The organism is Pseudonocardia kunmingensis (assembly GCF_006716445.1).
Lineage (GTDB): Bacteria > Actinomycetota > Actinomycetes > Mycobacteriales > Pseudonocardiaceae > Pseudonocardia > Pseudonocardia kunmingensis.
Genome location: NZ_VFPA01000003.1, coordinates 1249847 through 1362958, shown reverse-complemented (window position 1 = coordinate 1362958; position 113112 = coordinate 1249847). Strand labels below are relative to the sequence as shown.

At 74.0% G+C, this 113112-nt stretch carries 111 protein-coding genes and 2 pseudogenes (2 of these 113 only partly in view); 51 read left to right on the top strand and 62 right to left on the bottom strand.

The annotated features are described in order from the left end of the window. Positions 1–520, top strand: the end of a protein-coding gene (locus FB558_RS29455; RefSeq protein ID WP_425468099.1) for an ATP-dependent 6-phosphofructokinase. It extends 815 nt beyond the left edge of the window; the window shows 520 of its 1335 coding nt (coding positions 816–1335); its start codon lies off the left edge, out of view; it ends in the stop codon at positions 518–520. Between the two features lie 13 nt (positions 521–533). Here FB558_RS29455 and FB558_RS29450 read toward each other — a convergent pair whose 3' ends face one another. From FB558_RS29450 to FB558_RS29435, 4 genes are all read right to left on the bottom strand, one after another. Beyond that, positions 534–1223 carry a class I SAM-dependent methyltransferase gene (locus FB558_RS29450; RefSeq protein WP_142058835.1) on the bottom strand — a complete coding sequence of 230 codons (690 nt, stop codon included), beginning with the start codon at positions 1221–1223 and terminating at the stop codon, positions 534–536. Next, the gene (locus tag FB558_RS29445) at positions 1196–2938 is read right to left on the bottom strand and encodes an asparagine synthetase B family protein (RefSeq protein WP_142058833.1); all 1743 of its coding nucleotides are present in this window, start codon (positions 2936–2938) and stop codon (positions 1196–1198) included. Before FB558_RS29445 ends, FB558_RS29450 begins: the two co-directional genes overlap by 28 nt. Before the next feature lie 558 nt (positions 2939–3496). Continuing rightward, positions 3497–3811, bottom strand: coding sequence for a hypothetical protein (locus tag FB558_RS29440; RefSeq protein ID WP_142058831.1), 315 nt, complete (start codon positions 3809–3811; stop codon positions 3497–3499). Beyond that, complete coding sequence (locus FB558_RS29435) at positions 3796–4752, bottom strand: helix-turn-helix domain-containing protein (RefSeq protein WP_142058829.1); 957 nt, start codon at positions 4750–4752, stop codon at positions 3796–3798. The genes FB558_RS29440 and FB558_RS29435 overlap by 16 nt, the downstream gene beginning before the upstream one ends. A gap of 103 nt (positions 4753–4855) precedes the next feature. Here FB558_RS29435 and FB558_RS29430 point away from each other — a divergent pair, with 103 nt between their 5' ends. The 8 genes from FB558_RS29430 (at position 4856) to FB558_RS29395 (ending at position 13055) form a co-directional block, all read left to right on the top strand. Further along, positions 4856–5335, top strand: coding sequence for a hypothetical protein (locus tag FB558_RS29430; RefSeq protein ID WP_142058827.1), 480 nt, complete (start codon positions 4856–4858; stop codon positions 5333–5335). Positions 5336–5381: 46 nt separating this feature from the next. Continuing rightward, entirely contained in the window at positions 5382–6176 is a 795-nt protein-coding gene (locus FB558_RS29425; protein WP_142058825.1) for an SDR family oxidoreductase, read from the top strand. Between the two features lie 53 nt (positions 6177–6229). After that, on the top strand, positions 6230–7039 hold the full coding sequence (locus FB558_RS29420; protein ID WP_170231579.1) for an MBL fold metallo-hydrolase: 810 nt from the start codon (positions 6230–6232) through the stop codon (positions 7037–7039). Continuing rightward, complete coding sequence (locus FB558_RS29415; RefSeq protein ID WP_425468092.1) at positions 7036–7668, top strand: DedA family protein; 633 nt, start codon at positions 7036–7038, stop codon at positions 7666–7668. Before FB558_RS29420 ends, FB558_RS29415 begins: the two co-directional genes overlap by 4 nt. A gap of 50 nt (positions 7669–7718) precedes the next feature. Next, on the top strand, positions 7719–9791 hold the full coding sequence (locus FB558_RS29410) for a phage holin family protein (protein ID WP_142059271.1): 2073 nt from the start codon (positions 7719–7721) through the stop codon (positions 9789–9791). 50 nt (positions 9792–9841) lie between these two features. Next, entirely contained in the window at positions 9842–10330 is a 489-nt protein-coding gene (locus FB558_RS29405; protein WP_142058823.1) for a MarR family winged helix-turn-helix transcriptional regulator, read from the top strand. Between the two features lie 65 nt (positions 10331–10395). After that, a complete protein-coding gene (locus FB558_RS29400) occupies positions 10396–11820 on the top strand; it encodes an MFS transporter (RefSeq protein ID WP_246106817.1) in 1425 nt (474 codons plus the stop codon). Positions 11821–11891: 71 nt separating this feature from the next. After that, positions 11892–13055 carry a CaiB/BaiF CoA transferase family protein gene (locus FB558_RS29395; protein ID WP_425468098.1) on the top strand — a complete coding sequence of 388 codons (1164 nt, stop codon included), beginning with the start codon at positions 11892–11894 and terminating at the stop codon, positions 13053–13055. Positions 13056–13134: 79 nt separating this feature from the next. Here the strand turns inward: FB558_RS29395 and FB558_RS29390 are convergent, their stop codons facing one another. The 8 genes from FB558_RS29390 to FB558_RS29355 all read right to left on the bottom strand — a co-directional run bounded on the left by FB558_RS29390 (position 13135) and on the right by FB558_RS29355 (position 21471). Then, entirely contained in the window at positions 13135–14589 is a 1455-nt protein-coding gene (locus tag FB558_RS29390; protein ID WP_142058819.1) for a S1C family serine protease, read from the bottom strand. A 273-nt stretch (positions 14590–14862) separates the two neighbouring features. Next, positions 14863–15489 (bottom strand): class F sortase, encoded by a 627-nt coding sequence (locus FB558_RS29385; RefSeq protein WP_142058817.1) that lies wholly within the window; start codon positions 15487–15489, stop codon positions 14863–14865. Between the two features lie 2 nt (positions 15490–15491). Then, entirely contained in the window at positions 15492–15956 is a 465-nt protein-coding gene (locus tag FB558_RS29380) for an excalibur calcium-binding protein (RefSeq protein ID WP_142058815.1), read from the bottom strand. Between the two features lie 193 nt (positions 15957–16149). Next, on the bottom strand, positions 16150–17544 hold the full coding sequence (locus tag FB558_RS29375; protein ID WP_142058813.1) for a glycoside hydrolase family 3 N-terminal domain-containing protein: 1395 nt from the start codon (positions 17542–17544) through the stop codon (positions 16150–16152). Then, positions 17541–18350, bottom strand: coding sequence for a carbohydrate ABC transporter permease (locus tag FB558_RS29370; protein ID WP_246106815.1), 810 nt, complete (start codon positions 18348–18350; stop codon positions 17541–17543). Before FB558_RS29370 ends, FB558_RS29375 begins: the two co-directional genes overlap by 4 nt. Beyond that, on the bottom strand, positions 18347–19309 hold the full coding sequence (locus FB558_RS29365) for a carbohydrate ABC transporter permease (protein ID WP_142058811.1): 963 nt from the start codon (positions 19307–19309) through the stop codon (positions 18347–18349). Before FB558_RS29365 ends, FB558_RS29370 begins: the two co-directional genes overlap by 4 nt. Further along, entirely contained in the window at positions 19306–20604 is a 1299-nt protein-coding gene (locus FB558_RS29360; RefSeq protein WP_142058809.1) for a sugar ABC transporter substrate-binding protein, read from the bottom strand. The genes FB558_RS29365 and FB558_RS29360 overlap by 4 nt, the downstream gene beginning before the upstream one ends. Before the next feature lie 147 nt (positions 20605–20751). Further along, positions 20752–21471, bottom strand: coding sequence for a GntR family transcriptional regulator (locus FB558_RS29355; RefSeq protein ID WP_142058807.1), 720 nt, complete (start codon positions 21469–21471; stop codon positions 20752–20754). A gap of 77 nt (positions 21472–21548) precedes the next feature. On the opposite strand from FB558_RS29355, the gene FB558_RS29350 reads away from it, so the two are divergent. Together FB558_RS29350 and FB558_RS29345 are read left to right on the top strand one after the other, a co-directional pair. Continuing rightward, a complete protein-coding gene (locus FB558_RS29350; RefSeq protein ID WP_142058806.1) occupies positions 21549–21914 on the top strand; it encodes a hypothetical protein in 366 nt (121 codons plus the stop codon). 136 nt (positions 21915–22050) lie between these two features. Beyond that, positions 22051–23292, top strand: coding sequence for a TMEM165/GDT1 family protein (locus FB558_RS29345; RefSeq protein ID WP_142058805.1), 1242 nt, complete (start codon positions 22051–22053; stop codon positions 23290–23292). A 37-nt stretch (positions 23293–23329) separates the two neighbouring features. Here FB558_RS29345 and FB558_RS29340 read toward each other — a convergent pair whose 3' ends face one another. The 7 genes from FB558_RS29340 to FB558_RS29315 form a co-directional block, all read right to left on the bottom strand. Continuing rightward, positions 23330–23791, bottom strand: a complete 462-nt coding sequence (locus FB558_RS29340; protein WP_142058804.1) for a hypothetical protein — start codon at positions 23789–23791, stop codon at positions 23330–23332. After that, the gene (locus FB558_RS29335) at positions 23788–24675 is read right to left on the bottom strand and encodes a ParA family protein (RefSeq protein WP_170231578.1); all 888 of its coding nucleotides are present in this window, start codon (positions 24673–24675) and stop codon (positions 23788–23790) included. Before FB558_RS29335 ends, FB558_RS29340 begins: the two co-directional genes overlap by 4 nt. Positions 24676–24961: 286 nt before the next feature. Beyond that, positions 24962–25135 carry a hypothetical protein gene (locus FB558_RS43490; protein WP_170231577.1) on the bottom strand — a complete coding sequence of 58 codons (174 nt, stop codon included), beginning with the start codon at positions 25133–25135 and terminating at the stop codon, positions 24962–24964. A 95-nt stretch (positions 25136–25230) separates the two neighbouring features. Beyond that, positions 25231–26109, bottom strand: a complete 879-nt coding sequence (locus FB558_RS29330) for an alpha/beta fold hydrolase (RefSeq protein ID WP_142058802.1) — start codon at positions 26107–26109, stop codon at positions 25231–25233. Between the two features lie 122 nt (positions 26110–26231). Continuing rightward, positions 26232–26543: an integration host factor, actinobacterial type gene (gene mihF, locus FB558_RS29325; RefSeq protein ID WP_094920041.1), complete on the bottom strand. Its 312-nt coding sequence runs from the start codon at positions 26541–26543 to the stop codon at positions 26232–26234. A gap of 163 nt (positions 26544–26706) precedes the next feature. After that, positions 26707–27594, bottom strand: a complete 888-nt coding sequence (locus tag FB558_RS29320) for an SMP-30/gluconolactonase/LRE family protein (protein WP_211366904.1) — start codon at positions 27592–27594, stop codon at positions 26707–26709. A 1108-nt stretch (positions 27595–28702) separates the two neighbouring features. Beyond that, positions 28703–30049: a cation:dicarboxylate symporter family transporter gene (locus FB558_RS29315; protein WP_142058801.1), complete on the bottom strand. Its 1347-nt coding sequence runs from the start codon at positions 30047–30049 to the stop codon at positions 28703–28705. Positions 30050–30188: 139 nt separating this feature from the next. Here FB558_RS29315 and FB558_RS29310 point away from each other — a divergent pair, with 139 nt between their 5' ends. Together FB558_RS29310 and FB558_RS29305 are read left to right on the top strand one after the other, a co-directional pair. Beyond that, the gene (locus FB558_RS29310; RefSeq protein ID WP_142058800.1) at positions 30189–31775 is read left to right on the top strand and encodes a sensor histidine kinase; all 1587 of its coding nucleotides are present in this window, start codon (positions 30189–30191) and stop codon (positions 31773–31775) included. Continuing rightward, on the top strand, positions 31772–32464 hold the full coding sequence (locus FB558_RS29305; protein WP_142058799.1) for a response regulator: 693 nt from the start codon (positions 31772–31774) through the stop codon (positions 32462–32464). The genes FB558_RS29310 and FB558_RS29305 overlap by 4 nt, the downstream gene beginning before the upstream one ends. A 22-nt stretch (positions 32465–32486) precedes the next feature. On the opposite strand, the gene FB558_RS29300 is transcribed toward FB558_RS29305, so the two are convergent. After that, positions 32487–34559, bottom strand: coding sequence for an LCP family glycopolymer transferase (locus FB558_RS29300; protein ID WP_142058797.1), 2073 nt, complete (start codon positions 34557–34559; stop codon positions 32487–32489). A gap of 215 nt (positions 34560–34774) precedes the next feature. Between FB558_RS29300 and FB558_RS29295 the strand changes: the two genes are divergently transcribed. Together FB558_RS29295 and FB558_RS29290 are read left to right on the top strand one after the other, a co-directional pair. Next, positions 34775–35506, top strand: a complete 732-nt coding sequence (locus FB558_RS29295) for an IspD/TarI family cytidylyltransferase (RefSeq protein ID WP_142058795.1) — start codon at positions 34775–34777, stop codon at positions 35504–35506. 97 nt (positions 35507–35603) lie between these two features. After that, entirely contained in the window at positions 35604–36086 is a 483-nt protein-coding gene (locus tag FB558_RS29290; protein WP_142058793.1) for an STAS domain-containing protein, read from the top strand. Between the two features lie 11 nt (positions 36087–36097). On the opposite strand, the gene FB558_RS29285 is transcribed toward FB558_RS29290, so the two are convergent. Beyond that, entirely contained in the window at positions 36098–36853 is a 756-nt protein-coding gene (locus FB558_RS29285; RefSeq protein WP_142058791.1) for an IclR family transcriptional regulator, read from the bottom strand. Between the two features lie 187 nt (positions 36854–37040). On the opposite strand from FB558_RS29285, the gene FB558_RS29280 reads away from it, so the two are divergent. Continuing rightward, the gene (locus tag FB558_RS29280) at positions 37041–37904 is read left to right on the top strand and encodes an NmrA family NAD(P)-binding protein (RefSeq protein ID WP_142058789.1); all 864 of its coding nucleotides are present in this window, start codon (positions 37041–37043) and stop codon (positions 37902–37904) included. On the opposite strand, the gene FB558_RS29275 is transcribed toward FB558_RS29280, so the two are convergent. Next, on the bottom strand, positions 37891–38667 hold the full coding sequence (locus FB558_RS29275; RefSeq protein WP_142058787.1) for a PP2C family protein-serine/threonine phosphatase: 777 nt from the start codon (positions 38665–38667) through the stop codon (positions 37891–37893). The two genes, FB558_RS29280 and FB558_RS29275, sit on opposite strands and share 14 nt — an antisense overlap. Before the next feature lie 135 nt (positions 38668–38802). Between FB558_RS29275 and FB558_RS29270 the strand changes: the two genes are divergently transcribed. Continuing rightward, on the top strand, positions 38803–40398 hold the full coding sequence (locus FB558_RS29270) for a non-homologous end-joining DNA ligase LigD (RefSeq protein WP_142058785.1): 1596 nt from the start codon (positions 38803–38805) through the stop codon (positions 40396–40398). Positions 40399–40463: 65 nt separating this feature from the next. Further along, positions 40464–41078: a TetR/AcrR family transcriptional regulator gene (locus FB558_RS29265; RefSeq protein WP_246106814.1), complete on the top strand. Its 615-nt coding sequence runs from the start codon at positions 40464–40466 to the stop codon at positions 41076–41078. Positions 41079–41086: 8 nt separating this feature from the next. Here FB558_RS29265 and FB558_RS29260 read toward each other — a convergent pair whose 3' ends face one another. The 5 genes from FB558_RS29260 to FB558_RS29240 all read right to left on the bottom strand — a co-directional run bounded on the left by FB558_RS29260 (position 41087) and on the right by FB558_RS29240 (position 45884). After that, positions 41087–42079, bottom strand: coding sequence for an ABC transporter substrate-binding protein (locus FB558_RS29260; RefSeq protein WP_142058783.1), 993 nt, complete (start codon positions 42077–42079; stop codon positions 41087–41089). A gap of 45 nt (positions 42080–42124) precedes the next feature. Beyond that, on the bottom strand, positions 42125–42955 hold the full coding sequence (locus FB558_RS29255; RefSeq protein ID WP_142058781.1) for a MetQ/NlpA family ABC transporter substrate-binding protein: 831 nt from the start codon (positions 42953–42955) through the stop codon (positions 42125–42127). Positions 42956–42980: 25 nt separating this feature from the next. Then, positions 42981–43667, bottom strand: a complete 687-nt coding sequence (locus FB558_RS29250) for a methionine ABC transporter permease (protein ID WP_246106813.1) — start codon at positions 43665–43667, stop codon at positions 42981–42983. Then, the gene (locus FB558_RS29245; RefSeq protein WP_142058780.1) at positions 43664–44662 is read right to left on the bottom strand and encodes a methionine ABC transporter ATP-binding protein; all 999 of its coding nucleotides are present in this window, start codon (positions 44660–44662) and stop codon (positions 43664–43666) included. Before FB558_RS29245 ends, FB558_RS29250 begins: the two co-directional genes overlap by 4 nt. Before the next feature lie 226 nt (positions 44663–44888). After that, complete coding sequence (locus FB558_RS29240) at positions 44889–45884, bottom strand: ABC transporter substrate-binding protein (protein WP_142058778.1); 996 nt, start codon at positions 45882–45884, stop codon at positions 44889–44891. A gap of 134 nt (positions 45885–46018) precedes the next feature. Here FB558_RS29240 and FB558_RS29235 point away from each other — a divergent pair, with 134 nt between their 5' ends. Next, positions 46019–46249 (top strand): hypothetical protein, encoded by a 231-nt coding sequence (locus FB558_RS29235; RefSeq protein ID WP_142058776.1) that lies wholly within the window; start codon positions 46019–46021, stop codon positions 46247–46249. 57 nt (positions 46250–46306) lie between these two features. Here FB558_RS29235 and FB558_RS29230 read toward each other — a convergent pair whose 3' ends face one another. Further along, on the bottom strand, positions 46307–47044 hold the full coding sequence (locus FB558_RS29230) for an HNH endonuclease family protein (protein WP_246106812.1): 738 nt from the start codon (positions 47042–47044) through the stop codon (positions 46307–46309). A gap of 111 nt (positions 47045–47155) precedes the next feature. Here FB558_RS29230 and FB558_RS29225 point away from each other — a divergent pair, with 111 nt between their 5' ends. After that, a complete protein-coding gene (locus FB558_RS29225; protein WP_142058773.1) occupies positions 47156–47692 on the top strand; it encodes a pyridoxamine 5'-phosphate oxidase family protein in 537 nt (178 codons plus the stop codon). A gap of 58 nt (positions 47693–47750) precedes the next feature. Here the strand turns inward: FB558_RS29225 and FB558_RS29220 are convergent, their stop codons facing one another. From FB558_RS29220 to FB558_RS29205, 4 genes are all read right to left on the bottom strand, one after another. Next, positions 47751–48395 (bottom strand): class I SAM-dependent DNA methyltransferase, encoded by a 645-nt coding sequence (locus tag FB558_RS29220; protein ID WP_246106811.1) that lies wholly within the window; start codon positions 48393–48395, stop codon positions 47751–47753. Positions 48396–48463: 68 nt separating this feature from the next. Continuing rightward, entirely contained in the window at positions 48464–49129 is a 666-nt protein-coding gene (locus FB558_RS29215) for a SanA/YdcF family protein (RefSeq protein WP_246106810.1), read from the bottom strand. After that, entirely contained in the window at positions 49126–51177 is a 2052-nt protein-coding gene (locus FB558_RS29210; protein WP_142058771.1) for an NAD(+) synthase, read from the bottom strand. The genes FB558_RS29215 and FB558_RS29210 overlap by 4 nt, the downstream gene beginning before the upstream one ends. A 24-nt stretch (positions 51178–51201) precedes the next feature. Further along, positions 51202–51561: a hypothetical protein gene (locus FB558_RS29205; RefSeq protein WP_142058769.1), complete on the bottom strand. Its 360-nt coding sequence runs from the start codon at positions 51559–51561 to the stop codon at positions 51202–51204. Positions 51562–51779: 218 nt separating this feature from the next. Between FB558_RS29205 and FB558_RS29200 the strand changes: the two genes are divergently transcribed. Continuing rightward, positions 51780–52655 carry a phosphotransferase family protein gene (locus FB558_RS29200; RefSeq protein ID WP_211366903.1) on the top strand — a complete coding sequence of 292 codons (876 nt, stop codon included), beginning with the start codon at positions 51780–51782 and terminating at the stop codon, positions 52653–52655. A 13-nt stretch (positions 52656–52668) separates the two neighbouring features. On the opposite strand, the gene FB558_RS29195 is transcribed toward FB558_RS29200, so the two are convergent. The 5 genes from FB558_RS29195 to FB558_RS29175 all read right to left on the bottom strand — a co-directional run bounded on the left by FB558_RS29195 (position 52669) and on the right by FB558_RS29175 (position 57282). Beyond that, on the bottom strand, positions 52669–54429 hold the full coding sequence (locus FB558_RS29195; RefSeq protein WP_246106809.1) for a DUF4153 domain-containing protein: 1761 nt from the start codon (positions 54427–54429) through the stop codon (positions 52669–52671). Further along, a complete protein-coding gene (locus tag FB558_RS29185; protein ID WP_142058767.1) occupies positions 54426–55460 on the bottom strand; it encodes a HAMP domain-containing sensor histidine kinase in 1035 nt (344 codons plus the stop codon). The genes FB558_RS29195 and FB558_RS29185 overlap by 4 nt, the downstream gene beginning before the upstream one ends. Further along, positions 55457–56146: a response regulator transcription factor gene (locus FB558_RS29180; RefSeq protein ID WP_142058765.1), complete on the bottom strand. Its 690-nt coding sequence runs from the start codon at positions 56144–56146 to the stop codon at positions 55457–55459. The genes FB558_RS29185 and FB558_RS29180 overlap by 4 nt, the downstream gene beginning before the upstream one ends. A 184-nt stretch (positions 56147–56330) precedes the next feature. Beyond that, on the bottom strand, positions 56331–56504 hold the full coding sequence (locus FB558_RS43485) for a hypothetical protein (protein WP_170231576.1): 174 nt from the start codon (positions 56502–56504) through the stop codon (positions 56331–56333). Positions 56505–56523: 19 nt separating this feature from the next. Next, positions 56524–57282, bottom strand: a complete 759-nt coding sequence (locus FB558_RS29175) for a GAF domain-containing protein (protein WP_142058763.1) — start codon at positions 57280–57282, stop codon at positions 56524–56526. Between the two features lie 412 nt (positions 57283–57694). Here FB558_RS29175 and FB558_RS29170 point away from each other — a divergent pair, with 412 nt between their 5' ends. Both FB558_RS29170 and FB558_RS29165 read left to right on the top strand, forming a co-directional pair. After that, positions 57695–57979, top strand: a complete 285-nt coding sequence (locus FB558_RS29170) for a DUF485 domain-containing protein (RefSeq protein WP_342787547.1) — start codon at positions 57695–57697, stop codon at positions 57977–57979. After that, positions 57979–59676: a solute symporter family protein gene (locus FB558_RS29165; protein WP_142058759.1), complete on the top strand. Its 1698-nt coding sequence runs from the start codon at positions 57979–57981 to the stop codon at positions 59674–59676. Before FB558_RS29170 ends, FB558_RS29165 begins: the two co-directional genes overlap by 1 nt. 44 nt (positions 59677–59720) lie before the next feature. On the opposite strand, the gene hppD is transcribed toward FB558_RS29165, so the two are convergent. Further along, complete coding sequence (gene hppD / locus FB558_RS29160) at positions 59721–60926, bottom strand: 4-hydroxyphenylpyruvate dioxygenase (protein ID WP_142058757.1); 1206 nt, start codon at positions 60924–60926, stop codon at positions 59721–59723. A gap of 138 nt (positions 60927–61064) precedes the next feature. Here hppD and FB558_RS29155 point away from each other — a divergent pair, with 138 nt between their 5' ends. Both FB558_RS29155 and FB558_RS29150 read left to right on the top strand, forming a co-directional pair. Continuing rightward, positions 61065–61562, top strand: coding sequence for an Lrp/AsnC family transcriptional regulator (locus FB558_RS29155; protein WP_170231575.1), 498 nt, complete (start codon positions 61065–61067; stop codon positions 61560–61562). Between the two features lie 97 nt (positions 61563–61659). Beyond that, positions 61660–62779, top strand: a pseudogene (locus tag FB558_RS29150) (epoxide hydrolase family protein). 15 nt (positions 62780–62794) lie between these two features. Here FB558_RS29150 and FB558_RS29145 read toward each other — a convergent pair. The 5 genes and pseudogenes from FB558_RS29145 to FB558_RS29130 all read right to left on the bottom strand — a co-directional run bounded on the left by FB558_RS29145 (position 62795) and on the right by FB558_RS29130 (position 66318). Beyond that, entirely contained in the window at positions 62795–63517 is a 723-nt protein-coding gene (locus FB558_RS29145; protein ID WP_246106853.1) for an ABC transporter ATP-binding protein, read from the bottom strand. A 47-nt stretch (positions 63518–63564) separates the two neighbouring features. After that, positions 63565–63813 carry an iron chelate uptake ABC transporter family permease subunit gene (locus tag FB558_RS45565; protein ID WP_342787546.1) on the bottom strand — a complete coding sequence of 83 codons (249 nt, stop codon included), beginning with the start codon at positions 63811–63813 and terminating at the stop codon, positions 63565–63567. 79 nt (positions 63814–63892) lie between these two features. Continuing rightward, positions 63893–64606 (bottom strand): annotated as a pseudogene (locus FB558_RS29140) (FecCD family ABC transporter permease); the annotation flags it as partial. After that, positions 64578–65345: a class I SAM-dependent methyltransferase gene (locus FB558_RS29135; protein ID WP_142058753.1), complete on the bottom strand. Its 768-nt coding sequence runs from the start codon at positions 65343–65345 to the stop codon at positions 64578–64580. The pseudogene FB558_RS29140 and the gene FB558_RS29135, both read right to left, overlap by 29 nt. Positions 65346–65370: 25 nt before the next feature. After that, complete coding sequence (locus tag FB558_RS29130; RefSeq protein WP_142058751.1) at positions 65371–66318, bottom strand: ABC transporter substrate-binding protein; 948 nt, start codon at positions 66316–66318, stop codon at positions 65371–65373. A gap of 259 nt (positions 66319–66577) precedes the next feature. Here FB558_RS29130 and FB558_RS29125 point away from each other — a divergent pair, with 259 nt between their 5' ends. Together FB558_RS29125 and FB558_RS29120 are read left to right on the top strand one after the other, a co-directional pair. After that, the gene (locus FB558_RS29125; protein ID WP_211366902.1) at positions 66578–67855 is read left to right on the top strand and encodes an MFS transporter; all 1278 of its coding nucleotides are present in this window, start codon (positions 66578–66580) and stop codon (positions 67853–67855) included. A 154-nt stretch (positions 67856–68009) separates the two neighbouring features. Beyond that, complete coding sequence (locus FB558_RS29120) at positions 68010–68552, top strand: dihydrofolate reductase family protein (protein WP_142058749.1); 543 nt, start codon at positions 68010–68012, stop codon at positions 68550–68552. 89 nt (positions 68553–68641) lie between these two features. Here FB558_RS29120 and FB558_RS29115 read toward each other — a convergent pair whose 3' ends face one another. The 4 genes from FB558_RS29115 to FB558_RS29100 are packed head-to-tail and all read right to left on the bottom strand — an operon-like array spanning position 68642 to position 73794. After that, a complete protein-coding gene (locus FB558_RS29115; protein ID WP_142058747.1) occupies positions 68642–69460 on the bottom strand; it encodes a class I SAM-dependent methyltransferase in 819 nt (272 codons plus the stop codon). A 32-nt stretch (positions 69461–69492) separates the two neighbouring features. Then, a complete protein-coding gene (locus FB558_RS29110; RefSeq protein ID WP_142058745.1) occupies positions 69493–70851 on the bottom strand; it encodes an NAD(P)/FAD-dependent oxidoreductase in 1359 nt (452 codons plus the stop codon). 46 nt (positions 70852–70897) lie between these two features. Beyond that, on the bottom strand, positions 70898–72691 hold the full coding sequence (locus tag FB558_RS29105; RefSeq protein WP_142059248.1) for a glycoside hydrolase family 15 protein: 1794 nt from the start codon (positions 72689–72691) through the stop codon (positions 70898–70900). Between the two features lie 2 nt (positions 72692–72693). Next, on the bottom strand, positions 72694–73794 hold the full coding sequence (locus FB558_RS29100; RefSeq protein WP_142058743.1) for a glucose 1-dehydrogenase: 1101 nt from the start codon (positions 73792–73794) through the stop codon (positions 72694–72696). Between the two features lie 146 nt (positions 73795–73940). Here FB558_RS29100 and FB558_RS29095 point away from each other — a divergent pair, with 146 nt between their 5' ends. Together FB558_RS29095 and FB558_RS29090 are read left to right on the top strand one after the other, a co-directional pair. Then, positions 73941–74768 (top strand): sugar phosphate isomerase/epimerase family protein, encoded by an 828-nt coding sequence (locus tag FB558_RS29095; protein ID WP_142058741.1) that lies wholly within the window; start codon positions 73941–73943, stop codon positions 74766–74768. Beyond that, positions 74765–75886 (top strand): Gfo/Idh/MocA family protein, encoded by a 1122-nt coding sequence (locus FB558_RS29090; RefSeq protein ID WP_142058739.1) that lies wholly within the window; start codon positions 74765–74767, stop codon positions 75884–75886. The genes FB558_RS29095 and FB558_RS29090 overlap by 4 nt, the downstream gene beginning before the upstream one ends. A gap of 41 nt (positions 75887–75927) precedes the next feature. Here the strand turns inward: FB558_RS29090 and FB558_RS29085 are convergent, their stop codons facing one another. Next, positions 75928–77295, bottom strand: a complete 1368-nt coding sequence (locus FB558_RS29085; RefSeq protein WP_142058737.1) for a cytochrome P450 — start codon at positions 77293–77295, stop codon at positions 75928–75930. A gap of 117 nt (positions 77296–77412) precedes the next feature. Between FB558_RS29085 and FB558_RS29080 the strand changes: the two genes are divergently transcribed. The 4 genes from FB558_RS29080 (at position 77413) to FB558_RS44095 (ending at position 82322) form a co-directional block, all read left to right on the top strand. Then, a complete protein-coding gene (locus FB558_RS29080; RefSeq protein WP_142058735.1) occupies positions 77413–77991 on the top strand; it encodes a Uma2 family endonuclease in 579 nt (192 codons plus the stop codon). A 98-nt stretch (positions 77992–78089) separates the two neighbouring features. After that, positions 78090–78623, top strand: coding sequence for a GNAT family N-acetyltransferase (locus tag FB558_RS29075; protein WP_142058733.1), 534 nt, complete (start codon positions 78090–78092; stop codon positions 78621–78623). A 79-nt stretch (positions 78624–78702) separates the two neighbouring features. Then, the gene (locus FB558_RS29070) at positions 78703–80037 is read left to right on the top strand and encodes an MFS transporter (protein WP_142058731.1); all 1335 of its coding nucleotides are present in this window, start codon (positions 78703–78705) and stop codon (positions 80035–80037) included. A 383-nt stretch (positions 80038–80420) separates the two neighbouring features. Further along, the gene (locus FB558_RS44095) at positions 80421–82322 is read left to right on the top strand and encodes a polysaccharide lyase family 7 protein (RefSeq protein WP_211366901.1); all 1902 of its coding nucleotides are present in this window, start codon (positions 80421–80423) and stop codon (positions 82320–82322) included. 44 nt (positions 82323–82366) lie between these two features. Here the strand turns inward: FB558_RS44095 and FB558_RS29060 are convergent, their stop codons facing one another. The 4 genes from FB558_RS29060 to FB558_RS29045 all read right to left on the bottom strand — a co-directional run bounded on the left by FB558_RS29060 (position 82367) and on the right by FB558_RS29045 (position 86841). Continuing rightward, complete coding sequence (locus tag FB558_RS29060; protein WP_142058729.1) at positions 82367–83701, bottom strand: Nramp family divalent metal transporter; 1335 nt, start codon at positions 83699–83701, stop codon at positions 82367–82369. Positions 83702–83843: 142 nt separating this feature from the next. Continuing rightward, positions 83844–84794 (bottom strand): TAXI family TRAP transporter solute-binding subunit, encoded by a 951-nt coding sequence (locus FB558_RS29055; RefSeq protein ID WP_142058727.1) that lies wholly within the window; start codon positions 84792–84794, stop codon positions 83844–83846. Then, a complete protein-coding gene (locus FB558_RS29050) occupies positions 84791–86176 on the bottom strand; it encodes a sensor histidine kinase (RefSeq protein WP_142058725.1) in 1386 nt (461 codons plus the stop codon). Before FB558_RS29050 ends, FB558_RS29055 begins: the two co-directional genes overlap by 4 nt. Positions 86177–86181: 5 nt before the next feature. Then, positions 86182–86841, bottom strand: coding sequence for a response regulator transcription factor (locus FB558_RS29045; RefSeq protein WP_142059245.1), 660 nt, complete (start codon positions 86839–86841; stop codon positions 86182–86184). A gap of 73 nt (positions 86842–86914) precedes the next feature. Between FB558_RS29045 and FB558_RS29040 the strand changes: the two genes are divergently transcribed. The 4 genes from FB558_RS29040 to FB558_RS29025 all read left to right on the top strand — a co-directional run bounded on the left by FB558_RS29040 (position 86915) and on the right by FB558_RS29025 (position 90227). After that, on the top strand, positions 86915–87544 hold the full coding sequence (locus tag FB558_RS29040; RefSeq protein ID WP_142058723.1) for a dihydrofolate reductase family protein: 630 nt from the start codon (positions 86915–86917) through the stop codon (positions 87542–87544). Between the two features lie 132 nt (positions 87545–87676). Continuing rightward, positions 87677–88108 (top strand): NfeD family protein, encoded by a 432-nt coding sequence (locus FB558_RS29035; RefSeq protein WP_142058721.1) that lies wholly within the window; start codon positions 87677–87679, stop codon positions 88106–88108. 2 nt (positions 88109–88110) lie between these two features. Continuing rightward, positions 88111–89181, top strand: a complete 1071-nt coding sequence (locus FB558_RS29030) for an SPFH domain-containing protein (RefSeq protein ID WP_170231573.1) — start codon at positions 88111–88113, stop codon at positions 89179–89181. 62 nt (positions 89182–89243) lie between these two features. After that, positions 89244–90227 (top strand): YihY/virulence factor BrkB family protein, encoded by a 984-nt coding sequence (locus FB558_RS29025; RefSeq protein WP_246106808.1) that lies wholly within the window; start codon positions 89244–89246, stop codon positions 90225–90227. On the opposite strand, the gene FB558_RS29020 is transcribed toward FB558_RS29025, so the two are convergent. Genes FB558_RS29020 through FB558_RS28990 form a run of 7 tightly spaced genes read right to left on the bottom strand, consistent with a single transcriptional unit; the run spans position 90220 to position 96127 of the window. After that, the gene (locus FB558_RS29020) at positions 90220–90576 is read right to left on the bottom strand and encodes a Zn-ribbon domain-containing OB-fold protein (protein WP_142058714.1); all 357 of its coding nucleotides are present in this window, start codon (positions 90574–90576) and stop codon (positions 90220–90222) included. The genes FB558_RS29025 and FB558_RS29020 overlap by 8 nt on opposite strands. Further along, positions 90573–91712 carry a thiolase family protein gene (locus FB558_RS29015; protein WP_142058712.1) on the bottom strand — a complete coding sequence of 380 codons (1140 nt, stop codon included), beginning with the start codon at positions 91710–91712 and terminating at the stop codon, positions 90573–90575. The genes FB558_RS29020 and FB558_RS29015 overlap by 4 nt, the downstream gene beginning before the upstream one ends. After that, positions 91709–92167: a MaoC/PaaZ C-terminal domain-containing protein gene (locus tag FB558_RS29010; RefSeq protein WP_246106807.1), complete on the bottom strand. Its 459-nt coding sequence runs from the start codon at positions 92165–92167 to the stop codon at positions 91709–91711. Before FB558_RS29010 ends, FB558_RS29015 begins: the two co-directional genes overlap by 4 nt. Before the next feature lie 13 nt (positions 92168–92180). Next, positions 92181–92942, bottom strand: a complete 762-nt coding sequence (locus FB558_RS29005; protein WP_142058710.1) for an IclR family transcriptional regulator — start codon at positions 92940–92942, stop codon at positions 92181–92183. A gap of 5 nt (positions 92943–92947) precedes the next feature. After that, a complete protein-coding gene (locus FB558_RS29000; protein ID WP_142058708.1) occupies positions 92948–94213 on the bottom strand; it encodes an SLC13 family permease in 1266 nt (421 codons plus the stop codon). Beyond that, positions 94210–95322 carry a mandelate racemase/muconate lactonizing enzyme family protein gene (locus FB558_RS28995; RefSeq protein ID WP_142058706.1) on the bottom strand — a complete coding sequence of 371 codons (1113 nt, stop codon included), beginning with the start codon at positions 95320–95322 and terminating at the stop codon, positions 94210–94212. Before FB558_RS28995 ends, FB558_RS29000 begins: the two co-directional genes overlap by 4 nt. Before the next feature lie 7 nt (positions 95323–95329). Then, positions 95330–96127 carry an IclR family transcriptional regulator gene (locus FB558_RS28990; protein WP_142058704.1) on the bottom strand — a complete coding sequence of 266 codons (798 nt, stop codon included), beginning with the start codon at positions 96125–96127 and terminating at the stop codon, positions 95330–95332. Between the two features lie 224 nt (positions 96128–96351). Between FB558_RS28990 and FB558_RS28985 the strand changes: the two genes are divergently transcribed. From FB558_RS28985 to FB558_RS28960, 6 genes are read left to right on the top strand one after another with little or no spacing between them, the layout of a single operon-like run. Beyond that, complete coding sequence (locus FB558_RS28985; RefSeq protein ID WP_170231572.1) at positions 96352–97527, top strand: ABC transporter substrate-binding protein; 1176 nt, start codon at positions 96352–96354, stop codon at positions 97525–97527. A 10-nt stretch (positions 97528–97537) separates the two neighbouring features. Continuing rightward, positions 97538–98422, top strand: coding sequence for a branched-chain amino acid ABC transporter permease (locus FB558_RS28980; protein WP_142058699.1), 885 nt, complete (start codon positions 97538–97540; stop codon positions 98420–98422). Between the two features lie 13 nt (positions 98423–98435). Continuing rightward, the gene (locus tag FB558_RS28975; RefSeq protein ID WP_142058697.1) at positions 98436–100196 is read left to right on the top strand and encodes a branched-chain amino acid ABC transporter ATP-binding protein/permease; all 1761 of its coding nucleotides are present in this window, start codon (positions 98436–98438) and stop codon (positions 100194–100196) included. Further along, positions 100183–100878 (top strand): ABC transporter ATP-binding protein, encoded by a 696-nt coding sequence (locus tag FB558_RS28970; protein WP_142058695.1) that lies wholly within the window; start codon positions 100183–100185, stop codon positions 100876–100878. The genes FB558_RS28975 and FB558_RS28970 overlap by 14 nt, the downstream gene beginning before the upstream one ends. A gap of 49 nt (positions 100879–100927) precedes the next feature. Then, positions 100928–102505 (top strand): AMP-binding protein, encoded by a 1578-nt coding sequence (locus FB558_RS28965; RefSeq protein ID WP_142058693.1) that lies wholly within the window; start codon positions 100928–100930, stop codon positions 102503–102505. 11 nt (positions 102506–102516) lie between these two features. Beyond that, positions 102517–103485: an LLM class flavin-dependent oxidoreductase gene (locus FB558_RS28960; protein ID WP_142058691.1), complete on the top strand. Its 969-nt coding sequence runs from the start codon at positions 102517–102519 to the stop codon at positions 103483–103485. Here FB558_RS28960 and FB558_RS28955 read toward each other — a convergent pair. Continuing rightward, a complete protein-coding gene (locus FB558_RS28955; RefSeq protein WP_142058689.1) occupies positions 103463–103765 on the bottom strand; it encodes an antibiotic biosynthesis monooxygenase family protein in 303 nt (100 codons plus the stop codon). The genes FB558_RS28960 and FB558_RS28955 overlap by 23 nt on opposite strands. Positions 103766–104141: 376 nt before the next feature. Here FB558_RS28955 and FB558_RS44835 point away from each other — a divergent pair, with 376 nt between their 5' ends. The 5 genes from FB558_RS44835 (at position 104142) to FB558_RS28935 (ending at position 107691) form a co-directional block, all read left to right on the top strand. Continuing rightward, on the top strand, positions 104142–104804 hold the full coding sequence (locus FB558_RS44835) for a DUF222 domain-containing protein (RefSeq protein ID WP_246106806.1): 663 nt from the start codon (positions 104142–104144) through the stop codon (positions 104802–104804). Beyond that, positions 104710–105591 (top strand): HNH endonuclease signature motif containing protein, encoded by an 882-nt coding sequence (locus FB558_RS28945; protein ID WP_246106852.1) that lies wholly within the window; start codon positions 104710–104712, stop codon positions 105589–105591. Before FB558_RS44835 ends, FB558_RS28945 begins: the two co-directional genes overlap by 95 nt. A 435-nt stretch (positions 105592–106026) precedes the next feature. Next, complete coding sequence (locus FB558_RS45810; protein ID WP_425468088.1) at positions 106027–106296, top strand: carph-isopro domain-containing protein; 270 nt, start codon at positions 106027–106029, stop codon at positions 106294–106296. A 35-nt stretch (positions 106297–106331) separates the two neighbouring features. Beyond that, positions 106332–107012: an NsdA family TPR-like regulatory protein gene (locus tag FB558_RS44090; RefSeq protein ID WP_211366899.1), complete on the top strand. Its 681-nt coding sequence runs from the start codon at positions 106332–106334 to the stop codon at positions 107010–107012. Next, a complete protein-coding gene (locus FB558_RS28935) occupies positions 106969–107691 on the top strand; it encodes an FAD-dependent oxidoreductase (protein ID WP_211366898.1) in 723 nt (240 codons plus the stop codon). The genes FB558_RS44090 and FB558_RS28935 overlap by 44 nt, the downstream gene beginning before the upstream one ends. 24 nt (positions 107692–107715) lie before the next feature. On the opposite strand, the gene FB558_RS28930 is transcribed toward FB558_RS28935, so the two are convergent. Both FB558_RS28930 and FB558_RS28925 read right to left on the bottom strand, forming a co-directional pair. Then, positions 107716–109326: a sulfatase-like hydrolase/transferase gene (locus FB558_RS28930; RefSeq protein WP_211366897.1), complete on the bottom strand. Its 1611-nt coding sequence runs from the start codon at positions 109324–109326 to the stop codon at positions 107716–107718. 321 nt (positions 109327–109647) lie between these two features. Continuing rightward, complete coding sequence (locus FB558_RS28925; RefSeq protein WP_142058679.1) at positions 109648–110997, bottom strand: lipopolysaccharide biosynthesis protein; 1350 nt, start codon at positions 110995–110997, stop codon at positions 109648–109650. Positions 110998–111259: 262 nt separating this feature from the next. Here FB558_RS28925 and FB558_RS28920 point away from each other — a divergent pair, with 262 nt between their 5' ends. The 3 genes in view from FB558_RS28920 to FB558_RS28910 are tightly spaced (each overlapping or abutting the next) and all read left to right on the top strand, a layout consistent with a single transcriptional unit that may run on beyond the window. After that, the gene (locus FB558_RS28920; protein ID WP_142058677.1) at positions 111260–112057 is read left to right on the top strand and encodes an ABC transporter ATP-binding protein; all 798 of its coding nucleotides are present in this window, start codon (positions 111260–111262) and stop codon (positions 112055–112057) included. After that, positions 112054–112902 carry an ABC transporter permease gene (locus FB558_RS28915; RefSeq protein WP_142058675.1) on the top strand — a complete coding sequence of 283 codons (849 nt, stop codon included), beginning with the start codon at positions 112054–112056 and terminating at the stop codon, positions 112900–112902. Before FB558_RS28920 ends, FB558_RS28915 begins: the two co-directional genes overlap by 4 nt. After that, positions 112899–113112 carry the 5' end (the start) of an ABC transporter substrate-binding protein gene (locus FB558_RS28910; protein ID WP_142058673.1) on the top strand. The gene runs 797 nt beyond the window's last position, so only the first 214 of its 1011 coding nucleotides appear in the window; the start codon lies at positions 112899–112901; its stop codon lies beyond the right edge, outside the window. The genes FB558_RS28915 and FB558_RS28910 overlap by 4 nt, the downstream gene beginning before the upstream one ends.

Here is a 113112-nt window from a genome sequence, read left to right as displayed (position 1 = left end):
CGGCGCCGACGCGGTGCTGATCCCCGAGGTCCCGTTCGCGCTCGACGGCGAGCAGGGGCTGCTCGCGCACCTGCGGCGGCGGGTGTCCGAGCGCGGGCACGCGGTGGTGGTCGTGGCCGAGGGGGCGGGCCAGGAGCTCATCGGCGAGCCCGACGACGCCGCCCGCGACGCCTCAGGCAACGCGAAGCTGCGCGACATCGGCCCGTGGCTGCGCCGCCGCATCGGCGACCACTTCTCCGACGCGGGCATCGAGACCTCGATCCGCTACATCGACCCCAGCTACGCGATCCGCAGCGTGCCGGCCAACCCCTACGACTCGGTGTACTGCGTGCGGCTGTCGCAGGCGGCGGTGCACGCGGCGATGTCGGGGCGCACCGAGATGGTGGTGGGCCGCTACCGGCGCCGGTTCGTCCACATCCCGATGAGCGTGGCGGTGAGCAGGCGCAACCAGGTCGACCCGCACGGTGACCTGTGGCTGGCGGTACTGGAGTCGACGGGGCAGCCGGTGCGCTTCGCCTGAGCGGCGGGTTGCGTCAGGCTGCGAGGAAAATCGGCGGTCGGAGCGCAGCGCGAGCGGCCTGCTGTCGGAGAGCGTCGCTCGACCAGACTCGTCGGACGATGCGATCTTCGGCAGTCCGCCCGTCATCGAAGCGCCACGACCGTGTCGTGGTGAGGAACCCACTGATGGGATCCCAGCGGGCGGAGGTCGTGACATCGGCAGTGCCGGCAGTCCTCGTCGTGGCGCGAGTGGTGCTCTGCACGTCGCGGCCAGGGTCGGTAAGGGTGCAGATCACGGCCAGGCTCCCCGGTCGGCTGTGGGCCGCGATGGTGTCGAACGCGGCGGCGAGTTCGGTCTCGGTGTGCAGGTAGGCCAGGGTGTTGCCGAGGCAGAGCACCAGATCGAATCTCGCTCCGAGCCTTACGGTCCGCAGGTCCCCCACGCGAAAGCGGATCTGCGGGTGGTGCGCCCGGGCGTGATCGAGGGGCTCGGGCTGGATGTCGACGCCGGCGGCCGACCAGCCTCGTCGCTTATGCAGGTCGGCGAGGACGTGGCCGGTTCCGCAGCCCAGGTCGAGCACGGACTCGATACGGGCGCCCGAGCAGGAGACGGCGTCGAGAACGTCGTCGGCCACGGTGGAATCGGCGTGGAGCTCGTCGTGGAGGGCGGGCTCGCGGTACAGGAGGTTGCCGGCGCTCAGGCTCGCTGCGGTGACGGTACGCATGGCTCCTCGATGCTCGGCGTGGCGGTAGTCGTGGCGGTCATGCTCCGGATCGCGATGTCGAGTGCAAGCATGTCGAAGACGAGCGGTGGTAGTGGTCGTTGCTGGCGTACGTGGCACCAGAGCTGTTCGACCTTGTCGCGGCGGACGAGATCGTGCTCGATCAACGGCGACTGGTCGAGCATCCCGCTGAGCAGCGTGACGGCATGACGGCGAAGTGCGAGGTGCATCGTGTCGGCGAACGACTCGCGTTGGTCGGGGTGGGTGACGGCGCGAGGAAACCCGATCCGGGTGAGCCGCTGGCGCAGGAGCTCCTTACCGGTGCGCCGGTCGACGGGCAGGGACCGGGCGAAGCGGCTGACGCGGGGGTCGGTGTAGGGGGCGATCGGCCAGAGCCCGGCACGGAGGTAGGCAGGGTGGCGGGCCGCGAAGACGAGCAGGGTGGGCAATGCGACAGCAGTGACCGGAGAACAGCCAGCGTCGACATCGGCGAGCGCAGCGCGGGCTCGGTCCGTCAGCCATGGCGGCAAGGGTGGCGGCGTAGTCGACACGCCGCGTTCGGCGGAGGTGCGGCTCATGATCTCGTCGCCGCCGTAGCCGGTGAGCACCGTCCGTGCTCCCGCGCGAGAGAGTCGAGCCCGAAGCGCGTCGAAGGCTTCCTGGTACACGTCACCGTCGGGCTGGTGCGGCCGGGACGGGACGCGTGAGCCGTCGGGGTCCAGTGGCAAGTGCTCGACTGCCGAGACGGTCTCGATCGGGAGCCGCAGGTGTGCACTGATGAGGCTTCGCCGCTGACGCTGAGCCCTGCCGGTCCTTCCGTACACATCGATGCCACCGGCGACGAGCGCACCGTGATGAATGGCGGAGACAGCGATGTTCGCGGAGTCCAGCCCGCCGGACATCTCGACTGCCACGATCTCCTCCGGACCGGACACAACGCCGGCGAGCGCGTGGTCGAGTAGGGCGGTGAAACCGGCGATCGGGTCGGCGCCGGCGCGCAGTGTTCTGGGGCGCAGCACGTGGTGGGCGGGATCCGGGTAACGCAGGCTCAGCCCGGATCCCGGACGCCACACGGCGTGGGTTCCGGCGGTGAGCCGGGTGATCGCCGGAAAGACGGTGTCATGGCTGTAGCGGTGACGGCGGGTCAGTAACCGGGCCACCACGACAGGGGACAGCTCGCCGCCGATGCGACCGACAAGGTCAGTGAGATCCCAGGACCCGATGAGCCGGTCGTCGTCAGCGGCGACGTAGAGGGGGGCGACGCCGCCGTTCCCGGCACGGAGTTGGACGCTCCCGTCACGGATCAGTCGCAGCTCCAAGTGGTCTCCGTGCGGGCGCCGCTCCCGCACCGAGATGCCCTCTCCGTAGGCGTCGGAGCCCCAGGACGAATCCAGAGCCGGGTGCAGGAATGGAGTGATCGAGGAACGATCCGCTCGCCATGACGCTCCATGCCTCGTCCATGTCTGTCCGGGCGTATTGGAGGTGATCGCGAACTTCAACATCGCGGTGCGTCTCCCATCGAATGGGCGATCGAGGAACGGCCGGGGTAGGTGGCACCTCCGCCGGTGCCACCTACCCCGGTTGTGCTTGCTACGCCGCGCAGTGGTGCCGTTGGAGTCCTGGTGACCCGGAGCCTTGCGGGCATACTCGTCAGCCAGAGTCGGGACGCCGATGGCAGCTTCGCCTTCGAAGATCTCGTCATCGTTCACGATGTTCACCTCCTTTCCTCGCTCGTCGTTCAGTGAGCGGCGGCGCCGCTACGAGGTGGACAAGCGGGCTGAGACAGCCTCCGGCCGGCGGAAGCCGGCTGCTCCGCTCACGCAACCTGCTGCGCATGTGATGGAGAGCTGCGAAGGCGGAACCACCCCGCGTGGCGAGCTGGCGAAGCAGAGAGCGCCGAGGTAGGCGTGAGCGCCTGGCCTCGTCGTCGAGGTGATGCTCGCAGGCAGCGCAGCGAGGTCGCGGTGGCGCGACCAGCGGTGCCAGTACGGCGAGACGACCGCAGATCGTGCGAGGACGGACACCTCCGACGAGACATGTGTCGGAAATGAGGTGATCGAGCCGGTCGTCGGCACAGGTCATCCAGAGCGCGTGGTCTTGCGTGCCACTATCCCACCCGTACGCACGTATAGGGGTCGGTCGAATTGCGCGCCGCTCTGGATCGTGGCCTGCGATGCTCGCCACATTCGTCTCCCGCCCGATCAGCTGGTGACGAAATGGTGGGGCGACAGGCGTGACCGGTGGGGGACGGATTGTCCCCCTGCTGGCTATCCCGGTCAGCGAACCGTTCGCAGGGTGGCGACGACCTGATCGGCGGCGCGGCGGGCTGGATGCGGGGCGTGTGCGGCGAGCTCGTCGGCCAGGCTTCGAGCCCGTGGGATCAAAGCGATGGCTTCGGGGGACACGCGCGTGGCCGCGTCGAGCCGGCTGACCGCATCGCTGAACTCGCGCCGCTGTGCGTGGGCGTCGGCGCACTCGAGCAGCAGACGTGAACGGCGCACAACTGACCGGATTGCCGTCAGGTCGATCCGCTCGGCCCGGGCGATCGCCTCGCCGGGCCGGCGCAGGCTGGTGCTCACGATGACCGCCATGATCTCGACGTCGAGCGGTCGAAGGCGGAGGGCAGGTGCCAGGCCTGGCACGGCATCCGACCGGCGGTCACAGCAGCGGCGTCCAGGTAGCGGTAGGTGTCGCCGTCGCGGCCGGCCAAGCCGTGGGCCGCGGCCGCCTCGAGTTGGAGCGCGCCGAGCGTCCCCCACGCCGACGCCGTGGGCCCGCCCCGGTAAGCCCGGACCAACGCGTCGGCCCCGCGATCGGCCAACGCGACAGCATCGTCGTAGTGTCCCGCCGCACAAAGCCCGACCGCAGATGCCCACGCGGCCTCGGCCAGGGCGAGCGGTGTGTCGGCGTCCTCGGAGAACGCACGCCCGCGTTCGACGGCCAGTGCGTGCAACTCGGGTTCACGAATGTGGGCAAGTAGTCGCTGCACCAGGCGGTAGAGATCACCTGTTGCAGCTCGGCAGCGGCGACGCTGCTCGCCCTCGGCGGCTCGCACGGACGTATGCGCCTGCCGGATCAGCTCCGGCAGCGCTGCGCCGATCTCGGACCGCTGCCGCGTGGAGCGGTGCCACACCTGCCACGATCGGCGTACCCGCAACGCCAGCTCTTCCGCGCTCAAGGCTGGCGCAACAGCGTCTCCCAGCATTTCGAACGCGGAGTCGGCGAGTGCTCGGCGGATCGCAGGAACGACATGATGGACCTCGCCCTGCCAGGCTTCGACCGGAGCGCTGTAATCGTCCCCGGTCAGCTCGGACACATCATCGAGGTTCAGAACGCGCGCCAGCTGCACCAGCAATGGCAGTGAGTTCAGCGGGCGCACGCCGGTCTCGATCTTCTTGAGCCAGTCGGGACTGCGGCCGACCAGTCCGGCCAATACCGGACGCGACATCCCCCGGGCTCGGCGGGCGGACCGGATCCGCTCGCCCGTGCTCAGCGTGGCCACCTGCCGCACATCCTGCGGACCGACGCGCATGACCGACCACGAAAGCCGTCAATCCTCGCCGTGGACCGTCGGAACGGGGACGCGATTGCTACCCTGCGCGCGCCTATCAGTCATCGGAAGGGGCTTGGCGCGCATGACGATCGTCGGGATCACCGGCCACAGCAACCTGTCCGGCGACTCCTACCCCACCGTCCGTCACGCGCTTCTGGACCACCTGGGTCCGCTACGCGATGACCTGATCGGGATGAGCTGCATCGCCCGCGGGCCCGATCAGATCTTCGCCGACCTCGTCCTCGAACTCGGCGGCACGCTCGACGTCGTCCTCCCCGCGGCGGACTACCTCTCCGGCATCCCCGATCCCGTCGATCGCGAACGCTGCGACGGCTACCTCGCCGCCGCCCGGACAACGGTGACCATGCCCTTCGAGACCTCCGGCGCTCCCGCCTACCTCGCCGCCAGTCGCTACCTCATCGATCGCTGCGACGTGCTCATGGCGGTGTGGGACGGTGCTCCACCCACAGGATCAGGAGGCACCGCCGAGGCCGTCGGCTACGCGCGGGAGCGGGGCGTCGCCGTCACGGTCGTGTGGCCCCCGGGTGCTCGACGGCGGTAGTCGATCTCCGATGTCTCGCCCGATCGATTCCGGGCACCCGGGAGGCATGGACTCTCCCCGCACCGCGATCGTCACCGGCTCCGACTCCGGCATCGGCCGGGCCACCGCCGTCGCCCTCGCCGAGGCGGGCTGCGACGTCGGTGTCACCTACCACTCCGACGAGGTGGGTGCCCGCGGCACGGCCGACGAGGTGCGCGCCCACGGACGCAGGGCCGAGGTGCGCCGGCTCGACCTCACCGAGCTGCCGGGCGCGGCGGACGTCGTCGACGACCTGGCGGAGGCGCTCGGCGGTGTCGACGTCCTGGTCAACAACGCCGGCACCGGCACGGCCACCCCGCTGCTCGACATCGACTTCGACACCTGGCGGACCGTGCTGGCCACCGACCTGGACGGCGCGTTCCTGTGCCTGCAGCGCGCCGCGCGCCGGATGACCGCGGCGGGGCGCGGCGGGCGGATCGTCAACATCACGAGCGTGCACGAGCACCAGCCCCGCGTCGGCGCCGGGCCGTACTGCGCCGCGAAGGGCGGCCTCGGACTGCTGACGAAGGTGGCCGCGCTGGAGCTCGCCGAGCACGGCATCACGGTCAACGCCGTCGCCCCCGGGGAGATCGCCACCCCCATGACGGGGCAGGAGGACACGGACCCGCACCCCACCGAGCGGCCGGGCGTGCCGCTGCGCCGCCCCGGTGACGCGCGCGAGGTGGCGGCCGTCGTCGCGTTCCTGTGCTCGCCCGCCGCGGGGTACGTGACGGGCGCGTCCTGGGCCGTCGACGGCGGGATGCTCCAGATGGGCCCGATGGCCGGCTCGCACCTGACGTCCGACGACTGGCGGCGTCCCTGACGCCGGGAGGTGACGCCCGATCGTGCCGCGACGGCGCGGGTGATACTGGTGTCGTGCGCGGCCTCGCGATGCGCTTCCTCGGTCACTCCACGGTCCGCCTGGAGCTGGCCGGGTCCGTGGTGCTCACCGACCCGGTGCTGACCCGCCGCGTGGGGCCGCTGCGCCGCGTCACGCCGACCCCGGCGCCGGTGCACCACGGTGACGTCGACCTGGTGCTGCTGTCGCACCTGCACGCCGACCACCTGCACCTGCCGTCGCTGCGACTGCTGCCGCGCACCGCCCGCGTGGTGGTGCCGCGCGGCGCCGGGCGCTGGCTGCGCCGCCGCGGCATCCGGCGCGTCGACGAGCTGGCGCCCGGTGAGGAGCTCGAGCACGGTGGCCTGCGCGTGCACGGGGTGCCGGCCGCGCACAGCGGCCACCGGTTCGGCCCGCGGTCCACGCACGGCCCGCAGGCGCGCGCGATGGGCCACGTGCTCGAGGGCGACGGCACCCGCGTCTACGCGGCGGGCGACACCGACCTGTTCCCGGGCCTCGCCGCGCTCGGCCGCCTCGATGCGGCGCTGCTGCCGGTCTGGGGGTGGGGGCCCGACCTCGGTCCCGGCCACCTCGACCCGGCACGCGCCGCCGAGGCGGTCGCGTTGCTGCGCCCGCGGGTCGCCGTGCCCGTGCACTGGGGCACGCTCACCGTCGCGGGGCTGCCCCGCCTGCCCGGCGGGCTCGGGGCCCGGATGCGCCGGCTGCTGGTCGAGCCGCCGCGCCGGTTCGCCGAGGCGGTCGGGGCCGCGGGCGGCCCGACCCGGGTGCTGGTCACCGAGCCGGGGGCGGCGGTCGCGCTGCCCGGCGCGGCGTCGGTGGCCCGATGACCGTGCTCGCGATCGGCTGGACCGATCCGTCCGCGGTCGGCTACCAGGCCCTGTTCGGCGGGGTGCTGCTCGGGTCGCTGGTGCCCGTGGTGCCCACCGGCGCCGTCGTCGGGGCGGCCGCCGCCCTCGCCGTCTCCACGGGCCACATGTCGCTCGTGGCGGTGGTGCTGCTCGCCACGGTCGCCGCGCTGCTCGGTGACCTCGTGACGTACGGGGTGGCACGGGCCGGCCGGGGCGCGCTGCTGCGCTGGGTGGCTCGCGGCCAGACCCCGGAGCGGCTGGAAGCGGCCCGGGAGCAGTTCACCCGGCGCGGGGGGCTGCTGGTCGTGGTCGGACGGCTGGTGCCGGCCGGCCGGATCCCGGTGCTGCTCGCCGCGGGCGGCCTGGGTTACCCGTGGCGGCGCCTGGTGCCGGCGGCCACGCTCGCCTGCCTCCTCTGGGCGGTCGCCTACGCCGCGCTGGGCGTGCTCTCGGGTGGGCTGTTCGACGACCCGGTGCCGGCCACGCTGCTGGCCGCGCTGCTCGTGCTGGTGGCCGGCGGCGTCGCGTCGTTCGCGACCACGCGGCTGCGGCGCCGCCGCGCCGCGCGCGCCGAGGCCGCCGGACGCGGCACCGGGGCGGCGTCGTGAGGGTGCCCGGCGCGGGCCGGCTGCTGCGCGGCGGGCGGGTGCTCGCGCGGATGGTGCTCGTGTGGGTGCTCGCGGTCGGCGCGCTGCAGCTGCTCGACGCGTGGCTCACCGGTTTCGCGATGCCCGAGTGGTGGCAGCCGACCGTCTGCGCGCTGCTGTTCGGCGTGCTCAGCGCCGTGGTGTGGCCGCTGGTCCTGCGGATCGCGCTCCCGGTGGCGGTGTTCACGCTCGGCATCGGCTCGTTCCTGCTGCTCGGCGCCGGGGTGCTGGCGATCTCCTTCGCCGTGCCCGGGGTCGTGGTCACCGACCTCGGCACGGCCGTCGTCGTGGCGGTCGCCGTGGCGGCGCTCGGCGCCGTCGTCAGCAGCCTGGTGGGCCTCGACGAGGACGAGCTCTTCTTCCGCCGGGCCGCGCGCCGCCGGGCCCGCCGCGGTGCGGCTGGTGCCGGCGAGATGCCGCCGGGGGTGCTGTTCCTGCAGGTCGACGGCCTGGGGATCGACACGTTGCGGCGCGCCGTCCGCGACGGTGACATGCCCACCTTCGCGCGCCTGCTCGACACCGGCAGCCACCGGCTCGCCGAGTGGCACACCGACTGGAGCTCGCAGACCGGTGCGAGCGTCTGCGGCATCCTGCACGGCGACAACTCCGACGTGATCGGGTTCCGCTGGTACGAGAAGGACCGGGACCACGTCATGGCCTGCTCCAGCCCGGAGGACGCCGCCGAGATCGAGCGCAGGCACTCCGACGGGCGCGGCCTGCTCGCCGTGGACGGGGCGGCGCGCGGCAACCTGTTCACCGGGGACGCCGCGCACACGAGCCTCACGATGAGCGCGCTACCGCTGGTCAGCGGGTCCGGGCGGCGTCGGCGCACCCGCGACGCGATGGGTGCGGGCTACTACGCCTACTTCGCCAACCCGGCCAACGCGCTGCGCACGTTCGTCGGAGCACTCGTCGACATCGGGCGGGAGGTCTCGGCGGCCGTCCGGCAGCGCCGCGCGGGTGTCGTGCCGCGGGTGAGCCGGGGCGGGTTCTACCCGTTCGCCCGCGCCGGTACCACCGTGATCGTCCGGGACGTGGTGGTCTCGGCGATCATCGAGGACATGCTGGCCGGTCGCGCGGCGGTGTACGCCGACTTCCTCGGCTACGACGAGGTCGGCCACCACTCCGGCGTCGAGCGCTTCGACTCGTTGGCCGTGCTGCGCGCGATCGACCGGCAGATCGGCCGGCTGCACCGCGCCACCCAGCTCGCCCCGCGCCGCTACCACATCGTCGCCCTGTCCGACCACGGCCAGACGCAGGGCTGGGCGTTCGCCGACCGGTTCGGGGAGTCGATCGAGGCGCTGGTGGGGCGGTTGTGCGGGCAGCCCCAGCCCGACCCGCGCCGGGGCGCCCACCCCGACCCGGGCCGCACGTCGGAGGGCTGGCAGGTCGGGGCGGTGCTGGCCGAGGCGTCGTCGGGAGGCGGCCCGATCGCGCGCCGGCTGCGCGACCGGGTGGAACGCGGCGCCTCCGCGCCCGACCGGCCGCGCACGGCAGGCGGCGCGCCCGGCGACGCGGCGCGCGTGGCTCCCGGTGTGGTGGTCGTCGCGTCCGGCCACCTCGCGATGGCCTCGTTCACCGACCACCCCGGCCGCGTCGAGCTGGAGACGATCGAGCGGGAGTTCCCCGAGCTGCTGCCCTCCCTCGTCGACCACCCCGGGGTGGGGTTCGTGCTGGTGCGCAGCGCCGAGTTCGGACCCGTCGTGCTCGGCCGCGACGGGCTGCACCGGCTGGCCACCGGCGTCGTCATCGGTGAGGACCCGCTGGTGCCCTACGGGCCGCACGCGGCCGACCTGGTGCGCCGGGTCGACGGGTTCCCGCACTGCGCCGACCTGATGATCAACAGCCGGTACGACCCGGCCCGGGACGAGGCGTCCCCGTTCGAGCCGCACGTGGGCTCGCACGGCGGGTTGGGCGGGGCGCAGTCCCACGGGTTCCTCCTGCACCCGGCCGGGTTCCCGGCGCCCGATGAGATCGTCGGCGCGGAGGCACTGCACCGCGTGCTGCGGGGCTGGCTCACGCACCTCGGGCACCCCGAGCCGGAGCGCCCGGCGCCGTCGACGGTGCCGGCCGCCGCGGAGTAACCGGCCCGTTCGGGAACTTCTCGTTCCGGATCGTCTTCTACGCTGGGTGGATGGACACGCGCACCGACGAGGAGATCCGCGGCGATCTGTCGTACCTGTTCGACAAGGCCAGCCAGGCGCTGGCGGCGCGGATGGGTGCGGCGCTCGGCGAGCTCGGCATGAACGTCCGCGACTACTGCGTGCTGGCCAAGGCGGCGTCCGGGGAACGGACGCAGGGCGAGCTCGCGGAGCTGGCCCTGCTGGACAAGACCACCATGGTGGTCACCCTCGACCACCTGGAGAAGGCCGGGCTGGCGCAGCGCTCGCCCTCACCCGTGGACCGCAGGGTGCGCATCGTCCGCACCACGGAGGCGGGGGGCGCGGCCGTCGCCGAGGCGCGCGGCGTGATCGACGGCGTCTACGAGGACGTACTCGGGGTGCTCCCGGACGAGCAGCGCACGGTGCTGCTGGACGCCCTGCTCCGGCTGGTCACGCACGACGGCCCACTGTCGGCGGTGGAGCCGAACCCGCACGCTCCGCGCCGGAAGCGGGGCGTCTGATGGTCCGCTGACGGCAAGTCCGATCGGGATCGTCTGTTACGAAACAATCTGCTACGGTTCCTCCTGTGTCCACTCCAGGAGGTCCGGTCGCGACCGGCACCCGTACCGCTCCCGCATCCCGCCTGCTCGCCCTCGCCGTCCTCTGCGGTGGGATGCTGATGATCATTCTCGACGGCACGATCGTCAGCGTCGCGCTTCCGGCGATCCAGTCCGACCTGGGCTTCACCCCGGCCGGACTCGCCTGGACGGTCAACGCCTACCTCGTCCCGCTCGGCGGGTTGCTGCTGCTCGCGGGCCGGCTCGGCGACCTCGTCGGGCGGCGCCGGCTGTTGCTGGCGGGCCTCGCGCTGTTCGTGCTGGCGTCGCTGCTCTGCGGCCTCGCGGTGACCGCGGAGATGCTCGTCGCGGCGCGGTTCCTGCAGGGCGTCGGGGCCGCGATGGCGTCGGCGGTGGTGCTCGGCATGATCGTCGCGCTGTTCCCGGAACCGGGGGAGCGGGCGCGCGCCATGGGCGCCTACGCGTTCGTCGGTGCGGCCGGGGCGTCGCTGGGCACGCTGCTCGGCGGTGTGCTCACCGAGTCCGTCGGCTGGCGGTGGATCTTCCTGGTCAACGTGCCCATCGGCGTCGTCGTTCTGCTGCTCGCGGTGCGGACGGTCGCGCCCGACGGCGCGGTGGACCGGTCCGGGCGCGCGGACGTCCTCGGTGGACTGCTGGTCACGGCGGGCCTCGTGCTCGCGGTGCTCACGATCGTCGGCTCGTCGACCGCGACCGATCGGCTCGGCCTGGCGACCGCCGCGGTGGCCCTGCTCGCCGCGTTCGTGGTCCGGCAGCGGCGGGCCGCCGAGCCGCTCGTCCGCCTCGGGATCTTCGGCTCCCGCGCCGTGTCGGGCGGCAACGCGGTGCAGCTGCTCACGGTGGCCGGGATGATGGGCTTCCAGTTCACCGCGGCGCTCTACCTGCAGGAGGCGCTGGGCTACGCCCCGGCCCAGACCGGCTTCGCGATGCTGCCGATCCCGGTGACGATCGCGCTCGTCTCGCTCCTGCTGTCCGGGCAGCTCATCGCGCGGGCGGGCGCCCGGCCCGTGCTGCTGGTCGGCGAGGTGCTGCTCGTCGCGGGGCTGCTCCTGCTCGTCCGGCCGGTCACCGGCAGCTACCTGGTGGACGTCCTGCCGTCGATGCTCGTGCTCGGGCTCGGCGCCGGACTCGTCCTGCCCGCGGTGACCACGGTGATGATGTCCGACGCCACGCCCGAGGACGCGGGCCTCGCGTCCGGGCTGGCCAACACGAGCCAGCAGATCGGCGCCGCGCTGGGGATCGCGGCACTGGCGGCGCTCGCGGCGGCGCGCACGGACGCCGTTGCGGCGGCCGGTGCCACGCACGTCGATGCGTTGTCCAGTGGCTACCGGCTCGCCTTCGCGGCGAGTGCGGTGCTCGTGGCCGCCGCCACCGCGCTGGCGGTGACGGTGCTGCGTCGCAACTCCGGGTCGTGAGCGGATACGAGTGCTCCGACACTCGTCTCCACTCACGGCCGGGTGGGGTTCGTACGATGCGTGAGGTGAGCATCGCGAACGATCCGATCGACGGCACCCCGACCAGCGGACCGCTGTCGGGGGTGATCGTCGCCGACTTCTCCCGGATCCTCGCCGGCCCGTACGCCACGATGCTGCTCGCCGACCTCGGAGCGACCGTCATCAAGGTCGAGGGACCGGGCAGCGGGGACGACACCCGGACGTGGGTGCCGCCCACGAGCGAGGACGGCACCGCCACCTATTACCTGTCGATCAACCGCAACAAGCGCTCCATCGTGCTCGACCTCGCCGACCCGGCCGACCTGGACGTGGCGCAGCGGCTCGCCGGGCGCGCGGACGTCCTGATCGAGAACTTCAAGCCGGGCGGGCTGGTGCGCTTCGGCCTCGACCACGAGACGGTCGCCGCCGCCAACCCGCAGGTCGTCTACTGCTCGATCAGCGGCTTCGGCACGGCGGCGGGGGCGGCCCTGCCCGGCTACGACCTGCTCGTGCAGGCCACCTCGGGGCTGATGAGCCTCACCGGCGACGCCGACGGGCCGCCGTTCCGCGCGGGCGTCGCCGTCTTCGACGTGATCACGGGCCTGCACGCGGCCGTCGCTATCATCGCCGCGCTGCACCACCGCGAGCGCACCGGCGAGGGGCAGAAGGTGGAGACGAACCTGCTCTCGGCGGCGCTGTCCGGCCTGGTCAACCAGACCTCCGCGGTGCTGGCCGGTGGCGTGGTGCCCGGGCGGCTCGGCAACGCCCACCTGAGCCTGTTCCCCTACGAGCCGCTGCCCACCGGCGACGGCGAGCTGATCGTCATCGCCGCCAACGACCACCAGTTCCGCAGGCTCGCCACCGCGATCGGCGCGCCCGAGCTGCTCGAGGACCCGCGCTTCGGGTCCATGCCCGACCGCAACGCCCACCGCGACGAGCTGCGGCCCCTGCTGCTCGCGCGGCTGGCCACGAAGTCGGCGCAGGAGTGGTTCGACATCCTCGCGCCAGCGGGCGTCCCCTGCGGGCCGATCAACACGATCGACGAGGGACTCGCCCTGGCCGAGCGCCTCGGCCTCGAGCCGGTGGTCGAGCCCGACGGCGTCCCGAGCGTCCGCAACCCGGTGACGTACTCGGCCACGCCGCCGTCCTACCGCCGCAGGCCCCCCGGCCTGGGCGAGGACGGTGCGGCGATCCGAAACTGGCTGCTGTCGAACTGACCCCCCGAGTTGCCGCAAAGCCACTTTCCCGCAACCACTTTGCAGGGAAGTGGCTTTGCTGCAGTTCCGGCAGGGAGCGTCAGTTGCCGCCGCCGAACGGGTTGCCCTGGCCGCCGAAGGGGTTCTGCTGGCCGCCACCGAAGGGGCTGCTGCCGCGGCCCTGGCTGGGGCTGCTGGTGGCGGCCTCGTCGGGCTGGCTGCCCAGCGTGACGTCGACGGTGCGTTCGGCGCCGCCGTTCGTCACGGTCAGGGTCACCTGCTCGCCGGGGGCGTGCGAGCCGATGCGGGCCATCAGGTCCGCGAAGTCGGCCACCTGCGCGCCGTCGACGCGGGTGACGACGTCGCCCGCCGCCAGGCCGGCCGACTCGGCGGGCGAGCCCGGCTGCACCGCGGCGAGCGGGGCCCCGTCACCGGTTCCGGCGCCCACGCTGCCCTGCACGCCGAGCACGGGCTTCGTGGCGGTGCCGGTGTCCATGATCTCCTGAGCGACGCGGCGGGCCTGGTCGACCGGGATCGCGAAGCCGAGCCCGATGCTGCCGCTGTCCTGCCCACCCGCGGTGGCGATGGCGGAGTTGATGCCCACGACCTGCCCGTCGAGGTTCACCAGCGGCCCGCCCGAGTTGCCCTGGTTGATCGGCGCGTCGGTCTGCAGGCCGTTGTAGACCACCGCGCCGCCGTCCTCGCCCGGCACGGCGACCGTGCGGTCGAGCGCGCTGACGATGCCCGTGGTGACGGTGCCGGTGAGCCCACGCGGCGAGCCGATCGCGACGACCTGTTGCCCGACCTGGAGCGAGGAGCTCTCGCCGAGCGTGGCCGGGGTCAGCCCGGTGGCGCCCTGCACCCTGATGACCGCGAGGTCGTAGCTGGGGGAGGTGCCCACGACGGTGGCGGGGTGCTCGGTGCCGTCCGCCAGCGTCACGGTGATCTCCCCGCTGCCCGCGACGACGTGGTTGTTCGTGAGGATGTCGCCCTCGGGCGTGAGGATCATGCCGCTGCCCTCGGCGGCGCCCTGCGCCATCGTGGCGCGGATGTCCACGGTGCTGGGCAGCACGGTCTGCGCCGCCGCGGTGACCGAGCCCGGGGCGGCGTCGACCGCTCCGGGTGCCTGCGGCGACGACGTCAGCGTGCTCCCCGACCCGTCGCCGAGCAGCGCGTACGCCCCGCCGAAGCCGGCGCCGCCGCCGACGAGGCCGGCGATCAGCGCGGCCGCCACGATGCCCGTCATGGTCCGCTGCCGGCGCGGCTGCGGCGGCAGCGTGGCGGTCGGCGGGCCCGTGAAGTGGCCGGGGGGCGGGGGGAAGTACGCGTCGGACGCGCCCTGCGGCGGGAGACCCTGCGGCGGCGGGCCGAACGACCCGGCGGGTGGGCCCGAGTGCCCACCGGCTCGCTCGGACCGGCCGTTCGCGGCGTCCGGTGCCGGGGCGCCCGCGTAGGACGGGACGGGGTACTGGTCGGTGACGGGGTACTGGTCGGTGCGGGAGTCACCGGTCGAGGCGCTCGCGTCCCGGCCCTGCTCCCTGTGCTCCTCGCTCATGCCACGACCATGCGCCCCGACCCTGAGTGGTGCCTGAGGAGTGGCTGGGAAATGGCGCGGAGTCCGTCGGCACCCGCGGCAGGGCCCACGCACTCCTGCTGATCATGGCCGGTCGCGCGTTCCGCTGAACGAGCCCGTGCATGACGCGGTCGACGTCATGGGTCCCGGGCGCGCGCAGACCTATGGTGTCGATGTGGTCCGGGAATCTCCTGTGGGCGGGCCGATCCCGTCGACCCGGGAACGCGCCGACTTGCTGATCATGAGGCCACTGCGTCAGCCGGTGCGGTCGGCGAAGACGATCACGTTGTCCCGGTAGTGGCGTTCCGTACGGTCGAACACCCCGCCGCACGTGATGATCCGCAGTTCCGAGCGCGGGGTCGGGCCGTACACGGAATGCGTGGGAAATGCGTCCTTCCCGTGGCTCTCGAACCGCCGGACGGCGAACTGCGCCGTGCGCCCGTCGGATCTGTCCACGAACACCTCGGCGTCGGGGTGCAGGGCGCGGAGGTGGAAGAACACCGCGGGCCCCGAATGCGAGTCGACGTGCCCGGCCACCACCGCCGCTCCCCGTTCACCGGGTTCGGGTCCCGCGCGCCACCACCCGGCCGCGCCGTCATGGCTGGGCGCCGGCAGCGCGCCGTGCGCGTCCACGTCGAGCGGAACGACCGGCGCGTCGACGCCGATCGCCGGGATGCGGATGCGGACCGGCGGCGCCACCTGCCCGCCGACCTCACGGGCGGCGTGGACGGGAAGGGGGAGCAGCGGGCGGGCGGGCCGTCCCGCGGCGGCGACCCCGGCGACGACCAGCAGCACCACGAGCAGCGCTGTGACCGGGCCGTGGACCGCGCCCGGAGCCGCGGAGGGGGAGCGGGCGGCACCGTTCCCGGTGCGGGACCCCACCGTCAGCCGCGCCGGCGGGTCGAGCGGCGCCCCGCCGCCGCCAGAACGCCGATGGCCAGTGCCGATGCACCCGCCGCGGCGAACGGTGCGGCCGAACCCCCTCCCTCCGCGGTGCCTCCCCCGCCGGTCGCGACGCCGCCGACGGGAGCGTCCCCGTCGTCCGGGCCTCCGTCGCCCCCGTTGTCGCCCCCGCTGTCACCTCCGTTGTCACCGCTGTCGCCGGTGTCGTGGCCGGGCTCCCCGGAGCCGCCGATCAGGTCGTCGACGAACTGGTCCTCGCAGGCCTTGCCGTCGCCGTCGGGGTCCAGCCCCTCCGGGTCGCCCGGCACGGCGTCGAACGCCGCCTGCGCGTCGGCGTGCGAGGTGAAGTCCCGGCAGTCGCGGTCGACCGCGAAGGCGGATCCGGCCAGCGTCAGCGTCGCCGCCCCGGCGAGCGCGGTCGCGGCGAGGATCGTCCGGATACGCATGGCACGTCCTTTCCAGGAAAGGGGTGAACAGATGCCGCGGAATCGGTAGGAAATGGTGTTCCGTTCGCGTTCCGTGCCGGAAGAATAGGGCGACGCACGTCATGATCGCCCTGTGTGAGCGGCGCGACCACCGGATCGTGTGCTGGTGACCGCCGACCACCCGATCAGGGGTTGCGCGCGGTGCGCAGGGTGATCAGACGTCGCTCAACAGGTCGGCGGCGACGTCCGCGTGCGCGCGCCCGTCGCCGTGGAGCGTGATCGACGGCGCCGGCGGCTCCCACGTGCCGGACGGGCCCACGTGCACCGTCACGGCGTCGGGGCGGCCGGCGCGCGCGGCGTCGAGCGCGGGGGAGGGGCCGCGCACCACGAGCACGAGCGGCCGGCCGGCGGCCGCGACGGGGCCCGCCGTGATCGACGGGTCGCGGCGGCGCAGCGCGGCGGCGAGCCGTGGCTCACCCCGGCGGCCGTCGGCGACGTTCGCCGGTCCGGTCAGGTCGAGGACGTGCGCCCCCCGCCCGACGCGCACGTCCCCGACCGCCGACGCGACGCGGCGCGCGACACGTTCGCCGAGCCCGCCGGCGTCCGCCGTGGCGGCCGGCGCCGCGCGGACCCAGCCCGCGAGCTCCGTGACGCGGCGCCCCGCCTCGGCCAGCCGCTCCCGCGGGAGCGTGCCGTCGCCCACCGCGGCGAGCAGGGCGTCGCGCACCTCCCGGTAGCCGGCCTCGTCGTCGTAGCCGTTGTCGGGGTTGCCGATGCAGACGAGGTCGACCCCGGCGGCCACGGCCGCCACCGCGCCGGGGCCGGTGCCGACGCCCGCGGCGATCGCGCCCATGTCGACGGCGTCGGAGACGATCACCCCGTCGAAGCCGAGATCGCGGCGCAGGAGGTCCAGCAGCGGTGGGCTCATCGTGGCGGGCCGCTCGTCGAGGGCGGGGAACAGCACGTGCGCGGTGAGCACGCACCGCACCCCTGTCTCGACCGCCGCGGCGAACGGCGGCAGGTCGCGGGCGCGCAGCGTGGCCACGTCGGCGGTGACGACCGGCAGGTCCCGGTGCGAGTCGACGTGGGTGGAGCCGTGGCCGGGGAAGTGCTTGGCCGCCGCGGCGGTGCCCGCGCCCTGCAGGCCACGCACGAAGGCGGCCGTGTGCCGGGCCACCAGGTCCGGGGTGGCGCCGAAGGACCGGATCCCGATGACCGGGTTGCGCGGCTCGGCGTTGACGTCGGCCACGGGCGCGAGCGCGAGGTCGATGCCGAGGCCGCGGCACTGCGCACCGATCCCGGCGCCGACGGCCTCCGTGACGGCGACGTCGTCGAGGCGCCCGAGTGCGGCGGCGGCGGGCCAGGCGGGACCGCCGGTGGCGTCGAGGCGGGTGACCGGGCCGCCCTCCTCGTCGGACGCCACGAGGAACCCGTCGCGACGCGCGTGCAGGGCCGCGGTGAGCGTCGGGAGGCCGGGCCCGACGTTGCCGGCGAACAGGCAGACCCCCGCGAGCCCGGCGTCGGCGGCGCGGCCGAGCCAGTCCGGCACGCCGACGCCGGTGAAGCCGGGGAGCAGGACGCCGTTGACGAGCTCCTCGTCGCCGGTCATCCCTTGACCGCTCCCGCGACGAGCCCGTCGGTGAGCCGCTTCTGCGCGATCACGAAGAACACCATCACCGGGATCGTGATCAGCGTGGACGCGGCCATGACGGCGCCCCAGTCCGTGGCGTGCTGGCCGAAGAAGCGGCGCAGGCCGACGGCGACGGTGTAGTTCTGGTCGTCGGACATGAACGTCAGCGCGAAGATGAACTCGTTCCACGCCACGATGAAGGAGAACACGCTCGTGGCCACCAGCCCGGGTGCCACCAGCGGCAGCAGCACCGAGCGGAACATCCGCCCCCAGGACGCCCCGTCGAGGTAGGCGGCCTCCTCCAGCTCCACGGGGACGGCGGCGACGAACCCGCGCAGCGTCCAGATCGCGAACGGCAGCGAGAAGGCCAGGTAGACGACGACGAGCCCGATCAAGGTGTCGAGCATCTGCAAGCTGCGTGCCTGGATGAACAGCGGGATGACCAGCGCCTCCACCGGCACCATCTGGATGATCAGGATCATCACCAGCACCGAGGTGCGGAACCGGAAGCGGAACCGGGCCACGGCCACGCTCGCCAGCAGCGCGAGCACCGCCCCGGCGAGCACGGTACCCAGCGCCACGACCAGGGAGTTCGCCAGGAAGCGGCCGAAGCCGCCCTCGCCGATCACATAGGCGAAGTTGTCGAGCGTCCACTCGCGCGGCCACAGGCTCCGGGAGCCGGCGTTGGCCTCGCCGTTCAGGCCCGTGACGACCATGAGGTAGACCGGGAACAGCGTGAAGACGAGGACACCCGCGACGCCGAGGCCCTTCAGGGTGGCTCTCACAGCTCCTCCTCCCGGAACAGCAGGCGCAGGTAGGCCACGGTGACGACGAGCAGCAGCGCGGTGAGCAGCACCGCGATCGCGGCGCCCAGCCCGTAGCGGTTCTGCGCGAACGACTCGACGTAGGACCAGGTGCCGAGGGTGAGCACGTTGCGGTTGACCCCGTCGCCGCCGGGCATGAGGTAGATCTGGGTGAACACCTTGAAGTCCCAGATCGTCGACAGGACGGTGACCACCGCGAACACCGGCCGCAGCATCGGGAACGTCACCGACCAGAACCGGCGCCAGGCGTTCGCGCCGTCCACGATCGCGGCCTCGTTGAGCTCCTGCGGCACCGTCATCAGCCCGGCCAGCACGGTGAGCGCCACGAACGGGAAGCCGTGGTGCACGACGTTGAGCGTGGCCACCGCGTAGAACGACAGCCGGGAGGCGAACGGGTTGGCGGTGGCCGCGTCGACGAGGCCGAGCGCGTCGAGCGCCTGCACGGCGAGGCCGTCGCCCGGGGTGAACACGAACACCCACACGTAGGTGCCGGTGACGGCGGGCATCGCCCAGGCCACCATGATCGCCGTGGTGACGATGGCGCGGACGAGCGGGGAGAGACGGGCCAGCAGCAGCGCCACCAGCGTGCCGAACACGACCGTGAGCGCCACCGCCACCACCGCGAACACCACGGTGTTGGGCAGGACGGTGGTCCACAGGTCGGGGTTGCCGAGCAGTTCGACGTAGTTGTCCAGGCCCACCCAGTCGGTGCGCCCGGACACGAGCTCGCGCAGGCCGAAGTCCTGCAGCGACAGCACCAGCACCCGCACCAGCGGGTAGAGCAGCAGCCCGCCCATGACGAGCAGGGCGGGGGCCAGCAGCAGCCACGGCCGGGTGGGGCGGGTGCCGGGTCGCCGCGGCGGCCGGGGCGCAGCGGTCGCCGCGCCCCGGGCCGCGCGGACGCGTTCCTGGACCGTCATGCCCCGTCGGCGAAGATCTGGTTCATCTCCGCGGCCGCGGTCGAGGTGGCCTGTTCCACCGTCGCCTCACCGGTGAGGATCGAGCGCATCATGGCCGCGATCGTCTTCTTGCCCTGGATCTGGCCGAACAGCGGCGTGACCGGGACGCTGCGCCCGGACTCGACCATCTGCCGCGCGAACGGCGCCACGAGCGGGTCCGGGGACTGCGCGGCCTCGTCGAGCAGCGCCTTCGTGCCGGGGAAGTAGCTCGACTCGCCTGCCCACTTCGACGCGAACTCGCCCGTGCCCATCATCTCGACGAGCTGCCACGCCAGGTCCTCGTCGTCGGTGCCCTCGAACACCGACAGCAGCGAGCCGCCCAGCACCGAGGGCGCGAGCCCGCCGTCGGGGCCCGGGATCGGGAACGCGCCGATCTTGCCCTCCAGGTCGGGGGCGGCCTCGAGGATCGCCTTGGGCGTCCAGCTGCCGGAGAAGATCATCGCGGACTGGCCCTTGGTGAACGAGTCGCGCAGGTCGGTCTCCCGCCAGGTCGCCGCAGCCGGGGTGGAGAACCCGTGGGTGAGTGCGAGGTCGGCGTAGAACTGGATCCCCGCGCGGGACTCCGGCGAGTCGACACCGCTGGTCCAGGTGCCGCCGTTCTGCGTGGCGATCTGGCCGCCCGCGCCCCAGAGGAACGGGTACACGATGAACTCGTTGTCGCCCGCGATCGGCAGCGGCAGGAGGTCGGGACGGGCCTCCTTGATGCGTTGGCCGACGGCGACGAGCTCGTCCCACGTGGTCGGTGGCGTCAGTCCGAGCTCGGCGAACACGTCGGTGCGGTAGACGAGCGAGCGCACGCCGGCGTACCAGGGCATCCCGTAGAGCGCGCCGTCCAGCGTGCCCGCCTCGACGAGGCCGTCGACGAGCCCGTCGGACAGTCCGGCCTCCTGCACGCGAGAGGTGAGGTCGACCAGCGCGCCGGCGTCGCCGAACTCGCCGACCCAGGTGGTGCCGACCTCCGCGACGTCCGGCGTGGTGCCCCCTGCGATGGAGGTGACGAACCGGTCGTGCGCCGAGGCCCACTGGACGAACTGGACGTCCAGGGTGGCACCGGTGCGCTCCTGGAACGCCGTGGAGAGCTCGGAGAAGAAGGGCTCGGCGTCCGGGTTGGTGCCCTCCATGATCCAGACGGTGAGCGCCCGGTCACCGCCCGCGGCGCCGCCCTCGTCGCCCCCGCTGCCGCAGCCCGCCAGGGCCAGCGCCGCTGCGGCGGTGGCGGCGACGGCGGTGCGCCGCGCCGCTCGGGATCCGGGCATCGACCACATGGGGCTCCCTTTCGACTCCTCGAGCAGAGGCGGACCGCTGTGTGAGACCAGAGGTCTAGTGCCGGGAACTGTAGTCTGCGTCACCCGACCGGCGTCAAGCGTCGCGAGGTCACGGTTGGATTCAGCGCCGGCGCGGGATCACGACGGGAAGATGTCCACCATGATCCGGTACCGGTCGCCCCGGTAGATCGAGCGCACGAACTCCGCCACGCGTCCGGAGCCCACGCGGCACGTGCGTTCGAAGCAGAAGGCGGGTGTTCCCGGCGCGACGCCGAGCGCCACGGCGTCCTCGGTGCTGGTCAGGGCGGCCTCCGCGGTCTGGGTGCCGGAGGCGATCCGGTGGCCGAAGCGCTCGGCGAGCAGCTCGTAGTACGAGCGGTCCTCCAGGTCGGCGCCGGTGAGACCGGGCACGAGGTCCGCCGGGACGTGCAGGTCCTCCACGGCCATCGGCTCGCCGTCGGCCAGGCGCAGACGCCGCACGTGCAGTACCGGCGTGCCGGCCGGCACCTCGAGCAGGGCGGCGAGCATGACCCCCGCGGGCGCGTGCCCGGCCGCGAGCGTGCGGCTCCCGGGGCGCAGACCGCGGGCGCGCATGTCGGCGGAGAACGAGTTGGCCGCCAGTCGATGGGCCACCTTCGCCGGCGCGACGAAGGTCCCCGCTCCCTGGCGGCGCACCAGTCGGGCCTCGGCCACCAGCGTGTCGACGGCGCGCCGCAGCGTCATGCGGGCGACGCCGAGCTCGCGTGCCAGGTCGCGCTCCGCGGGGAGTGGCTCGCCGGGGGACATCGCGGCGATCAGCTCGACGAGGCGCAGGCGCAGGCGCCGCTGCTTGTCGGTCTCGGCGGGCGGCGCGGTCATAGCCCATTGGTACACCAGTGGTCGAGCGCACGCGAACGATCGTTGCGCTCGTCGGTTGTCAGGTGTTTCCTGACAGCGTGGACGTGTGGATCGAGACCGCCCTCTCCGCCGACGTGACGGCAGCCGCGGCCGCCGTCCAGGTCGCGGCCGTCACGGAGGCGGGCAGGCAGGCCGACGCGCTGCTCGGTGAGCCACCCGTGCCCGGGAGCCTGGAGTGGCACGCCGAGGAGGGCACCGACGCCCCGGCGCGCCGGCAGCGCGCGTGGGAGCTGCTGCAGCTGCGCATCGGGCTCGGGGCCGGGCTCGACCCGCTGCCGGTGCTCGTCGGGCTGCGCCGCGGGGGCGCCACCTGGGAGCAGATCGGGGATGCCGCGGGCATGACCCGGCAGTCGGCGCACGAGCGCTGGGCCGCGCAGGTGGCGGCGGTGCTCGAGCCGCGTTAGCGCGCCCGACCAGCCCTCTTAGGTCCGCCTAACCGGATTTTGCAGTCCAGCCGCGCCGGTCCCGGCACCTAGCGTCGTCGGCGGACGGGGATCGGCTCCGTCACTGCTGTGGACGTCGGAAGGCGCTGGGTAGGGCATGGACGGGTTCCTGGTCGCGCTCGCGGTCAGCTTCGGGGTCGTGTTCGTCGCCGAGCTGGGCGACAAGTCCCAGCTGATGGCGCTGGCCTTCGCCACCCGCTACCGGGCGCTCCCCGTGCTGGTCGGCATCACCCTGGCCACCACGGCCGTGCACCTGCTCTCGGTGGCGGTCGGCCACGGGCTGGGCAGCGCCCTGCCGACCGGCTGGATCGCACTGGTCGCCTCGGTGGCCTTCCTCGGTTTCGGCGGGTGGACGCTGCGCGGCGACCGGCTCACCGCGGCCGAGCGCGCCAAGGCCGAGCGCGCCACCGGATCCGCGGTGCTCACCGCGTCCGTGGCGTTCTTCCTCGCCGAGCTCGGCGACAAGACGATGCTCGCGACGATCACCCTCGCCACCCAGCACGGCTGGTTCGGGGTGTGGGTCGGCTCGACGCTCGGCATGGTGGCGGCGGACGCGCTCGCGATCCTCGTCGGCCGCAAGCTCGGGCGGCTGCTGCCCGAGCGCACCGTCAAGGTGGGCGCGGCGGTCCTGTTCTTCGTGTTCGGCACGTGGCTGGCGCTCGACGCGGTGCAGCAGCTGACCGGGCGGAGCGCCTGGGCGGCCGTGGCCGAGGTGCTGGACCACCACGCCGCCGGCTGGCTCGCTCTCCTGCTGGGCGCGGTCGTCGCGGTGCTGGGTGTCGTGGGCGGGCGCCGCCTGCTGCACGCCTCGCCCGCCCGGCGCGCCATGGGACGCGCGGCGCGGGTGCGCGGCTCGGCGGCCTGGTGGGCGCGGGTGCTGTACGGCGCCGCCACCGTGCTCGGGCTGGTCGCGCCGCTGCTGGTCGCCGCGGACGTCGTCGACCCGATCGCGCTGTTCGACGCCCCCGGCGTGGTCGTGATCGGGGCGGCGCTCGCGCTGCTCGGCGTGGCGCTGGTGCTCGCGTCCCAGCTCGAGCTGCGCCCCACCGGCGGCGGCGCCGACCCGGTGCTGGCCCGCCGTGGCCTGCGCTCCCGGGTCCGCAACCCCGGCCTCCTCGGCGCCGTGGTCGCCACCGCCGGCACGCTGGTGATGGTGCCGACGCTGGTCGCGGTGCTTGCGGCCGTGCTGCTGGTCGTGTCGGCGCAGGTCCAGGTCAGGGCCGTGCGGGAGCCGATGCTGGTGGAGCTGCACGGAGAGCGGTACCTGGCCTACGCGGCGAGAACAGGCCGCTTCCTGCCAAGACTGACCCCGGAACGTCCCCGTACCCGCGTGGGCTGAGCACGCCTCTCCCCAAGGTGGTTTCAGGGGCGTGCGTTCAGGGCTTCGCCCACGCACCGCCGGACATCGCCGCGGAGCGGACGCGGAAGCCCGCCGTGCCCTCCACGATGTCGCGGCGCAGCTGCGCCTTGGTGCGGCCGGTGCCGTTGACCGTCGGACCGAGCGCGCGGGCGATCTCCTTCAGGACCGGAACCGTGAACTCGGCGCTGCGGCTCTGCAGGTAGTCGGCGACCTCGGCGGGCGTGACGAGCCGGTTGATGTCCGCGGCGGCCGCCGCGACGTCGACGCCGGACGGGCGGTGCACGACCTCGCGACGGATCGGGCGAACCGGCCCCGGCCGGTACTCGAGCTTCCCCGCGCCGGAGGCGATGTCCTCGAGCTGCTCGCGGCTGAGCGACTCGAGCAGTGCGACGGCCTTCTGCAGGGCGATCGCGAGCGGTGGCGAGGGGAGCGGGGAGGACGGGAGCGAGTCGATGTCGATGGGTTCGAAATCGGTCATGCCGCGATCCTCTCCAGCCGGCCCGACAGCTCGGACACGATGTCGCGCAGCTCGCGGGTGGCCGCCCGCCCCGTGCCGCCCAGTATCACCGGCACACCGTGCTCGGGGGCCGGCCCGTAGACGGCCTTGCTGTCGCGGATCGTGGTGGCGAACGTCGGCACCTCGCGGGCCTCGATCCGGCTGATCACGCTGCGCTGCGCCTCGATCGGCGCACCGTTCTGGTTCTGCACCATCGTGAACACGACGGCGGCGGCCGGGCGCTCGACGGGCACCGACGAGTGCTCGTTGTACTCCTCGACGAAGGAGCGGATCTTCAGGCCCAGCGAGTCGATCCCGTTGGTCGACAGGTAGTCCGGCTTCGTGGGGATCAGCAGCAGGTCACTGGCCGCCACCGCGTTCTTCGCGATCAGGCCGAAGTTCGGGGCGCAGTCGATGAGGACCGTGTCGTACTCGGCGAAGTCCTCGTGGCTGAGCGCCTCGCGCAACCGCCCGTGCAGCAGCCCGAAACGGCCGGGCTCGGAGAGCAGCTCGGCGGCGAGGTTCGTCTCCACGTCCGTGAGGTCGCGGTGCGCGGCGATCAGGTCGAGCCGGCCGCTGCCGCGGGCGAGCTTGTCCTGGACCCGGGGCGGCGCGGAGACCAGCTTCGCCGGACTCTCCTGGTCGCCGCTGCCGATGCGGTCGAACCAGTGCTTGATGGTCTTCTCGGGAAGCAGGTCGGCCGTCCACTCGCTCTGGGTGAAGAACGAGATCGTGAGGCTGGCCTGCGCGTCAAGATCGATGAGTAGTACCTTCTGCCCCCGCGCCGCGAAGCCGGCGCCGAGGTTGGCCGTGAGGGTGGTTTTGCCCACCCCTCCCTTGTGGTTGATGATCGCGACGACCTTCACCCGTTCTCCTCCCGCAGCACGCCGCGCGAACGATGCCATACGCCCGGAAGTGGGCTGCATCGAGGCCGACGCCGTGCCGCCCGCGTCCGCAGGCGGGCCGAAGGCGCTGCCTGCGGGCGTCCGACCCGCGGATACAGGCTGTGGAGGCGGGATCGGACGCGCCCGCAGGAGGCCGTCATCGCGGCCGCCGGAGGCCGCGCCGCGGGCGGCCCTGATACAACGGGCCGCCGGGACGCACCGATCGAGTGAACGGGGTTGACACGAGACGCCGGGCTCCGGCCGCGGCTCAGCGCTCGTAGTCGTCGTCCTCCGGCACGACCACGCGCTGCTCCGCGACGTCGGCCGGGTTCGCCTCCGACGGCATGCCGCCCGGGTCCACCACCGGCTCCTCGGCGTCCTCGGGGGGTGCGGCCTCGCGCTGCTGCTCGGCCACGTCGGCGTCCGGATCCTCGTTGCCCATGTCGCTCACCTCTCGTCGGGGGTCGCGCGTGCGCGCAGAGACTGCCCGCAGCCCGCGCGGATCACACCTCCGCCGACGGGATGCGGGACCGGTGGTCAGCAGGCGGCGGTCTCCGCGCTGGTCGTCAGGGTGAGGATCGCGGCGGCGAGCGGCGGGACCACCGTGCGGTTGATGGCGTGGCCCATGCCGGGGATGCGGACCAACCGGCCGCCCCCGAGCGTCCGCGCCAGCTGGCCGGCGTTCGGCGGCGGGAAGGCCGGGTCCTCCGGCGCCTCGATGACGAGCGTCGGCACCGTGACCGTGGCCAGCTCCGCACCGCGCTCGAGGCCAGCGGTGTCCATGCGCGCGTGGGCGACCACGGCGTCGTGGCGCCCGGAGTGCGCGGTGATCCGCTCCTCGAGCGCGCGGAACTCCGCGGCGTCGAACGGGGTGCCCGTGCCGTTGAGCAGCCGCCAGTGCTCCACGCGCCAGTCGATCTCGCCCTCCGGGTCGCGCGGGTCGTCGAGCTCGGCCCACAGGCGCAGCAGGGCCGGGTCCGGCCCGGGCGGGGGCGGCGCGGACGCGGTCGGCTCGGCGAACGGCAGCGGACCCGTGCAGAACAGGGTGGCCGTGGCGAGCCGATCGGGGTGGTCGAGCAGCAGGAGCTGCACCAGCAGGCCGCCCATCGACATGCCGACCACGTGGGCCCGCGGCACGTCGAACGCGTCGAGGACCGCGATGGCGTCGTCCGCGAGGTCGGTGATGCCGTAGGGGGCGTCCTCGAACGCGGCGGTGGAGCGCCCGGTGTCGCGATGGTCGTAGCGGATGATGCGGTGGTGCTCGGCGAGCTGGGCGACGAGCGCGTCCGGCCAGGCGAGGCCGGAGGCGTTGGCCCCCATCACGAGCAGCAGCGGCTCGCCCGGGTGCGATCCGGTGGCGGGGATGTCTTCCGCCCACAGGCGGACACCGGGTGCGACGTCGACGTAGCGTTCCACGGCGTGCAGCCTGCCGGTCGGCGGTGCTCCGTGTCGATCCCGAGTGGCGCCCGCGTGGCGGGCGCCACCCCGCCCGGGCCCGGCTGTCGGTCGTGCCTAGGCCGGGCCCGGGGCGGTGGGTGTCACTTGAGGGCGTCGATCAGCGCCTGGCGCTGGCGGTCGCCCAGGCCCGCGGCGCGGCGCGACGCGTCGATGCCGGTCTGCTCCAGCAGCTGCGAGACCTTGGCGGGGCCGTAGCCCGGCAGGCTCTTGAGCAGGTCGGCGACCTTCGTCTTGCCGACGACCTGGTCGGACTTCGCGCGGTCGAGGACCGCGGGGATCGTCTGCTCGCCGCGAGCGATCGCGTCGCGCAGCTCCTTGCGGGCGGTGCGGGCGGCCGCGGCCTTCTTCAGGGCCTCGGCGCGCTGCTCGGGAGTGAGCGTGGGCAGTGCCATGTCGACTTCTCTCCTCTCCAGGCGTCCACCCCGGACGGGATGTGCGCAGGTCATCTTCGCTGTCAAGCCTGACAGAACGGCGCAGCGCCACGCGCGCGCCCCCCGATCCGCGCCGAACGGTCGCCGCCGGTCATGGGTGGTACGGGCCCGTCGCGGGCCCTCCTCAGCCCCGGAACGGCAGCGGTTCGAGCCCGCGAACTCCGGGCAGGCACCGGTACAGGGCGCCCGCGCGTTCGTCGGCGCCACCGGCGCCCCGTTCCGAGGTCGTGATCCACAGCTCGTCCAGCTCGGGACCGGCGAAAGCGCAGGCAGTGGGGTGTGTGGTGGGTACCCGGACCACGGTGTCGAGCGCCCCGTCCGGGGTGTAGCGGTGCACCGCGGAGCCGCCCCACAGCGCCACCCAGACCGCACCCTCGGCGTCGACCGTGAGCCCGTCCGGCGTGCCGCCCTCGACGGCCACGAAGCGCTCCCGGGAGGTCACCGAGGGTGTCGCGAAGTCGACGGTGAGGATGTCGACGGCGCCGGTTCCGGAGTCGACGTAGTAGGCGCGGGACCCGTCGGGCGACCAGCACAACCCGTTCGAGGTCGACACGCCGGTGAGCATCGTGGCGACCGAGCCGTCGGGCGCGAGCCGGTAGAGGGCGCCGCGCCCGCTCCCGCCGTCCGTGCCCATCGAACCGCACCAGAACGCGCCCGCCGGGTCGCAGCCGCCGTCGTTCATCCGGACCGTCGGGTCCGACCACAGCTCGCCCAGCGGCCGCGCCTCGCCCTCGCCCTCCGAACCCGGCTCGTCGAGCAGGCCGAAGCCGCGGCTCAGCCCCACCACCCACCCGCCGCGGGCCCGGGGCCGCAGCGCGGCGAGCAGGTCGCCCACGTGCCGGCGGCGGACCTGCGCGAGCTCGGCCCCGTCGCGCAGGAGGTCGACCGTGAGCAGGTCCCCCCGGTGCATGTCCACCGACGCGAGCACGCCCCGGCTCGCGTCCCACACGGGCCCCTCCCCGTGCTCGGCGACGGCGGGGGTGGCCTGCTCGGCGACGATCTCTCGAGTCATGCGCCCAGTAGACCAACGTGGGGCGGGCCCCGCCGGGCCGACGGGGACGGCGTGCTCGCCTGCGGCTGCTCGCACACACCTCCGGGGCGCGGCACACATGTCTGGTCGTGTGTGCCGAGCCCTGCCGGTGTGTGCGAGCGGCATCCTCGGTGGGGAGACCCGGCTGAGGGCGCGTGATCGGTGCGAGTCGTACGTGAGCGTCCTCCCGGCCGCGCTCCTGTACGTCTCGCGGGTCGGCAGGCGGCATGATCGCCAGGAGTGGTGTCACGGCGACAGAAATGTCGCTCTCACACCACTTCTGCCGATCATGCGTGGTCAGGTCGACCTGTGTGCTGTTCTCGCGCGGCTGGACGGCCGTCACGTCCACCTGACCATGCAGAACCTCCTGTGGGCGCGCCGTGCCCGGCTCGCGACCACCGCCTCCCGCGCCGGCCGGGGTCTTCGTCCGGACCGCCCCCTCCTCCTGGCCCCTCCCGTCGGGGAGATGGTCGAGTGGGCAGAACTACCGAATGACGTGGTCGCCGTGACGGCCGTCCCCGACTGCGCGGCACGCCCGCCCGGGACGAGACCGTTCCCGCTGGGTGCCACGCGACCGGCTGTGGTCCCGGTGCGCCCCTTCATCCACGCGATCCGGACAATTCTGGCAGTCATGGGCCAATGATCGGCGGGGGCGGGACATGCGCTGCAGTGGCAGCTCGAGTCCCATCCTCGCTGATCAAGGCCTTGGTAGGGGGTGGAACGGCACCACCGCCAGTCGCGTGGCACCCGGCAGGGCGTTCTCGTCCGGAACTGGCGTGCCGCGCAGCCGGGGACGGCCGTCACGGCGACCACGTCACTCGGTAGTGGTGCCAACCCGGCCACTCCCGTACGGCAGGGTGGCGCTCGGCGCCGGGGTGATCGCGCGGAAGGCCGGGGCGAGGGGTGGGGCAGCTCGCCTCGAGCCGGGAACGGCGCGCCCACGGGAGGCGCACGCGAGAACCGGCGGACCGATTCGGGTGAACGGAACACCAGAGCTGTCCAGACAAGATCGAACAACCCTGGTGTTCCGTTCACCCGCAGACGGACAGCGGCGCCCCGCTGGTGGGCGGGGCGCCGCTGTGCCGTGGGATCAGGCGCTCGTAGCGGCCTTCTCCGGCTCGGGGGCGGGAGTGGTCTCGCCGCCGTGGTGGTCGTCGTCGAGCATCGTGGCCTCGTCGAACGGGTCCTCGCCGCGCAGCACGCGGTCCGCCTTCTCGCGGTCGAGCTCGCCGACCCAGTGCCCGATCAGCACGGTCGCGACGGCGTTGCCTGCGAAGTTGGTGAGGGCGCGGGCCTCGGACATGAACCGGTCGATCCCGACGATCATGCCGACGCCGTCGACGAGGTCGGGTCGGTGCGAGGCCAGCCCGCCGGCCAGCGTCGCGAGGCCCGCGCCCGTGACGCCCGCCGCGCCCTTCGACGCGATGATCATGAACAGCAGGAGGGAGATCTGCTCGCCGATCGAGAGCGGGCTGCCCATGGCGTCGGCGATGAACAGCGAGGCCATCGTCAGGTAGATGGCGGTGCCGTCCAGGTTGAACGAGTAGCCGGTGGGGACCGTGATGCCGACGACCGGCTTCGAGATCCCGGCGTGCTCCATCTTCGCGATCAGCCGCGGCAGCGCCGACTCCGACGACGAGGTCGAGACGATCAGCAGGAACTCGCGGCCGAGGTAGCGCAGCAGCGAGAAGATGTTCATCCCGGTCACGAGCCGCAGGAGGAGCCCGAGCACGACGAACACGAAGAGCGCGCAGGTGATGTAGAAGCCCGCCATCACCTGGAACAGGGCGCCGATCCCGGACCAACCGGTCTCGCCGATCACGGCCGCGATCGCGCCGAACGCGCCGACCGGGGCCACCCACATGATCATCGCCAGCACCCGGAACACCAGCCGCTGCAGGTGCTTCACGCCCCGCAGCAGGGGCTCGCCGGAGCGGCCGAGCGCCTGCACGCCGAACCCGACGAGCAGCGCCACGAAGAGGGTGGACAGCACGCTGTCGCCGACCAGCGGGGAGAACAACGTCGTCGGGATGATCCCCATCAGGAACTCGGAGGTCGACTCGCCCTCCGGGGCCTCGTAGTGCTCGAGGCCGCCCAGGTCCAGGCCGGTGCCGGGCTGCAGGATGTTGCCCACGACCAGGCCGATGACGAGCGCGATCGTGGACATCGTGAGGAAGTAGCCCAGCGCCAGCCCGCCGACGCGACCGACCTTCGCGGCCTGCCGGATCGAGCCGATGCCCAGGACGATCGTGCAGAAGATGACCGGGGAGATCATCATCTTGATCAGGTTGACGAAGGCGGTGCCCACCGGCTTGAGCGCCTCCCCGACCGCGGGGGCGACCAGGCCGACGACGACGCCCGCGAGCACGGCGATGATGACGGCGATGTAGAGGTAGTGCGTGCGATCCCGCCGGGGTGGCGCGCTCTTGTCTGTCACGGGGTTCCTCCGGGGCCGACGACGGTGGTGGCGTTTGCACGGGTACCGGGTGACCGGTGACCATCGCCGCGAGCATGCGGGCCGGTGTGGCTACGGTTCCGCTTTCGTTCATTTCGGTAGACGACGGGTGGAGCACCGGATGGGGCGCGCACACGGGTGGAGCCTCGCCCGGCAGCTGTTCGCGCTGCAGGCCGCGATCGTGGGGATCGTGCTGACCGGGCTCGCGGTGGCCACGTACTGGCAGTTGCAGGAGACCGAGCGCGCGGCGACCGCCGAGGAGATGCTCGGGATCGCGCACACGCTGGCCGCGTCGCCGGAGGTGCTCGCCGCCCTCGACGACCCGGACCCGGCGCTGGCCCTGCAGCCCCTCGCCGAGCGCGTGCGCCTCGACACGGGCACCGACTTCGTGGTCGTGATGACGCCGCAGGGCATCCGCTACTCCCACCCGACGCCCGCCGAGATCGGGCGCACCTTCGTGGGCACCATCGGTCCCGCGGCGGCGGGCGAGACCGAGTTCACCGAGACCTACACGGGCACGCTGGGCCCGTCGGTGCGGGCGGTCGTGCCGGTGCTGGACGGCGGCCGGGTCGTCGCGCTGGTGTCGGTGGGCCGCTCGATCACCGCGGTGGCGCAGGACCTCCAGCGGCAGGTGCCGCTGGTGCTGGGCGCGGCCGCGGTGGCGCTGTTGCTGGCGGCGGCCGGGTCCTGGCTGGTGAGCCGCTGGCTGCGGCGCTCGACGCACGACCTCGGGCCCGCGGAGCTGTCCCGGATGTACGAGTACTACGACGCGGTGCTGCACGCGGTGCGGGAGGGGCTCCTGCTGCTGGACCGGGAGGGCCGCGTGCAGTTGGTGAACGACGAGGCACGGCGGCTGCTCGCGCTGCCGGGGGAGGTGCACGGGCGGCGGGTCGACGAGATCGGCCTCCCGGCCGTGCTGGGCGACGCGCTGGCCGACGGCGGCCCGCGCGACGACGAGATCCACCTGACCGCCGACCGGATCGTCGTCGTGAGCCAGGGTGCCGCCCGCTGGGCGGGGAGCCACCTCGGCACCGTCGTCACCCTGCGCGACCACACCGAGCTGCGGGAGCTGGTGAGCGAGCTGCAGACCGTCCGCGGGTTCGCCGACTCGCTGCACGCCCAGGCCCACGAGGCCGCCAACCAGCTGCACACCGTGATCTCGCTGATCGAGCTCGGCCGCGCCGAGGAGGCGCTGGAGTACGCCACCGCCGAGCTCACCGTCTCCCAGCACCTCACCGACGCCGTCGTCGACGGCATCGCGGTGCCCGAGCTGGCGGCGCTGGTCGTCGGCAAGGCCGCCGCGGCGGGGGAGCGGGGCGTCGAGCTGAGCGTGGACGAGGGCACCCGCGTGCCGGCGGGCGTGGCCGATCCGCGCGACCTGGTCACGATCGTGGGCAACCTGCTCGACAACGCGGTCGACGCCGCGCAGGACGCCCCGGCGCCGCGCTGGGTGCGGTTCGGGGCCGGGATCGCCGACGGCGCGGTGGAGCTGCGGGTGCGCGACAGCGGCCCCGGCGTGCCGGCCGAGGACGTGGAGCGGGCCTTCGAGCGGGGTTTCAGCACGAAGGTGAGCAGCGCCGGGCACGACGGTCTCGGCCGCGGGCTGGGCCTCGCGCTGGTGCGGCGGGCGGCCCAGCGCCACGGTGGCAGCGTGCGGCTGGCGGGTCCCGCGGAGTTCACGGTGCGCCTGCCGCTGGTGCGCGCGTGATCCGCACGCTCGTCGTGGAGGACGACCCGGTGGCCGCGGCGGCGCACGCCAGCTACGTCGGCCGGGTACCGGGCTTCACGGTGGTCGCGAGCGCCGCGACCGGCGCCGACGCGCTGCGCGTGCTGGCCACCACGCCGGTGGACCTCGTGCTCCTCGACGTCCACCTGCCCGACACCAGCGGCCTCGAGGTGCTGCGCCGGATGCGCGCCACGGGCGACACCGCGGACGTGATCATGGTGACCAGGGCCCGCGACATCGCGGTCGTGCAGGCGGCGGTCGCGTTCGGGGCCACCCAGTACCTCGTCAAGCCGTTCACGTTCAGCGCGGTGCGCCGGAAGCTGGAGAGCTACCTCGGGTACCGGCAGCGGCTCGGCTCCGGCCCGGTGGTGGCGCAGGACGACGTCGACGAGCTGTTCGGCACGCTGCGGGCGCCGGTCGGGGCGGGCGGCCTGCCCAAGGGCGTGAGCCGCGAGTCGCTCGACGCGGTCGCCGGGGTGCTCGCCGGCGCCGGGGAGGGTGGCCGGACGGCGGCCGAGGTGGCCGAGGCGGTCGGTGCGTCCCGGGTGACGGCCCGGCGCTACCTCGAGTACCTGGTGCAGACCGGGCTCGCCGAGCGGGACGCCCGCTACGGGACGGCCGGGCGCCCGCAGACGGAGTACCGCTGGCGTCCGGGCGGCACAACGGGCTAGCTGACGGTCCCCACCGGCCCCGTCAGCCGCAGGACTGCGCGAGCGAGGTGGGCGCGGCCGACGCCGCCTCCACCGACTCCTCGTCCTGCGCGTCCTCGTCCTCGTCCTCGTCGTCGGCGTCGGCGCCCCGGGCGGCCGCGGTGGGCGGTGCGCTGGTGGGGGCGGGAGGAGGTGCGGGCCGGTTGATGGCGTCCTGCACGACCTCGCGCATGTACTCGAAGTCGGGGTCGCCGGTCTTGAAGAACCCGTCCTCCTCGCCCGGGTCGGGCAGGTTCGGGTCGAACGCCACGCTCTCCAACGAGATGCCGCCTTCGCCGCCGGCCAGCGCGGCGAGGGCCGGGAGCACTTCCTGGGGGATGTTGGTCGCCACGCTGTTGGTGGTGGCCGCGGCGACGGCCTGGAAGTTGGTGAGCAGGTCGGTGGGGCTCTTCTGGGTGAGGATGTTCTGCAGCAGGCAGCGCTGCCTGCCCATCCGCGCGTAGTCGGTGGACCCGGTGCGGGAGCGGGCGAACGCCAGCGACTGCTCACCGGAGAGCACCTGGACGCCCGGCTCGATGTAGCCGTCCGGCCTGACGTGGCGGCCGCTGGGTGTGATGCCACCGATCGGGATGCGCTCGGGACCGACGTCGACGGTGAGGCCGCCGAGCGCGTCGATGATCGAGGCGAACCCGGCCATGTTGACCTCGACGAAGTAGTCGAGCTGCAGCCCGAGCATCTCCGACACGGTCTGGTGCAGCAGGTTGAGCCCGGGGTCGGGGGTGGGGCCGCTCGGCGCGAGCTCGGGGTGCTGGAGCCCGTAGGCGTAGACGGCGTTGAGCAGGTAGTCACCCGACAGCGGGTCGGAGCTGTCGTGGAACCCGCGGGGGAACTCCTCGTCCATCGGGGAACCCGGCGGGAACTGGGCGTAGCTGATGTTGCGGGGCAGCGAGAACAGGACGGTGCGCCCCGTGCGGGTGTCGATGTTCGCGACCATCATCGTGTCGGTGCGGGCGCCGGTGCGGTCCGGTCCGGCGTCGCTGCCGACGAGCAGGATGTTCAGCCGGGGCTTGGCGATGGCCTCGGCCGCCGCCGTGCCGCCACCGCCTGCGAACAGGTCGTTCAGCAGGTTGCGCTGGGAGTTGGCCAGGTTGGCGCCGAAGCCCAGCGGGGCGGCCACCACCAGGCACAGCGCGGTGACGGCCCCGACGCCCACCACCTTGTGCGCGAGGCCCAACCCGCGCGGGCGCGCGAGCAGGTAGGTGCGGACGATCACGGCCATCCACGCGAGCGCGGCCACCACGCAGCCGATCGCACCCATGACGAGCACGTTGGACGACAGGGCCGTCTCGAGCAGCGCCGCGTAGTCGGAGGTGAGGACGAGGATGGCGAGCACCGCGAGCACGAGCACGAACGTGCCGAGGATCACGGCCCCGCTGCGGGTGCGGCGCAGGAGCAGGTGCCCCGATCCCGGCGCGATCGTGGCCGCGGCGGTGGCGGCCAGCGCGCGCCCGAAGCTGCGCTGCGGCTGGTCCTCCGCCCCGGCGGCGGGCCGCTCCTCCGCCTTGCCCGCACCCTTCTTCTTCTCCGGCTCACCCTTGTGCGCGGTGGACGACCGGCCGCCCGACTTGCGCAGGACGGACGTGCGGGGTGGGGGGAGCGCGCGGTTGCGCGTCGTGGGCAGCTCGGCGTCGTCGGGCGGCGGGGTGGCGGGCCGGGCCGGAGCCCTGGGCGGTGCGGCCGGCGCCGGGGACGGCGCGACGCCGTTCGGGCGCTTCGGCGGGGGCGTGCGGGGCGGTGCGGGGCGGCGCGGCTCGGCGGGCGCGCGGCGGGCCGTGGGGGCGGAGGCGGACTTCGGTACCGGACGGGTGGCGGGCTCGTCGCGGGGCCGCGGGGGCCGGCGTGCGGGGGCCTGCTGGATCGGGACCTGCCGGGTGGCGCTGTCGGCAGGCAGCACCGGACGGCGCGGTGGCTGCGGGTGCCGCGACGGGGGGACCGCGCGCTGGCCGCGGTCGTTGCGGCGGGCCGCGGGCGGCGGGGCCTGCTGCGGGCGGGGCGGTTGCCGCGGAGGGGGCACGGCACGTTCGCGACCGGGTGTGCGCCGTCTGTCGTCGGTCACGGTGTTCACCCCCTCCTGGGTCGGGTACAAGCCACCTGGCTCAGGTCCGCCGGAGCCTACTGCGAGTGATCGCAGGCGCCGAGGCGCACCTCTTCGGTGGGGGATTCGAGAACTTCGTTCCCCGCTCCTTGCCGGTGCCCGGCACGAGCCGGCGGCACCCGGCCGACGATACGGACCGCGACGGCGGCTCGCGGCCCGTCCGTCAGACTGGCCACATGGAGGCAACCCCGCGGCGCCATGCAGCGGCGACGGCGGCCGCCGTGGTGCTGGCCGGCGGCAGCGGCACCCGGGTGGGCGCCGAGCGCAACAAGGTCTACCTGCCCCTGCGCGGCAGGCCCGTGCTCGCGTGGTCGCTCGCCACCTTCACGGGGATGGCCGACATCGGCGTCGTCGTGCTGGTCGTGCGCGACGCCGACCGCGAGTCCGCCGAGCGGGTGCTCGCCGAGCACGCCCTCGCGGGTGTCGAGGTGGTCACCGGTGGTGCGACGCGCCAGGAGTCCGAGCTGGCAGGCCTGCGTCGCCTCGCCGGCCGGATCGAGGACGGCGCGGTCGACGCGGTCCTCCTGCACGACGCCGCGCGCCCGCTCGTGGGCCGGCCGCTCGTGGCCGCGGTGCTGGCGGCGGCCAGGGAGAGCGGCGGCGCGGTGCCGGGCCTGTGGCGCGACGACCTCGCCACGGCCGCGCCGGACGGGGCCGGCCTGGCCGGCGCGGGCCCCGGTCCCCTCGTCGCGGTGCAGACCCCGCAGGGGTTCCGGGCCGCCCCGCTGCTCGCCGCGTACGAGGAGGCCGCCCGGTGCGGGTTCGCGGGCACGGACACGGCGTCGTGCATGCAGCGCTTCGCCCCCGAGGTGCCCGTTCGCCGGGTGCCCGGCGACGAGCGGAACTTCAAGATCACCTACGCGCACGACCTCGTCGTCGCGGAGCACGCGCTGGCGGCGTCCGGGTGACGCGGTGCACGCGCTCGGCCGTGTGAGCGCCTGCTGATCGGGTAATCCGACCTCCGACGGGCCGGCAGCAGGACGGCCGCAGGCCGCACGGAGGTCGATGGTGGTGCGTTTCGACGGGGCGCAGCTGTCCGTGGAGGTGTGCTCCCCCCGCTTGCGGATCGTGCGGGTGGCGGGCGTGCTCGACCGGACGACGGTGGGTCGGCTGGCCGGTGTGGTCGCGACCCAGCTCACCCGGCCGGGTAGTGCCGGGCACATCGTCGTGGACCTCGGCGAGGTGAGCTTCTTCGGCACCGACGACCTCACCCCCATGCGCCAGGCCCGCGACGGCGCCCGCGCCTCGGGTGTCCGGCTGCACCTCGCGGGGGTCAGCGCGCGCGAGTCGCTGCTGCCGGTGGCGATCACCAGTGCGCTCGCCGAGTTCTCGATGTTCGCGACGGTGGAGCGGGCCGAGCGCGAGCTGGTGGGGCCGGGTGCCGCCGTCGCGATCGGCGGGCCCCGCAGCAGCTACGGGTGGTCGTGCCCGCCGGTGCCTGCCGTCGACGGCCGTCGCGACACCCCCGCGGCCCCGCCACGGTCCTGAGCGCCGGGCCTTCAGCGGCGCGTCGGCTGGGCCAGCGCGCGCGAGATCGCCCGGGCGCTGGTGCGCAGCAGCGGTGCCAGGGCGTGCGCCGGTGCGCTGCCGTGCCGCACGACTAGTGAGACGGCGGCGACGACGGCCCCGCGGCCGTCGTGCACCGGGGCGGCGACCGAGAGCGCGTCCATCGTGACCTGGCGGTCGCTGACCGCGAACCCCGAGCTCCGGACGTCGGCGAGCATGCGGCGCAGGCGGGCGGGGTCGACGACGGTCTGCGGGGTGAACCGCTCGACGGGCGCGCGCAGCACCTCCTCCTGGACCTCCGGTGGCGCGTGCGCGAGCAGGACCAGGCCGACGCCGGTGGCCGTCAGGGCGAAGCGGCTCCCGACGCGCGAGAGCACCGGTACCGCGCCGGTCCCCGCGATCCGTTCGACGAACACCAGCTCGGTGCCCTCCCGCACCGCCAGCTGCACGTTCTCGCGGGTGATCTGGGAGAGGTCCTCCAGGTAGGGCAGCGCGCGTTCGCGCAGGCCCTGGCCGCGCGGGGCCAGCGCGCCGACCTCCCAGAGGCGCAGCCCGACGCGGTAGCGGCCGTCGTCGCCGCGTTCCAGCGCGCCCCAGGCGACGAGCCCGGCGAGCAGGCGGTGCACGGTCGAGACGGGCATGCCGGTCAGGCGCGCGATCTCGCTCAGGGTCAGCGCCGGGCGGTCCGGGGTGAACGCGTCGAGCAGGCGCAGGGCGCGGGTGAGCACGGTGTTCCCGGGCGTGGGCATGGGGGCGGCTCCGTCGTCGCGGCGGGCTCCCATCGTGCGCCCCCGAGCGGACGCGCCGGATGCGGCTTCCACACCCCGGAAGGCCGAATGCCGCGAGAGCACTGCTCTTGACGTGGCCGCCCGGCGGTGGCAGTCTCTTTGCGAGAGCAGCGCTCTCTAAAGAGATAACTGATCCGAAGGAGACGTCATGCACGAGACCGTCCTGGTCACCGGGGCCACCGGGACCACGGGCTCCGCACTGGTGGAGCTGCTGCTCGGGCACGACGTGTCCGTGCGGGCGATGGTCCGGTCGGACGCGGCGGCGGCCCGCTTCGCCGGCTCCGCCGTGACACCGGTCGTCGCCGACCTCGACGACCCCGCCGCCGTGGCCGCGGCGCTCGCGGGCGTCGACCGGGCCTACCTGGTGACGCCGTCGTCGGAGCGGGCGCAGGCCCAGCAGGTGCGGTTCGCCGAGCTCGCCGCGCAGGCGGGGGTGGCGCACCTGGTGAAGCTGTCCCAGCTCGCCGCCGACGAGGAGTCGCCGGTGCGCTTCCTGCGCTACCACGCCGCCGTCGAACGGCGGATCCGCGAGCTCGGGATCGCCGCGACGTTCCTGCGGCCCAACCTGTTCCTGCAGGGCATGCTGGCGATGGCCGGGCCGATCCGCGAGGGCCGGCTGTTCGCCCCGATCGGGGACGCGCGCGTCAGCGCCGTCGACGTCCGCGACGTCGCCGCGGTCGCGGCGGCGGTGCTGACCGGCCCGGGGCACGAGGGCGCGACGTACACGATCACCGGGCCCGCGGCCCTCACCCACGCCGAGATCGCCGCCGCCCTCGGGGACGCGACGGGCCGGCCCGTCGCGTTCGTCGACGTCCCGCCGGCCGTGTTCGCCGCGCAGCTGCGCGGCGTCCTCCCGGACTGGCAGGCCGACGGCCTGCTGGAGGACTACGCCCACTACGCGCGCGGCGAGGCCGCAGCCGTGCTGCCCACCGTCCAGGAGGTGACCGGACGGGCCCCGCGGACCGTGGCCGAGTTCGCCCGCGACCACGAGGCCGCGTTCACCCCGGTATGACGACCACGGTGATGTTGTCGCGCCCACCGGCGTCGAGGGCGAGCGCGGTGAGCGTGTCCGCGGCGGCGAGCGGGCCACCGTCGGCGAGCGCCGGGAGCGCGACGTCGGCCAGGTCCGCGGGATCCGGCAGGTAGTTCCAGAGCCCGTCCGTGCAGAGCAGCAACAGGCCGGGCCCTGGCCGGCGCACCGTCGTGACCTCCGGCTCGGTCGTGCCGGTGGCACCGAGCCAGCGGGTGATCGCGTGCGCGCGCGGGTGGCGCATGGCCGCGCCCTCGTCCAGCACCCCGGCGGCCACCATCTGCACGGCCCAGGAGTGGTCGGTGGTCAGCAGCCGGGCCCCGCCGGAACCGGCCAGCCAGTAGGCGCGGCTGTCGCCCACCCAGCCGACGGTGGTCTCCCCGCCACCGGTCGCGAGCGCGCACACCAGGGTGCAGGACGGCGCGCGGCCCCCGCGGTCGCGCTCCAGCCCGGCCACCGCGGACCCGGCGGCCGCCACTGCGGCCCGCACGCGGTCCTCGGCCGGCCCGGCCGTGGTCAGCAGCACGTCCAGCGCCGTGTCGGCGGCGACCCGGGACGCCCGCTCGGGCGTGTAGGAGGTGGAGACCCCGTCGCAGACGACGGCGGCGCGGGTGCCGTCCGGCCCGCTGCCCAGCGCCATGGCGTCCTCGTTGCGCTCGTGCCCGTAGCCCTGGTCGCTGACCCCGGCGAGCCGTCCGAGGTCGGTGTCGACGCGACCGGTCCGCGCGCCGTCCGGTTCCGCCATCGCGTCCCCCGCATCCCCCGGCTCCCGACCGGCCCGCAGGGTAGCGCGGCGCGGGGCCCCGGACGCGTCATCGCGGCGACGCGTCCACAAAGGGGTGAGGCGGTGGCTCGGGAGCGGTCCGGGTACCCGGCCGGCATGACCGACCAGCGGGACCGGCTCGCGACCTACCGCTCGATGCGCGACTTCAGCGCGACGCCCGAACCCGCGGGTGGCGACGCCGCGCCCGGCACCGGCCGGTTCGTCGTCCAGCGGCACCGGGCGCGGCGGCTGCACTACGACGTGCGGCTGGAGGTCGACGGGGTGCTGGCGAGCTGGGCGGTCCCGAAGGGGCCGTCGCTGGACCCGAAGGCCCGCCAGCTGGCGGTGCACGTCGAGGACCACCCGATCGAGTACTTCGACTTCGAGGGCCTCATCCCGCGCGGCGAGTACGGCGGTGGCGACGTCGTCGTGTGGGACTGGGGGACGTGGAGCCCGTCGGGAACCGACGACCCTGCCGGGGCGATCGCCGCCGGTGAGCTGCACTTCGACGTGTCGGGTGAGAAGCTGGCCGGCCGGTTCGTGCTGGTCCGCACGGGGAAGGACCGGTCGGGCAAGGAGCAGTGGCTGCTGCTGCACAAGAACGACGACCACGCCGTGGCCGGCTGGGACCCCGAGGAGCACCCGCAGTCGGTCAAGACCGGCCGCACCAATGACGAGGTGGCCGCGGCTCCCGAGGCGATGTGGCGCGGCGACCGGCCCGCGGCCGAGGCCGCCGTCGACCTGCGCCACCCGCCGCCGAGCTGGGACCCGCCCACCCCGGACGAGCTGGCCGCCCTCGACGCGCTCGGCCGCAAGGGCCGCTGGACCGTGCAGGGCCTCGAGGTGGCGCTCACCAACCTCGACAAGGTGCTCTTCCCGGGACGTGACGGCGAGCCGCCGGTCACCAAGCGCGACCTCGTGCGCCACCACGCGCAGATCGCGCCGTACATGCTGCCGTTCCTGCACGACCGGCCGGTGAACCTGCACCGCTACCCGGACGGCGTCGACAAGCCGGGGTTCTGGCACAAGGAGGTGCCCTCCCACGCGCCCGAGTGGCTCACGCAGTGGCGCAACGAGGAGGCCGACCCGGGCGAGACCGTCTGCTACGCCGTGGTCGACAGCGTCGCCGCGCTCGTGTGGATGGCGAACTTCGGCGCCGTCGAGCTCAACCCGTGGACCTCGCGCCTGCCCGACGTCCACGAGCCGACCTGGGCGCTGATCGACGTCGACCCCGGCGAGCGCAGCACCTTCTCCGACATCCTCGTGCTCGCCCGCCTCTACCGCACGGCCCTGGAGCACCTGGGCGTCGTGGCCGCGCCGAAGGTCACCGGCAAGCGCGGCGTGCAGATCTGGGTGCCGATCGCCGGCGGCTACTCGTTCAGCGACACGCGCGGCTGGGTGGAGAAGGTGTCCCGCGCCATCGGCCGCACCGTCCCGGACATGATCAGCTGGGAGTGGCAGAAGGACCGCCGCGGCGGCCGGGCCCGCCTCGACTACACCCAGAACGCCATCAACAAGACGCTGATCGCGCCCTACAGCGCGCGGCCCGCGGCGGGTGCGCCGGTGTCGGTTCCGATCACGTGGGACGAGCTCGACGATCCCGACCTGCGCCCCGACCGCTGGACGGTCCGCACGGTGCTCGACCGCGTGCGGGAGGCCGGCGACCCCCTGGGTGAGCTCGTCGGCCGGCCCCAGCGGCTGCCGGAGCTGTAGTCGACGCGCGCGCCTGCTCCGGCGCAGGATGCGAGTATGCACTCGTGCCGGACCGGGAGGCGGGGATGAGCGCGAGCAGGCCCGTGCGTCGCCAGGCCCGGGGCGAGCGGCGGATGGCGGAGATCCTGGACGCCGCGCTCGCGCTGTTCGCCGAGGTCGGCTACGAGGCGGCGTCCACCAACCGGATCGCGGCGCGGGCCGGGATCTCGCCGGGATCGCTCTACCAGTTCTTCGCGAACAAGGAGGCGATCGCCGAGGCGCTGTCGGCCCGGCTCGCCGCGGAGCTGGGCGCGGCCCACGCCGCGGCCTTCGACCACGTGCCGGTCGCCGACCTCCCGCTGGACGAGCTGATCGACCGGATCCTCCGACCGCTGATCGCGTTCGGCATCGCCCGTCCCGGTGCCAAGGCGCTGCTGGCGGGGCCGGACGCGCCCGCACCGCTGGCCGCGGCCACCCGGCCGCTGCAGGAGGCGGTGCTCGGGCGGGTGGCGGCGGTGATCGGCGCCCGCGCCCCCGGCCTGCCCGCCGCCGAGCGGGACCGCGCCGCCCTGGTGGCCGTCCAGATCGTCCGGGCGCTGACGGGGCCGATCGCGGCGGCCGCGGGTGCGGAGCGCGCCGCGCTCGTCGCCGAGCTCAAGCGGGTGCTGCGCGGCTACCTGGAGCCGCTGGAACGCGCTTGAGCAGGCGCTCAGCCCAGGATCTCCTGCAGGTCCTCGAGGACGAGGCCGGCTCCGGTCGGCCCGAGGCCGAGGAACCACACCTCGTCGTCGACCGGCAGCGCGGTGCCGCGCTGCACGGCGGGGAGCCGGTTCCACAGCTCGCCGCCCACGACCGAGCCCTCCGCCGTGTTCTCCTGCGGGCCGTAGCTGGAGTAGAAGACCCAGTCGGCGTCGGCCTCCGAGATCCGCTCCGGGGAGATCTCCACCGCGAGCTCCTCGATGTCCTGGTTGGGCGGGCGGGGCAGCCCGACGTCGCGCAGGACGACGCCGATCATCGACAGGTTGCCGTAGAGCCGGATGCGCTCGGGCATGAACCGCAGCAGCGAGATCGTGGGCGGATCGGTGAGGCCCGCGCGGATGGCATCGGCGCGGCGCTGGTAGTCGTTGAGCAGCTCGGTGGCCCGCGTCTCCTCGCCGAGCGCGGCGCCGGCGAGCAGCAGGTTCTCCTTCCACGGGTAGCCGGGCCGGATGCTCAGCACGGTGGGTGCGATCGCCGACAGCTCGTCGTAGAGGTCGTCGACCCGCAGCTGGCTGCCGAGGATCAGGTCCGGCTGCAGCGCCGCGATCGCCTCCAGCCGCAGCCCGTCGAGCGAGCCGATGTTGGTGCTGTCGGCGAGCTGCGGCTGCAGGTAGGAGGGGATGGTGCCGTTCGGGCTCGCGGTGCCGACCGGGACGGTGCCCAGCGCGAGCGCCGCGTCGATCTCGCCGGTGTCGAGAACCACGACCCGCTCGGGCTTGCGCTCCAGCCGCGTGGTGCCCCGCGCGTGGGTGACCGTGCGCGGGAAGACGCCCGGGCCGACGTCGGCGCCGAGTGCGGCGGTGGCCTCGTCGGCCGTGGAGAACAGGCGGCCGCCGGTGGCCACCTCCGTGTTGCCGGGGCCGCCCGACGGGGCCTCGGAAGCCCCGCCGCACCCCGTCACCAGGGCCAGGACCAGTACCCCGACCGCCGCCGTCCACCTCATCGAGACTCCCTCTCCGCAAACTGAGGGAAGCCTAGCCTCGGTTCGTCAGACCGGGATGACCGCACCCGCGAAGGTCTGCTCGATGTAGGCCTTCACCTCCGGAGACTGCAGCAGCTGCGCCAGCGCCGTGATCCGCGGGTCGCCCTGCAGCTCGGTGCGGGTCACCAGGCCGTTGGCGTTGGGGTTGCCCTCGGCCGACTCGAGCACGATCGCGTCCTGCGCCGGGTTCAGCCCGGCGTCGATCGCGTAGTTGCCGTTGACGACCGACGCGTCGGTGTCGTCGAGGCTGCGCGGCAGCTGCGCCGCCTCCAGCTCGCTGAACTGCAGGTTCTTCGGGTTGGTGGCGATGTCACGCGGCGTGGCCGTGGTGTCCGAGCCGGGGTTGAGCGTGATCAGGCCGTTGGCCGCGAGCAGCCGCAGGCCGCGCGCCTCGTTGGTGGCGTCGTTCGCGATGCCGATCGTGGCGCCGTCGGGCAGCGCGGCGAGGTCGGTCAGCGTGCGCGAGTAGAGCCCCAGCGGCTCGACGTGCACCGGCGCGACCCAGGCGAGGTCGGCGCCGCTGGTGGCGGTGAAGTCCTCCAGGTAGGGAACGGTCTGGAAGTAGTTCGCGTCGAGCGAGCCGTCCACCAGCGCGGTGTTGGGCTGCACGTAGTCGGTGAACTCGACGACGTCGATCTGCAGGTTCTGCGCCGGGGCGAGCTCGTCGGCGACGTAGCGCAGGATCTGCCCGTGCGGGGTGGGGGAGACGCCGACGCGCAGCGGGGCGGCCGGGTCGGTGGGCGCCGCGGCCTCGGGCGCGCCCGCGCCGCAGGCGGCGAGCGTGACGGCGGCCGTGAGGGCGGCGACGGTGGACAGGAGCGCAGAGCGCAGTCGCATGACGGGCGGGGTCCTTCCGGGAAGGTCAGGCAGACGCGTGCCGGCGGCGGTCGAGCCGCCGGGCCGCGAGGGTGAAACCGAGCTGGACCAGGGAGGTCAGCACGGCGAGGACGAGCACGGTGCTCCACAGCACGCGGTCGTCGAAGCGCTGGTAGCCGATCCGCACGGCGACGTCGCCGAGGCCACCGCCGCCGACGACGCCTGCCATCGCGGAGTAGCCGACGAGCGTGATCGCGGTGACGCCGATGGCACCGAGCAGCGCGGGCACGGACTCCCGCAGCAGGACGCTGCGGACGATCTTCCACGTGGTCGCGCCGGTCGTCACCGCGGCCTCGACGACCGCGACGTGCACCTCGGCCAGCACGTTCTGGACGAGCCGCCCGACGAACGGGATCGCCCCCACCGCGAGGGGCACGATCGCCGCGGTCGGGCCGATCGTCGAGCCGACCAGGAACCGGGTGACCGACAGCAGCAGCACGAGCAGCACCAGGAACGGCATCGCCCGGCCGAGGTCGACCACCGCGCCGAGCACGCGGTGCACGGCGGGCCGCGGGTGCAGCCCGCCGGGCGCGGTGAGGTGCAGCAGCACCCCGAGCGGGATGCCGAACACCGCGGCCAGCACCGTCGACACGCCGACCATGTAGAGGGTCTCACCGGTCGCGGGCACGAGCAGGTCGACCACCTCGGCCCAGGCCGTCGGCTCGCGGCTCATGCCACCACCACCGGGGTCGGGACGCGCTCGACCGCGGCGCCCGCGTCGGCCAGCGTGGCCAGTGCGGCGTCGGCCCCGCCGCCGTCCAGCCCGATCCGGAACCGCGCCACGGGCACTCCCGCGAGGTCGGTGAACCCGCCGCCGAGCAGCGTGAGCTCGGCGCCGTGGCGCGTGGCGGTGCCGGACAGCAGCGGGCTCGCCGCGGCGTCCCCGGTGAGCACGACGTCGGCGACCACCCCGCGGTCGGGGAGGAGCGCGTCGTCGAGCGGGGGCAGCAGCGCCGTCGCGGCGCGGCTACCCGGGCGGGTCACCAGGTCCAGCACCGACCCGTGCTCGACGACACGCCCGTGGTCGAGGACCGCGATCGTCGCGCAGATGCGGCGCACCACGAACATGTCGTGGGTGACCACGAGGACGGTGACCCCGAGCTCGACCCGCGCCCGCTCCAGCACGTCGAGCACGGACGCGGTGGTCGTGGGGTCCAGGGCGGAGGTCGGCTCGTCGGCCAGCAGCACCCGCGGACGGGCTGCGAGCGCGCGGGCCACGGCCACGCGCTGGCGCTGGCCGCCGGAGAGCTGGTCGGGGTAGGCCGCGGCCTTGTCGGCGAGGCCGACCAGCTCCAGCAGCTCCCCGACCCGCACCCGCCGCTCCGCGCGGTCGGCCCCGGCGGCCTCCAGAGGCAGCGCCACGTTGCCGGCGACGGAGCGCTGGCGCAGCAGCGAGTCGCCCTGCGGTACGACGCCGATCCGCCGGCGCGCGTCCCGCAGCGCCCCGCCGCGCAGCGCGACGAGGTCGGTGCCGTCCACCCGGACCGCGCCCGAGTCGGGCCGCTCCAGCAGCGGGATGCAGCGCGCCAGCGTGGACTTGCCCGCGCCGCTGGGCCCGACGACACCGCAGACGGTGCCGGCGGGGACCTCGAGGCTGACGTCGTCGAGGGCGCGCAGCGGGCCGGTCGGGCCGGGGAATGCCTTGGTCAGGTGTTCGACCGAGATCACGGGTGCTCCAGGCACGCCGGGATCGCCGACGCGCGCAGGTGGGGGTGGGAGGAGTGGGTCAACCGCGCGGGCGACAGCCCGTGGCGGTGCGCCGGCACTGGTCGACCACGCGACGGCGGGTCAACAGGCAGGGTGGCGCGGCAGCACTCATGTCCCGACCAGTGAACCGGGGCGGTACAGAGGTGTGCAACTCACGCGGCTGTGTGATCGGTGACAGCGGGAGCCGTCAGTCGCGCGCCGGGTCCACGTCGAAGGTCGCGGCGAGGTCGTCGAGGATCGCGTGCGCGCCCTGCATGCCGACGGCGCTCATCCAGGTCAGGTCGGGAACCTCGTGGATCTGCCCCGTGAGCTCGCCCCACAGCGGGTTGGCGGTGAACCGCGCCCGGGTGGCATCCGACGCGCCGGCGCCGTCCGGGTAGGTGGTCACGAAGATGTGGTCGGCGTCCGCGTCGAGGATCCGCTCCTCGCTGATCTCCACCTGGCCCGCGCTGGTCTGGTCGCCGCCCTGCTGCGACGGGGGGCGCGCCAGCCCGGCGTCGGCGAGGACCACCCCGGAGTAGGTGCTCTCGGTGTAGAGGCGTGCCGGCCCGTCCACGAACCGGACGACGGAGACGACCGGGTTGGTGCCGGTGGCCGCGCGGATCCCGTCGCCCACCCGCTGGGCGCGGGCCTCGAACGCGGTGATCGCCTCCTCGGCCTGCGCCTCCGAGCCGAGCACCTGTCCCGTGAGCCGGATGTTGTCCTTCCAGGTGGAGCCGGTGGTCTCGGAGAACACGGTGGGCGCGATGCGGCTCAGCTCGTCGTAGAGGTCGGCGTGGCGGACCTTCGCCGACAGGATGACGTCCGGCTCGAGGGCGGCGATCGCCTCCAGGCTCGGGCTGGTGAGCATCCCGACCGGCACGGCGTTCGCACCGAAGCGCTCCGCGTCGGCGCCGAGGTAGGACGGCAGCGGCTCGTCGGCGGCCTGCAGCGTGGTGTAGCCGACGAGCTCGGTGCCGAGCAGCAGCACGGCGCCGGACAGGGTGTTGTCCAGCGCCACCACCCGCTCCGGACGCTCCGGGATCTCGGTCTCGCCCATCGCGTGGGCGACCGCGCGCGGGAAACCGGGGGCGTCGGCGGGCGCGGCCGGCGCCTGCTCCGGCGCGGCGCCACCGCAGGCGGCCGTCCCGAGGAGCACCCCCAGTGCAGCGAGGGAACCGAGCGTCGCACCGATCCGGCCCATGGCCCGTCCTTTCCACGAATGAGAGGGAAGCCTAACCTGGCCGCCGCGGCGGGCGGTCGTCGCGGACCCCGTGTGCCGGGCGTCACGGCGGGTACCTCGGTCGGGTACGGCCAACCGACGACGAGAGGGATCCGATGTCGACCTCCGAGACCGGTCAGGTCACCGGCACCAAGGACAAGGACTACAACATCATCTGGTTCACCGAGGCCTGCCTGAGCAACGCGCTGCGCCTCGAGCAGTACTGCCAGGACGCCGAGCGCGACGGCGACGACGAGCTGGCCGAGTTCTTCCGCCGCGCCCAGGGCGAGAGCCGCAAGGGCGCCGAGCAGGGCAAGGAGATGCTGGCCCGGCGCCTCGCCCGCTGAGCCGACCACCCCGGCCCGCCGCCGCACGAGCGCCGGCGGGCCGCTCCCGGTCCGGTGTCACCCGGTGCCGCTCCGCAGGGCCCGCAGCTCCTCGGTGGGCGCCGGGACCGCCGGGTCCGCGGGCAGCGGTTCGCCCGGGCAGCCGGTCAGGATCCGCGCGATCGCCTCGCGTTCGGCGCTCGTCACCCACAGCCCGTACTTGCTCTTCACCGCCACCTGCCGGGCCACGTAGGCGCACCGGTAGCCGCGGACCGGCGGGAGCCACGTCGCGGCGTCGCCGTCACCCTTGGACGCGTTCGTCGGGCCGTCCACGGCGAGCAGGTTGAGCGGGTCGTTCCCGAGCAGCTCGCGCGTGTCGGGGGCCAGCTGCTGCGCGCCGGTCTGCCAGGCGTTCGACAGCGCGACGACGTGGTCGATCTGCACGTCGTCGCTCGTGCCCTGCCCGCGGGTGAAGTCGATCGTCCGTCCCGTGTACGGGTCGGCGAGCCGGCCGTTGAGCACGACGCACTCCCGCGTGCCCGCGCGGAACGCCTCGTCGACGAGGTCCCGGGCGAGCACGTCGTTGCGCTGGTCGCAGCCGTTCCGGTCGACGTCGGCCCAGCGCTGCCCGAACTCGTCGCGGTCGTACCCCGTGCGGGGTGCCCGCCCCTTGACCGGCAGCGCGGCCAGCGCGGCGGCGGCGTCACCGGACGCCGGGGCCTGCGACACCGGTTCGATCGTGATCCCCGAGCACCCGGTCGCCAGACCGGCGGCGAGGACCACCGTCGCCAGGAACGCCACGCCGCGAGCTCGCACGGAGTCAGGATGGCGAGGGCAGGCCGGCCCGCCGGGGCGGCGCGCCGACCCGCTGACGTGATCCCGGTTTCCTTGACGTGATCTGTCAGGGACCACCGTCATGCTCGACGCGTGTACGAGACCGAGCCGGAGATCCGGGACCTGCAGACCCTCATCGACCAGTCCCTCGCGCGGTCGACCGCGCACCTGAAGTCGATCATCACGCCGGGCGAGCGCAGCCTGGACGCCGCGCAGGCGGTGCGCGTGCTCACCGGCATGTGCGTCCTGGTCCTGTCCACGGTCACGGCGCAGGGCGAGCCGCGCGTGAGCGCCGTGGACGGCCACTTCCTGCACGGTCGCTGGGTGTTCGGCACGAGCCGGGGCGCCGCGAAGGCGCGGCACCTCCGCGCGCGGCCCGCGGCGAGCGTCGCGCACCTGCGCGGGGAGGAGCTGGGCGTCTTCGTCCACGGCGTCGCCGAGGAGCTCAACCCGGTGGACGGGCCCGCCGACCCGGACTGGCCGCAGATCCGCGAGTACCTGTACGGCATCTACGGCGACACGGGGTTCGACTGGTCCGACGTGGTCTACTTCCGGCTGCGGCCGACCTGGATGACGGTCTACGCGAGCGAGCCGCAGCGGCTGCTCGACGGGGCGGCGACCGGCTCGTGATCCGCGGTATCGGTTGCCCGTTGTCGTGCGGACAGCAATGGGCAACCGATACTGCAGATCAGGCCGGGCGCCGCGCGGCGAGCAGCACCTGCGGGCGCAGGGACGGTGGCTGTGCCGGCAGCCGCAGGTCGGCGACCACCTCGAGGCCGGCGTCGACCAGCATCCCGGTGAGCTCCTCGGGACGGTACAGGTGGGTCGTCCAGGACACCGGAAGGCCGCCGTACCCCTCGGTGCGCGCGATGTCGCCCTCGCCGACGTGCGTGCCGACCAGCGCCTGGCCGCCGGGGACGAGCGCCTCGGCGAAGGCCGCCAACACCCCGGGCAGCGCCTCCCGCGGGAGGTTGAACAGCGACCACCAGCCGAGCACGCCGCCGAGCGAGGCCGGCGCGAGGTCGAGCTCGGTGGCCGAGGCGACGGAGAACCGCAGGTCGGGGTACTGCCGGCGGGCGTGCTCGACCATGCGCGGCGACAGGTCGACGCCCGAGGCGTCCAGACCGAGCCCGGTGAGGTGCGCGGTGACGGTGCCGGGGCCGCAACCGACGTCCAGGACCGGGCCGAGGCCGCGGACGGACTCGGCGAACGCGGCGAGCACGGCCCGTAGCCACGGCTCGGGCTCCAACCGGCCCATGGCGAGCTCCACATAGGCATCGGCGACTCGATCGTAGGATTCGCGGACCGTCTCGAGGTCGGAAGGCTGCAGCACGGGAGCACGCTACGAACGGCGTCCGACGATTCCGAGCGCCGCGGCCACCAGGGCCGGGCGCAGCAGGATCACGAGCTGCGGCCGGCGTCCTGAGTGCGAAGGCGCGGGGCGGCCACGGCGTCGGCCAGGGCGGCCGTCGGCGGTCCGAGCCGCTGCGGCGCCGGCCGGAAGAGCGTGTCGCCGAGGGCCTTGACCGCGGCCGGTACCTCCCGCAGCCAGCCGTACACGGTGGCGGAGCGGCGCGCGGGCAGGCTCGGGTCGCCGACGCCGGCGGCGTCGATTCCCGCGGCGCGGCAGAGGACCACCGCGCGCGGCAGGTGGAACGCCTGCGTCACGACGATCGCCGAGCGCACGCCGTACACCTCGTGCGCCCGGACGCACGAGTCCCAGGTGCGGAACCCGGCGTCGTCCTCCACGATCTTCGCCGCGGGAACGCCCGCGGTCTGCAGGTAGCGGCGCATGGAGCCGGGCTCGTCGTCGGCCCCGGTGACCAGCACCGCGTCGACCGTGCCGCGGTGGTACAGGTCGGCGGCGACGTCCAGGCGCCGGGCGAGCAGCAGGGTCGGGCGCCCGTCCCGGCGCAGCCCCGCGCCGAGCACGATCGCGACGGGCCGCGCCTCGGCGCGGTCGGCCGTGGTCCGCCTGCTGTCGGTGGACACGGCGAACCAGGCCAGTGGCGTGGCGACGAGCAGCGGCGCCAGCAGCACCGCGAGGGACCAGAGTCTCCGGCTCACGACTTCCAGTCTGCCGGGACCTCTCTGTGGATCTCCTGAAGCCAGATCTCCGCCGACATGTCCGACGGCGCCCGCCAGTCGCCCCGCGGCGACAGCGACCCGCCCGCCGCCACCTTCGGCCCGTTCGGCAGCGCGGAGCGCTTGAACTGGCTGAACCCGTAGAAGCGCTGCGCGAACACCTCCAGCCAGTGCCTGATCTCGCCCAATCCGTAGGACGGCCGCTCGTCCTCCGGGAACCCGGGCGGCCAGTCCCCGGCCTGCGGGTCGTGCCAGGCGTGCCAGGCGAGGAAGGCGATCTTCGACGGGCGGAAGCCGTAGCGCAGGACGTGGAAGAGGTTGAAGTCCTGCAGCGCGTACGGCCCGACCTTCGCCTCGCTGCTCTGCACCTCCTCGTCCTCGCCGCTGGGCACCAGCTCCGGGGTGATCTCGGTGTCGAGGACGTCGGTGAGCACGGCGCCCACCTCCTCGTCGAACTGCTCCGACGACACGACCCAGCGGATGAGGTGCTGGATCAGCGTCTTCGGCACCCCGCCGTTGACGTTGTAGTGCGACATCTGGTCGCCGACCCCGTAGGTGGACCAGCCCAGCGCCAGCTCGGACAGGTCGCCGGTGCCGAGCACGATGCCGCCGCGCTGGTTGGCCGCGCGGAACAGGTAGTCGGTGCGCAGCCCGGCCTGCACGTTCTCGAACGTCACGTCGTACACCGGCTCGCCCTGGGAGAACGGGTGCTCCAGGTTCTTCAGCATGAGCCGCGCGGTTTCGGTGATGTCGAGCTCGGTGAACGTGATCCCGAGGGCCTCCGCGAGCCGGGTGGCGTTGCCCTTGGTGCGGTCGCCGGTGGCGAACCCGGGCAGCGTGAAGCCGAGGATGTCGCTGCGCGGGCGGCCCTCCCGGTCCATCGCCTTCGCCGCGACGATCAGCGCGTGCGTCGAGTCCAACCCGCCCGAGACCCCGATGACGATCTTGGGCTGGTTGATCGCGCGCATCCGCTGCTCCAGGCCGGCCACCTGGATGCTGTAGGCCTCGTAGCAGTCCTGCTCCAGCCGGGACTCGTCGGCCGGGACGAACGGGAACCGCTCGATCTCGCGGCGCAGGCCGATGTCCGTGCCGGGCGGGTCCAGCCGGAACGGGACCCGGCGGAAGTCGTCGAGCCGCGCGGCGTGGTGGCGGCGGTTGTCGTCGAAGGTGCCCATCCGGGCGCGCTCGTTGCGCAGCAGGTCCAGGTCGACGTCCGCCACGGACCGGCGCGGACCCCGCGGGAAGCGCTCGGTGTCGGCGAGCAGCACCCCGTTCTCCCAGATCATCGTCTGGCCGTCCCAGGACAGGTCCGTGGTGGACTCGCCCTCGCCCGCCGCCGAGTACACGTACGCGGCGAGGCAGCGCGACGACGCCGAGCGCGCGAGCAGGCAGCGGTCCTCCGCGCGGCCCACCGTGATCGGGCTGCCCGAGAGGTTCGCCAGCACCGTGGCGCCCGCGAGCGCGGCCTCCGCGCTGGGCGGCACCGGCACGAACATGTCCTCGCACACCTCGACGTGCAGCACGAACCCGGCCACGTCGGCGGCCTCGAACAGCAGGTCGGGCCCGAACGGGACGTCCTCGCCGCCCACCCGGATCGTGCCGCGCTGGTCGTCGCCGGGTGCGAGCTGGCGCCGCTCGTAGAACTCCCGGTAGTTCGGTAGGTACGACTTCGGCGCCACCCCGAGGACACGCCCGCGGTGGATCACGACGGCGGTGTTGTAGACGCGGTGCCGGTGGCGCAGCGGCGCCCCGACGACCAGCACCGGCAGCAGGTCGGCCGAGCCGGCCACCACCTGCGCCAGCGCCTCCTCGACGGTGTCGAGCAGCGTGTCCTGCAGCAGGATGTCCTCGATCGAGTACCCCGACAGCGTCAGCTCGGGGAAGACCGCGAGCCCGACCCCGTCGTCGTGGCACTCCCGGGCGAGGCGCAGCACCGCGTCGGCGTTCGCGGCCGGTTGGGCGATCGTCGTCGTGAGGGTGCAGGCCGAGACCCGCAGGAAGCCGTGGCGGTAGGGGGAGCGGAAGTCCACGACGGCGAGTCTGCCGGAGCGGCATCAGACGTGCAGGACGCCGTCCTGCGCCGCGGACGCGGGTGGCAGGAAGCCGCTGTTCAGGTCCTCGTGCAGATCCGTGGGATCTTCGATCGGCGCCCCCACCTCGTCGAACAGCTCGACGGTCCGGACCAGCGTCAGGCCCGGCCGCACCGGTGCCGTGAACACGATGTCGACGGTCGAGTCGACGCCGGCGCTCGTCAGCTCGACCGCCTCGACCCGCACTCCGAGCTCGGTGAGGTACGCCGGCGGTGCCGAGGTCAGCGAGCGCAACTGCTCGAGCCGCCGTTCGGCCAGGCGGGGGAGCCCCGCTGCGTCCGGACGGGACCAGGACAGATCCGTGACGTCGAGGTCCGGAAGCACATCGATCGCCTCCGTCGTCCCGACGCGGAGGAGGCCAGCTGGATGTCATGTGGTCGAGCGTGCCCCTCCAATCGTGCGGGTGGCCGGTCGACATGATCGGCGCCTGCGGTGCCAGAACCGCACCGGTGCGTCCCTACGACCGCAGACGCTGATCACCCCTGCGGCTCAGCCGATCCTTCCCCGGCGAACCCCCGGCGGGAGGCACTAGGGTCGGCGTCGTGGTCGGCCCGGCGGTGGTGCGCGCGGTGCTCGCGGAGCACCTGCCCGCCGTCGCCGCCCGGACGATCGAGCCGCTGGGCGGCGGCTTGGACAACGTCGCGTTCCTGGTCGACGGGGAGCTGGTCGTCCGGTTCGCCGTCCGCGGCGACGCCGAGCGCGTCGTGCGCGAGGCGCGTGTGCTGGAGCTGGTGGCCGAGCGGTCGCCGGTGCCGGTGCCGCATCCGGTGTTCACCGCGCCGGAGCGGGGCTGCCTGGCGTACGCGCTGCTGCCCGGGGTGCCGCTGCTGGACGTGCCGCCCGCCGCGCGGGCCGCGCACCGGCCGGCGGTGGCGGCGGCGCTGGGCGGGCTGCTGGCCGTGCTGCACGCGGTGCCCCCCGCGGAGGTGGCCCCGCTCGTCGGGGTGGACGACACCGCACCCGGGTCGTGGCTGCGCGAGGCCGCCCGGTCCTGGGAGGCGGTGGCGGCGCGGGTGCCGATGCGCCACCACCGCGCGGTCGAGGCGCTGCTGCTCGCCGCCCCACCGCCGGAGCCCTCGGGCGACGCCGTCTTCTCCCACAACGACCTGGGTGCCGAGCACGTGCTCGTGGACCCGGCCACCGGCGCGGTCACCGGCGTGATCGACTGGGCCGACGCGGCCGTCACCGACCCGGCGCTCGACTTCGGCCTGGTGCTGCGCGACCTGGGTGCCGACGGTCTCGACGTCGCGCTCGCCCGCTACCCGTCCGGCGGCGCGGACGTGCCCGGCCTGCGCGAGCGCGCCGCGTTCTACGCCCGCTGCCGGCTGCTCGAGGACCTCGAGTACGGCATCGAGACCGGGCGGCGGGCCTACATCGCGGCGGCGATGGAGGCGATGGCCCGGCTGTTCCCCGAGTAGCGCTGCCGCCCGGTCAGCAGCGGACGTCGACCAGGGCGTCGCGGGCGGCGGCCCGGGCGGCGTTCCAGCTCGTCCAGTCCTCGTCGGGTGCGTCGAGCCGGTCGGCGATGTGGCCGAGGGTCTCGCAGCGCTGCGGCTGCGGGAGCTCGAGCAGAGCGGGCACCGCGTCGGCGGACAGCGTGGCGAGGTAGGTCTGGTCGAGCTGGCCGGTGACCGCGTGCCGCGCGACGTTGTGCGCGGCGATGAACCGCTCCGGGTCCAGCACCGCCAGCGCCAGTAGCGCGACCAGCCCGGCCGCCGCCATCTCGCGCACCACCGGCTTCGCGCGCAGCCGCACCACCGCCACGAGCACCAGCAGGAAGCAGGCGCCCAGCCACATCTCGCAGGCCAGCACGAGCAGGCGCAGCGTCGTGAACCCGTAGGCCTCCTGGTAGAGCCACATCCGGCTCAGCGCGGACGCGACGATCACCAGCGTGAGGACGGTGAGGGCGGCCAGCAGCCCCCGCTTCCACGCGCGGTCGGCCGGGGTCGGTGCCGGCGCGAACCGGGAGGTGAGCAGCACGACGCCCAGCGCCAGCACCGTCACCGCGAGCAGCTGCCAGAACCCGCTGCGGGCGTACTCGGCGTAGGTGAGGCCGGTCGTTCGCAGGACGTGGTCGTCGGATCCGAACAGCGTGGCGAACTGCACCCCGACGAACAGCGTGAACAGCCCCACCAGCAGCCCGATCGGCAGCGCCCACTCCACGCGGCGCAGCCGCAGCGGCCCCGCCGGGTGCGCGACCGGCGGCGCGGGCGGGCCCAGCAGCACGAACCCGGCGCCGAGCAGCCCGCAGGCGCCGAGCGCGAACAGGGCCGTCCAGCGGATCAGGTGCGGGCCGTCGACGGTGGGCAGCAGGCCGTCCAGGAGGCGGCCGAACGCCGGGTCCGCCGAGGCCAGCAGGGGGCCGAACACCGCCAGCAGGCCCAGCCCGACCAGCGCCGAGGTGACGGTCCGCGCGCCTGCGGCGTCGCGGCGGACCCGCCGCAGGGCCCTGCCGACCCAGGGCAGCGCCCGGAAACCGGCGAGCGGGACGGCGATCGCGGCGAAGGCGGTGCTGCGGAAGTGCCGTCCGGCGACGGCGACCGAGGCCGCCGCGACGGAGGCGAGCAGGCACAACGCCACGAGCCACGGCGCGTCGCGGACCGTGGCGACGCCGGCCAGCCCGACCGCCGCGAGCCCCCATGCGGCGTCGGTCGCATCGGCCCGCCACGTCGTCGGCGCGCCCGGGTCGCGCCGGCGGGCGTGCCGCGCGACCGGCACCATCGCCACCGCGGCCACGACGGCGACGACGAACCAGCCCAGCCCCGGCCGGCCCAGCGGCACGGCCGCGGCCGCGGTCGCCCCCACGGCGATCGCGGCACCGAGCACCGGCCATGTGGGCGGCGCAGACGGTCCGCGCCAGGCGGGGAAGACCTCGATCGGCGTGGCGGTGACTGCCGTGCCCGACCGGTCCGGCGCCGCGGTCGACCCCGAGGACGCAGCGGCCGTGACCGGCTCGTCCGGTTCCAGAACGGCGACGGCGGCCGTGGCGGGCCGCGCCCCCGCCCCGCTCGGACCGTCCGGGCCCGCCGTCCCCCGGGGTTCGCTGCCCGCTCCGGCCGGTGCGTCCGACGGCGTGCTCGCGCCTGCGGTGCTCGCCGCGCCCGGTTCGCCGGGTCCGGCGTTCGTGCCGGCCAGCTCGTCGGCTCCGGAGCTCGCGGCCCCCGCCGGCCGGGCCCCGTCCGGCGCGTTCACGACCGCCCCGGCAGGCTCACGCGGATGCGGCAGCCCGCACCGGCGGGGGTGTCGGCCACCGCGATGCGCCCGCCGTGCAGCTCCACCACCCAGCGGGCGATGGAGAGCCCCAGCCCGGTGCCGCCGCCCACGGCGCGCTCGCCGCGCGTGAAGCGGTGGAACACCCGGTCGCGTTCCTCCGGGGGGATCCCCGGTCCCTCGTCCCGCACCTCGAGCACGAGCTCCCCTCCCTCTCGGCGTCCGACCACGTGGACGTCGGTTCCCGGCGGCGCGTGCCGCGCGGCGTTGTCGAGCAGGTTGACCACGACCTGGTGCAGCCGCCCGCGGTCGGCGCGCACCGCCAGCTGCGGGGGCTGCACGTCGAGCCGGAACCCGACGTCGCGCCCCGCCACCTCCGCCGCGACGCGAGCCTCGGCCACCGCCTCGTCGAGCAGCGGGGTGAGCGCCACGGACTCCGGCGTCAACGTGAGCGCGCCGGCGTCGATCCGGGACAGGTCGAGCAGCTCGGTGACGAGCGTCCCGAGCCGCTCGGTCTGGGCGAGCGCGGTGCGCAGCGTGGCCGGGTCCGGCTCGGCCACGCCGTCCGCGACGTTCTCCAGCACCGCCTGCAGGGCGGCGATCGGCGTGCGCAGCTCGTGCGAGACGTTGGCGATGAGCTCGCGGCGCTGCTGGTCGGCGGCGGCGAGGTCGGCGGCCATCCGGTTGAACGCCGCGGCGAGCGTGCCGACCTCGTCCTTCGACGTGGCGCGGACCCGCCGCGTGTAGTCGCCCCGCGCCATCGCGATCGCCGCCGCCGTCATCTCCCGCAGCGGCCGCGTCATGCCGTGGGCGAGCACCTGCGCGGTGAGCAGCACGATCGCGAGCGCGATCAGCGTGGTCGACAGCGGCGGCAGCCACCGGTACTCCTGCCACAGGTAGACGATCCCGGCCGCGCCGGAGCCCAGCAGCAGGACGCTGATCTTGAGCTTGATCGAGCGCAGCGGGTCGAGCGGGCGGGGCAGCTGGTCGGCGAGCGCGGCCAGCCGAATCACCGCTCCACCTCGAGCGCGTAGCCGACGCCGTGCACGGTGCGGATCAGGTCGGCGCCGAGCTTGCGGCGCAGCGCCTTGACGTGGCTGTCGACGGCGCGGGTGGCGGTGGCGTCCTGCCAGCCCCAGACGCTTGCGAGCAGCGCCTCGCGCGGGTGCACGGTGCGCGGCTGCCGGGCGAGGTGCACCAGCAGGTCGAACTCCGTGGGCGTGAGGTGGGCGGCCTCGCCCGCGCGCAGCACTCGCCGCTGGGCGGGGTCGATCTCCAGGTCGCCCAGGACGATCCGCGGGTCGCCGGTGCGCTGCTCGGCGGCCCGGTCGACCCGCCGGAACAGCACTCCGACCCGCGCGGCCAGCTCGCGGATCGAGAACGGCTTGGTCAGGTAGTCGTCGGCGCCGACGGCCAGACCGACGAGCAGGTCGGTCTCGGTGTCGCGCGCGGTGAGCATGAGCACCGGGACGGACCGGCTCGCCTGGATGCGCCGGCACACCTCGAGGCCGTCGAAGCCGGGCAGCATCACGTCGAGCACGACGAGGTCGGGCTCGCCCGCCTCGAAGCGCGCCATCGCCGCGGGACCGTCGTGCGCCACGTCGACGGCGTAGCCCTCGGCCCGCAGCCGGGCCGCGATCGAGCTCGCGATCGTCGGCTCGTCGTCCACCACCAGCACCCGCCGGCGCCCCTCGCTCATGGCGCCGAACCTAGCCGCCGGTGATGGAGGCGGATGGTGCGTGATGTGGAGATCCTGTGCAGGCCCCGCCGTCCGCACCTTGGAGCCCTACTGCTGTTTCTGAGCCCGTTCACCAGCAGTACGGCTCCAACGTGCGGTGGAGCTCGGCGTGCGGGAGCGGGAGCGGGAGCGGGCGGGCCTTCGCCTACGGGCGGCCGGGGGAGGGCTCGCCGGGCGCTTCCAGGCGGGCTTCGACCAGGCGCTTGGCCTGCTCGTGGGCCTGGCGGCGGGCGTCGGCGAAGTAGGTGGCGGGGTCGCGCAACAGGCGCGCCAGCCGGGCGCGCTGCGCGTCGTCGCCGTTGCTCACCTGTTTCGCCACCTCACCAGGGTAGCTCCGGTCAGGCGCCGAGGGCGACCGCCAAGAGGCGGCCGAGGACGCGGACGGCGGCGACGTCGGCCTCGGTGAGGTCGCCGACCTGCAGGCCGTCGACGGTGAGGATCCCGAACTCCCGCGACTCGGTGGCCACCGGCACCGCCACGAAGGTGCGGTAGGCGTGGCCGCCGGGCGCCCATCCGGGTGGGGACTCGGCGTGGGTGTCGGCGCAGAACAGGTCCTCACGGCGGGCGAGCATGTCCAGGGCGAAGTCGCCGAGCGGGGTGCCGGCCTCGAACGTGCTGCGCGGCGCCTCGGCGCGCCCGTGGAACCCGGACGGCACGAGGCGGTCCTCGACGCGCGCGAAGAAGCACGAGCGCAGCCGGTCGGCGCCCAGTACCTCGGCGGCGGCCGAGAGCACCACGGCCTTGGCCTGGCCCTGCAGGTCGCCGAGCTCCCGGCTGCGCGACCAGCCCCGCAGGTCGACGATCCGGCCGATCAGGTAGGTGAGGGGCTCCATCGCGTCGTTGAGCACGAGCTGGATGCGGGCGCCGGCGTCCTCGGCGATCTGCTCGGCGGTGCGGGCGCGGGCCCGCGCGTTGTGCTCGGCACGCAGCGGCAGCCCGACGGCGAGCGCGGTGAGCGCGGCCCCCGCGGCCACGGTGAGCGTGAGCGACCACCCGGACAGCTGGTTGAGGAACGCGCCGATCACCCAGGCGGCGGTGGCCGCGGTGACGGCGACGGGCCGTGCCACCGCCCGGAACCGCTCCGTCGTTCCCGCCATCGTCCCCCCAACGTCGCGCCAGCGTAGCCAGCACCCGACCGGAGGCCGCGGAGGCGCGACGCTCACGCGGTGGCACCGGCGTGTCGCTCGTCGGGCCGCCGTTGTCCACCCGGATGGAGCACGTGTCGTGCGCGAACGCCGATTCCGGCTACACCGCGTGGTCCGAATCCGGCTACTGCGTGACGCGCGCCACTAGGACCCTCGTATCTTCACCCGGTCGGGTCGGCGCGCCGGACCGGGTGCTGCCGACCGTGCCCGGAGTTCGATCTTGCAGGTCGGGCTCGCGAAACCGGGTGGTGCCGCTTTCGTTGCACCGGGCTGCAGGCAGGTCGCAGCAGACGCGTCGCAGGAGATGGGACGGTACCGGGTGAGAACGCTGTATGACCGGGACGGACGGACGGTCCACGAGCGGATGCAGGCGGCGCCGGAGTTCGCCGAGCTCCGTTCGCGGCTGCGGCGGTTCGTGTTCCCGATGAGCGCGGCCTTCATGCTCTGGTACCTCGCCTACGTCCTGCTCGCGTCCTACGCGCCGGAGTTCATGGCGATCCCGGTCCTGGGCAACATCAACGTGGGGATCGTGGTCGGACTCCTGCAGTTCGTGACGACGTTCGCGATCACCGGGCTCTACGTGCGGTACGCCGACACGCGGCTCGACCCGGTCGCGGAGAAGATCCGCATGCGCATGGAGGGCTACTGATGTCCCTGCTCGCACAGGAGGTGCCGGCGCAGGACCAGATCGGCAGCCCGATCATCAACATCTCGGTGTTCGCGGCCTTCGTGCTGGTGACGCTGGTGGTGGTGTTCCGGGTGAGCCGGGGCAACCGCACGGCGTCGGACTACTACGCGGCGGGCCGGTCGTTCACCGGGCCGCAGAACGGCGTGGCGATCGCGGGTGACTACCTGTCGGCGGCGTCGTTCCTCGGCATCGCGGGTGCGATCGCGGTGAACGGCTACGACGGGTTCCTGTACTCGATCGGCTTCCTGGTGGCGTGGCTGGTGGCCCTGCTGCTGGTGGCCGAGCTGCTGCGCAACACCGGCAAGTTCACGATGGGCGACGTGCTGTCGTTCCGGATGCGGCAACGTCCGGTGCGGGCGGCGGCGGCCACGTCCACGCTCGTGGTGTCGTTCTTCTACCTGCTCGCGCAGATGGCGGGCGCGGGCGCGTTGATCGCGCTGCTGCTGCAGATCCCGAACAGCAACACCCTCGGCCAGGGCATCGTGATCGCCGTCGTCGGGCTCCTGATGATCGTCTACGTGCTGGTGGGCGGCATGAAGGGCACCACGTGGGTGCAGATCATCAAGGCCGGCCTGCTGCTGGTCGGCGCCGCCACGATCACGACGTGGGTGCTCGGCCGGTACGCCTTCGACCTGTCCGCGCTCCTCGGGGACGCCGTTGCGGCCAACCCGTCGATGGAGACGAAGTCGGGCACGGTCAAGGAGCTGGGCGAGCGGCTGCTCATCCCGGGCCTGCAGTACGGCGCGTCCGACCTCGCGAAGATCGACTTCCTGTCGCTGGGCCTCGCGCTGGTGCTGGGCACCGCGGGCCTGCCGCACATCCTGATGCGCTTCTACACGGTGCCCAACGCCAAGGAGGCGCGGCGCTCGGTGGTCTGGGCGATCTGGCTGATCGGCATCTTCTACCTGTTCTCGCTGGTCCTGGGCTACGGCGCGGCCGCGCTCGTGCCGGGCGGCGCGCAGCGGATCTCGACCGCGCCGGGCGGCACGAACTCGGCGGCGCCCCTGCTGGCCTACCAGCTCGGTGGCGAGCTGCTGCTCGGGATCATCTCGGCGATCGCCTTCGCGACGATCCTCGCGGTCGTCGCAGGCCTGACGATCACGGCGTCGGCCTCGTTCGCCCACGACGTCTACGCCAACGTGATCAAGCGGGGCACCGCGAAGCCGGACGCCGAGGTGCGGGTGGCCCGCCGCACGGCCGTCCTCGTCGGCGTCGTGGCGGTGGCGGCCGGGATCCTGGCCCGCAACCAGAACGTGGCGTTCCTGGTGGCGCTGGCGTTCGCGGTGGCGGCGTCGGCGAACCTGCCGACGCTGCTCTACTCGCTGTTCTGGAAGCGGTTCAACACCATGGGCGCCCTCTGCAGCATCTACGGCGGCCTGGGCACCAGCGTGGTGCTCATCGTGCTCTCGCCCGCGGTGTCGGGCGGCCCGAGCGCAATGATCCCCACCGCCGACTTCGCGGTCTTCCCGCTGGCCAACCCCGGCCTGGTGTCGATCCCGGCGTCCTTCCTGCTCGGAGTCCTCGGCACCTTCCTGGGCCGCAAGGACGAACACGCCGCCGCCCGGCACGCGGAGATGGAGGTCCGCGCGCTCACCGGGGCCGGGTCGGAGAAGGCGGCGGCGCCGAAGACGATGCCGCTGCCCAAGATCATGGTCTAGATCACCGGGCGTGCAGCGGCCGGTCCCCAGACCGATCACGGGTACTAGAAGTTGCCCCGCTTGGCCTGCTCGCGCTCGATCGCCTCGAAGAGCGCCTGGAAGTTGCCCTTGCCGAAGCCGAGCGAGCCGTGCCGCTCGATGAGCTCGAAGAAGACGGTGGGCCGGTCGCCGATCGGCTTCGTGAAGATCTGCAACAGGTAGCCGTCCTCGTCGCGGTCGACGAGGATGCCCCGGGCCTGCAGCTCCTCGATCGGCACCCGGACCTCGCCGATGCGGGACCGCAGCGCCGGGTCGGTGTAGTACGAGTCGGGCGTGGCGAGGAACTCGACGCCCGCGTCGCGCAACGCGTCCACCGCGCGCAGGATGTCGTTCGTGGCCAGCGCGAGGTGCTGGGCGCCGGGGCCGCCGTAGAACTCCAGGTACTCGTCGATCTGCGAGCGCTTCTTGCCCACGGCCGGCTCGTTGAGCGGGAACTTGACGCGGTGGTTGCCGCTCGCCACCACCTTGCTCATCAGCGCGGAGTAGTCGGTGGCGATGTCGTCGCCGACGAACTCCGCCATGTTCGTGAAGCCCATGACGCGGTGGTAGAAGGCCACCCACTCGTCCATGCGCCCCAGCTCGACGTTGCCGACCACGTGGTCCAGGGCCTGGAACAGCCGCTTCGGTGCGCCGTCGGGCTTGCGGTGCGTGGAGCGGCGCGCGACGTAGCCGGGCAGGTACGGGCCGGTGTAGCGGGAGCGGTCGACGAGGCTGTGGCGGGTCTCGCCGTAGGTGGCGATCGCCGCGACGCGCACGGTGCCGTGCTCGTCGGAGACGTCGTGCGGCTCCTCGAGCACGGTGGCGCCCTGCGCGCGGGCGTGGCGGACGCAGCGGTCGACGTCGGGGACCTCGAGCGCGATGTCCACGATCCCGTCGCCGTGGCGCCGGTGGTGCTCCAGCAGCGGGCTCGCCGGGTCCACGCCGCCCTTCAGCACGAACCGGACGGCGCCCGAGCGCAGCACGTACGCGTGGTGGTCGCGGTTGCCGGTCTCCGGCCCGGAGTACGCGACCAGCTCCATGCCGAAGGCCAGCTGGTAGAAGGCGGCGGCCTGGGTGGCGTTGCCGACCGCCCAGACGACGGCGTCCCACCCGGTCACCGGGAACGGGTCGCCCGCCTCGTCGTACTCGACGAGCCCGACGAGCTGCTGCAGCTGGTCGAGGTCGAGCTCGGCGAGGCGCTCCTGGCTGGTGAGGGTCTGGTCGATGCTCATCGCGGCCTCCTGGGTGTCTCGTCGACGCGTCTCCAGGACAGCTCACGGGCGATGTGCTGCGCAACCACCGCCCTCGCAGCTGGTCGGTCTGATCGGAATGCGCGGTCATCCGGGCGGGGAGCTGTACAGTCCGTCCAGGTGGAACTCGACGCCCTGGACATCGATCTGCTCACGGCGCTGCGGGCGAGCCCGCGGGCCGGCGTCCTGGAGCTGTCGCGCACGCTCGGCGTCGCGCGCGGCACCGCGGCGGCCCGGCTGGACCGCATGGAGCGCGCGGGCGTGATCACCGGCTACGGGCCCGACGTCGACCTGGCCGCGGCCGGCTACCCGGTCCAGGCGTTCGCGACGCTGGAGATCGCGCAGGGCGAGCTGGAGGACGTCGCCGCGGAGCTGGCCGCCCTGCCCGCCGTCCTGGAGGCCTACGCCACCACCGGCTCGGCGGACCTGCTCTGCCGGTTGGGCGCCTCCTCGCACCAGGACCTGCAGGACACCCTACTGGCACTGGGCCGCAGCCCGACGATCGCGCGTTCGACGAGCATGGTGGTCCTGTCGGTGGTGGTCGCGCCCCGAGTCCTGCCCCTGCTGGCGGCGAGCCCCCGAGGCGGCCCGAGCCGCGCCCCGGCCTACCGGGCCTGACCTCGCACACCCAGTGCCGACCTCGCACACCGCGGGCCCTGTGCGAAGTGGGCACTGGGTGTGCGGAGTGCGGCTCTCTCGTCCATGCTCGCCTGCCGTGATCCCGTTCCGCCTCGACGTGCCCGAGTCCGAGCTGAGCGACCTGCGCGAGCGCCTGCGGCGCACCCGCTGGCCCGAGGCCGAGACCGTCGAGGGGTGGGAGCAGGGGGTGCCGCTGGCGCACCTGCGCGCGCTGTGCGCACTGGGCGGACGGCTACGACTGGCGCGCCACCGAGGCGCGCCTGAACGCGCTGCCGCAGTTCCGCACGACGATCGACGGGCTGGGCATCCACTTCCTGCACGTCCGCTCGCCGCACCCCGGGGCGCTGCCGCTGGTGCTCACCCACGGCTGGCCCGGTTCGGTCGTCGAGTTCCTCGACGTGATCGCGCTCCTGACCGACCCGCCGGACCCGGCCGACGCGTTCGACGTGGTGTGCCCGTCCCTGCCCGGCTACGGGTTCAGCGACCGGCCCGCGCACCGGGGCTGGACCGTGCAGCGGATCGCCGCGGCGTGGGCGCAGCTGATGGCCCGGCTCGGCTACGCGCGTTACGGCGCGGCGGGCAGCGACTGGGGCACCAGCATCAGCACGTGGATCGGGACGCAGGACGCCGCGCACGTCGCGGGCATCCACCTCGTGCCGCCGCTCGCCGCACCCGACCCGGCCACGTTCGGCGACCTCACCGCGGCGGAGCGCGCGGCACTGGCCGACCTCGCACGCGGCCCGGACGGCGACGGCTACTCCCACCAGCAGTCGACGCGCCCGCAGACCATCGGCTACGGCCTGGTCGACTCGCCCGCGCTGCTCGCCGCCTGGATCGTGGAGAAGTTCCACGCCTGGTCCGACCCGGTGAGCGCGATCCCGCGCGACCGCCTGCTGGACAACCTGATGCTCTACTGGCTGCCCGCCACCGGCGCCTCGGCCGCGCGGCTGTACTGGGAGAGCTTCCGCGAGGTCCAGCGGACGTTCGCGGGGGAGACCGCCGACGTCGTCACCGTGCCGGCGGGCTGCTCGATCTTCCCGCGGGAGAACCCGCGGCCCTCGCGACGCTGGGCGGCCCGGCGCTTCACCGACATCCGGTACTGGAACGAGCCGGAACGCGGCGGGCACTTCGCGGCGCTGGAGCAGCCGGAGCTGTTCGCGGCGGAGCTGCGCGCGTTCTTCCGGCTGGTGCGCTGACGCCCGGCGGCGCGCCTACCACGCGCCGAGCGGGGTGAGGTCGATGCGGGGCCTGCCGTCGCCGCCGGTCGTCACCTCGGCGCCGACGCCGTACACCTTCTCGAGCAGCTCCGGCGTCAGCACCGCGGCCGGCGGTCCCGCGGCGTGGACGACGCCCTCGTGCAGCACGGCCACGCCGTCGCAGTAGCGGGCGGCCAGCCCCACGTCGTGCAGGGCGGCGACGACCGTTCGCGGGCTCGCCGCGAGCAGTTCGAGCACGGCGAGCTGGTGGCGGACGTCGAGGTGGTTGGTGGGCTCGTCGAGCAGCAGGACGTCGGGGTCCTGGGCCAGTGCGCGGGCGATCGCGACGCGCTGGCGCTCCCCACCGGACAGCTCCGACCAGCGCCGGTCGCGCAGCGCGGCGACCTCGAGCAGGGCGAGCGCGTGCTCGGCGCGGCGCACGTCGTCACCGCCGAGGGGCCCCCACCGCGCGCGGTGCGGGATCCGGCCGAGCAGCACCGCGTCCAGGACGGTCATGTCCACCTCGGTGCTGCTCTCCTGGGCCAGGAGGGCGATCCGGCGGGCGGCGGCGCGGCGGGGGAGGGAGTGCAGGTCGCGCCCGTCCAGCCGGACCGTCCCGGCGTCGGGGCGGCGCACCCCGGCGAGGAGGCGCAGCAGCGTGGACTTGCCCGACCCGTTGGGACCCAGCAGCCCGACGAACGCCCCGGCCGGGACGTCCAGGTCGATGCCGTCCAGCACCAGCACGCCCCGCCCCGGCGACCACCGGATGCGCCGCGCGTCGACCGTCACGGCGAGGTCCGCCTGCGCCGCAGGAGCACCGCGAAGACCGGCACCCCGACCACCGCGGTGACCACCCCGACCGGCACGTCCTGGGGCGCGAACACCGACCGCGCCGCCGTGTCGGCCCAGAGCAGGAACACCCCGCCCAGCAGCGCGCACACCGGCAGCAGCGTGCGGTGCCCGGCGCCCACGAGGAACCGCGCGGCGTGCGGGACGATCAACCCGACGAAGCCGATCGCGCCGCTCGCGGCCACCAGCGCCGCGGCGGCCAAGCGCCGTCGCGGTGAACAGCAGCAGTTGCGTCCGCGCAGGCGGCACGCCGAGCGCCGCGGCGGCCTCCTGGCCGAACGCGAACGCGTCGAGCGCGAGCGCGGCCGACCAGCAGGCCGCGAGCACGGCGGCCACCACCGCGGCGCAGGCGAGCACCGCAGTCCAGTCCGCGGCCGCGAGCGACCCGAGCAGCCAGAACGTCACGCTGCGGGTGGCGTCCGCGTCGGCCGAGGTGATCACCACGAGGCTGGTGACCGCGCCGAACAGCTGCGAGGCCGCGACGCCGGCGAGCACCACCCGCGTCGAGCTCGCCAGCGACCGGCCGGCCAGGGCCAGCACGGTCGCGAACGCGACGACGCTGCCGAGGAAGGCGCCGCCGGACAGGGCGAACGCGCCGGCGCCGACGCCGAGCACAAGCACGGCGACGGCGCCGGTGGACGCCCCCGAGGAGATGCCGAGCAGGTACGGGTCGGCCAGCGGGTTGCCGGTGAGGGCCTGCAGGACCGCCCCGCAGACGGCGAGCCCGGCGCCGACGAGCACCGCGAGCAGCACCCGCGGCATCCGCAGCTGCCAGACGATCCCGTCCTGCAGCGGGGGGAGCGGGTGCAGCGGCAGCCCGAGGTGCACCAGCACCGACCGGGCGACGTCGGCGACCGCCAGGTCGGCCGACCCGAGGGTCACCGCCACCGCGATCGACAGCACCAGCGCGGCCGACCCGGCGACGGCGACCACCGCCGTGCGCCGCGGCTCAGCGACGCGCGAAGACGACGTGGTCATCGAGGTACTGCCACACCGTGCCCACCTCCGCGAACCCCGCGGTCCGCAGTGCGGCGAGGTGCAGGTCCAGCGGGGAGTGCGGCTGGGGCGGCCGGTCGGCGAAGCGCTGCTCGCGCAGCGCCACCAGCTCGGCCAGGTCGGGCAGCTGCGCCGCCTCGGCCCACCAGCCCTGCCAGTCCGGCACCCCGGCGGTGAAGGCCTCGTCCTGGCACCGCCGGTCGTGCGCGGCCGAGATCTCGCGCAGGGTCGGCGCCCGGTCGTCGAAGCGCAGGTGGTCGGCGTTGAGGAACACCGCGCCCGGCGCCAGCATCCGGCCCAGCTCCTGGTAGACGGCCAGCAGCTGGCCGGACGCGAGCCAGTGCAGCGCGGTGGAGCTCAGCACCGCGTCGAACCGCCGTCCCCCGAGCGCGTCCGACCAGCCGGGCCGGGCGAGATCGACGTCGAGGACGGTGGCGCGGCCGCCGTGGCCGGCCAGGGCCTGCTCGGCCACGTGCGTCAGCACGGGGTCGTAGTCGACGGCCACGGTGGTGGCGTCGGGGAACCGGCGCAGCACCCGGTCGGAGATCGATCCCGGCCCGCAGGCGAGGTCGAGGACCGTCGGGGCGGCCGGACCGTGCAGGGCCAGCACGTCGAGCATGACCTCGAAGCGGTTCTCCCGGTGGGCGACGTAGGCCGCCTGCTGCAGCTCCCAGCGCTCGAGCAGGCGCCGGTGGTCGGCGTTCGTCGTCGGTGCGCTCATGCTCCTACCTCCTGAAGTCCCGCGCTCACGGCTCCACCGCGGACACGCTCCGGATCGACGGGTCCAGCGTCGAGCCGGGAACGACGATGAACGCGCCCTCGCGGACGGCGCGCAGCTGCGACGCCACCGGGTGCGCGCGCAGAAAATCGATCTTCGACTGGGCGCTGTCGCCGTCGCCGCCCCGGGTGAGGTCGGCGAGCACGAACACGTCCGGGTCGCGCTCGGCGATCTCCTCCCAGCTGCCCTCCGCCCAGGCCTGCGGGGCGTCGTCGAACGCGTTGCGGACGCCGACGACCTCGCTCATGGTGGCCGCGAGCCCGCCCGAGCCTGCGACGTGCGGCGTGCTGGTGCCGGAGTAGTACCAGAGGACCGACCGCTCGGGCGTGCTCGTCCCCGCGGCCGCCGCGAGGCGCGCCCGCTGCTCGGCCACCAGCGCCGCGGCGCGCTCGGGCACCCCGAAGACCGTGCCGATGTCAGTGATCTCCTGCAGGATCGACTCGAACGGCACCGGCCCGGGCGCCCGGTCCGGGCAGCTGTGGGCGGAGAGGTAGGCGGGCACCCCGAGCGCGGCGAGGTCCTCGCGGGAGCCTGCGGCGTCGGGGGCGTACGCGGACGCGAACGTCGAGTAGGTGAAGTCGGGCTCGGCGGCCAGGAGCGACTCGCGCGCGGGGTACCGCTCGGCGAGCACGGGCACCCCGGCGTAGGCCTCGGCGATCTCGTCGAGCACGGGGTCGGTCCGGTAGCTCGTCCCGGCCATCCGGTCGGCCAGCCCGAGCGACAGCATGATCTCGGTGGCGTTCTGCTCGAGCGCGACGGCGCGCTGCGGCGGTGCGGCGAACCCGAGGGTCTGCCCGCAGCTCTGCACGGTGGTGGCGGCGCTGCCCGGGTCGGTGTCCGCGGGCGGCGGCGCGCTCCCGCACGCGGCGAGCGTCAGCACCGCGACCGCGCCCGTCCAGATGGCAACGATTTTCATGACCGGGACTCTAACCCGCTTCCTCCGCGGCCCGGCGGAGGGCTAACCTCCGCGCAGCAGGACCCCTGAGGAGCTGAGAGATGCCCGGCCAACGCCGCACGCGTTGACGTCGTAGGTCGAACCGACCTGTCACCGCGTGCCGTCCCCGTCCACGGCACAGCGAACGCCTCCCCGCGCTGCCCCCGGTGCGCCTTCGTGGCGCGTCGGGCAGGGGCGCGCGCCACCTCGAGGGGTCTCCGTGCCGTCTGCTCCTCCTCCCGTGCGCCTGTGGCACGACCGTGACTTCCGCAAGCTCTGGGCAGGCCAGACGGCCTCGCAGGTCGGGGAGCACGCCGGTCGGGTGGTCCTGCCGCTCGTCGCGGTGGTGGCCCTCGACGCCGGCGCCGACCAGGTGGGTGTCCTGCGCGCGGTGGAGCAGGCACCCATCCTGCTGTTCTCGCTGCTGGCCGGCGTCTGGGTGGACCGGTGGCGGACGCGCACCGTGATGGTGCTGGCCGACGTCGGGCGCGCCGCGTTGCTGGCCGCGATCACCCTCTCGGCCGTCCTCGGCCTGCTCGGGATGCCGCTGCTGCTCGTCGCCGCATTCGCGATCGGCGTGTTCACGGTGTTCTTCGACGTGGCCTACCACGCCTCGCTCGTGCGGCTGGTGCGGCGCGATCAGCTGATGCAGGCCAACAGCGCCCTCGAGAGCAGCAGGTCCGCCGCGCAGATCGGAGGGCCCGCGCTGGGTGGGGCACTGGTGTCGCTGCTCTCGGCCTCGACCGCCGCGCTGGCGAGCGCCGCGCTCTTCGCGGTCTCGGCCCTGTCGCTGCGCGGGATCCGCAGGCGCGAACCGGTCCCGGGGCACGGCGAGCACCCCACCCGGATCCGGCGGGAGATCGTCGACGGCCTCCGGTTCGTGGCCGGCAGTCCCTCGTTGCGCGCCGTGGGGCTCGCCTCCGCCGCCTACCAGTTCTGCTTCGCGGCCCTGATGACCGTCTACCTGCTGTTCCTGGTGCGCACCCTGGAGCTGCCGGGCGCGGTCGTCGGTCTGGTGCTCGCGGCGATGGGGCCGGGCGCTGTGCTGGGCTCCCTGCTGTCCGCGGGCCTGCCCCGCAGGTTCGGGTACGGGGTGGTGCTGGTGTCGTCGGCGGCGCTGGCCGACGTCGCGCTGATGTGCGTGCCGGCGGTGCGCGGTTCGGGGCTCGCCCCGGTCCTGCTGCTGATGGGGATCAACGTCGTGTTCGGCGCATGCAGCCAGGTGGTCAACATCATCACCGCGGTCGTCCGGCAGGCCGTCACCCCGGTGCGCATGCAGGGCCGGGTCGTGGCCACCATCAACTTCGTCGGGATGGGGTTGATGCCGTTCGGCTCGCTGTGCGGCGGATACCTGGGCGAGCACTGGGGACTGCGCCCGAGCCTGCTCGTGGCCGCGGTCGGTCTGGCCCTGTCGCCGTTGGTCCTGGCCCTCTCCCCGCTCGCGCGGCTGGGCAGGTCGCTCCCGGTGGCTCCGGAGCCGGGGCAGGGAGTGCCCGGTCCGGGCGGCCGGAACCGGTAGCGCAGGACCCGGCCGATGTCGCGAAGCGCCGGCGCGTGCGCGGCGTCGACCCCGAGCCGGGACCCGTCGCCGTTTTCACGGGGGGCGATGAGTTCTCCCGCCGCCGTCGGTCGGAAGGGGGAACGGACCGGACACCGCGGGCGAGGAGCACACCATGGGCAGGATCGTCTCGAACTTCTTCATCTCCCTCGACGGCGTCGTCGAGGCGCCGGACCAGTGGCACTTCCCCTACTTCAACGACGAGATGGGCGCCGCGATCGGTGCGGGGATGGAGACCGCGAGCGCGTTCCTGATGGGGCGGCGGCTCTACGACGAGTGGTCGGAGTACTGGCCGAAGAGCGACGACGACACGTTCGCGCCGTTCATCAACGGAGCCACCAAGTACGTCGTGTCGCACACCCTGACCGAGGCGAGCTGGAGCGGCACCACCGTCGTCTCCGGCGACGTCGCCGCCGAGCTGAAGAAGATCAAGGAGCGCACCGGGGGCGACATCGTCATGTCCGGCAGCGCCACCCTCGTGCGCTGGCTGCTGGCGAACGACCTGCTCGACGAGCTCAACCTGCTCATCCACCCGATCGCGGTCGGGCACGGGCAGCGGCTGTTCGAGGACACCCCGACCTACCCGCTGCGGTTGGTGCGCAGCACGACGTTCACGACCGGCGTGCTGCACGCGGTGTACGCCCCCGCGGAGAGCTGACCGGGCGACCGACGCTCACACACCGATCGTGGTGCTCGCACACCGACTGCAGTCGGTGTGCGAGCGAGGAAGTCGGTGTGCGAGTCGGCTCAGAAGCGGTAGCGCAGGATCCGGCCGATGTCGCGCAGGCCGGGCACGCGGGCCAGCACCGCCATCTGCACCCGGCCGGCGCGCGGGAGCAGGTCCAGCCCGGGCATGTCGACGCTGCGCAGCGCGTCGGTGAGCACCAGGCCGTCGTGCCAGCCCTCGAGCTCGCGGGGGTCGTCGATGGCCCAGTGCAGGGTGGCGCCGGAGCGGCGGACGGCGGGCACCAGCTTCTGCAGGCGGATGCCGGCCGTGCCGTAGCAGTCGAAGAGCAACTGGCCGCGCGGGAACCGCCCCGTGATCCGCTCGATCAACCGCCGCCCGTCGGGCTTGCGCAGGTACATCGTCAGGCCCTCGAAGACGGCGACGGTCGGCCGGTCGGCGGGCACGTCGTCGAGCCAGCCCTCGTCGGTCACCGAGGCGGCGACCATGCGGTAGTCGCCGCCGGGGGGATCGAGCAGCCGCTCGCGCAGGGCGATGACCTCCGGGTGGTCGACGTCGACCCACCGGACGGACGGGCCGACGGCGAGCCGCTGCGCGCGGGTGTCGAGCCCGCAGGCCAGGTGCAGCACGGTGGCCTCGGGGTGGGCGGCGAGGAACTGCCGCGTCCAGTCGTCGAGCTGCCGTGCGCGCAGGGCGACGCCCGCCGCGGTGGTGGCGGTGATCCCGGTGCGGCGGAAGTCGTAGTCGATGCGCCGCACGGCCCGGTCAGCCGCGTCGTCGTGCAGGATCGACCGGGACGCCCGGCTGTCCAGGGCACGGCCGTAGAGGGTGGCGAGCAGCGTCTCCGGCGCGCCGGTGAGCGTGACGGTCTCCCGGTCCATGGCGGCGACGCTACGCCCGCCCGGCGCGGAGTTCAGGGGCTGCTGGGCGCGTGTTCCAGTTCCGGCGACGCCGTCTCCAGCGGCACGTTCGGTCCGCGGACCAGGCCCAGCTGCACCGTCTGTCGCGGTAGCACGGCCTCGAGCAGCCAGTCGGCCGCCGTACGGGTGCGGTTGCCGGGCATGGACACCAGGTGGTAGCCGCGGGTCACGGCCTTCGCCGGCAGCCCGGCCAGTGGGACGTGCAGCGGGTTCGCCGCGGCGTCGCGCCCGCCGAGCTCGACGACGAACCCCAGGTCGTGGTGGCGGTAGCTGCGTGGGCCGCCGTACCCGAGCGAGGCGGCGACGTTGCGGCCCGCGAGCTTGCCCTGGCGCACGGCGTGCTGCGCCGTCATGGCCGTGACCTCGCCCGGACGGGTCAGGTCGGGCACCGCCGCGGCGTCCCCGCACGCGAAGACGTCGGGGTGATCGGGCACCGTGAGCTGCGCGTCCACGCAGAGGCGGCCCTTCTGGGTGGGCAGCCCGACCTCCTCGACGAGCGGGTCGGGCCGCACGCCGACGCACCACACGAGCGTGCGCGTCGGCACCTCCTCGCCGGTGGTCAGCAGGACGCACTCGCGGCCCGCTTCCTTCACCGACTCGCCGGTGCGCACCTCCACGCCGCGCTCGCGCAGCACCCGGTCGGCGGTCCGCGACAGCCGTTCGTCCAAGCCGGGGAGCACCTGGGGCGCGGTGTCGAGCAGCATCCAGCGCATCCGCTGCCCGCGCAGCTCCGGTCGGTTGCGGACCAGCGCATCGGTGAGCAGTGGCCCCTGCGCCGCCACCTCGGTGCCGGTGTAGCCGGCACCCACCACGACGAACGTGCAGCGGGCCTCCCGCTCCCGCGGGTCCTGCGCCGTGGCCGCCAGCTCGACCTGCCGGGTGATGTGGTCGCGCAGGTAGAGCGCCTCCGGGATGCCCCGGAAGCCGTGCGCGTGCTCGGCGATACCGGGGATCGGCAGCAGCTTGTTGACGCTGCCGGCGGCGAGCACGAGGCGGTCGTAGCCCAGCTCGCCGCGCCCGCCCTCCGGGTCGTTCCAGCCGATGCGGCGCCGGGTGAGGTCGACCGAGTCGACCTCACCGAGCACCAGCCGCACCCCCGGCAGGGTCGCCGCGAGCGACACCGTGACCCGCCGCGGATCGAGCACCCCGGCCGCGACCTCCGGCAGCAGAGGCAGGTAGAGGAAGTAGTCGGTGGGGTTGACCAGCACGATCTCGACGGCGTCGCCGACGCGCTTGGCCAGTGAGCGGGCCGCGCTGTGCCCGGCGAAGCCGCCTCCGACGATCACGACGCGCGGTCGCGCGCCCGGTTCCGTGCTCGGCTGGGTCCCCGTGCCCGACTGTGTCCCCGTCATGCCTCCCGCCTACCCGGGGTACCGGCGGTGCAATCGACCGGGCCGGTCATCGCACGGGCTCGGGCGCGGTGCTCTCCGACGCCGGGGCGAGGTGCAGTGCGGTGTTCACCAGCGCGAGGTGGCTGAACGCCTGGGGAGTGTTGCCGACCTGCCTGCCGGCCGCCGTGTCGTACTCCTCGGCGAGCAACCCGAGGTCGGAGCGCAGGTCCAGCAACCGCTCGAACAGCCCCTGCGCCTCGCCGGTCCGCCCGATGCCGTGCAGCGCGTCGGCCAGCCAGAACGAGCAGGCCAGGAAGGCGCCCTCGCCGCCGGGCAGCCCGTCGACCGAGTCGACCTCCGGCCGGTAGCGCAGCACGAAACCGCCCTCCATCAGCTCGCGCGAGACCGCGTCGACCGTGCCGACGACGCGCGGATCGTCCCAGGGCAGGAACCCGGTGCGGGGGATCAGCAGCAGGGCGGCGTCCAGGCCGCGGCTGCCGTAGTACTGCGTGAACGTGCCGCGGTCGGCGTCGAAGCCGTGCTCGCAGACCTCGGCGTGGATCTCCGCGCGCAGCGCCCGCCAGCGGTCGACCGGGCCGCGCAGCCCGAACCGCTCGACGGCCTGGATGGCGCGGTCGACCCCCGCCCAGGCCATCACCTTCGAGTGCACGAACTGCTGCCGCCCGCCGCGCACCTCCCACAGGCTCTCGTCGGCGTCGCGCCAGTGGCCCTCCAGGAACTTCACGAGCGCGCGTTGCACGTCCCAGGCGGCGTCCATGCGCTGCACGCCCGCGTCGCGGGCGAGGTGCAACCCGTCGAGGACCTCACCCCACACGTCGAGCTGGAACTGGCCGGCGGCCGCGTTGCCGATCCGCACCGGCCTCGAGCCCTCGTAGCCCGACAGCCACGGAACCTCGTACTCGGGCAGCCGCCGCGTCCCGTCGAGCCCGTACATGATCTGCAGGTCGCCGGGGTCGCCCGCGATCGCGCGCAGCAGCCACTCCCGCCACTCCTCGGCCTCCTTCACGTAGCCGGTGCCGAGCAGGGCCTGCAGCGTGAGCGTGGCGTCGCGCAGCCAGCAGTAGCGGTAGTCCCAGTTGCGCGGGCCGCCGAGCTGCTCGGGCAGCGACGTCGTGGCCGCGGCGACGATGCCCCCGGTGGGGGCGTAGGTCAGGGCCTTCAGCGCCACCAGCGACCGGCGTACGGCGTCGGAGTGCTGGCCGGTGTAGGTGCAGCGGCTGATCCAGCGGGACCAGAACCGCTCGGTGTCGCCGATCGCCACGTCGGCGTCCACGTGCCGCGGCCGCGGTTCGTGCGACGGCTTGTAGGTGAGCACGAACGGCACCGAGGTGCCCGCGTCGACGGTGAACTCGGCGGTGGTCGACAGGTCGCGCCCGACGAGCTCCACCGGGGTGTTCAGCCACACCGCGTCCGGCCCGGCCACGGCGGTGAGCTCGCCGTCCACGCGCCGCACCCAGGGCACGACGTGGCCGTAGTCGAACCGCAGCCGCAGCTGCATCCGCATCGGCACCCGGCCCGACACGCCGGTCACGACCCGGACGACGTCGGCCGCCTCGCCGCGCACCGGCATGCAGTCGGTGACGCGGACGGTGCCCTCGGGCGTGTCCCACTCGGTGTCGAGCACCAGCGAGTCGCCGCGGTAGCTGCGCCGCGTGCACCGCCCGCCGGCCGCGGGGGCGAGCGTCCAGTGCCCGGCGCTCTCGTCGTGCAGCAGCGCCGCGAAGCACGCGGGCGAGTCGAACCGGGGGAGGCAGAGCCAGTCGATCGCCCCGTCGCGCCCGACGAGCGCGGCGGTGTGGGTGTCGCCGAGCAGGGCGTAGTCCTCGATGAGGCCCGCCATCGTCACTCGGCCTCCGCTTCGCTCCGGCGGGCTCGCGGGCCTTGCGAGGCGCCGTCCACGTCGCGGCCCAGCTCGAGGACGACCTTGACGTCGTCGTCGCGGCGTTCCAACGCGGCGGCGAAGTCGTCGAGCGGGACGCTCCGGGTGATCAGCCGCTCCAGCCAGCCGCGGTCGGCCTTCGCGAGCGCGTCGGCGGCCTTCTCGTAGTGGCGGCGGTTGGCGTTGACGGACCCGAACACCACGTCGTTCTGCAGCACGATGCCCCGGTTGAGCCCGCCGACGTCCACGGGCAGGTCGCGGCCCTTCGCCGAGACCCCGGTGAGGCAGACGACGGCGTTGTGCGCGTTGTGCGCCATCACGTCGGCGATGAGCGGGGCCGCGCCGGTGCCCTCGATGACGATGTCCGCGTCGTCGTCCACCTCGGACAGTTCCGTGTGGTAGCTCGCGCCCAACTGCCGGACGAGGTCGGGCTTCGGGCCCGACTCCACCCGGTCCAGGACCCGCACGTCCAACCCGCGCTGCACGCCCAGCAGCGCGGCGAGCAGGCCGATCGGCCCGGCGCCGGTGACCAGCACCTTCCGCGGCGACCACGCCGCCCGTTGCCCGATCCGTTCGATGTGCTCCCAGGCCTTCGCCACCACGGTGGTGGGTTCCATGAGCACGCCGACCCGGTCGAGCTCCGGATCGATCCGCACCGCGTACTCGGGGTGGATCCGGTAGCGCTCGCTCGCGTAGCCGTGCCGGCCCTGGATCCCGCGTTCGGTGTAGCGGCCGTTGCGGCACATGTCCCACTCGCCGACGGCGCAGTTGGCGCACGGCACGGGATCGGGACGCCGCACGATCCCGACGACGAGATCGCCCTCGGCGAGCCCCGATCCCTCCGGGGCCTCGCGCACCCGGCCCAGCGACTCGTGCCCGATCACCAGGTGCTCGGCGCCGTCCGGGGCCTGCCCGTACGCCCCGGACACGATCTCGCGGTCGGTGCCGCAGATGCCGATCCCGAGCGTCTCCACCAACACCGGCCCGTCGTCCGGCGGAGGTTCGGGAACGTCCCGCAGCGCAGCGGAGTCGGGCGTACCGGGTGTGACGGTGAGTGCGCGCATGACCTGGTGCTTCCCCGGGCCACCGGGCCCGACACGCCTCGCAGGGGTGCCGATAGCGCATCGTGATGATCGACATTTCGGGTTCCGCACCGCACTACGCTCGGCCGCGGGCCCCGACCGGGAGCCCAGACGGGAGTGCAACCAGCATGTGGACCCTCTCCGGCTTCGCCGACGAGATCTCCCCGGATCTCGACGAGCAGTGCCGGGTCCTCACCGATCTCGGCATCCGCCACATCGAGTTCCGCAGCGCATGGGACACCAATGTGCTCGACCTCGACGACGACCAGCTGGAGCGGGTGCGGGCGACGCTGGAGGGCGCCGGCATCGGCACCTCCTCGGTCGGCTCGCCCATCGGCAAGATCGGCGTGCGCGACGACTTCGACGCCCACCTCGTGCGGATGCGCCGCGCCCTGCACGTCGCCCGGGTGCTGCGGGCGCCCTACATCCGCCTGTTCTCCTTCTTCATCCCCAAGGGCGAGGACCCCGCGGCGCACCGCGACGAGGTGCTGCGCCGGATGGCGGCGCTCGCCGACGAGGCGCAGGGGCACGACGTCGTGCTGCTGCACGAGAACGAGAAGGAGATCTACGGCGACACCCCGCAGCGCTGCCTCGACCTCGTGGAGTCGGTCGGCTCGCCACAGCTGAAGCTCGCCTGGGACCCGGCGAACTTCGTGCAGGTGGGCGTCATCCCGTTCAGCGAGGGCTACGCGGCCCTGCGCCCGCACCTGGAGTACCTGCAGGTGAAGGACGCGCTGCTGGCCGACGGCACGGTCGTGCCGGCGGGGGAGGGCGACGGCGAGGTCGAGCAGACCGTGCGGGCGCTGGCCGCCGACGGCTACGACGGCTACTGCTCTATGGAGCCGCACCTGGCCACCGCGGGCGCGCTCGGCGGGTTCTCCGGCGAGGACCACTTCCGCCGCGCGACGCGCGCGTTCACGCGGATCCTCGACGAGGTGGGGGTGGCCTACCGATGACCCGTCCTGTGCGCTTCGCCGTCGTCGGGTGCGGGGTGATCGGCGCGCTGCACGCCGACGTGCTCGCCGCCGGGCCGGACACCGAGGTCAGCGTCCTGGTGGACGTCGACGCCGCGGCCGCGGAGGCCGTCGCCGCGCGACTGGGCACCGACACCCCGGTCACCACCTCCCTCGACGAGGCGCTCGCGCGCGACGACGTCGACGCGGTCGCCGTCTGCGTGCCCAGCGGCGCCCACGCGCAGATCGCCGTGGCGGCGCTGGGGGCGGGCCGCCACGTCGTGGTGGAGAAGCCGCTCGACGTCACCGTCGAGGCGGCGGCGCCGATCGCCGCGGCCGCGGCGGCTGCCCCGGCGGGCACGGTGGCCTCGGTGATCAGCCAGCACCGCTTCGACCCGTCCAGCGCCGCGGTGCGCGAGGCGATCACCGCGGGCCGGTTCGGCCGCGTGACGTCGGCCGTCGCGACGGTGTCCTGGTGGCGCAGCCAGGCGTACTACGACTCGGGGGCCTGGCGTGGCACCTGGGAGCTCGACGGCGGCGGCGCGCTGATGAACCAGGGCGTGCACACCGTCGACCTGCTGCTGTGGTTCCTCGGCACCCCGGTCGACGTCGTGGCGCACACCGGGCTGCTCGCCCACGAGCGCGTCGAGGTCGAGGACACCGTCGCCGCGGTCGTCCGGTTCGAGTCGGGGGCGCTCGCCACCCTGCACGCCACCACGGCGGCCTACCCCGGGCTGAGCGCGCGCCTGCAGGTGCTGGGCGACGCCGGCTCGGCGGTGATCGACGACGACCGGCTGGCGTACTTCCACGCGCGGGACCTGGCATCCACCGAGGCCGGCGGGGGCCCGGGCGTCACCGCGGAGCGGGGCGACCGCGCCGACCAGACCGGGCTCGTCCTCGCACCCGAGGACGCGGGCGCAGGCGGTCCGATGTTCTCCGGGCACTCGCGGCAGTACCGCGACGTGGTCGAGGCGATCCACACCGGTGCCCGTCCCGGCGTCACGATCGAGGACGCGCTGCTCGCGCTCGCCACCGTGCAGGCCGTGTACGAGTCGGCCAGCACCGGCGCCCCGGTGCGGGTGGCCGACGTCCTCGCCGCGGTGCAGGTCCCGACGCCCTGACCGGTCGCGGTGCCGGGTGCAGGCGCACCCGGCACCGCCGGTCACGACACGGCGAACCGCAGGCCGTAGGGGTTCAGCGTGCCGGGCAGCGGCCGGTCCGGTCCGAGCCGCGGGTGCGAGGTGAGCCGCACGTCGTGGTGCTCCAGGAGCATCGCGAGCAGCGTGCTCCCGACGAAGAGCACGACGTTGCGGCCGGGGCAGATCGCGGGTCCCGCGCTGAACGGCACGAGCCCGCGCGCCGGCAACGCGGTCGCGTCGTCCCACAGCCGGGGCGCGAAGCGGTCGGCGTCGGGGAGGTGCTGCGAGTCCCGGTGGAAGAACGAGGCGAGCACCAGGACGAGCGTGCGGGCCGGCAGCGTGCGTCCGCCCAGCACCGTGCCGGTCGTCGTCTCGCGCAGGATCGCCGGTGTGGTGGGCCAGAGCCGCACCGACTCCAGCACGGCCGCCCGGAGGCCGGGCACGTCCTGCGGAGCGGCGAGGTCGCGGCCGGCCAGGTCGTCCCGGACCGCCGCCTGCTCGAGCGGGTGCGCGGCGAGCAGGGCCAGCGCGCGGAACGTCGCCAGCCCGGCCGGGTCGAACGCGAACAGCCACTGCGGCACCTGCTCCACGGGATGGGTCTGCGCGGTCGCCTGCGTCTGCGCGACCGCCTCGGCCAGGCTCCCCCGCTCGGCCCGTGCCAGGCGGGCCCGCAGCTGCTCGAGGAACTCTGCGCGCCTGCGCGGGGCGCCCGGGTGCAGCACCGACCAGTTCCCCGCACCGCGCAGCTGCGCCAGCAGGTCGGTGAACGCGGTGTCGTCGCGCGCCGAGTCGCCCAGGACCACGCGGCGCACGATGCGCATCCACGCAGGCCCGAACGCGTCCCAGTCCACGGTGCCGGTGCGCTCCGCGGCGGCGAGCAGCGGCGCCGCCTCCTCCCGCACCACCGCGACCATGGGCCCGGCCAGGTGGTGCAGCGGCCGCTCGGGCTCGAGCACCGCCTCGGTGAACCGGCGCCGGTCGGCCCGCGCCGCGCCGTGGGAGATCAGGACGTTGTGCGGCTGGAAGCGGGTCAGCGCGCCGCGCTTCTCGGGGGTGCTGGTCGCGAACGGCTCCGGGGACCGCGCGAGCACGTCGTCGACGTCGCCGGGAGCGAGCGGGAGCACCACCGACCGGCCGGGCACCGCCAGTCGCAGCGGCGCCGGCCCGTAGCGCTCGCGCAGCCGCGCCAGGGTGCGCACGAGCCGGCGGTCGGCGTCGACCCGCTCGGCCAGCGCCACCACCCGGGGCCTGCGGATGATCACCCCGCGGGCGACGACCGGGGCGAGCGCCGTGGCCAGCACCCGCAGCGTGTCCGGGACCGACGCGCGCGTCGGCGCTGCTCCCGCCGCGTCCTGCACGGCAGTCCCGTCTGCACCCCGCGTGTTCTCCATACGGCCCTGGTACCCGGTCTGCGAGATGCCGTCACGTGAGCCCGGACGCGCGCCCCCGGACGGCCACGATCGCCGGCCCCACCTGACACACTCGGCGGGGACAGGGAGGAGGTCGCCGTGGCGATCCAGCCGGTTGCTCCATCGCACCTGCTGACCGTGGCCGAGTACCTCGAGATCGGGGAGATCGAGCTCGGCTACAGCGAGTTGGTGGAAGGGCGGTTGCTGATGTCGCCGAGCCCGGTTCCGGCGCACAACCGCGCCGGGTTCGAGTTGGCTGTCGCACTGCGCGGCGCCCTGCCTCGGGGGATGCAGGTGATTCCCGACATCGACGTCGATCTGCAACTGGCGCCCCCGGATGCGCCGGGCACCGTCCGACGGCCCGATCTGGTCATCGTGTCGAGCGAGGCGCTGTTGCGAGTCGAGCGCGAGGGCGGCGTGCTCCGGGCGTCCGAGGTCGTCCTCGTGGTCGAGGTCGTGTCTCCCGGGTCGACGCGTACCGACCACGTCCACAAGCGCGACGAGTACGCCGACGCCGGCATCCCGCACTACTGGATCCTCGACATCAGCGAGCCGGTCTCGCTGCTGGCCTGCCACCTGGCCGGGGAGTTCGGCTACGCCGACGCCGGCGCGGTGACCGGCGGGTTCACGGTCGAGGAGCCCTTCCCGGTGGAGATCGACCTGGACGCGCTCCGCTAGCTGGCACACCGACTCCTGTCCTCGCGCACCGACTGCAGTCGGTGTGTGAGCGAGGAAGTCGGTGTGTGAGCGCGGCGGCGGGTCGGCAGGATGGCCGGATGATCGAGGTGCAGACCGTCCACACGTCGGGGTTGGGACCGCAGGAGCTGCGGGACCTGCGCGAGCTGCTCGACACCGCGTTCGACGGCGACTTCAGCGACGACGACTTCGACCACGCCCTCGGCGGCATGCACGCGATCGTGCGGGACGGCGACGCCCTCGTCGGGCACGGGGCGGTGGTGATGCGGCGGCTGCTGCACGGGGGGACCGCGTTGCGCACCGGCTACGTCGAGGCGGTCGCCACCCGCGCGGACCAGCGGGGGCGGGGCATCGGGGCGCTCGTCATGGGCGAGGTGGAGCGGGTCGTGCGCGGTGCCTACGAGCTGGGCGCGTTGGGCGCCGCCGACACGGCCGCGCACTGGTACGCCGCCCGCGGCTGGCGGCCGTGGGACGGCACGACGTCGGTGATCACTCCCGACGGTCCGCGGCGCACCCCCGAGGAGGACGGCGCGGTGCACGTGCTGCCGGTCAGCGTCCGGCTCACCGCGGGCGGCGACCTCGCGTGCGACTGGCGTGGCGGTGCCGTCTGGTGACCCTCCGATTGCTGGGAGAGCGTTTTCCTGGTAGACGGTGCGGGTGACGCAGCGGTCACACGACGGCAGGAGTGAGGCGATGGCTTCCCCCGGACCCGCCGCCGGCCCGGGAACCACGGGCCGCGACCTGCGGCGCGTGGTCGTCGGCGCGCTCGTCGGGACCGCGCTGGAGTGGTACGACTTCTTCATCTACGGCACCGCGGCCGCGCTGGTGTTCAACGTGCTGTTCTTCCCCGAGTCCGACCCCACCGTCGGCACGCTCACCGCGTTCGCCACGTTCGGCGTCGGGTTCGTGTTCCGGCCACTGGGCGGGATCGTCTTCGGCCACATCGGCGACCGCATCGGCCGCCGGGAGACCCTGATCCTCACCACGCTGGTGATGGGTCTGTCCACCGGCGTGATCGGGCTGCTCCCCACCTACGCCGCGATCGGCTGGTGGGCGCCCGCGCTGCTCGTGCTCATGCGCGTGCTGCAGGGCCTCGGCGCGGGCGCCGAGTTCGGGGGAGCGTCCACCCTGCTGGCCGAGCACGCCCCGCCGGCCCACCGCGGCTACTACACCTCGTTCGCGCAGACCGGCGTGCAGATCGGGCTCGTGCTCGGCACGGTGGCGTTCCTGCTGGTCGGACTGCTGCCCCAGGAGCAGTTGCTGTCCTGGGGCTGGCGGGTGCCCTTCCTCGTCAGCTTCGCGCTGATCGGGGTGTCGCTCTACGTCCGGCTGCGGGTGGAGGAGTCGCCGGTGTTCCGCCGGGCGGCCGCCGAGCAGCGGCTGATCAAGCTGCCGGTGCTGGAGACCCTGCGCAGCTACCCGCGCAACCTGCTGATCGGCGTGGGCGCCCACATCGCCGACACCGCCGCGGTGTACCTGTTCGCGACGTTCACGGTCGCCTACGCCACCGGCACCCTCGGCATCCCCCGCGGCACCGTGCTCACCGGCGTGATCCTCTTCGGGGTGGTCGTGATCATCCTGCAGCCGGTGTACGGCGCGCTGTCCGACCGCATCGGGCGCAAGCCGCTCAACGTGTTCTCGGTGGTGTTCCTCGCCGCGTTCATCTACCCGTTCTTCCTGCTGCTGCGCACCGAGCAGCCGGTGCTCGTCGTGCTCGCGCTCGTGGTGGCCACGGCGCTCGGCGTGGCCCCGATGATCGCGGTGCAGCCCGCGTTCTACGCCGAGCTGTTCGGCGCCCGCGTCCGCTACAGCGGCTTCGCCACCTCCCGGGAGGTCGGGGCCGCGCTCGCCGGGTTCACCCCCCTGATCGCCACGGCACTGCTGGCCGACGACGGGTCGCCGTGGTGGGTGGCCGCCTACCTCGTGGGGACGTGCGTGATCTCGCTCGTCGCCTTCCTCGCCGCCCCGGAGCTGAAGGACATCGACATCGCCGAGGCGGGCCCGGCGAAGCTGCACGCCAACCGCTGACGCCACCACCCCCGGCCGGCGTGCCGCAGGGATCCGCATGACGGACGGCACTTTCGTCGGCTAGGTACCGACGAGAGTGCCGTTCGTCCGGGTGGGATCCTGCAGCGGCTCGATGTCCCGCCGCTGCGCACGCCGGCCCGGTGGCCCGGCGGCAGCCGTCGGATCCCGACCGTTCGCAATAGCAAAGCGCTGAGCCCGGATCCGGCCGATCCGGCGGGTGGCGCTCCTACGATCCGATGCAGCGACGGAAAGCCTGGTCAGGCCCACCGTCCCCACGTCCCCGGCTCGTCCGGGGGCGTGATTCCGCACGCCCGCACGACGGGAGGACCATGCCCGCACCCGCCCCGCCTCCGCCCCGTTGCACCCGGCACCGGGCATAGGCGATGCCCGGTCTCACCGCATCCCTGGCCGTGGTCACGGCCGCCCTGCTCGCCGCCCCGCAGGCCGGGCCACCCGTGGTCGCCGCGGTACCGCCTGCGGCGGCCGAGCCGTGCGTCATCGTCGTGCCGATCGGGGCCGACGCCGAGGAGCAGCTGCCGGAGCTGATCCGCGACCTGCTGGCGGTGCTGATGGATCTCGTCGATGCCGGCTCCGACGCCGCCGGTGCCGCGGACGACCCGGGCTCCGCGGCCGGTCCGACGGCAGCGGGGGAGTGCTCGACGACCTCGGACGGCCCGGCCACCGGAACCGGCCGGCCGGGATCGCCGGCCGACCCCGCGCCCGACCGGACCCGCGAGCCTGCCGCGGACGCCGACGCGGACCGCGAGCCGAACCGCGCCGACCCGGCCCCCGCTGACCCGGCCCCGGCCGACCCCGGTGCGCGCGCCCCGGAGGCGGCTGACCGCGCGACCGACGAGCCGGCGCGCGAGGGCTCCGGCGGGCGCAGCCCGGGTTCCGGGGATCCCGGTTCCCCCGGCAGCCCGAGCGCGGGCGGTGACGAGCGCGAGGGCGACGCCGCCGCGGGCGGCGCGGAACCGCGCGGCGACGACGACCGGGCCGGTGCGGGGAACAGCGACTCGCGCACTGGCGCCCCCGCCGCGAGCTCCGGCGGCGGCGCAGGCAAGGACTCGGGCGGCAAGGACTCGGGCAAGGACGCCGGCAAGGACTCGGGCAAGGACTCAGGCAAGGACGCCGGCAAGGACTCGGGCAAGGACGCCGGCAAGGAGTCGGGCAAGGACGCCGGCAAGGAGTCGGGCAAGGACACCGACGAGGAGTCGGGCAAGAGCGAGGGCGGGGACGCGGGCAAGGAGTCGGGCAAGGACGCCGACGAGGAGTCGGGCACGGACGCCGGCAAGGAGTCGGGCAAGAGCGAGGGCCCGGACGCGGGCAAGGAGTCGGGCGGGGACGCGGGCAAGGAGTCGGGGAAGGAAGCGGAAAAGGACACGGGCAAGAGCGCGGGCGGGGAGGCGGGGAAGGAAGCCGACAAGGAGTCGGGCGAGGAGTCGGGCGAGGAGTCGGGCGAGGACTCGAGCGGCGACGGCTCGGGCGGCGAGAGCTCCGGCGACGGTTCGGGCGACACGGAGTCGGGCAGCGGCGACGAGGCCGGTTCCGGTGGGGGTGCGGAGAAGGCGGGCGCCACCGCCCGGCCCGCGGGCGGCGCGAAGGCGCCCGGCGGGACCACCGGCACCGCGGAGATGCCGGGCGATCTGCTCGACCTGCAGAACTGGTTCCTCACCCTGCCGATCGGTCCCGCGGGCGATCCCGACTCCATCGACCAGCCGGAGCTGCTGACCTACACCAGCGAGTACTTCGCGCTCACGCCCGAGCGCGACGGTGTGGTCTTCCGGGCCCCCGCGGGCGGGGTGACCACGGAGAACAGCAAGTACCCGCGTTCGGAGCTGCGGGAGATGATCGGGGAGGAGAAGGCCGCCTGGTCGAACAGCACAGGAACGCACGTGCTGGAGACCCGTCAGGCGATCACCGAGGTACCGCCGGCGAAACCGGAGGTGGTGGCGGCGCAGATCCACGACGGCGGCGACGACGTGATGCAGATCCGGCTGGAGGGGCAGACGCTCGTCGCCCAGTACGCCGACGGTCAGGAGCAGATCGTCATCGACCCGGCCTACCAGCTCGGCACGCCCTACGACCTGCGGATCGTCGCGGCCGACAGCAAGGTCACGGTGTTCTACGACGGTGAGCAGAAGGCCGAGATCCCCCGCAGCGGCACCAGCTGGTACTTCAAGATCGGCTCCTACATCCAGTCGAACCCGGAGCAGGGCGACGCGGCCGATGCGGTGGGGGAGGTCGTCGTGTACTCGCTGGCGATCGAGCACTCCGGGACGTGACGGTCCGGCCGGCGGGTCGGGGCACCGCCGGCCGGACCCGGACCTCAGGTGAGCCGGTTGACGATGTCGGTGACGAGGAGCACCACGAACAGCGCGGACGCCGCGCCGAGCAGCACGTTGGACAGCCAGCCGGAGCGCCCGTCCCGGGCGACCCGCTTCGAGTTCAGCAGCATGATGAGCGTGATCCCGAGGAACGGCATGAACGCCGCCCCGAGCACGCCGTACACCAGCGTGAGCGCGAAGGGACTGTCGAAGAACAGCAGTCCCATCGGGGGGATGGTCAGCCAGAGCAGGTAGGCCCGGAACGGGGTGCTGCGCTCGGCGGCCGTGGCCGTGTAGCCCGTCTCGGAGGCGGTCGCCTCCGCCGCCGGGCGCTCCGGGTCGGCGTCCGTGCCGGGGCCCACCTCGGCGGCCCGGCCGTGCGGAAGCCGGATCGCCCGGGTCCAGTCGGTGAACAGCAGGCTGACGCCGTTCCACACCCCGAGCAGCGACGTCGTGGTCACCGCGAGGAAGCCGCAGAGGAACAGGATCCGGGCCCAGTCGCCGTACCGGGTGCCCAGCGCCTCGCCCAGGACGAGCAGGCCCTCGTCGCCCTTGGTGAGGTCCTGCCCGAGCAGCATCGCCGAGCCGACGACGAGCATCGCGATCACGAAGATCGCGGTCATGACGTAGCCGACGGCGTTGTCGAGCCGCATCATCGACAGCCAGCCGGTGCCCTTCCAGCCCTTCGCGATCATCCAGTAGCCGTACGCGGCCATCGTGATCGTGCCGCCGACCCCGCCGATCAGGCCGAGCACGTAGATCACGGAGCCGTCGGGCAGCCGGGGGACCAGACCGCTCGCGAGGCCCGAGAGGTCGGGTGCGACGAGCACCGCCACGGACACGACCGACACGAACTTGATCAGGACGAGGACGGTGATGAACTTCTCGAAGACGTGGTAGCGCTGCACCCAGACCAGCGCGAGCCCGACGACGCCGGCGATCATGGCCCAGTAGCGCACGTCCAGCCCGCCGAACAGCGCGTTGAGCGGGAGCCCGACCGCCGACATCGCGGTGGCCCCGTACACGAAGCCCCAGATGACGATGTAGACGCCGAAGAACACCGTGGCCCAGCGGCCGAGGCGGCGCCAGCCGTCCAGGAGGGTGGCGCCCGAGGCGAGGTGCCAGCGGCCCACGCCCTCGGCGAGCGCGAGCTTGAGCACCGCTCCGAGCACCGCGGCCCACAGCAGCGCGGTGCCGTAGCGGGCACCCGCCACCATCGTGGCGACCAGGTCGCCGGATCCGACGCCCGCGGCCGCGGCCAGCAGGCCCGGTCCGACCTGCTTGATCTTGGCGCCGAACCCCCTCGGGGGGCTCGCCACCGTTGTCTCCGTGCTCATCTCCCGCTCCTCATCGACGCCGGGGTGTTGCGGTGACGGTAGGAGCGCGACCCCGGTCCGTCGTCGCGGAGCACGTGATCTTTACCGGGGCTTAGTGCGACGGTTCGGAGATCGAGGCCTCCCATCCGTCATGCGAATCTCGTCAGCCGTGCAGCTCGCGGTAGGCGGCCGCGGCGCCGGGGTGCAGCGGCACGTCCCCGGTGCCGATCAGGGAGCGCTGGTCCAGGTACTGCGTGCCGACCGCGGACCGCGGCACGAGGTCCGGTGCCGCCGCCACCAGCGTGCGGGCCACGGCGTCGGCGGTCGGGGCCGCCAGGTCGGGGCGGCAGACCAGCAGGTTCGCGACGCCGACCGTCGGCACTGGAGCGGCGACCCCGTAGGCGCCCGCCGGCACCGTCACGGGCCCGTAGACCCCGCCGTGCGCCGCCCGCAGCGCGGGCAGGTGCTCGACCAGCGGCAGCAGCCGGACCGGGCGGCGCGCCGCGAGCTCGGCCAGCGCGGGGGTGGGCACGCCACCGGACCAGAGGAGCGCGTCGGTCCCGCCGTCCTCCAGCGCGTGCGCGGCGTCGCGCAGCGGGCGGTGGGCGACCCGGGCGCCGATGCCCGCGACGGCGAGCAGCCGGTCGCCGAACACGGCGGCGCCCGAGCCGACGGCCCCGAGCGAGACGGGGCGCCCGGCCAGGTCGGCGGTGCCGGCCGCCGGGTCCTCGGCCCGCACGACGAGCTGCATGTAGTTCTCGTAGACGCGCCCGATCGCGAGCAGCGGCACCGCGGCGTCGAACGGTGGCTCGCCGCGCCGGGCCGCCACCGCCATGTCGGTGAGGGCGAGCCCGAGCGCGGCGCGTCCGTCGCGGACCAGCGCGATGTTGTCGACGCTGCCGCCGGTGCCGGCCACGGTCGCCGGCATCCCGCCGCGCGCCACGGCGGCGGCGAGGAGTTCGGCGAACTCGACGTAGAAGCCGCCGGGCTCACCCGCCGCGAGCACGATCGGGTCGGTGGCACCCGCGGTGCATCCGGCCGCGAGCGGGACGGCGGACAGCGCCGCGGCCCCCAGGAGCGCCCGGCGGGAGAGCCGGGGTGCGCGGCCGGTCACGACGGCACCGGCAGCTCGATCGTCACGACCAGTCCGGCGCCGGGTGGGGAGGCGAGGCGCAGGGTCCCGCCGCGCGCCGTGACGAGGCGTTCGGCGATCGGCAGCCCGAGCCCGGAGCCGCGCGCCGTGCCGCCGGGCGCCCGCCAGAACCGCCGGGTGGCGTGCGGGATGTCGGCGGCAGGCAGGCCGGGGCCGTCGTCCCGCACCTCGAGGCGCACCCGCCCGTCCCCGCGCTGGTGCGCGAGGTGGACGGTCGCGCCGCGGCCCGCGTACTTGACCGCGTTGTCGAGCAGCACGTCGAGCACCTGTTCCAGCTCCGACGCGGCGCACGCCACGTCCGTCGGCCCGGGCGACGCGGGGGCGTCGAGCCGGACCCCGGCGTGCTGCGCGGCGGGCCGCCACGCGTCGAGGCGCTCGGTCACGACGGCGGTGAGGTCGGCGCGGGCGGGAGGATCGGCGCCGGCCGCCAGGTCGGTGGCGCGGCTCTCCGCGGTGGCGAGGTCGAGCAGCCCGTCGAGCAGCGCCTCCAGCCGCTCCACCTCCACGACGGTGGATCGGTAGGTCCGGCGGCCGGCAGCGGCGATGTGCGGATCGAGCGTGTCGACGCGCAGGCGCAGCGCGGCGAGGGGGTTGCGCAGCTGGTGGGAGGTGTCGGCGACGAGCCTGCGCTGCTGGTCCGCGCTCGTGGCGACCGCGTCGGACATCCGGTTGAACGCCACGGCGAGCTCGCGCAGCTCGCTCGGGCCCGCGTGCGGCGAGACGTGGGCGTTCGGGCGCCCCGCCGTGACCGCGCCGACGCCTGCCGCGAGCTCGCGGACCGGACGCAGCACCCAGCGCGCCACCAGCAGCGCCACGGCGGCGCAGGCGACGGCGGCGACGACCGCGCCGGCCAGGATCGCGGCCCACGACGTGGCGATGTCGGCGGCCGCGGCGCCGGGCTCGGCCCGCAGCACGACCGCGCCGCCCGCCTGGGTGCCGGTGCCGACCGGGCGGGCCAGCAGGATCGGCGCCCGCGACCAGGGCTGCAGGCGCTCCGGGTGTGCGGCGGGCTGGTTGCGCAGTGCCGCGTCGGCCGCGGCGGCGACCGCGGGCTCGTCCGCCCGCATCCCGGCCTCCACGACCGGCCGGCCTGTGCGGTCGACGACGACCACGCCCTCCCCGTAGACGACGTGGTGCGCCTGCACCTCCTGGGCGAGGGCGTCCGCGCCGGACGGGCCGGTGGCCTGCTGGGCCAGCGCGGCGAACCGGTCGAGGTCGGTGGCGCGGACGAGCACGAACTCCTGCGTCCGCCCCGCGGCGGTGCTCTGCAGCAGCGGGACGGCGAACCCGGCCACGGCCGCGAGGGCGAAGCCGGAGAGCACGACGAGCAGCCTGCGGCGCACGCCGATCAGCGGCCCAGCCGGTAGCCGAACCCGCGGATCGTCGCGAGCAGCCCGGGCCTGCCGAGCTTCTGCCGCAGCGACGCGAGGTGCACGTCCAGCGAGCGTGACACGGCGAGGTAGGCGTCGCCCCACACCTCGTCGAGCAGCTGCTGGCGGCTCACGGCGGCACCGGGCCGCCGGGCGAGCGCGGCGAGGATGTCGAACTCCTTGGCGGTCAGGGCGATCTCCCGCTCGGCGACGGTGGCGCGCCGCGCGGCCATGTCGATGCGCACGTCCTCGACCTCGACGGTGCTCACGGCCGGGCCCGCTGCGCTCGTGGTGCGCCGCACGACGGCGTCCACCCGGGCCAGCAGCTCGCGCAGCCGGACCGGCTTGACCAGGTAGTCGTCGGCCCCGAGGCGCAGGCCGCGCACGACGTCGCGCTCGGCGTCGCGGGCGGTCAGGACCAGCACCGGGGTGGTGGCGATGCGGCGCAGCCTGCGCAGCACGTCGAGCCCGTCGGCGTCGGGCAGGCCGAGGTCGAGCAGGACGAGGTCGGCGTCGCGGACCCGGGCCCAGACCTCGACGGCCCGCGCCACCCGCTCCACGTCGTGGCCCTGCGTGCCGAGCGCCTCGACCACGGCACCGGCCACCCCGTCGTCGTCCTCGACCACCAGCACGCGCACCGGGAGAGCCTGCCGCATCGGCCCGGCGTCGCGGAAGCTCACCCTGTCGGTGGTCCGGTCTAGCGTCCGGGACATGACTCCGGCACCGCGGCCGCACGTGGTCGCCCACGTCGCGATCTCGCTGGACGGCGCGACCACCGGCTTCACCCCGGCGGTCGGCCGCTTCTACGCCCTGGCCGGCACCTGGCGCGAGGACGTCACGCTCGCGGGGGCGGACACGATCCTCGCCCAGGAGCAGGCGCTGCGGGCGGCTCCCCGCCCCGGGCCGGCGGCGGGCGGGCCGCTGCTCGCCGTGGTCGACGGCCGGTCGCGGGTGCGGGAGTGGGACGCCCTGCGCGACGTGGGCCACTGGTCGGGTGTGCTCGCCCTGCGCACGTCCGACTCGTCCGACCGGGGCGACGGGGTGGCGCAGCTCGTCGCCGGCACCGGGCGCGTGGACCTCGCCGCCGCACTGGCCGCGCTCGCCCGGGAGCACGCGGCGCGCACCGTCCGGGTCGACAGCGGCGGCTCGCTCATCGGGGCACTGCTCGACGCCGGCCTGCTCGACGAGGTGAGCCTCCTGGTCCACCCGCTCCTCGCCGGGACGCGGGGCGACCGGGTCTGGCACGGCCACGCGGAGGCCGCGCGCGTCCTCGAGCCCGTCGCGGCCGAGACGCTCGAGGACGGCCTCGTGTGGCTGCGCTACCGGGTGCCGCCGGCCTGAGCCGGCCGGACGGTGCACGTCGAGCCGGTCCCCGAGCGGTGGCGAAACTCGGGAAGGTCCTTCTTCTCCCAGGTTCGGCCGCGCATACTGGAGCGGTAGCCCCCGGCGACGCGGGCGGGAGGTCCGGTAGCCATGGACGTCTGGGTCATCTGGGTGATCGCGGCGGTGCTGCTGGTCGTCCTCGAGGTCTTCACCCTCACCGCGGCCGTCGGTCTGCTCGGTGGCGCGGCCCTCATCACGGGTGCCGCCGCCGCGCTCGGGCTGCCGCTGCCGCTGCAGTTCGTCGTGTTCGCCGGCGCGTCCGTGGCCGGTGTGGTGCTCCTGCGGCCCGTGGCGCAGCGCCACCTCGCCACCGCGCGGGCGCTCCCGTTCGGGATCGACGCGCTCGTCGGCAAGCCCGGGTACGTCCTGGAGGAGGTCAACGGCCGGGACGGGCGGGTGCGCATCGGCGGCGAGGAGTGGACCGCGCGCGCCTCGGACGAGGACCTCGTCATCCCGGCGGGCGCCACGGTGGACGTCCTGCTGATCGACGGCGCCACCGCCGTCGTCCACCCGAGGGAGTGACCATGGACCTGGCACTGCTCGTCGCCGGACTGCTCGTCGCGCTGTTCGTCGTCGTCACGGTGGTGCGTGCGGTGCGCATCGTGCCGCAGGCGCGGGCGCGCAACGTCGAACGGCTGGGCCGCTACCAGCGCACCCTGAAACCCGGCCTGAACTTCGTGATCCCCTACATCGACCGCGTCTACCCGGTGATCGACCTGCGCGAGCAGGTGGTGTCCTTCCGCCCGCAGCCGGTGATCACCGAGGACAACCTCGTCGTCGAGATCGACACGGTCCTGTACTTCCAGGTCACCGACCCTCGCGCGGCCGCGTACGAGATCGCCAGCTACCTGCAGGCCGTCGAGCAGCTCACCGTCACGACGCTGCGCAACGTGGTGGGCTCGATGGACCTGGAGGTCACGCTCACCTCGCGGGACCGGATCAACAGCCTCCTGCGCGGCGTGCTCGACGAGGCCACCGGCAAGTGGGGCCTGCGGGTCAACCGCGTGGAGATCAAGGCCATCGACCCGCCGAAGACCATCAAGGACGCGATGGAGAAGCAGATGCGCGCCGAGCGGGACAAGCGCGCCGCCATCCTCGCGGCCGAGGGCCAGCGGCAGTCCCAGATCCTCACCGCGCAGGGTGACAAGCAGGGCGCGATCCTGCGCGCCGAGGGGGAGCGGGCGTCGGCGATCCTCAAGGCGGAGGGCCAGTCGCGGGCCATCGACCAGGTGTTCCAGGCCGTGCACCGCAACGACCCCGACCCCAAGCTGCTGGCCTACCAGTACCTGCAGGTTCTGCCCCAGCTCGCGCAGGGCGAGGGCAACACGTTCTGGGTGATCCCGAGCGAGGTCACCTCCGCGCTGCAGGGTGTCTCGCGTGCCTTCTCCGAGGCCGTGCCGCCCTCGCCCGCCACCCGGGAGGTGCACGCGTCCGAGGAGCTCGCGGCCCGCGCCGCCGCCGACGCGGCCCAGGCCGAACAGGCCGCCGCCGACGCGGTCGCCGACGCCGCGGAGCCCGACGGCGTCCGCGGCCTCGCACCACCCGTCCCGCATGCGAACGGCGGCCCGGCGCGGCCCGTGCAGGCCGGCGACTGACGGTGGGGCCGCGCGGACCGGTCGACGCCTCCGCGCGGCCGGCCTCGGGCAGCGTCGCGCGGGTGCTGCGCCGGCTGGTCCGCAAGGCGTGGGACGACGACGTCCTCAACGAGGCGGCGGCGGCGACGTTCTGGCAGACGCTGTCGCTGCCGCCGCTCCTGCTCGGGCTGTTCGGCGTCCTCGGCTACGTCGGCGACTGGTTCGGGCCCGACACCGTCGTGGCCGTCCAACAGTGGATCATCGATATCACCAGCGGCCTGTTCAGCCGCAACGCCGTGGACGAGATCCTCGTCCCGACCGTGGCGGAGGTGCTGACGACCGCGCGCGGCGAGGTCGTCTCGGTCGGCTTCGTGCTGACGTTCTGGTCGGGCTCCTCGGCGATGGCGTCGTTCGTCGACTCGATCACCAAGGCCCACGACCAGTACCCGGTGCGCGGCTGGCTCTGGCAGCGGACGCTGTCGATCCTGCTGTACCTGGTGGGCCTGGCCATCGGGATCGTGCTGCTGCCGGTCGCGGCGCTCGGGCCCGACCGGGTGCTGCCGCTGCTGCCCGACGGGTTCGAGCCTGCGGCGCGGGCCATGCTCGACGCCGTGTACTACCCGGTGGTCGGGCTGGTGCTGGTGCTGGCGCTCACGACGCTGTACCGGATCGCGCTGCCGCACAAGATGCCGTGGTGGCGCGGGTTGCCGGGCGCGCTGCTGGCCGCCGTGGTGTTCCTGGTGGGCGTCACCGGCCTGCGCTGGTACCTCGACTGGATCACCAGCACCGGCTACACCTACGGCGCGCTCGCGGCGCCGATCGCGTTCCTGCTCGGCCTGTACTTCGTCGCGCTCGCCGTGATCCTCGGCGCCCACCTCAACGCCGCGATCCAGGCCGTGTGGCCGGCCCCGCTGCTCCGGCGGGGACGGCCGGTGCGACCCCCGTCCCGCGCTGCGGCCGAGCCGACCGCGCCGCCGGCATCCGTGCCGGAGCAGCGCGCCGGCGGGTCCTCCGGTGCCGACGTCGCGCACCCCGCTCGCACGTCGCCCCAGGCCCGTCCTAGTTGAGGTCCGTACCCGGTGCGTGCGGCGGCCGGGTCCCTCGCGCGTGGGGAACACCGTCCTCGAACCCCACCACGACGGCCTCGCCGATACCCAGCCCGCGCGCGCACCGGGCCAGCACCCGGACCCCCTCGTCGAGGTCGACCAGGCAGACGCCGAAGGGCGGCGCGGACGCCGGGTGCAGCACCGTCCGGGCCGCGACCGTGCCGGCGCCGGTGCTGACGCCGCGCGTGACGCGCGGGGAGCCGCAGCGCGGGCACCGGGGGCGCCGGAAGTACCAGTGGTACCCGCACACCGCGCAGCGGGACACGACCAGGCGCGGGACGCCGTCGGTCCAGTCGGCGGGGCCGGTCATCGCGGGCCCTCCAGCACGACGCTGACGTGCGCCGACATCACACCGCCGTCGGCGTGCACGAAGCCGGTGCGGGGCGGGCGCGCCACGGCCCGCTCGCCGGCCTCCCCGCGCAGCTGCGTCACCACCTCGGCGAGGTGCGCCATCCCGCCGGCCACCCCGCAGTGCCCGTAGGACAGCAGCCCGCCGTGCGTGTTGAGCGGGAGCGCACCGTCGAGGTCGAAGCGGCCGCAGGCGGCGTCGGCGCCGCTGCGGCCCGGCGCGCAGAAGCCGATCTCCTCGAGCAGCAGGGCCAGGGTGATCGTGAACGAGTCGTAGATCCCGGCCACGTCGATGTCGGCGAGCGTCCGGTCCGAGCGCCGCAGGGCACGCCGCGCGGCATCACCAGCGCCGAACGCCTCCGGATCGGCTTCGCAGAGGTGCTGGTGGCGGTGCGCCTCGCCGACGCCGAGCACGCGCACGGCGCGGGGGTCACGGGGCCGGTCGGTGACGACGAACGCCGTGCCGCCGTCGGACACGGGGCAGCAGTCCAGCAGGTGCAGGGGCTCGGCGACGGGCCGGGAGGCCAGCACGTCGGCGGCGGTGAGCGGGGCCCGGTGGTGCGCCCCGGGGTGGCGGGCCGCATGGGTCCGCATCTGCACGGCCAGCGGCGCGAGGTCGGCGCGTCCCAGCCCGTGGCGGTGCAGGTGGGCGGAGGCGAGCAGCCCGTAGTAGCCGGGGACGGTGCAGCCGGTCGGCACTTCGTAGTCGCGGTGCCCGACCTGGGCGAGCGTGCGGGTCGAGGTCTCACCGCTCTGCCCGCTCGCGCGGTCCTCGCCCGCGGCGACCAGCACCGTGCCGGCCTCGCCGGACTCGACGAGCCGCACCGCGGCAGCGACCATCGCCAGCCCGGTGGCGCCGCCCGAGCTCAGCCCGGTCGCCACGGCGGGCCGGATCCCCAGGTGCGCGGCGAGCAGGTCGGCGGGCATGAGGTGGCCCGCGGTCGTCGCGTAGCCGGCGTAGACCGCGTCGACGTCTCGGGGGCGCAGTCCCGCGTCGTCGAGCGCGCCCAGGGCGGCGGTGGTCTGCCAGCCCAGCGCGTCCCGGCCGGGCAGGCGCCCGAACGGGGTGAGCCCGCTGCCGGAGACCCACGCCGTCATGGGGACCGCGGCGACCGGATCGCGACGAGGACGTCCATCCGGCCCTCCTGGAGGGTGGTGCCGTCCTGGTCGAGCAGCGTGAAGCGGCGTTGCACCACGCCGGTGTCGCCGCGGCTGGTCGGGCGGCAGCCGAGGACGGTGACGAGGCAGTGCACCGTGGTGCCGATCAGGATCGGGGCCCGGAACCGCCAGCCGTCGATGCCGAGCAGCGCGACGGCGCTGCCCTCGAAGATCCCGGTCCTTGCCATCAGACCGAGGCACAGCGACGTGCCGAGCAGCCCGTGGGCCAGCCGTTCGCCGAACCGGGTGGTGCGGGCGAACTCCGCGTCGGTGTGCAGCGGGTTGTAGTCCCCGGTCCACGCCGCGAAGGACACGACGTCGGCCTCGGTCACCGTGCGTGCCGGAGTGGTGAACTCCTGCCCCACCGCGAAGTCCTCGAAGTACATCGGCATCATGGCCTCCCCTCCCTCAGCGCTGCGTCCGTGCGGCGATGTCGCCCATGACGTCGCGGACGTGCCCGGCCTCGGCCTCGTCGAGCGACTCGGACAGCCCGAGGACGGCCAGCACGCCCTCGAGGCGCCCGCGCGGGTCGAGCACCGGGCAGGACACGGCGTGCACACCGTTGACGTACTCGTTGCGGGACACCACGACGTCGCCCGGCGCCAGCGCCGTGACCTGCGCGCGGTACTCCGCGACGTCCGTCCGGGTGTGCGGGGTGAGCCGCGGCAGACCGTCGGCGAGCAGCCGGTCCCGCTCGTCCTCGTCCTCGAACGCCAGGACCCACTTCCCGTACGAGACCGAGGTGACCGGGAACCGGTTGCCCACCGAGACCGTGAGGTGGGCGGCTCCGCCCTGCTCCTTGGCGACGTACATCATCCGGTCCTGCGGGACCCGCTGCACGAACGCGGCGGTGAGCCCGGTCCGCCGGGCGGCCTCGACGAGCAGCGGCCGGACCCGGTGCAGCGTGTCGAGTCCCTCCTCGGCCCGTGCACCGAGCACCACGGCGAAGTACCCGAGGCCGTAGCGCTTGCTGTGCTCGTCGTGCGCGAGCAGCCCGTGCGCCACGAGCGTGCGGACCACGCGCAGGCAGGTCGTCTTCGAGACGCCGAGCGCAGCGGCGATCTCCGACAGCGTCGCCGAGCGCGTGCGGTAGCGGCTGAGCAGTTCGAGCACCCTGGCCGCGGTGTCGACCGACGGCGAGAAGTAGGCGGGACGTTCCGCCGCGCCCATGGCCGTCACCCCCCGCTCGGGACGACGAGGGCCGCCCACAGCACCAGCGGCGCCACCAGCACGACGACCCCGCCGTAGACCAGGAGGTTGCGCAGCATCGCGTCGCGTTCGTCGGCAGTGGTGTTCGCGACCACGATCGCGCCGTTGGTGGAGAACGGGCTCACGTCGACGATCGTCGCTGCGACCGCGAGCGCGGCGACGACCGCGACCGGTGCGAGCGACGACGTGTCGAGCAGCGGTACGGCGAGCGGGATCAGCGCGGCGAGCACGCCGCTGGAGGTGGCGAACGCCGAGACGAGCGCGCCGATGTAGGCCAGGACGAGGGCGGCCACCAGCGGGAGCCCGATCGCGGTGACGGCACCGCCGATGAAGTCGATCGTGCCGATGCGTTCGAGGACCCCGACGTAGGTCAGCACGCCGCACACCAGCAGCACGACCGGCCACGGGATGGCGGCGACGGCTTCGCGGTGGTGCCGGGCGTTGCGCAGGCCGAGGGCGATCGCGAGGGTGACCCCGAGCAGGCCGATGTCGAGCCCGGCGATCGCCCCCACCACGAGCGCGATGATCGCGGCGACCGTCAGCCCGACCTCGAGGGTGAACGGCGGGGCCGCTGGCGGACCCGTGGACGCGTCACCCTCGGGGGCCGGTCCGCCTGCGTGCACGGCGACCCGTGAGCGCAGGCGCAGCCCACCGAGCACGGTGAACACCACCGCCGCCGCCACGACGTTCGCCGCGAGCCCGGCCGCGAACACCGCCGTCCGGTCGCTGGGCAGCCCGCTGCGCACCATGACGCCGTCGACGATGACGCCGTACACACTGATCGGGGAGAGCGCACCCGCGCCCCACCCGTGGATGATCATCAGCCCCATGAGGAACTGGGGGATGCGGTTGCGGACCGCGAACCCGAGCGCGATCGGGGCCATGAACGCCACGGCGTACACGGCGCCGATCCCGGACAGCATCGCGGCGGTGCCGAACATGATCCACGGCACCCAGATCGTGCGCCCGCGCACCAACCGCACGGCCCCCGCGACCAGCCAGTCGACCGTGCCGTTCGCCCTGGCCACGTTGAACAGGTAGGTCACGCCCACCAGCACGACCAGCAGGTCCGCCGGGAACCCGGCGAACGTCTCGTCCGCCGGGAGACCCGCGGCCAGCGAGCCGATCGCGAACGTGCCGACGAGCGCGATCGCGCCCAGGTTGAGCGGCCGCAGCGTCGCGAGGACGAACGCGGCCACCAGGACGGCCATCGAGACGATCTGCAGGGTCACGGGCGGGCTCCCGCGTCGGTGCGGTAGCGGGCCAGCTTGTCCTCGTCGATCTCCACCCCGATCCCGGGCCGCTCGCTGACCTGCAGCGCGCCGTCGCGGACCCGTAGCGGCTCGGCGACGAGGTGGTCGGTGAACAGCGTGTAGAGGTCGAGCTCGCCGGGCTCGCGCGCGACCCACGGATGCGCCGCGCCGAACGCGAGCGACGCCGCCGAGCCGATCATGCTGTCGGCCTGGTTGCCGAGCAGCGCCCGCGCGCCCAGTGCCCGGGCCAGCGCGACGATCCGCGCGGACTCGGTGAACCCGGTGCGGGTCGTCTTGATGCTGATCGCGCGGGCCGCCCCGCCGGTCAGCTCCCGCGCCGCGTCGGCCAGCGTGGGCGCGCTCTCGTCGGCCATGACCGGGATCGTCAGCAGCTGCGCCAGCCGCCGTCGCCCGATCCGGTCCTCGGCCGGGTTCGGCTCCTCCACCAGGTCGAGGTCGTGGTCGCGCATCGCCTCGAGCGCGCGGTGCGCCTCCTCGGCGCTCCACCCGTGGTTGGCGTCCACGTAGATCGTCGCGTCGTCGCCGACCGCCTCGCGGACCGCGGCGACGCGGGCGACGTCGGCACGACTGTCCACACCCACCTTCACCTTGAAGGACGTGATCCCGTCCTCCTCGGCGGCGGCCCGCGCCTCCTCGGCCGTGGCCGCGGGCTCGCCCATGCTGAGCATGCGGGTCACCCGGATGGCGCGAGCGGTGCCGCCGAGCAACCGCCACGACGGGAGGCCGGTCGCCCGCCCCCGCAGGTCGTGCAGGGCGACGTCGACGGCTCCGCGAGCGGTGTTGTTCGCGACGACCCAGGAGGTGCGCGCGTGGGCCTCCTCGACGGCGAACGGGTCGAGCCCGGTCAGCGCCGGTTCCAGCCAGTCCCGGATCGCCGTGACGATCGACTCCTGCGACTCCCCGTAGACCATCGGTCGCGCGGCCGCGTCGCCGACGCCGTGCACGCCATCGTCGGTGTGCACGCGCACGAGGACGTGGTCGGCGCTCGTCAGCACGCCGGTCGCGAAGGCGAGGGGACTCCGGTAGGGGATCGAGTAGGGCACCGCCTCGATCGAGGTGATCTGCACGGGAGCCTCATCCCGCCTTGCGATCGGGCGCGGTTGCGGCGGCGCACTGCTGGGCCGTGCAGCGGGTGGCGATCTCCCGCATGACCGCGCAGACCGCCCGCCTGCGGTCGTCGTCGAGCTCCGCGAGCACCCCGAGGACGACCAGCACGCCGGCCAGCTCGTGCCGCGCGTCGACGAGCGCGCAGGACACCGCGTAGATCCCGTGGACGTACTCGGCCCGCGACTCCAGGATCTCCCCGACGCGCAACGCGTCGACCTGCCGCAGGTACTGCGCTCGTTCGGTCGTCGTGGCCGCGGTGATCCGCGGGAGACCGGCGGCCAGCAGCCGCTCGCGCTCCTCGTCGTGCGCGAAGGCCATGACCCATTTGCCGTAGGAGACCGAGGTGACCGGGAACCGGTTCCCGACCGACACGCTCACCCCGCCGCCGCCCGGGTGCTCGTGCTTCGCGACGTACATCATCCGGTCCCCGGCGACGCGTTGCACGAACGCGGCGGTGAGCCCGGTGGCCCGGGACGCGGCGGCGAGGAGGGGGCGCACCCGCGTCAGGGGATCGAGCCCTTCCGCGGCCCGGGACCCGATGACCACCGCGTACTCGCCGAGGGAGTAGCGCTGCCCGGCCTCGTCGTAGCCGAGCAGGCCGTGGGCCTGCAGGGTGCGCAGGACCCGGAGGCAGCTGGTCTTCGGCACCTGCAGCTCCGCGGCGATCTCCGCGAGCGTGAGGCAGCTCGTCCGGTACCGGCTCAGCAGCTTGAGGGTGCGGGCCGCGAGGTCCGCGGCCGGCGATCGATAGCGCAGGTGTTCCATATCTGAAACTCCATGCTGTATGTGAGACCGACCTGCACCATCCCCACCGCACCGCGCGGATGTCAACGACGGCCGGGCACAGGAGCGCGCGCCATTTCACCGGTGAAACGGCAGGTTGACAGTGCGGCCGGGCGGGGGAAAGCGTCATCGGCGACACCGGGGTCGCGTGCGCAGGAGGCCGGCTGACGATGATGTCTCGAAGGGCTTCTCGGACACGGTGGGCGGTGGCGGGTGCCGCGGTCGCCCTCGTCCTGGCGGGGTGCGGTGACGGCGGTGGCACCGGTGGCGGAGCGGAACCGCTGCAGGTCGGTGCGCTGTTCGCCATGACCGGCGAGGGTTCGTTCTACGGCGACGTGATGAGCAAGGGCTCGCAGGTCGCCGTCGACCAGGTCAACGCCGGCGGCGGCGCCGAGGGCCACACCTTCGAGCTGCAGGTGGAGGACCACCGCAGCGGCAACGTCGACGCGGCCGTGTCGGCCGCCCGCAAGCTGCTCAACGTCGACGGGGCCACCGTGCTGCTGTCGTCGTTCACGGCACCGACCGTCGCCGTCCAGCCGATGGCGGTGGACCAGGGCGTCCTGCTGCTCAACGGCGGCGGTGTCGGCGACGACCTCGTCGGCGTGGCGAACCTCTACAACAACCGGATGCTCGGCAAGCAGCTGCTGCCCTCGCTCGTCTCCTGGACCGCCCAGCAGAGCGGTGCGCAGCGCGTCGCCACGATCTTCTGGAACGACGCGGCGGGGACGTCGGACAACGAGGCGGTGAAGGAGGGCTGCCGGACGGCGGGCTGCCAGGTGGTGGCCGAGGAGCCGCACGAGGTCGGGGCCACCGACTACGCCACGCAGCTCGCGCGGATCCGGTCGGCCGACCCGGACCTGCTGGTGATCGGCTCCTACGGCAACGACGTCGGGTACATCATCCAGCAGGCGCGCCGGCTCGGGATGATGGTGCCGATCATCGGGAACGAGTGGACGCCCGACGCCGCGGCGGTCGCGGGCGCCGCGATGGAGGGCTACGTCGCCATCATCGACCGCTTCGACCCGGCCGCGTCCGACCCGGAGGGGGCGGCGTTCGCGCAGGAGTACCAGCAGCGCTTCGGCGTCGCCCCGGAGTTCTACGCCGCGAACTACTACGACCTGCTGCGGTTCGTGCTGCCGGACCTGATCGCGATGGCGACCCGGGCCGGGCAGGACCCGACCCAGCCCGGGGTGCTCGCCGACCAGATGGCCGCCGCCGTCGCGCAGGGCCACGAGTTCGGCACCGTCTACGGCGAGACCATGACGTTCAACCCCGACGGCACGGTGGAGAAGCCCGCGGCGGTCTTCGCGGCCGACGGAGCGGGGCGGATCACGCCGATCGCGTCGTTCGACGACGGCCGGATCGTCCCGGCCGGCGGCTGACGGGACGGCGATGGATCTCGCGGCGAACTTCGGTGCGGCGCCCCAACTCGCCTTCGACGGCCTGCTGGTCGGCAGCTTCTACGCGATGCTGGCGGTGAGCTTCGGGATCATCTTCTCCACCACGCGCACCTTCCACTTCGCGCACGCGCTGACGTTCACGGTCGGCGCGTACGCCGGTGTGCTCGTCGCCGAGGCCGGCGTGGCGTTCTGGGCCGCGATCGTCGTGGGCGGGGTGGTGGCCGGGTGTTTCGGCGTGGCCACCGACCTGGTGGTCTACCGGCCGCTGCGGCGCCGCGGTGCGAGCTCGCTGAACGTGTTCCTCGCCGCGCTGGGCGTCCTCATCGCCGGTGAGGCGGTCGTGCAGTTCGCGTTCGGTCCCAACTCGCGGCCGCTTCCCGGCGCCCCGACGGGCGGCGTGCAGTTCGGTGCGCTGGCGACCGGGTGGCTGCAGATCCTCATCGCGGTGATCAGCTGGGGCGCCGTGCTGGCGGTCGCCGCGTTCCTGCACTTCAGCAAGTACGGGCTCGCCGTGCGCGCCGTGGAGAGCAACGCCGTGCTGGCCGACGCGTTCGGGGTGAGCCGCATCCTGATCTACGAGCTGGTGTTCTTCCTCGGGTCGCTGCTGGCCGGGGTCGGCGGGGTGCTGTTCGCCGCCCGGGACACCGCGACGCCCGGGATGGGCGTGGCACCGCTGCTGTCCGGCTTCATCGCGGTGTTCATCGGTGGGATCGGCAGCATCCCCGGGGCCGTCGTCGGCGGGCTGCTGCTCGGCATGGCCACGAGCCTCGGCGGGATCGTGCTGCCCGGCTACCTCACGAGCATCGTCGCGTTCGTGATCCTGTTCGCCGTGCTGGTCGTGCGACCGCGCGGGCTGCTGGCCCGCCGGGCCGTCTGAGGCGGGCGGCGCGGTGGACTTCTACCTCGACATCGTCAACTCGGCGCTCATCGTCTCCGTGCTCGGGTTCTCGCTGAACCTCCTGATCGGCTACACCGGCCTGCTCAGCATGGCGCAGGGCGCGATCTACGGGGTGGCGGCCTACACGACCGCGATCACCGCGACGGCGGGCGGCCTGCCGTTCCCGCTCACGGTGCTCCTGTCGGTCGTCGTCACGGCTGCCGGGTACACGCTGCTCGCGTGGCCCGCGCTGCGGGTCCGCGGCGAGTACCTGATCCTGCTCACGTTGGCCGTGCAGTTCGTGCTCGTCGGGGTCTACACGTCATGGACCGCGGTCACCGGCGGCAGCGGCGGCGTCTCCGGCATCCCGCGGCCGGAGACGTTCGGCGGGGGCCGGTTCCCCTCGCCCGCCGACCTGATGCCGTTCGTGCTGATCATCTTCGTGCTCGGGCTCGGGCTGGCGCTGTGGATCGGGCACTCGCCCTACGGCCGGGTGCTACGCGCGGTGCGCGAGGACGAGACCGCGACGGTGAGCATCGGCAAGAACGTCACCGCGTACAAGGTGACGGTGTTCCTGCTGGCCGGCGTGCTGGCCGGGCTGGCGGGCTCGGCGTACGCGCACTACCTGGCGTTCGTCAGCCCGATCAGCTTCTCGCTCGACCAGTCGATCTTCCTGATCGCGGTGATCGTGCTCGGCGGCGCGGGCAACCTGCTCGGTACGGTCCTCGGCGCGTTCATCCTCGTCGGCGTTCCGCAGCTGCTGCTGCTGTTCGAGCTGGACAACCAGGTCGCCGGGCTGGTCCAGCGGTTCGCCTACGGTCTGCTGCTCGTGCTGTTCATGATCTACCGGCCGCAGGGGCTGGTCCCGGAGCACGCCCGGATCCCGCTGCCGGCGTGGGTGCGGCGCGCCGGGCCCGCGGGTCGGCGCCCCGCGCCCGCCACGACCCGCCCCCGCACGCCCGAACCGGCCGACGGCGGGGACGGCCCGGTTCTCGTGGCCACCGACCTGCACAAGAGCTTCGGTGGCGTGCGCCCGGCCGACGGGCTCTCGGTCGCGCTGCCCCGCGGCGAGATCACCGCGCTCGTCGGGCCCAACGGGGCCGGGAAGACGACGCTGTTCAACCTGCTCACCGGGGCGGTCCCGCTCGACTCGGGTCGGGTCGAGCTGCACGGCCGGGACATCACCGCACTTCCGTCCTGGCGGCGTTCCGGGCTCGGACTGGCGCGCTCGTTCCAGGACGTGCGGGTGTTCGGCGGGCTGCGCGTGATCGACAACGTCGCCGTCGCGATCCCCGGCCAGCCGGGCGAGACGGCGGTCTCGCTGTTCACCCGTCCTGCCGCCACGGTGCGGACGCGCGCGGAGACGACCGCCCGCGCGATGGGGTACCTGGAGTTCGTCGGGCTCGCCGGGCGCGCCGACCAGCTCGCGTCCTCGCTGGCCTTCGCCGAGCAGAAGCTGCTGGCCATGGCCCGGCTCCTGGCGACGGAGGCCGACGTGCTGCTGCTGGACGAGCCCGCGTCGGGCGTCGACCGGCAGTGGGTCGAGGAGATCCTGCGGCTGGTGCGGGAGGTCGCGGCGGACGGGCGGACCGTCTGCGTGGTCGAGCACAACCTGCAGATCGTGCGGGCGCTCGCGAGCCACGCCTACTTCATGGACGCCGGGCGGATCGTGGCCGAGGGCTCCCCGGACGAGCTGATGGCCGACGAGCACCTCACGAGCATCTACTTCGGCACGACCCACCGCCGGCAGGAGGGCGAGAATGCTGTCGATTGACCGGCTGCGCACCGGCTACGGCGCGCGCGAGGCGGTCTTCGACGTCTCGCTGTCGGTGGGTGAGGGCGAGGTCGTCACGCTCGTCGGGCACAACGGGGCGGGCAAGACCACCACGCTGAAGGCGGCGATGGGCCTGCTGCCGGTGTGGGGCGGCACCGTCTCCTTCCTGGGCCGTCCGATCACGAACTCCTCCAGCGCCGCGAACGTGCGCCGCGGGCTGTGCATGGTGCTCGAGGACGACTTCGTGTTCCGGGACCTGACCGTGGAGGAGAACCTGCAGGTCGCCGCGTTCACGACACCCGCGGATGCGGCCGCGGGGATCCGCCGCGACGTGTTCGCGCTGCTGCCGGTACTGGCGGAGCGGCGCACCCAGCGCGCCGGGACGATGAGCGGCGGCGAGCGGCGGATGCTCAGCCTCGGGATGGCGCTGATGTCGCAGGCCCGGCTGCTGCTGCTCGACGAGCCGTCCCTCGGGCTGGCGCCGGTGCTCGTGGAGCAGGTCATGGGCCTGGTGGGGCGGCTGGTCGTTGAGCGCGGCCTGTCCGTGCTGATGGTGGAGCAGAACGTCGACCAGGCGCTGCGCATCGCCGACCGCGTCTACGTCCTGCGCGCCGGGCGGATCGCGGCGGAGGAGGACGCGGCCGCGCTGCGGCGGCGGTCGCAGTGGTGGGACCTGTTCTGACCGAGCGGAGCTTGCGGAGCGAACATTCCGACCGAGTGGAGGGAGTGGGGTGCGCGACACGCTGACGGGGCTGCTCGCGGAGCTGGTCGAGCGGCGGGGTGACCGGCCCGCGCTCCTGGACCCGGCGACGGGGCGGGTGACGACGTTCGCCGCGCTCGACGAACTGGCCCGGCGGGCGGCCACGGGCCTGTCGGCCCTCGGTGTGGGCCGCGGCGACCGCGTGGCGGTGTGGCTGCCGAACCTGCCCGAGTGGCTCGCCGTCCAGTTCGCGGTCGCGCGGCTCGGGGCGGTCGTCGTGGCCGTCAACACGCGGTTCCGGGCGCAGGAGCTCGCCGACATCCTGCGCGTGTCGGGCGCGTCGGTGCTGGTCCTGACCGCCGGGTACCGGCGGATCGACTTCGCCGGGATCCTGGCGGAGGCGCGCGCGAAGGCCGGGCTCGCGACGGACCTCGTGCCGGTGGCCGTCGGTCATGGCGATGCCCCGGACGGCGCGTTGTCGTGGAACGAGCTGATCGACCACCCGCCGCGGCTCACCGACGACGCGCGGCCGGAGGACGCCGCCGCCGTGTTCGCCACCTCGGGGTCCACCGGCGTGCCGAAGCTCGCGGTGCACCGGCAGGTCGCGATCGTCACGCACGCCCGCAACGACGTCGTCGCCTTCGACATGGCGCCCGGCGAGGTCTCGCTCTGCGCCCTGCCGCTGTGCGGGGTGTTCGGCTTCAACGCGGCGCTCTCGGCCCTCGCGTCCGGTGCCACCACGCTGCTGCCGGCCGCGTTCGACGCCGCGGAGTCGGCCGAGGCGATCGCCCGGCACGGCGTCACGCACTTCCACGCGGCCGACAACATGCTGCGCGACGTGCTCGCCGTCGCCCGGGACCGCGGCCTGGACCTGAGCACCTGGCGCGAGGGGGCGTTCGCGGCCTTCTCCGGTGGCGGGGCGGCACTCGTGCGCGAGGTGGAGGACACCGCGGGCGCGCGGATCACCGGCGTCTACGGGGCCAGCGAGCTGTTCGCCCTGGTCGCACGCTGGCCGCGGGACTGGGACGCGGAGGCGCGCAGCCCGGGCGGCGGCTTCCCGGTGGGCGACATCGAGGTCCGTGCCACCGACCCCGGCACCGGCGCCGTCCGGCCCCACGGCGAGCCGGGCGAGCTGCAGTTCCGCGGCTACAACGTCGCCGCGGGCTACCTCGGCAACCCGGAGGCGAGCGCGGCGGCGTTCCTCGCCGACGGCTGGTACCGCAGCGGGGACCTGGGCCACACCCGCGACGACGGCGCGTTCGTCTACCTCTCGCGGATGAAGGACTCGCTGCGGCTGCGCGGCTTCCTCACCGACCCCGGGGAGATCGAGCAGCACCTGCAACGGCACCCCGACGTTTCGCTCGCGCAGGTGGTCGGCGTGCCGGCCCCGGACGGCGGCGACGCCGCGGTCGCGTTCGTGCAGCTGCGCCCGCACGCCACCGCAGGCCCGGACGACCTGGTCGAGCACTGCCGACGCGACCTGGCCGGGTACAAGGTCCCGTCCGCGCTGCACCTGGTCACCGACTGGCCGACCGTCGAGGGCGCCAACGGCCGGAAGATCCAGCGGTTCCGGCTGCGGGACCGGGCGCTTCAGCTGGGGGCCCGGTGAAGGTCGGGATCATGCTCGACACCAACGCCGGGGCGGTCGGCAGGCCCGCGCCGAGCCGCCGCGAGCTGTCCGGGTACCACGCGTGGTTCCTGGAGTGCGCGCGGATGGTCGACCGCGCGCCGGTCGCGCACGTGGTCGTCGCCGAGCGGCACGCGCGCACCGACTGCCTCTCGCCCGCCCCGCTGGAACAGCTCGCGGCGCTGGCGGCGGCCACGTCGCACGTGCGGCTCGGCACGTACGTGCTGCAGCCGCCGCTGTACCCGCCGGTCGCGCTGCTGGAACGGCTCGCGGTGATCGACCACCTCTCCGGCGGCCGGTTGATCTGCGGGGTCGGGGCCGGCTTCCACCCGGACTACTTCGCTGTGCACGAGCGTCCGATGACCGGTCGCGGCGCCGCGCTGGAGGAGTTCCTGCGGCTCTACCGCGAGGACTGGCCGCACGGGCGGGCGGGGGAGACCTACGTGCCGCCACCGGCGCAGGAGCCCGCGCCGCCGCTGTGGGTCGGCGGCACGAGCGCACCGGCCGTGCGCCGCGCGGCCCGGTACGCCGACGCGTTCGCGATCGGGTTCAACGACCGCCAGCTCTCCGGGCTCGTCGAGCGCTACCGCGCCGAGTGCGCCGAGGCCGGGACGGCTCCCCGGCTGGTCCTGATCAAGTCGGTGTGGGTGCGCGGTCCCGGCACGGACGCGGCCGCCGAGGCGGGCGCCCTGTTCGCCGACACGTTCGGGCCGGAGATGGACCTCTACCGCGCGCACGGCCAGCTGCACGCCGCGGGCGCGATGCACATCGAGCGCCTGCTCCGGTACGCCTACGTCGGCGACACCGCCGAGGTGCTGCGCCGGGTGCACGAGGACGTGCAGCGGTGGGGCGTCGACGAGATCGTCATGCGCGTCCACATCGGCGTCCCGCCCCGGGAGGCGGTGGCCGACTGCCTGACCGCGCTGGTCGACGAGGTGATCAGCCCGCTCGCCCTTCGCTGACCACCTCGTACCAGGTCATCTCGCTGCGGCCCTCCTGCAGCCCGTCCATCCGGCGGCGGGTCTCGGCGAAGGTGGCGTCCTCGTGCCAGGACTCCCAGTCCGCGCGGCTCTGCCAGGTGCCGATGATCGTCCGCCTGTTGTGCCCGTCGAGCGGGATGAGCAGCTGCCCGCCGACCCAGCCCGGGCGGTCCTGCGCGGTCGACAACCGCTCCCGCATCGCCGCGTCCCACTCGGGCTCCCGCCCCTGCTTGAGGCTGACCTGCGTGACCACCGTCATCATCCGCACCACGTCCTTCGAGGAGCGCTGAGTTCCGAACCCGTGGTTACCACCGGTTGCGGGCTCCCACTCGCGCTACCGCCGCGCCGGTGGCGCGGACCGGCGGGAGTTTCGGCCTGTGCGCGGTGAGCGAGACGTGAGCGCGGAACGCCGACGGTCTCATGATCACGGAGGCGAACCCGGCCACGAGAAGTACATCAGCGCGACGGAAAGAATCCTGCGTGCGACTCACACCGATCATGCGAGCACGACCCACCGTCGCAGTGTCAGCACCTGCACGGGTTGCGTTCCGCGGAACGCGGTCGAGGCCCGGGAATTGTCAGACCCCGATGCCATCCTGAACGGGAGAACACCAGTTCACACCGCCTGGAGGTGCCCGGTGTCGGTTCTTGCGCTCCCCATCCCGCTCGAAGCCAGGAGCATCCGCGATCTGGAAACGGAACTGCTCAGTCTGGCCGCGCACATCACGGCTGCGCTGTGCCAGTTCCTGAAAGTGTTGGCCGAGTTCGACGACCGCAACGGATGGGCCGGGCCCGGGATCCGTTCCTGTGCGCATTGGTTGTCCTGGCGGGCCGGGATGAGCCTGCGCACCGCCACCGACCACCTCCGGGTCGCCCACGCCCTGCCACGCCTGCCCCGTATCACCGAGGCATTCGCCGCGGGGCGGATCTCCTACTCCAAGGTGCGGGCGTTGACCCGGGTCACCGGCACCGACACCGCCGCGCTCACCAGGATCGCTGCGGCGATCGCGGCAGGCGACCCCGACCTGCGCCACCTGACTGTCGCGGATCCGGAGACTGCGGAGCAGGTGCTGCTGAACCTGGCGCTGTCCGGTACCGCCAGCCACGTCGAGACCGTCGTCGCGGCGGTGCGCCGCCAGCCACACCCCACCCGCCGACACCGCGGCCCGGCGGGGCGTGTCTTGGCATTGGGACGCCGACGGGTCGCTGGTCCTGCGGGGCCGGTTCACTCCCGACGCCGGTGCCGCCCCGATCGCCGCGATCGAGGCACAGATGACGCCCCCCGCCGCGACCACCCCTGACCTGGCCATCCCCGCGCCGGCCACCGCCACGGCTTCGCCTGCCACGGCTTCCCCGGCAGCCTCGCCGCCGGACCTGGAGCAGCGGGCGCTCGAGCAGGAACCGGGCCCGGCGGTAGACCGGGTAGCGGCCCGGCGCGCCGACGCCCTCCACGCCCTGATCACCCGCGGCCCTGACGATGTGGTGGTGGAGCGCGGGCAGGCCCAGGTGATCGTGCACCTCGACGCCACCACCGGCACCGCCCGCCTCGCCGACGGACCAGAACTCCCCGCCTCCACCGCCGAGCGGCTCGCCTGTGATGCCCGCGTCCAAGCCCTGCTCGACGACCGCGCGGGCAACCGGCTCTACCTGGGGCGTTCCCGCCGGCTGGCGACGCCGTCCCAGATCGCGGCGCTGACCGTGCGGGACGGGGCGCGCTGTCAGTTCCCCGGCTGCAGCCACACCCGCCACCTCCACGCCCACCACGCGACACCGTGGTGGGCTGGTGGGCGCACCGACATCGACAACCTGGTTCTTGTCTGCTCCTACCATCACGGCGTCATCCATGACCACGGCTACCGCATCCACCGGCTGCCCGACCGGTGGCAGTTCCGGCGCCCGGACGGCTCCCTGATCCCCACCGCCCCGACACCGTTGACCGGCAACGCCGAGAGTCTGATCGAGATGCACACCCGGGCCCAGCTGCGGATCGAGCGCACCACGCTGACCCCGAACTGGTTCGGCGAGCGCCTCGACCCCGAGCCCATCCTGGACGCCCTGCTCCCACGCCGGACCCGGGCCGCGGCCTGATCCGCGTTCAGCTGAACGCAGTCAGGTGCCCGGACAGGACCCGAGCGCTGATCACGGGTCGGAGGTCGCGAGGTGGGTGGGCACCGTGACTGCCCGAAGGCCACCGGCACCTGCGCCGACGCCGGACGGGTTGGCGATCTCGCAGGCAACCGACGCCGCGCGCACCCCGCGCGATTCAGCTTCCACGCCCGCCGGCCGACGTCGCGATCGCGGCGACCGTACATGGCCAGCGGATCGGTGTGCGGGTGTTGCAACCGGCGCAGGAGCCGTCCTGCAGGCGGTGGTGCACAGCAAGGAGTCGAGCGGGACCACCGACCTGCGCGCTGATGAAGCGCACGGCTTCCTCGATCGGGTCAGGCCGCTCGTTCTTCTCGGTCGTTTCAGCATGGAGGGACTGCACACAGCTGCAGCCTCTCGGAGGGTCCGTGGAGGATCGTGAATCCGGCATGCAGTCGCTCAAACCCCCATCCCTCCCATCGACGTTGGCAGCCCGTGGTTTCGTGTGTTGTCGTGCGCGTCCAAGTTCACCGCGTCCGTAGGCATGGGAACCAGGTACTGGCCGAGCTGTTGACAGAGCTCGGTTGGTCGCCGCGGGCTCTCGCACGCAAGGTCAACCGTCTCCACGGGGCCGGCACCGTCGCCGAGAGCGCGCCCTACCATTGGCGCGACAGCGGCGGCCTGCCTCGACCGCCGATTCCTGCCTAGTGGCGAACGTCCTAGGTCGCGAACTCGGTCGCACGGTGACCGTCGAAGAACTCTGGCAGGGGCGCGCGGCTGAGTCGCCCATGATCATCCATGCCGATGCCGGCCTCGGGTCTCCCTCGTCGCCAATCGGAATGCGCGCGATCCTGGAAGACTGGGTACGCTCCGGACTTGTGGATCGACGACGGTTCCTGGCCGTCACCGGTGCTGCATTGGCGACCGCTGTGGGTGGGGGCTGTGACCCCGACAAGTTCGATCGGATGGGGTTGGCTATCGCGGGTGGCCACTTCGGGAATCCGCTTCTCGAGCAGATCGAACAGAGTATTCCGCACCTTCAGCGCCTCGATGACGCCCAAGGCGGCAGCGCGCACCTGACCTACGTGGGTACGCAGTTCCGCGCCGTTGCCGTCGTGTTGCAGCAACGGAGGCACGCAGCCAAGGTGGAGGCTCGACTACATGCTTGCCTTGCCGAACTCGGCCAGCTCGCCGGCTGGATGGCGTTGGACGCCGGTCAACACGGGCTCGCGCAGCGCTACCTCTTCACCGCCCTCCGTGCCGCGGGTGCTGCCGGATATCGAGCGATGGCTGCGCATGTGCTCGCCGACCTGTCGTTCCAGGCGGCAAGCTGTGGGGAAGGACATCCTTACTGGCCTTGCCGGAGAGTCGGGAACCGGCGTGCGCCTTGCCACAGGGATCGACGTTTCAAATTCCGATCATGATCCGCCCGACTGGTTCGCGCTCATTCCTGACGTCCGCCGATGCGCTCCTGACGAATTGCCTCCTGGGTATCGGAATGGTCATCATTACACGGTGCCGCTGATTGACATGCCGACGCATCTCGCCTACCTCGCGCGCCGCCTCGAGTTGGCCGGCGGCGATATCACGATTGGGCGAGTCGATTCCTTCGGCGATGCCTCACGGCTAGCGCCGGTGATCATCAATTGTACCGGTCTCGGCGCGCGGGCACTGGTTGACGACAGGGAAGTATTTCCGATCCGAGGCCAGCACGTTGTGGTCAGAAACCCGGGTCTGACTGACTTTGTAGAGGTCGACACCGGCGATTCCTTGGATCTCATCGCGATTTATCCGCACGGAGACCGCGTCGTGTTTGGCGGAACTGCAGACCCCCATGTCTGGAGCCGATACCCGGATCCCGTCGCCACGACTAAGATCCTCGAGCGCTGTTCGCGTGTCGAGCCACGCCTGAAGGACGTGGAGGTCCTTGAGGTCCGCGTGGGGCTCCGACCGACGCGAAGCGCGATACGCCTCACCGCAGAGCTTGGACCGGCAGGCGCGGTGATCGTTCACAACTACGGCCACGGAGGCGCCGGAGTCAGCCTGTCGTGGGGATGTGCTGCCTCCGTGGCGGAGCTTGTCGAACGCGGCGTCTCGATCTGAGCCTGGACGGCAGGGATGGCCACCTCAACGAGCCGGGCCACGCCCCTCGGGGTTGGTGAACGTCCGAAGGAACCGGTCGCGGAAGGCGTCCATCGGCCACACCGGCGCCTGCGGGACGGGCTGCAGGCCCGCGTGCCAGCCCCAGCCCGCGATGCGGTCCAGCACGGCCGGGTCCCGGGCCACGATCGAGATCGGGACGTCCCGGCTCGCGCCCTCGCCGGTGACGGAGGGGAGGGGCTGGTGGTCGCCCAGCAGGACGAGCACGAGGTCGTCGTCGCCGTAGGTCTCCACCCAGGACACGAGGCTCCGCAGGGAGTACTCGATCGAGCGGCGGTAGGTGGCGCGGACCTCGTCGGGGCCCTTCGCCCAGACCGCGTCACGCGGCTCGCCGGTGGTCATCGCGTGGAAGACCGAGCCGTCGCCGACGGCGTCCCAGTCGAGGAGGCGGGGGATCAGCGGCCAGGGCGCGTGGCTGGACACGAGCGCGATCTCGGCCATCAGCGGTGGCCGGTCGGCCCGGCCGTGCTCGGCGCGCTCGAACGCGGCGAGGGTGTACTGGTCGGGCACCGTGGCCCAGCCCAGGTCCGGACCGCGGTACCCGAGCCGGGGCCAGTCGTAGACCTCGTCGTAGCCGTAGAACGCCGCCTCGGGCCACTCGCCGGTGGTGCCCGGCATGACGGCGGCCGTCCGCCAGCCCGCCCGGCGGAAGGCACCGGTGAGGGTGCGGCGCTCGCTCCCCACCAGTGCGTCGTGGCGGTGCTCGTCGTCGACCCACAGCCCGGACAGGAACGTGGCGTGCGCCAGCCAGCTGCCGCCGCCCGTCGTCGAGGAGGTGAGGAAGCCGCTGCGGGAGGCGAACCCGGCGGCGGCGAGCGTACGGTCGCCCTCCGCGAGCACCGCGCCGACCTGCGGGGCGAACGCGGGATCCTCGACGGCGTCGCGCCCGTAGCTCTCGACGAACGCGACGACCACGTCCTTGCCGCGCAGCCCGGTCAGCAGCTCGTCGGCCGGCACGTCGTGCAGGGGATCGGTGGCGACGGCCGCCGCGAACGCGCGCCGCTGCGCCACACCGTCGCGGGCTTGCACCGCGTGGTCGCGCACGAGGGCGGCCGTGCTCCCGGACGCCACCGGCACGCCGGGGACGATCTGCGTGCCCAGCACCGCGCAGGCGACCCAGACGGGCGTGAGCGCCGCGACCGCCCGGGCCGTGGGCGCCCGGTGCCGGCCGGCGAGGCGTGCCAGGCGCCGCACCGACAGCGCCGTGAGGACGACCAGGGCGGCGGCCAGCACGACCGCGGCGACCACCGCGGCGATCGCGCCCGCCCGGCCCACCGAGCTCGTCAGGAACTCCAGGCCCGCGCCGAGCAGGGCCCAGTCGACCAGCGGGTCGAACGAGCGCGCGAGCACCGAGGAGAAGCCGGCGTCGAGGATCTTCAGGACCGCCAGCAGCCCGAGCGACGCCCCGGCGAGCACGGCCGCCGGCCGTCGCGCCCGGTCCGGCAGGACGAGCAGGACGGCGGCGCCGACGAGCCCCTCCACCGGGATGCGCGCGAACGCGGCCGGCGTGAGCGCGGCGGGTGCGGTCGGCGCGACGAGCGCCCCGAGCACGAGCAGGAACGCCAGTGCCGTCAGCACCCGGCTCCCGGATCGCGACGGCCGCGCAGGTCGGGACGGGTCATCGGGTGCGCTCCTCGGGGGACGGATCGCCGGCACTCTCGGAACACGCGGGCGAGCGGCGAAGGGTTCAGCCGCGCGGTGTGAACCGCCGTAGCTCGAGGTCCTTGGTGGCCGCGGAGACCCGGGTGGGCACGTCGGTGCGGTACCGGTCCTCAGGAACGGCGCGACGAGCTCGGCGTAGGGCATGCCGGGGCGGGCCACGAGCGCCACCCACGCGATGCCGGCCGTCGTCGTCACGAGGCCGGTCCGGGAGGGCGCCGGATCGACACCGGCGCCGCGCTACCCCTGGCGGGCGCGCCGGGTGATCGCGAGGGGCGCGGTCGGCGGTTCCCCGGCGCGGCGGCGCTCCACCACGCCGGCGAGCGCCACGTGCAGCGCGCACCCCGCCTGCACCGCGACGTACGCGCAGGCCACGGGCAGGAGGGACGCGACCCCGGCCTGCGGCGCCGGCACCGGGACCAGCACGACGGCGCCGAGGACCAGCAGCGTGCTCACCAGGTGCAGCCGGGCGTAGGCGAGGCCGCGACCCGCGGCCGTGCGCACGCCGAGCTCGTGCACGACGACGAGCCGGAACGCCTGGCCGAGCACCAGCAGGCGCAGCACGTCGGCCGCCGCGGCGTAGCCGGGCCCGAAGACCGCCAAGCCCGGCCCGGCGAGCAGCGCGGCGAGCGCCAGCAGCGGCAGGAAGACCAGCAACAGGTGCCGGCGGCACGCCGCGGCCAGCTCGCCCGCCCGGTGCGGGGCGCGGGCCCAGCGGGCCGACAGGGAGTGGGTGAAGAAGGTCGCGGCGGTGTCGAGCACGACGGCGGCCTGCCATGCGACGAAGAAGGCCGCGCCCGGTTCCGGCCCGAAACGCAGGATCACCAGCAGCGGGACCTGGTTGAGCAGCAATGTGTTGCCGATCTGAGCGGCCCAGGTGGGGCCCAGGAAACGCAGCACCTCCGACCGGGAGGGGACGGTCCCGCCGCCCGTGCGCGCGGCGAACCGGCGCAGCGCACCCACCAGCACGAGCGCGCCGACCGCGATCCACACGACGATCGGTGCGGCCCAGGACAGCACCAGCCCCTGGGCGCCGAGCGCGGTGCCCAGCACCACCAGCAGGGCGATGCGCACCAGCGCGAACAGGCCGTTGCGCCAGACGGTCCACCACGCCCTGCCGATCGCGACGAGCACGAAGTCGTGCACGACGAAGATCCCCCAGCCCGCCGCGGCGAGCGCGAAGACCGCGGCACCCGTTGCGAGCGGGCCGCCACCGGCGGCCGTGCGGGCCAGCTCGGGCACCGCGAGCGCGCAGCACAGTCCGGCGAGGCCCGCCAGCGGGACGACCACGCCGTGGCTGCGCCACACCAGGCGCGGGGCGTATCGGCCGGCGACCGGGAGCCAGCGCAGGAGCGCCAGGCCCAGGTTCAGCTGCGCGATCCCGGCCACCAGGATGAACGCGGAGACGACGGCGGCGGCCCGACCCACCTCGGCCTGCGGGAGCACCCGCGTCGCGATCAGCCAACCGGCCAGGCCGGCGACCGCACCCAGCCCGGAACCGATCGCCAGTGCGAGCCCGTCCCCGGCGCCACCGGCGGCCGGTTCGACGGGGAGCGGTTCCGTCCGGGGGTCGGCCGGTCGATGCCCCACGCCGCCTCCTGAGGTTTGGCTACCCTTAGTCGGCGAGACCTTAGAGGATCGGGCCGGGTCCGGGTGGTGCCTGTGATCGAGCTATCGCGGCGCCCAGCACCTAGGAGGGGCACTTTCGTTCGATGGAGCGGGACGACAGTGCGCTCGTCCGACCGATGCGGGCCCATGCGCCAGGCCTGCTGCTCGTGACCCGGAACGGCTGTGGCAACGTCCTGCACCGTTCCCGCAGTACCGCTGACCCGAACGCGAACAGGACCGCCGCATGACCGCAGTGCCACCCGCGGCCTCCCCCGAGGCCTTCGTCGTCGACGGCGTCTCGAAGGTGTTCGTCGGCGCGACGCGCGTGCAGGCGCTCGACGACGTCTCGCTTCGCCTGTCCTCCGGGTCGTTCACCTGCATCGTCGGACCGTCGGGGTGCGGGAAGTCGACGCTGCTGCGCATCCTGGGCGAGCTGGAGACGCCGACGGTCGGGCAGGTGCACAACCACCTGCCCGCAGGGCGGGTGCCCCGGTCCGCGTTCGTGTTCCAGGAGCACGGCGTGTTCCCGTGGTTCACGGTCCTGCAGAACGTCGCGTTCGGCGAGCAGATGGCCTCGGTGGGGAAGCGGGAGCGGGAGGAGCACGCCCGGCACTGGATCGGCGAGGTCGGGCTGACCGGCTTCGAGTCCGCCTACCCCCACCAGCTCTCCGGCGGGATGCGCCAGCGGATCGCGATCGCCCGCGCGTTCGCCACCGGCTCGCCGTCGCTGCTGATGGACGAGCCGCTGGGCGCGCTCGACGCCCAGACCCGGATCCTCATGCAGGAGCAGCTCGTCACGCTCTGGGAGGCCGAGCGCAAGACCGTGGTGCTGGTGACCCACGCGATCGAGGAAGCCCTGCTGCTGGGTGACCGGGTCGTGGTCATGTCGGCGCGGCCGGGGCGGATCAAGGAGGTCCTCGACGTCCCGTTCGGCAGGCCGCGCAGCGTCGAGGTCGAGGCCGCGCCGGAGTTCGCGTCGATGCGGCAGGGGATCTGGGAGTCGTTGCGCGACGAGGTGCAGGCCTCGATGAGGTTCTCGTGACACCGCCGGTGGGCACGCCCGCGGACGCCGCCGTCGAGCGGGAGTACCGGCGGCACCGGCGGCTGCAGGTCCGCGACCTGGCCCTCGCCGTCCTCACACCGGTGGTCCTGCTGCTGGCGTGGGAGGTCGCGGCCCTCACCGGCGCGCTGGACGAGCGGCTGTTCACCCCGCCGTCGCAGATCCTCGCCCGGGCGGTGGAGATGCTCGTCGACGGCGAGCTGTGGGGGCACGTCGGCGCCACGGTGGCCCGGCTGACGGCCGGCCTCGTGCTGGGGGCCGTCGCCGGCGTCGCCGTCGGGCTGGTGATGGGCGTGTGGCGGCCGGCCCGCGCGGCGCTGGGCCCGACGTTCACGGCCCTCTACGCCCTGCCGAAGATCGCGATCCTCCCGCTGCTGCTGCTGATCTTCGGCCTCACCGAGACGCCGAAGGTGCTGTCGGTGGCGATCTCGGTCTTCTTCGTGGTCCAGATCAACACGCTCGCCGGCATCGTGCAGATCGACGCCCGCGTCCTGGAGGCCGCCCGCGCCTACCGGGCCACCGGCTGGAAGCTCTTCCGCCACGTCCTGCTGCCGGGTGCGACCCCGTCGATCGTCACCGGTCTGCGGGTCTCCGCGGGGATGGCCGTGATCGTGGTGACCGCCGTGGAGTTCGTGGCCTCGAACGACGGCCTGGGCTACCTGATCTGGAACTCGTGGCAGCTGTTCCAGCCCGCGACCATGTTCGTCGGGCTGATCACCGTGTCGCTCATCGGGGCGCTGGTCACGGGCCTGGTCATCGTGCTGGAGCGGGCGCTGCTGCCGTGGCGGCACGCGGGTGGCCCACGACGCTTGAGGAGGAAACCATGAGGAGAGTCGCGACGCTGGCGGCGGCCCTGCTGGCCGCGCTGGGCGTGGCCGCGTGCGGGGCAGGCGGCGGCGAGGCCGGCGGCGGGGACGACCGGACGGTGGACGTCGGCGTCGTGCAGCTGCCCATCTTCGCGCCGCTCTACGTGGCCCAGGCGAAGGGCTACTTCACCGAGGCCGGCCTCACGGTGAACGTGCAGAACGTCAAGTCCG

Bases quoted from the DNA above. Each gene is read 5' to 3' on its own strand.
- FB558_RS29450 (WP_142058835.1), bottom strand. From the start codon at position 1,223: ATGCGTACCGTCACCGCAGCGAGCCTGAGCGCCGGCAACCTCCTGTAC.
- FB558_RS29440 (WP_142058831.1), bottom strand. From the start codon at position 3,811: ATGGCGGTCATCGTGAGCACCAGCCTGCGCCGGCCCGGCGAGGCGATC.
- FB558_RS29435 (WP_142058829.1), bottom strand. From the start codon at position 4,752: ATGCGCGTCGGTCCGCAGGATGTGCGGCAGGTGGCCACGCTGAGCACG.
- FB558_RS29430 (WP_142058827.1), top strand. From the start codon at position 4,856: ATGACGATCGTCGGGATCACCGGCCACAGCAACCTGTCCGGCGACTCC.
- FB558_RS29425 (WP_142058825.1), top strand. From the start codon at position 5,382: ATGGACTCTCCCCGCACCGCGATCGTCACCGGCTCCGACTCCGGCATC.
- FB558_RS29415 (WP_425468092.1), top strand. From the start codon at position 7,036: ATGACCGTGCTCGCGATCGGCTGGACCGATCCGTCCGCGGTCGGCTAC.
- FB558_RS29410 (WP_142059271.1), top strand. From the start codon at position 7,719: ATGGTGCTCGTGTGGGTGCTCGCGGTCGGCGCGCTGCAGCTGCTCGAC.
- FB558_RS29405 (WP_142058823.1), top strand. From the start codon at position 9,842: ATGGACACGCGCACCGACGAGGAGATCCGCGGCGATCTGTCGTACCTG.
- FB558_RS29390 (WP_142058819.1), bottom strand. From the start codon at position 14,589: ATGAGCGAGGAGCACAGGGAGCAGGGCCGGGACGCGAGCGCCTCGACC.
- FB558_RS29380 (WP_142058815.1), bottom strand. From the start codon at position 15,956: ATGCGTATCCGGACGATCCTCGCCGCGACCGCGCTCGCCGGGGCGGCG.
- FB558_RS29375 (WP_142058813.1), bottom strand. From the start codon at position 17,544: ATGACCGGCGACGAGGAGCTCGTCAACGGCGTCCTGCTCCCCGGCTTC.
- FB558_RS29365 (WP_142058811.1), bottom strand. From the start codon at position 19,309: ATGACGGTCCAGGAACGCGTCCGCGCGGCCCGGGGCGCGGCGACCGCT.
- FB558_RS29360 (WP_142058809.1), bottom strand. From the start codon at position 20,604: ATGCCCGGATCCCGAGCGGCGCGGCGCACCGCCGTCGCCGCCACCGCC.
- FB558_RS29355 (WP_142058807.1), bottom strand. From the start codon at position 21,471: ATGACCGCGCCGCCCGCCGAGACCGACAAGCAGCGGCGCCTGCGCCTG.
- FB558_RS29345 (WP_142058805.1), top strand. From the start codon at position 22,051: ATGGACGGGTTCCTGGTCGCGCTCGCGGTCAGCTTCGGGGTCGTGTTC.
- FB558_RS29340 (WP_142058804.1), bottom strand. From the start codon at position 23,791: ATGACCGATTTCGAACCCATCGACATCGACTCGCTCCCGTCCTCCCCG.
- FB558_RS43490 (WP_170231577.1), bottom strand. From the start codon at position 25,135: ATGGGCAACGAGGATCCGGACGCCGACGTGGCCGAGCAGCAGCGCGAG.
- mihF (WP_094920041.1), bottom strand. From the start codon at position 26,543: ATGGCACTGCCCACGCTCACTCCCGAGCAGCGCGCCGAGGCCCTGAAG.
- FB558_RS29320 (WP_211366904.1), bottom strand. From the start codon at position 27,594: ATGACTCGAGAGATCGTCGCCGAGCAGGCCACCCCCGCCGTCGCCGAG.
- FB558_RS29310 (WP_142058800.1), top strand. From the start codon at position 30,189: ATGGGGCGCGCACACGGGTGGAGCCTCGCCCGGCAGCTGTTCGCGCTG.
- FB558_RS29295 (WP_142058795.1), top strand. From the start codon at position 34,775: ATGGAGGCAACCCCGCGGCGCCATGCAGCGGCGACGGCGGCCGCCGTG.
- FB558_RS29290 (WP_142058793.1), top strand. From the start codon at position 35,604: ATGGTGGTGCGTTTCGACGGGGCGCAGCTGTCCGTGGAGGTGTGCTCC.
- FB558_RS29285 (WP_142058791.1), bottom strand. From the start codon at position 36,853: ATGCCCACGCCCGGGAACACCGTGCTCACCCGCGCCCTGCGCCTGCTC.
- FB558_RS29280 (WP_142058789.1), top strand. From the start codon at position 37,041: ATGCACGAGACCGTCCTGGTCACCGGGGCCACCGGGACCACGGGCTCC.
- FB558_RS29275 (WP_142058787.1), bottom strand. From the start codon at position 38,667: ATGGCGGAACCGGACGGCGCGCGGACCGGTCGCGTCGACACCGACCTC.
- FB558_RS29270 (WP_142058785.1), top strand. From the start codon at position 38,803: ATGACCGACCAGCGGGACCGGCTCGCGACCTACCGCTCGATGCGCGAC.
- FB558_RS29265 (WP_246106814.1), top strand. From the start codon at position 40,464: ATGAGCGCGAGCAGGCCCGTGCGTCGCCAGGCCCGGGGCGAGCGGCGG.
- FB558_RS29260 (WP_142058783.1), bottom strand. From the start codon at position 42,079: ATGAGGTGGACGGCGGCGGTCGGGGTACTGGTCCTGGCCCTGGTGACG.
- FB558_RS29255 (WP_142058781.1), bottom strand. From the start codon at position 42,955: ATGCGACTGCGCTCTGCGCTCCTGTCCACCGTCGCCGCCCTCACGGCC.
- FB558_RS29250 (WP_246106813.1), bottom strand. From the start codon at position 43,667: ATGAGCCGCGAGCCGACGGCCTGGGCCGAGGTGGTCGACCTGCTCGTG.
- FB558_RS29240 (WP_142058778.1), bottom strand. From the start codon at position 45,884: ATGGGCCGGATCGGTGCGACGCTCGGTTCCCTCGCTGCACTGGGGGTG.
- FB558_RS29235 (WP_142058776.1), top strand. From the start codon at position 46,019: ATGTCGACCTCCGAGACCGGTCAGGTCACCGGCACCAAGGACAAGGAC.
- FB558_RS29180 (WP_142058765.1), bottom strand. From the start codon at position 56,146: ATGAGCGAGGGGCGCCGGCGGGTGCTGGTGGTGGACGACGAGCCGACG.
- FB558_RS29175 (WP_142058763.1), bottom strand. From the start codon at position 57,282: ATGGCGGGAACGACGGAGCGGTTCCGGGCGGTGGCACGGCCCGTCGCC.
- FB558_RS29170 (WP_342787547.1), top strand. From the start codon at position 57,695: ATGCAGGCGGCGCCGGAGTTCGCCGAGCTCCGTTCGCGGCTGCGGCGG.
- FB558_RS29165 (WP_142058759.1), top strand. From the start codon at position 57,979: ATGTCCCTGCTCGCACAGGAGGTGCCGGCGCAGGACCAGATCGGCAGC.
- hppD (WP_142058757.1), bottom strand. From the start codon at position 60,926: ATGAGCATCGACCAGACCCTCACCAGCCAGGAGCGCCTCGCCGAGCTC.
- FB558_RS29135 (WP_142058753.1), bottom strand. From the start codon at position 65,345: ATGAGCGCACCGACGACGAACGCCGACCACCGGCGCCTGCTCGAGCGC.
- FB558_RS29130 (WP_142058751.1), bottom strand. From the start codon at position 66,318: ATGAAAATCGTTGCCATCTGGACGGGCGCGGTCGCGGTGCTGACGCTC.
- FB558_RS29120 (WP_142058749.1), top strand. From the start codon at position 68,010: ATGGGCAGGATCGTCTCGAACTTCTTCATCTCCCTCGACGGCGTCGTC.
- FB558_RS29115 (WP_142058747.1), bottom strand. From the start codon at position 69,460: ATGGACCGGGAGACCGTCACGCTCACCGGCGCGCCGGAGACGCTGCTC.
- FB558_RS29110 (WP_142058745.1), bottom strand. From the start codon at position 70,851: ATGACGGGGACACAGTCGGGCACGGGGACCCAGCCGAGCACGGAACCG.
- FB558_RS29105 (WP_142059248.1), bottom strand. From the start codon at position 72,691: ATGGCGGGCCTCATCGAGGACTACGCCCTGCTCGGCGACACCCACACC.
- FB558_RS29100 (WP_142058743.1), bottom strand. From the start codon at position 73,794: ATGCGCGCACTCACCGTCACACCCGGTACGCCCGACTCCGCTGCGCTG.
- FB558_RS29095 (WP_142058741.1), top strand. From the start codon at position 73,941: ATGTGGACCCTCTCCGGCTTCGCCGACGAGATCTCCCCGGATCTCGAC.
- FB558_RS29090 (WP_142058739.1), top strand. From the start codon at position 74,765: ATGACCCGTCCTGTGCGCTTCGCCGTCGTCGGGTGCGGGGTGATCGGC.
- FB558_RS29085 (WP_142058737.1), bottom strand. From the start codon at position 77,295: ATGGAGAACACGCGGGGTGCAGACGGGACTGCCGTGCAGGACGCGGCG.
- FB558_RS29075 (WP_142058733.1), top strand. From the start codon at position 78,090: ATGATCGAGGTGCAGACCGTCCACACGTCGGGGTTGGGACCGCAGGAG.
- FB558_RS29070 (WP_142058731.1), top strand. From the start codon at position 78,703: ATGGCTTCCCCCGGACCCGCCGCCGGCCCGGGAACCACGGGCCGCGAC.
- FB558_RS44095 (WP_211366901.1), top strand. From the start codon at position 80,421: ATGCCCGGTCTCACCGCATCCCTGGCCGTGGTCACGGCCGCCCTGCTC.
- FB558_RS29060 (WP_142058729.1), bottom strand. From the start codon at position 83,701: ATGAGCACGGAGACAACGGTGGCGAGCCCCCCGAGGGGGTTCGGCGCC.
- FB558_RS29040 (WP_142058723.1), top strand. From the start codon at position 86,915: ATGACTCCGGCACCGCGGCCGCACGTGGTCGCCCACGTCGCGATCTCG.
- FB558_RS29035 (WP_142058721.1), top strand. From the start codon at position 87,677: ATGGACGTCTGGGTCATCTGGGTGATCGCGGCGGTGCTGCTGGTCGTC.
- FB558_RS29030 (WP_170231573.1), top strand. From the start codon at position 88,111: ATGGACCTGGCACTGCTCGTCGCCGGACTGCTCGTCGCGCTGTTCGTC.
- FB558_RS29020 (WP_142058714.1), bottom strand. From the start codon at position 90,576: ATGACCGGCCCCGCCGACTGGACCGACGGCGTCCCGCGCCTGGTCGTG.
- FB558_RS29015 (WP_142058712.1), bottom strand. From the start codon at position 91,712: ATGACGGCGTGGGTCTCCGGCAGCGGGCTCACCCCGTTCGGGCGCCTG.
- FB558_RS29010 (WP_246106807.1), bottom strand. From the start codon at position 92,167: ATGATGCCGATGTACTTCGAGGACTTCGCGGTGGGGCAGGAGTTCACC.
- FB558_RS29005 (WP_142058710.1), bottom strand. From the start codon at position 92,942: ATGGGCGCGGCGGAACGTCCCGCCTACTTCTCGCCGTCGGTCGACACC.
- FB558_RS28990 (WP_142058704.1), bottom strand. From the start codon at position 96,127: ATGGAACACCTGCGCTATCGATCGCCGGCCGCGGACCTCGCGGCCCGC.
- FB558_RS28980 (WP_142058699.1), top strand. From the start codon at position 97,538: ATGGATCTCGCGGCGAACTTCGGTGCGGCGCCCCAACTCGCCTTCGAC.
- FB558_RS28970 (WP_142058695.1), top strand. From the start codon at position 100,183: ATGCTGTCGATTGACCGGCTGCGCACCGGCTACGGCGCGCGCGAGGCG.
- FB558_RS28960 (WP_142058691.1), top strand. From the start codon at position 102,517: ATGCTCGACACCAACGCCGGGGCGGTCGGCAGGCCCGCGCCGAGCCGC.
- FB558_RS28955 (WP_142058689.1), bottom strand. From the start codon at position 103,765: ATGATGACGGTGGTCACGCAGGTCAGCCTCAAGCAGGGGCGGGAGCCC.
- FB558_RS28920 (WP_142058677.1), top strand. From the start codon at position 111,260: ATGACCGCAGTGCCACCCGCGGCCTCCCCCGAGGCCTTCGTCGTCGAC.